A 110,018-nucleotide genomic window follows, 5' to 3' on the forward strand; every position below is an offset into this window, starting at 1 on the left:
CTCGGCGGACAACCCCACCGCAGGTGCACTTGCGGTGGGGTTGACCGCCACCAGCCCCTGTCTGGGGTCGTCACCACCATCGGTGTCGCGCAGCATTACCCGAGCAGGTTTGACGGTCACACCGACACTCCCGCGGACGACCAGACAACTTCCGCGACTGGGTCGCGATAACTGCAAGACGGGGCCGAGTGATGGTTAACCATGAGTACCATCACTCTGGCCCATAGATCATCTACTCGGACATGAAGGCGATGGACTCTGGCGTTCTCATGCTCGCGGTGGGGGGGTGAACTGTCTTCTCGACGACCGTGAAGTCAAGGTATCCCAGGCGTGCAAGCGGACGCATCTTCTCGATGTCGAGCATACCGTCGGTGAGGAAGTTCTCATCGATGTGGATTCCGATCACCTGGGCGATCAGCAGGTAGGTGGACGACTCAGGTGTGGCACCAGGCAGGAAGATCGATTGCTGAAGCTTGCATTCGAACTGCACCGGGGCTCCGGCCACGAGCGGAGCCTTGATTAGCGTCGACGGGACGGACTCCAGCCCTGCGTAGTCGAACTCACTGACGGCAGGGGGGAGGTCATGATTGGTCATGACGATCTCGTCGAAATGACGCTCGGTGGCCATGCTCCAGCCCAGTTCGCCGGTTGCCATCGCGTTGGCGGCGGTGTCCTTCGGGCGACCGTCCGGTTGGCAGTTCACCGCCACTGAGATCGTCGGCGGGTCCCACGTCACGTTCTGAAATTGACTGTAAGGGGCTAGGTTCGGCACTCCGTTCGCGTCCACCGTCGACATCCAGCCGATAGGTCGCGGCACACAGGACGCCTTGAATGGGTTGTACGGCAGTCCGCTCGATTCGACTTCCGGCCTGTAGAACATCTGCATCTCCTGTCCGAAACCGGCACCATGCCAGCAACCAGCTAACTTCAGTATTTGTAGCAGAGTAGCGACATCAGTCGTTCGATGTTAAACAAAGCGCGCAAAGCTGACTCTTCAGCACAGGCGTCCACGCGACCCAACGGATCCGACCATATGGCGACGGCCGGGCCTAAACGAACGTTCCCGACCGAAACTGAATGAATGCAGTCGATCGTCGCGACACCCCGATGACTGAGGTGTTGATGAGAAGACAGGCGGGATGGATGAATGAACTCACTGGCCGGGCGCGATGAATTGACTAGGTTCATCACCGCCGTTTCGGAGCGGAATCCAGCCCTTCAAATAACCAGTGGGGCTTGATCATCGAGTCGTCAGAAGTAGTCCCCAATCCGGTTCACTGTCCGCGACGGCGCAGCGGTAGAGCTTGCGTTTCACGGCGCGGTTTCCGGTGAGGTCGGCCAGTCGCAGCTCGTTCGGTGCGCGTGCGCGGCGGAGCCTCGCGCAACCAGGTCGTCGGTGGGTCGGCGGGCCTCAACCGGCCTCTTGGAGTCGCTGACGGTCACTCTGATCGACAAACGCCCGCACTCAGAAGTAGATACTGTTATTGAAGTGACCTGGAGCTCACAGGTGGGACTCAGACCAAGTGCGACTTCCAATGCACGGTAGTCGTGTTCGAGGGGCAAAGCTTCGCCGCGACCAGCCAATCGACAAACCTCAGTGGCGGACCGGCGACATCACAGGGGCACCGGCAACGGGCCTCAAAGACGCTTGGCCAAAGATGAGGCGCACCACGGAGGAGCCCCTCGTCTCATCGGGGAAGCAGCGAGCGCAGCGTCAGGATCAGGAAGATTGACATCGCTAGAGCCGAACAACGGGCGACGGCGCGGTGGCCTTCTTCAATGTAGGCAGATCGTTCGGATCTACGAGAGTCTGGATTCACACGAGCAGCTCGAGCTTGAGGCTGCACTTCCCGAGAGTCACACGGGTTTCAGATCGGGGCTACCTGGACCGGGCATCTTCCGATGCTGGGTGCGATAACTACATCTATCGACGGTCACCCACAGAAACCCACGTGAGGATAGTGCCCCGCGGGGTGGTGGACTTCGGATCAGGTTCGACATCGCATAGTGATCAACGAGTCAGGTTGAATGCTAACTGATTTCGAGTGTGGTCGACATCCTCTTGGCGGGTGTGGTGGCGGCGTGTTCCTTCGTGGCGATCACGGCTCGGAGTTCGTCCATGCTGACGTCGGAGACGTAGCGGCGGGTGACCTGCCATTCGTCGTGTTGCTCGATCACCACCGCGGTCGCCAGGCGTAGGAACGCGGCCGGGTTGGGGAAGATCTCCACGACGTCGGCTCGGCGTTTGATCTCTTTGTTGAGGCGTTCGATCGGGTTGTTGGACCAGATCTTCTGCCAGTGCGCCCGCGGGAACGCGGTGAACGCGAGCACGTCGTGTTTCGCGGATTCCATCATCGCCGCGACCTTCGGGAACGATGAGGTGAGGGTGTCGACGACCTGGTCCCACTGGGCGGCGACCTCGACGGGGTCGGTGTGCGCGAAGATAGTTTTGACCGCGGCAAATCACGGGCGGCACGTGCTTCGAGTGCACGGCGCCTTGTAAGTTCCGCATGAAGTGCACCCGGCAGCGCTGCCATGCGACACCGGTGAACTGTTGCGTGACAGCGGCTTTCAAGCCAGCATGGGCATCGGAGACGACCAGGTGCACTCCCGACAGACCTCGGGCCTTCAATCCGATCAGGAACTCGCGCCAGAACTCGAAGGACTCGCTGTCTCCGACGGCGATGCCGAGGACCTCGCGGGTGCCGTCGATCGACACCCCTGTCGCCACGACAAGGGCCTGGGAGACCACGTGCGCACCCACCCGCACCTTGCAATACGTCGCGTCGAGGAACACGTACGGGAACGTGGTGTGCGTGAGAGTGCGGTCGTGGAATCGGGAGATCTCGGCGTCGAGGCCTGCGCAGACGCGGGAGACCTCGGACTTCGACACTCCAGAGCTCACGCCCAACGCGGCGACGAGGTCGTCGACACTGCGGGTCGAGACGCCGTGGACGTAGGCCTCCATGATCACCGCATGCAGGGCCTTGTCGATCCGTCGGCGGCGTTCGAGCAGCGAGGGGAAGAACGAGCCGGCCCGCAGTTTGGGGATCTTGACCTCGACGTCGCCGCTGGTGGTCGAGATCGTCTTGCTGCGGTGTCCGTTGCGGTGCGTGGATCGGGTGTCGGTGCGTTCGTAGCGGCCGGCGCCGAGAGCCTCGGTGGCCTCGGCTTCGATCAGCTCCTGCAGGCCGGCGCGGATCAGTTCGGCGAACACGGACGCCACATCGGCGCCCTTGAGCGTGTCCAGACGACGCCTAGGCCAGGCCGGCAGCCAAGAGGCCCTACCCCCGTGCCATGTCCACGAACCGCGACAGGTGCAGCTGGTGCGCGACAGTGATGGTCGCGGTCGGACCGCCACGGTGCTTGCCGAGAATGATGTCGGCCTCGCCGCCGCGCGGGTCGTCCCGTTCGAAGGCGTCAGGGCGGTGCAGCAGCATCACCATGTCGGCGTCCTGCTCGAGCGAGCCGGACTCACGCAGGTCGGAAACCTGCGGGCGCTTGTCGGTTCGCTGCTCGGGACCACGGTTGAGCTGACAGATCGCGACCACCGGCACCTCGAGTTCCTTCGCGAGAAGCTTGAGGCTTCGCGAGAACTCGGAGACTTCCTGCTGACGGGACTCGACCTTCTTGCCCGACGACATCAGCTGCAGGTAGTCGATCACGATCAGCTTGATGTCGTGCTTCTGCTTGAGCCGGCGCGCCTTGGCCCGGATCTCCATCATCGTCAGGTTGGGGGAGTCGTCGATGTACAGCGGGGCCTCGCTGATCTCGCTCATCCGCCGCGCCAACCGTGTCCAGTCGTCGTCGGTCATCTTGCCCGAGCGCATGTCCGAGAGCTTGATCTTCGCCTCCGCCGACAGCAGACGCATCACGATCTCGGTCTTGCTCATTTCCAGCGAGAAGATGACGCTGGCCATGCCGTGCTTGATCGAGCACGACCGCATGAAGTCCATGCCGATGGTGGAATTGTGCGTCGGCACCATCGACCGGCCGGCCAGGTACAGGTGGTCTGCGTTGTCGACCTCGACGCACCGCACCGGAACCGAGTCGATCTTGCGGACGTCGACGATGTAGCGCGAGCCGGACCGGGCCGTGCCGTGGCCGGCGCGACGCTCCTTGTGCAACAAAGCCTTCCGCGGCAGGCCGAACACCTCGTCGTCCGTCGCGAAGGTCAGTGTGAATGCGGTCGAGGACGCGTCGGTCCGGCCGTTCACCCGCTTGGTGCTCAGCTGGCAGCGGTAGCCGAGGCTGACGATCAGCTCCTCGACATCACGCACCAGTCGCTCACTGGTCACGCTGAACTGCACCGAGCCACCGTGGGTGACAGTGCCGTCGGTGTCCAGCAGTCCGGCGAGCACGGCCCGCCGCTGCGTCTCCGAGCCACGCAGGTACTGCACCGGAATGTGCTTGTTTCCCAACACTCCGAGAGTGCGCAGCCCGAAGGCCAACGTGTCCGAGGACAGGTCGTATTCGGCCTGCTCGCCCTCGATCCGCATGACGATCTCCGGATCGACAGACTCCGCATCGCCGAGCCACGCACCGAACGAGTACGGGGGTACGGCCAGATCCTGCGCCGGCAGCCGCAGTGGCCGCGTGTTCGTCACCGAATGCGCGCGCTCGCCGTCCAGACTTCGCAGACTCGCCGCGATCTCACCGGTGGTTCGTACGGACTCGTCGGCGAGGGTCTCCGTCAGCCACTGGTGCTGCTCGTCGGCGACCAGGACGGTGCCGTCGGAGAATTCCACCTCGTAGCAGGGGCGGTCGGTCATCACCTCGGTCGCGGCGACGACGGTGGTCGGCTTGCCGTGGGCGTCGATCAACTGGTCACCGACGGCCACCTCACCCATCGTCGTCCAACCGGTGGGCGTCGCGAGCGGGGTGTCGAGGGCGAGCGCCTTGCCCACGCCAGGCCGCGCCGCGACGATGATCATCTGACCGGGGTGCAGGCCGTTGGTGACCTCGTCGAGCTCGGCGAATCCGGTGGGCACGCCGAGGGACAGGCCGCCGCGGCTGGCGATGGAGTCGATCTCGTCCATCGTGGGCTGCAGCAACTCCTCGAGCGGCATGAAGTCCTCGGTGGTGCGACGCTCGGTGACCTCGAAGATCTCCGCCTGTGCACGGTCCACCACCTCGGCGACGTCCTGGCCGTCGGAGCCGGCGTAGCCGTACTGCACGATGCGGGTGCCGGCGTCGACCAGGCGGCGCAGCACCGACTTCTCGGCCACGATCTCCGCGTAGAAGGCGGCGTTGGCCGCGGTCGGCACCGTCTGGGTGAGCGTCACCAGATAGGGGGCGCCGCCGATGCGGCGCAGCTCGCCACGACGGTCCAGTTCGGCGGAGACCGTCACCGGGTCGGCCGGCTCGCCGCGGCTGTACAGGTCGAGGATCGCGTCGTACACCGACTGATGCGCGGGGCGGTAGAAATCGCCCGGCCGCAGGACCTCGAGCACGTCGGCGATCGCGTCCTTGCTCAGCAGCATGCCGCCCAGCACCGACTGCTCCGCGACCATGTCTTGCGGAGGCTGCCGACCGAACTCCTCGCTGGGCTCCTCCGGGGGTCCCGGGTACTCGGAATGACCACGATCATCTACAACCGCCAACGCGACCGCCTTCTCCGCACGAGGCTTTCGATCCCGTCCGAACAACTCGCCGGACGGCACCATTCACACTCTTTGTACCCGTATCCCCCGACAATCTGTCGCCGCCCCGCGGGTGGCTCGAGAGACACGCTCGGCCCGACGGTAGGGGTCTCTAGTACCCCATATCAAACCGGCCTGTGGACAGAGTTGTGGATGAAGTGGGGACGCAGAACCCTCGAGTGTTAACCGGCTGGGGAAAACTGGGGATAACCTGGGGATCGACGAATATCACACTCGACAATCCGCAGGTAGAAGTGGGTTTTTCTTTTCACAACCCTGTGGATGAAGGGTAGTTCGGCGTGTCGCCTAGGTTGACAACCCGGGCGTGTTGGGTAAACGGCCGCCCAATAGAGGTATGTCACAGGTCACAATATTGGCACCGGGTGGCGAATCTATCCACAGCCCGTCCCCAGCCGACGCGAAGGGCCCCGCGGACCGGAGTCCGCGGGGCCCTTGGAGAGAACGGGTCGACTATGCGCCGACGACGTTCAGGTGGAACTTGGCAGCAACCTCGGGGTGCAGGTTGACCACGATCTGGTGCTTGCCGGTGCTCTTGATGTGAGCCTTCGGCAGCTCCAGGCTGCGCTTGTCGACGACCGGGCCGCCGGCAGCCTTGATGGCGCCTGCAACGTCGGCCGCGGTGACGGAACCGAACAGCTTGCCCGAGTCACCGGCGGTCTTCACCGACAGCGACACACCCTCGAGACCCTCGATGGCAGCCTTGAGCTCCTTGGCGTGGTCGAGGCCACGGACCGCGCGCGCGTCCTGCGCACGACGGATGCCCTCGACCTGCTTCTGGGCGCCACGGGTGGCAACGATCGCCAGGCCGCGGGGGAGCAGGTAGTTACGGCCGTAGCCGTCCTTGACCTCAACGGTGTCGCCGGGCGCACCGAGGTTGTCCACGTCAGCGGTGAGGATCAGCTTCATGTCGTCCCTCCCTTTCCTTAGCGAGCCGTCGAGACGTAAGGCAGCAGGGCCACCTCACGCGAGTTCTTCACGGCAACGGCCACGTCGCGCTGGTGCTGAACGCAGTTGCCGGTGACACGGCGGGCGCGGATCTTGCCGCGGTCGCTGACGTACTTACGCAGCAGCGTCGTGTCCTTGTAGTTGATCTGCGTGTTCTTTTCCTTGCAGAACGTGCAGACCTTCTTCTTCATAACCTTGTCGCGCAGCGGCGGCTTCGGCATGTCTTTCTCCGTTTTCTGGATGTTCCGATCGGGTACGGATCAGAACGGCGGTTCGTCGTCTCCGCCACGGGCGCCTCCGAAGGAGCCCGCCTGCGGCGCGCTGCCCCACGGATCGTCTCCGCCCTGGCTGTAATTGTTGGACGCCGGACGTCCGCCGCCGGATCCGCCGGAGGAGCCACCGAAGCCGCCCCCGCCACCGCCGCCACCACGGTTGGCCTTGTTGACCTTGGCCGTGGCGTAACGGAGCGAGGGGCCGATCTCGTCGACCTCGAGCTCTACGACAGTGCGCTTCTCACCTTCACGAGTTTCGTAGGAGCGCTGCTTGAGCCGGCCGCTCACGATCACTCGCGAGCCGCGGGTCAAACTCTCCGCAACGTTCTCCGCTGCCTCACGCCAGATGTTGCAGCGCAAGAACAGGGCCTCGCCGTCTTTCCATTCATTGGTCTGACGATCGAAGGTACGGGGCGTGGACGCGACGGTGAAGTTCGCGACCGCAGCACCCGCGGGGGTGAAACGAAGCTCGGGATCAGCCGTCAGGTTTCCGATGACGGTGATTACGGTGTCGCCTGCCATGTGGTTCCTCCTGCTGTGTGTGGAGTTCCTGTTGTTCCAAAGCCTAGGTGCTGGTACCGACGTCGCCGGTACCGACTGAAACCTGTGCCTGGATCAGACGGGAATCACTTGCCGTGGCGCAGGACCTTCGTACGAAGCACCGACTCGTTCAGACCCAGCTGACGGTCGAGCTCGTTGACGGTGGCCGGCTCGGCGGTGATATCGATGACCGCGTAGATGCCTTCGCTGTTCTTGGCGATCTCGTACGCGAGACGACGCTTACCCCACACGTCGACCTTGTCGACACTGCCGCCATCCTTGCGGACGACATTGAGGAACGTATCCAGCGACGGGGCGACGGTGCGCTCGTCCAGGCTGGGGTCGAGAATGACCATCAATTCGTAATGACGCATAAGACCTCATCACCTCCTATGGACTGTGAAACGGCCACGGACTGTCCGTGGCAGGAGGGTCGTTGCGTCAGCAACCTTTGCAGGGTACACGAGCAGCCTTTGACCTGCGAAATTGGTCCGGACGGTCGCTTCCCGCCGATGTCGCCGATCCCACCGGCCGCCGGGATCGCCCTACGCTGGATTTCATGCGGGCGGCGGCGAACATCCGGACCGGAACGACGGTCACCATCCTCACCGCCTGCCTGCTGACGATGATCCTCGGCTACCTCGACAAGTCCCGCTGCATCGGTCCGCCGTTCGGCGCGGACGGCCGCAGCCTGATCTTCGACAGGATCAAGGACCGCGACGTCTGCTACTCCGACATCCAGCTCCTGTGGCTGGGCCGCGGCATCGACCAGCACCTGTTCCCGTACACCGGCGGCATCACCCCGGACGGCGTGCTCACCGGCAGCACCGTCGAGTACCCGGTGCTCAGCGGCCTGCTGATGTGGCTCGGCGGGATCGGCGCCCACACCGACGCCGCGTTCCTGCTGCATTCGGCGCTGCTGCTGGCGCCGTTCGGGCTGCTCACCGCGTGGATGCTCGGACGGCTCGCGGGACGCGCCGCGCTGCTGTGGGCGGCGAGTCCGCCGCTGCTGCTGTACGCGTTCCACAACTGGGAGCTACCCGTCGTCGCGACGTCGGTCGGGGCGATCGCGGTGATGGCCTCGCACCGCTGGTCGCTGCGCACCCGCGCGGTGCTCGCCGCCGTCCTGCTCGGGATCGGGTTCTGCCTCAAGCTCTATCCGGGGTTGTTCGTGCTGCCGCTGGCGCTGTACGTCCTCACCGAGGGCCGGGACCGGAACCGCCTCGACGTCCGGGGCGCCGCCGCGGTACTCGGGGCCGCGGCGGCAACGGTGGTCGCGATCAACGTGCCGTTCGCGCTGACCCACTACGACGGCTGGCGGGCGTCGTTCACGTTCCAGCAGCTGCGCACGGCCGATCTCACCAGCAACAGCATCTGGTACTGGGGGCTGCGGCCACTGATGGGTGTGGACCTGCACGGCTCCGACACCTACAACCACGTCGTGGGCATCGTGTCGCCGCTCGCGCTGTGCGCCGTACTGGCCCTCGCGGTGTGGCTGGGCTGGAAGCATTTCGAACGCCACGGCAGCTATCCGTGGATCGGCGTGAGCGGCGCGATGCTGTGCGCGTTCCTGCTGCTGCACAAGGTGCACTCGCCGCAGTACACGCTGTGGCTGATCCCCTTCCTGGTGCTGCTGCGGGTGCCGTGGTCGCTGGTCGCGGCCTACCTGGTGGCAGACCTGACGCTCGGCATCGGGGTGTTCCGCTGGTTCGACACCCTCGCCACCCGATCAGACACCGGCACCACCGAATTCGTCGTCAATCTCGGCGTGTGGGGGCAGGCCGCCCTGCTCGTCGTGCTGTTCTTCGTCTTCGTCGGCGCCCCGCTGCGCCGGACGGAGCGCGGCGATCCCCTCCCCACGAGGCCGCCGGCGGCAGTCCCGGCCGCGGCGCCTTGACCGCGCGCAGCCGGACCACTCCGTGTCGGGCTGTCCCGGGGTACGTTTCGGATTCCATGGAGTCCACACCGAAGCGTCTGACGCTCCGCCTCGCCGCACCGGCGGCGGTGGCGGCGGCCGCGGTCGCCGCCTGCGGGTTCGTGCTCTGGGCCGATCCGACGATGCCGGGCGGAGTCATCCCGGTGTGCCCGACGAAGGCGCTGCTCGGAATCGACTGCCCGCTGTGTGGCGGCACGCGAATGCTGTACTCGCTCCTCCACTTCGACCTCTCGGACGCGTTGCGGTACAACGCGTCGGGAGTCGTCGTCGCGGTCCTGCTCCTCGCCGGGTACGGCGTCTGGACCTGGGGCCGGGTTCGGGGTCGGGTACTGGACGCGCGGCATCTCCGACGGATTCCGGCAGTCGCGCTCGCTGCGGCCGCGATCTGGTTCGTGCTCAGGAACATTCCGATCGCACCGTTCACCGGCCTGCAGGTCTGATCGGTCACGAAAAGCCCTCCGATCGAACGACTCCCGCGCCCCAGCAGTTCGGCGACAGAGCACGCTCCACCGGAAGCAGGACCTCACTCGGCGCGCACTGGAACCCGGGGGCGCAGCCATGCCGGCAACCATTTCGGTGGCGCGTCCTCGGCCTGGTCGAGGACGCCGCCGACGGGGTCGTCGATGAAGCCGAACCGCACCAGATCCTCCGACGGCCGGTAGATCTGACGCAGGATCAATGCGCACAGCGCGAGGACTGCGAGGTCGCGCAGCACGACGGCGCCGGTGAACCACTGCTCGGGCAGTCCCTTGTTGGACACGCCGAGGTAGTACATCATCCGCGGCACCCAGACGAGGGCGTCGATCGTCATCCACGCCAGCAGGATCCGACGGTGGGGGAGGGCGAGGACCGCGAGCGGCACCAGCCACAGCGAGTACTGCGGGCTCCACACCTTGTTGGTGAGCAGGAACCCGGCCACCACCAGGAAGCACAGCTGCGCCACCCGGGGCCGAGTCGCCGCGGTCAGGGCCACCCAGGCGACACCGGCGCAGACCGCGACGAACGCCAGCAGCGACACCGCGTTGAGCACGCTGGGCGCCTCGCCCGCGGCGAGGGGGCCGTCGAAGCCGGCCCACCCGGTGAACGAGGTGATGACGTTGTAGATCGAGTCGGGGTCGGCGCCGCGCTCGGAGTTGAGGCGGTAGAACTCCGCCCAGCCGCGCGGGAACAGCAGCGCGATGGGCAGATTCACCGCCAGCCAGGCTCCGGCCGCGGCCGCGGTCGCCTGCCACCACGGGCGCATCCGTCCCGTACGCAGACACAGCACCAGCAGCGGGCCGAGCAGGAACAGCGGATAGAGCTTCGCGGCGCCGCCGAGGCCGAGGAGGATGCCGGCGAGAACCGGACGTTTACGCGACCACGCGAGCAGACCACCGGCCGCGAAGGCCGTCGCCAACAGGTCGAAGTTGGTGAAGGCGTGGACGATCACCAGTGGCGAGCAGGCGACGAGCGCCGCGTCCCACACGCGGCGGCCGGCCAGCAGCGCACTGGCCCACACCGTCACCAGCCACGCCGCGGCCAGGCCGAGCGCCACCACGTTGAAGTAGATCGCGACCTGCAGTCCGCCGGGCAGCCACGGGGTCGCGTCCCACGCCTTCGCGACCACCATCGACGCGTACTGGTAGAGCCCGGACAGCACCGGGTACTCCATGTAGCGACGCTGCACAGAGCCGTCGGCGGCCGGCTCCTCCCACCACTTCTTGTACGGGAAGGCGCCCTCGTCGAGATGTTCGGCGCCGTACAGCGGGACGGTGTCGGAGTAACACATCGCCACGTACTGGCGGTTGCCGCTCCAGTCCAATCCCAGCGCGCCGTCGGCGCCGACCGGGCCCTGCTGGATGCAGCCGGCCTTGGTGAACCAACCGAGACTCAGGAACACCACGGCCAGCAGCAGAATCACCCGCATCGGGGTGAAGAAGCGGGTCCGTCCGATCAGCGCGTGCCGACCGACCGGGCCACCGATCGTCGACGACAGTTGTGCCGTCAGCGGATCGGTGTGGCCCGGCACGTCCCGCCAGTCCGCGGAGCGCCGATCCGCAGCGAGCGGCGCCGGCGACACCAGCTCGACGCCGGTGTCGGTCTCGGTGCTGCCCGGTGCGTTGTCGGCCACCCCGCGAGGCTACCGGGAAAGGGCTATCCGACGGGGACCGGCTGCGGGACCGCTCGCTGCTGCCCCTCCGGGGCCGTCGTGTCCGGCGGCTCCTGCCCCGACGTCGGCTCCTCCGGTGACGGAGTGGTAGTCGTGTCGGTGGGCTTGCCCGGCTTGATGCCCGGAATCGGGATCGTCACGCCCGGAAGGATCTCCATGTTGCTCGTGGTGATCTCGAGCGGCGGCGGAGTCGTCGTCGGCGGGGCCGTGGTCGACGGGGGCGCCGACGACGTCTTCGGCGCGGCCGGTGCCGAGTACGCGGGAACTCCCGAGACACCGGCGATCGGATCCGGCGTCGGGAACTTCTCGATGTCGGTGCCCTTCAGCGCACCGTCCATCGTCGCCTTCCAGATGTCCGACGGCAGACCCGAGCCGTAGATCATTCCGCCGTAGCTGTTCTCGATCGGCAGACCCTGCTCGGTACCGACCCACACCGCCGTCGACAGCGACGGGGTGTAGCCGACCATCCACGCGTCCTTGTTGGAGCCGGTGTCACCGAGCTGCGCGGTGCCGGTCTTTGACGCCGACGGACGGCCACCGGCCAGCCCGTGGCCGCGCGAGTACGCCGCGATCGGCGTCATTGCGGCGGTGGTGTTGTCGGCCACCGCGGCGTCGATGACTTCCTCGCCGGTCGGCGTGCCGCGGTCGAGCAGCACGGTGCCGTCGGAGGTGACGACCTTCTGCACGAAGTGCGGCGTGTGGTAGACGCCGGAGGCCGCGAGCGTCGCGTACGCGGACGCCATGTCGATGGGCCGGGACTGGTACTGGCCCAGCACGATGCCGTTGTTCGGTCCGACGCCGCCCGGCTCGGTGAGCGAGGGGCCCACGCCCGGGATGTCCTCGGGGATGCCGGCCTTGTGGGCGATGTCGGCGATGGCCTGCGGGCCGTCGTCCATCTGCAGCATCTGCCGGTAGAAGCTGGTGTTGAGTGAACGCTTGAGGGCCTCGGCGATGGTGCACGTGCCGCAGGACTCGCCCTCGACGTTGCCGATCGTGATGCCGTTGACGGTGAGCGGGCCGCTGTCGTACATCTGCGACAGCGGGATGCCCTGGTCCAGCGCGGCCGCGAGGCCGAACACCTTGAACGACGAACCGGTCTGCAGGCCGGCCTGCGCGAAGTCGTAGCCGCCGCCGTCGGCGCCGCCGTAGTAGGCGCGCACGGCACCCGACTTCGGGTCGACGGACACGACCGCGGTCCGCAGCTCGGACGGCTCACCGTCCATGTACGTCTCGACGGCGTCGACGGCAGCCGCCTGCGCCTGCGGGTCGATCGTCGAGGTGATCTGCAGGCCCTCGGTGTTGAGGTCCTGCTCGCTGATGCCGGCCGCCGACAGCTCCTTCAGCACCTGCTGCTTGATCAGGCCCTCCGGCCCGTTGCCGCCGCTGCCGTTGTCGACCTCGGCGAGAGGAATGACCTGCGGGAACTGGGTGGCGGCACGATCGGCGGCGCTGAGCGTGCCGCTGTCGACCATGCCGTCGAGGACGTAGTTCCAACGCGACTGGGCGCCGGTGGGATTGGTCTCGGGGTCCAGCAGCGACGGCAGCTGGATGACCGCGGCGAGCACGCCGCCCTCGGCCACCGTCAACTGCTCGACCGGCTTGCCGAAGTACGCCTCGGACGCGGCCGCGATGCCGTACGCGCCGCGACCGAAGTAGATGGTGTTGAGGTACGCGGCGAGGATGTCGTCCTTGGACCACTGCTTGGCCATCTTCGACGAGATCACCAGCTCACGCATCTTGCGGGTGAGCGAGCGCTCCGAACCCACGAGCGCGTTCTTCACGTACTGCTGGGTGATGGTGGAGCCACCGCCGGCGCTGTCCTTGCCGAGCACGTTGTCGCGGGCCGCGCGCGCGAAACCGCTGACCGAGAATCCGGGGTTGGTGTAGAAGTTCCGGTCCTCGGCCGAGAGCACCGCGTTGCGCACGTGCTCCGGAATCTGGTCGATCGTGACCTCGGTGCGGTTGCCCTCGGGCGGCACGACGCGGCTGATCTCCGTCGTCCCGTCCGACGCCAGGATCGTCGCGACCTGATTGGTCTTCATGTCGCCGGGCTTCGGTACGTCCTCGACGATGTACGCGACCATGAACGTCAGCATCGGCACGATCAGGCCGAGCGCGACCACGGCGTACGCGGTGCGGCGCGCGATCTTCCACTTGCTGGACTTGGTCTTCTTCGGACCCTTCGGCGGCTGACCGCCCGATCCGTCACCGGACTTGCGTGCGGTCGGCGGCGGGCCGGCCGGCGGACGCCCACCGGGACCGCGGCCCCCACCCTGTGCCGGACGCGGTCCCCCCTGTGCCGCACGCTGGCCGCCCTGGGGCGGACGCGGTCCCCCCTGCGGCGGGCGCTGGCCTCCCTGCGGTGGACGACCACCCTGCTGCGGCTGCCGTGGAGCCGGGCGACCGCCCTGCTGGGGACCCGGGTTGCGGCGCGGCGCGGGGCCCCCGGGGCCACCCACGGGACGGCCGGGCTGCTGCCCGGCCGGTCGTCCACTCTGCTGCGGGCCGTTCGGACGCCGCGGTCCGGTAGGTCGACCCTGGGGGTTGTTGGGGGAACTCACGTACGAATCTCCAGTAATCGGGTGACTGTGGGCAGTCCTCGGTTGCGTCGGTCGGTGGGCACAGCTGTCGGCTTCCTACGCTGTCGGTTCACTACTACTCACTGGCGGTGCGGCGGCGCGGTGAGGACGTCCTCCTCGGCCGCTTCGGTGCCGGTACCGCACCGAGAACGTAGGACTGGACCAAGTGGTTCCAGCTGCATGTGCGGCACACCTCGACCACATGGACCGAGAATTCCTCCTCGGTCGCGGCCAGACGAACCAGTTCCTCGGGTGTCCGCGCCGAGCCCGACACCGGGCCCAGTTTGTCGCCGAACACCCAAGATACGAGGGTCAACTCTTCCTTGCGACAGATCGGGCACATCACCGAACTGCTGCGGCCGTGGAACTTGGCCGCACGCAGCAGGTAGGGGCTCGCATCGCAGACTTCGGTCACGCCGGTCCGCCCCGAGTAGACCTCGGCGAGCAGGGACCGGCGCTGCAGCGCGTAGTCCACGACCTGCCGCTGTATCCGCACGGAGACCAGAGTACGTGCGTCACCCGTCGGCGGGGTGTGCCGGGAGGCGCCGCACGTGGGGACGAACACAAGGTCTTGACATGCGACGGTACCGCCGGAAACGGGTGGCGCCGGGCGACCGTCCGAGCGGTTTCCTAAGATCACGACCGTGTCCGGGCAGGCTTCCTCCAGTACTCGTGCGCGCGATATCGATCGCGCGCAGACCTGCGGAGTGCTCGACGCCGGATACAGCGAGGGCCAGCTCGACACGACCGAGTACGACGCCCGCACCGCCGCCGCGATGAAGGCCAAGACGCTCGGTGAACTCGACGCGCTGGTGTCCGACCTGCAGATTCCCGCGCACCTCGTCGAGACCGCACTCCGGACCGCCACCGCACCCCGTCGATTACGGCGCGGGCCGGTGATCGCCGCGGCCATCGCGGCCGTCGCCGTCGTGATCGGGACCGTGTTCTTCGTCGCACGCGACGACGAGACCGCGCAGACGCCCGCCGCGCCGGAGGTCGTTGCCGCGGCCGAGGAACCCGCGCCGCTGCCGGCACCGATTCCGGGCGAGCCCGACGCGATCGTGATCGAGCCGATCGACACGACCACCGTCGAGGGGATCCGGGCTTTCATCGACCGATACCGCGCCAAGTTCAAGGACACCCTGGTCGATCGCGCCATCTTCTACCCCGAGCGGGCGTCGGTGGACCGCGCGGTCGACGGGGCACCACACCTGTACCAGCGGTACGACTTCATGAACGGGTTCAAGCCGTCGATGACCCCGAATGGGCGAGGCCCCGACACACAAGCGATCGACCTGGCCGACATCGATCTCGACCGGCTGGCGGCCAACCTCGCCACGGCCCCGGATCGGGTACGGCTCTCGACCGGCCGGATCGGCGACATCGACGTACGCACCACCAGCGGCGAGGTCGAGGTGGCGATCAGCGTCGAGAGCCCTGACAAGCGATCCGGCAGCGTGTACACGACACTCGGCGGCGACGAGATCGACGTCCGAACTGCGGACAGGTGACGATGACACCGACCGAACGCCGAAACCTCGCGACCTCCCTGCGCCTACGCGCCCGTGACAGCGACCGCGACGGTGTGTGCGAGGTGCTCGACGCGGCGCGCGGCACCGGCCAGTTGTCCGAGGACGAACACCGCGCCCGCCTGGAATCCGCGGCGACGGCACGCACGCTGGGCGATCTGGACCGCCTCGTTCGGGACTTGCAGGTTCCGCGGGAGCTGTCGAATGCGGTTCCTGCCCCACCGCGGGACCGGAGCATGCGGTGGATCGCCGCTCTCGGTATCGCGGCCGTGCTCACGGTGGGCGGGGCCGTGGTCCTGACGCAGTCGGGCGAAGACGCGCCTTCCGCCGCCCCGGGCGTCGCCGCCGTCGATGCGGAATCGTCCGACCTGTTGACGCTCACCGAGATGAACCGCCTGTTCGACACCCTCGAGCAGAAGCTCGGCGGCCTGGAGGTCGACGAGCTGCGCGTGTACCCCGAGCGTGCCGACATCGTTCGCCCTGTCCCGGGAAAGCCTGGCCGGAGCGAGAGGTACAGCTACGAGATCGAATCCGGGAGTCCCACCTTCGACGGTCCCGACGACGGTGGAACCCGCACACCCACCGTTCCGGTGGACCTCGCGGAACTTCGGCCGAACCTGCCCAAGCTGATCGGCTTGGTCCGCGGGATCGAGCGGAGCGTCGCAGTGCCGAACCCGGACTCGGTCCATCTGTCGATCGAGCGCGACCGCTCCGACGACATACCGGCCGTCGAGATCCTGGCGTCCAATCAGGACATCGCGGCCAACGGGTGGCTGACCATGGGTTTCGACGGCGAGATTCTGGAAGTCCGTAGAGCCGACCAGTAGGCACTTCGTGCTCGATCTTCTCCACCCGTGTAGTTCGTCGGTTCGGACGTGGTTGCACAACAATCCGAACGGTTTCCTAGGATCACGGACGTGTCCGCCCCCGTCTCCGCCAAAGCCCGCGCGCGCGACATCGATCGCGCCCAGACCTGTGGACTCCTGGACGCCGGATACAGCGAGGGGCAGCTCGATCCGACCGAGTATCAGACCCGGACCGCGCAGGCCATGAAGGCCAAGACGCTCGGGGAACTCGCCTCTCTCGTCGAGGACCTGCAGATTCCCGAGCATCTCGTCGAAGCCGCACGGGAGGCCACGCCGGCACCTCGCAGACGTGTCCCGGGTCGCGCTGTGGCCGCGATCGTGGTTGCGGTCGTGGCGATCTGCGGAACGGTGATGTACACGAATCGAGGCGACGCCGCGGCGCCCGAGGCGGTCGTCGCCGCCGAACCGGCCCCTGTCGCGCCCGGCGAGCCGCAGCCGATCGTGGTCGAGCCGCTCGATCCTCGCTCACCCGAGGGGATCCGCGACTTCCTGCGTCAGTACGAGCTGAAGTTCGGTGATCTGCAGGTGGACGACGTGATCTTCTACCCGACCTACGTGTTCTTCACCCGGATGTTGGACGGCCAACCGCATCGCGCACAGGACTGGAGCTTCCGCGGCGGGTTCTCGACGGTGCGGGAGCCCGATTCGCGACCCCTGGACACCACCACGGTCGACCTCGCGGACCTCGACGTCGACCGACTCGCCGAGGTGCTCACGACCGGGCCGGGCCGTGTCGGGATGCCGGCGGCCCAGGTCGAGCACATCTTCGTGCGACCGGATTCGACGGCGGGCGAGGGCCTGGTCAGCTACCTGTTCGAGGACCACGAGAAGCAGACGGGAATGGTGGACACGCGGATGGACGGCACCGTCGTCGACGTCTCGCCGGCCCAGGGGCGATGAGCATGCCGAACCGCCGCACCCCGGACTACCTCGATCGACTCGTCCGAGACCTGCAGGCGCCGAGCGACACCGTCGCGCCGTCGCCACAGCCGCAGAGCACCCGCTGGATCGTCGCGCTCGCGGCGGCCGTCGTCGTGGTGTGCGGCATCGTCGTGGTCACCTCGAATCGGGATCATGCCGGTCCGGCCGGCCCCAAGGTGGGCACCGAGCTGATCACCGCGGCGGGGCTCGGGCAGATGCTCGACGACATCGACCGGCAACTGGGCGACTCGGAGGTCGACAGCCTGACGATCTACCCCGGGTACGCGTCGATCTCGCGTCCGGTTCCCGGTGCGCCCGGTAGCGAGCAGTCGTATCGGTACGAGGACGGACAGCTGACGGACACCGGAACCTCGCCGGGCCGCACCGAGGGCGTACCCGTCGACCTCACCGAACTCCGCCCGAACGTCCCCCAGCTGATCGGGCTCGTCTACGGCGCCGATCGCACACTCCGGGTGAGCGACCCGACCCAGATCTTCCTGGACGCGAAGCGCGGCGACGACGGGCCGGTCGTGAACATCCACCTGAAGAACGAGACCTCGGGCGCCAGTGGCTTCCTGACGGTCGGTTTCGACGGCGCCGTCCGCAGCGTCTACCGATCCGACCAGTAGGTCTTCCACCTGCTGTTTTCGCTCAACTGTGTGCCCGTATATATCGGTGCGATATAGTTGGCAATCGCATCTATCGGTTATGTTCGGGACACTCAGGGGGTGTGATCTTGCTCGAGCTCGCAATTCTCGGGCTGCTCCTCGAGTCACCCATGCACGGATACGAGCTGCGCAAGCGGCTGACCGGCCTGCTCGGTGCGTTCCGCGCCTTCTCCTACGGCTCGCTCTACCCGACCCTTCGGCGCATGCAGGCCGACGGGTTGATCGCCGAGGACGCCGGCGCGGACGGCACCGTCAAGCGCCGGGCGCGTCGCGTGTACGAGCTCACCCCCACCGGTCGGAAACGATTCTCCGAGCTGGTGGCGGACACGGGGCCCCAGAACTACACCGACGACGGGTTCGGCGTGCACCTTGCCTTCTTCAGCCGCACCCCCGCCGAGGCGCGGATGCGGATTCTGGAAGGCAGGCGACGTCAGGTCGAGGAGCGCCGTGAGGGTCTCCGGGACGCCGTCGGGCGGGCCACCGGATCACTCGACCGCTACACCCRCCAGCTCCATCAGCTCGGTCTCGAGTCGAGCGAACGGGAAGTGCGGTGGCTGAACGAGCTGATCGCCGCCGAACAATCATCAACAGCAACAGCACCCAAGAAAAACGAAGGAGAACCCGACCATGGGTGAGAACAGCACCGCGGTGCGCGTAGCCATTGTGGGCGTGGGTAACTGTGCCTCGTCCCTGGTCCAGGGCGTGCAGTACTACAAGGACGCGGATGAGAACTCCACCGTCCCCGGCCTGATGCACGTCAAGTTCGGCCAGTACCACGTGCGCGACGTCCAGTTCGTCGCCGCCTTCGACGTCGACGCCAAGAAGGTCGGGTTCGACCTGTCCGAGGCGATCAACGCCAGCGAGAACAACACCATCAAGATCGCCGACGTCCCGCCGCTGGACGTCCCCGTCCTGCGTGGCCCGACGCTCGACGGCATCGGCAAGTACTACGCGCAGACCATCGAGGTCTCCGACGCCGAGCCCGTCGACGTCGTCGCCGCGCTCAAGGCTGCCAAGGTCGACGTCCTCGTGTCCTACCTGCCGGTGGGCTCGGAAGAGGCCGACAAGTTCTACGCGCAGTGCTGCATCGACGCCGGTGTCGCGTTCGTCAACGCGCTGCCCGTCTTCATCGCCTCCGACCCGGCGTGGGCCGAGAAGTTCCGCGCGGCCGGTGTCCCGATCGTCGGCGACGACATCAAGAGCCAGGTCGGCGCCACCATCACCCACCGCGTGATGGCGAAGCTGTTCGAGGACCGCGGCGTGGTGCTGGACCGCACATACCCGGTGACGCCCCGCTGAACCTGGAGTACAAGCTCGAGGTCTGGGACTCCCCGAACTCGGCCGGCATCATCATCGACGCCATCCGTGCAGCGAAGATCGCCAAGGACCGCGGCCTCGGCGGCCCGATCCTGCCGGCCTCGGCATACCTGATGAAGTCCCCGCCGGTCCAGATGGCCGACGACAAGGCTCGCACCGAGCTCGAGGCCTTCATCATCGGCGCCGAGTAGAACCAGCCGTACAACGCACCTGTGGCGGTGGGTGAGTCTCCGGACTCATCCACCGCCACAGGTGTTTTCGAGCCGGTTTCGGTGTGGCCGCGGATAATCGGTGGCCGGTACGGATCGCCGGTGTTACCTTCGTCGGCATGGGCACACTGAATTCCTAGATCGGGACGCCGCGTCGAGCATGCTCCGCGGCGAGTCCTGGGCGCACGCACCTCCGTTCGGACGGGTCGGTCGTGCGAGGACTCATTCCTCTCGATCACCCGGACCTGTTCCGGGGGCAAGGACCGCACCATGCCCGTTCCTCAATCCTCCCTCCGCGCCGTCTCGAAGCGCTTCGGCGATCGCGTCGTCCTCGACGGTGTCGATCTGGCGATCGCGCCGGGCGAGAAGGTCGGTGTCGTCGGCGACAACGGCTCCGGCAAGTCGACCCTGCTCGCACTGCTGGCCGGACGCACACCCCCCGACAACGGTGACGTCCGCGTCGTCGCACCGGGTGGCGTCGCGTACGCCGCGCAGTCGCTGGACCTGCCCGACGATGCGACGGTCCAGGCTGCGATCGATCACATCCTCCGCGACGTGCGCGCACTGGAAGCGCGGATCCGCGGCATCGAACGGCGCCTGTCCAGCGCCGACGCCGACGAACTGCCGATCCTGCTCACCGAATACACCGATGCCACAAGCCTTTTCGAGTCTGTCGACGGCTACACGGTCGACGATCGGGTCGACGGCGGCCTGCACGCGCTCGGCCTGCCGCACCTCGACCGGTCCCGTCGGCTCGGCACGCTCTCGGGCGGGGAACAGGCCCGGTTGGCACTCGCCACGAGTCTGGCCTCGAACGTCGAACTGCTCCTGCTCGACGAACCCACCAACGACCTCGACGACGCCGCCGTCGCGTGGCTCGAGGAGCGTCTGCTCGGCCACCGGGGAACCGTGGTGGCGGTGACGCACGATCGCGAGTTCCTGGCGCGTCTGACGCCGGTGATCCTCGAGGTCGCCGACCGGGGTGTCCGGCGCTACGGGGACGGCTACGACGGGTATCTCACCGCGAAGGCGGCCGAGCGGCGGCGGCACCTGCAGGAGTACGACGACTGGCGGTTCGAACTCGCCCGCAACGCACGACTCGTCGAGGCGAATGCGTCTCGACTGGAGGCGATCCCCCGCAAACAGGACAAGGCGGGGTTCGGCCACGGCGCGTTCCGGGCCCGCGGTCGTGCTCACGGGGCGATGGGACGAATCCGCAACGCCAAGGAGCGGATCGGGAGGCTGACGCTGAACGAGGTTGCGCTACCGCCGGATCCGCTGCGATTCACCCCGTCGCTGTCCGCGTGGGTCCCGCAGTCGCCCGAGGGCCCGCTGGTGCGGCTGCACGAGGTGCGTGTCGGCTCACGGCTGACGGTCCCCGACCTCGAGGTGCGGCCCGGAGGTCGCCTCCTGGTGACCGGCCCCAACGGCGCAGGCAAGACGACGCTGCTGCGGGTGATCGCGGGCGAGGTCGTCCCCGACAGCGGCGACGTTCACGCGCCCGCGCGGGTGGGATTCCTGCGGCAGAAGGGACGTGCATGGCCCGCGGCGGCGACGCTGTCGCAGGCGTTCGCCGCCGAGCGACCCGGATACGTGGAGGATGCGGCCGCGGAACTGCTCTCGCTGGGCCTGTTCCGGCCCGACGATCTGCATCGACCGCTGGCGGATCTGTCGTTCGGCCAGCGCCGACGCCTCGAGGTCGCGCTGCTGGTCACCAGCGGCGCCGACCTGATGCTGGTGGACGAGCCCACCAATCACCTGTCGCCGGCGCTGGTCGAGGAGTTGGAGCAGGCGCTCGACGCGTTCGCGGGCACCGTCGTCCTGGTGACCCATGACAGGCGGATGCGTCGACGATTCCGCGGCGACCACCTCGCGCTGTGACCCGACTACCGGATCAGCGGGCCGGTCACCACGTCGGGTGGACGCCGTTGCTCCGCAGCCAGACCTGCGGATCGACCTGCCGGCCGCTGGGATCCCAGACCTCGAAGTGCAGGTGAGGACCCGTCGACTGACCGCGGTTGCCGACCGTGGCGATCTGCTGGCCCGCGGTGACGCGCTGGCCGACGCTGACGAGGTAGGTGTCGACATGGCCGTACACCGTGATGGTGCCGTCGTTGTGCTGCACGCGGACCCACTGCCCGAATCCGGAGGCCGGGCCGGCCGAGATCACGGATCCGGCGGCGGCCGAGTAGATCGGTGTGCCGATGCTCGCACCGATGTCGATGCCGTCGTGGTGGCTGCCACCGCGCGGGCCGTAGCCGGATGTCAGGGTGCCGGAAACCGGCTGTACCACAGCGGAACTCGAGACCACACTGTGGACGAAGCCGGCCGCGGGGGCCGCGGAGGCGGTGGCGGCGCCGAGCTGCGTCCCTCCGACGAGGAGGGTCCCGGCGATGGCCACGAATGCCGCCGCCTTCCGCGACCGGCGGCCGGCGGCGGACTCGGAGGGGTTGATCTTGCGAACGAAACGGTGCGATGGCTGGTGGTGCTTGCCCACGGGTATTACCTCATTTGTGTCTTGCCCATCGGCCCGAGGAGGGGTGCTCCCATGGGGCCCGTCACAAAAGGGTAACGAAGCTATATCAATCCGTCGAGCGTTATCGAATATTTATCTTGGCGCGTTATAAACCGACCGGTTTCTCGATCCGTGCAGGTCAGGGGGATACCGCCGTCCGCGCCGACCTACGCCATCCTCGACACCACCGACAGCGGCAGCACCTTCATCGCCATCGACACCGGCGACCACGGCCACGCCGGGACGTAGGCCTTGTTCGGTTCCTTCTCGATCGCCGCCGCCAGCGCGCGACAACCGGTCTCGGTGTCGACGATGAACGGCACCTTCTTCACCTTCTCGTTGATCTCGGAGCGGATGAAGCCCGGGAAGATGGTGCTGACGTCGATGCCGGTCCTCGCCAGATCCGCCCGCATGCCCTCACCGAGCGCCGCGACCCCCGCCTTCGACGCCGCGTAGGTGGTGAGGTTGCGCGGCATGCCGCGCATCGCGCTCACCGACGAGATCAGCACCACGTGTCCGGCGTCCCGCGGGCGGAACAACTCGAGCGCCGCCTCGCTCTGCGCGAGGGCACCAAGGAAGTTGGTGCGCGCCGTCGCTGCGTTGGCGCGGAAGTACCCGGTGCCCAACGGTTGCCCCTTGCCGAGGCCGGCGTTGACGATCACCCGGTCCAGGCCGCCGAGTTCCTCGTCGAACTCGGTGAACACGCTGAACACCTGGTCGTGAACGTCGACGTCGAGCTTGCGGATTGCCACTCGGATCCGGGGATGCGCGGCGAGCAGTTCGTCGCGCAACTCCTCGAGCCGCTCGGTCCGGCGGGCCGCCAGCGCGAGATTGCGTCCCCGCGCGGCGAATTCGCGGGCCATCCCGCGGCCGAGACCCGAGCTGGCGCCCGTGATGAGAATGTTCCTGCGTGGCGCGCGGCTGCCCACTACTTGCCCTCCGTCATCGTGTCGATCAGTTCGTTACAGCGAGTGTCCAGGTAGCCCACCGCGATCCAGAAGTGTTCGAACGCCGGGTTGGTGGTCTGCCCGTGGTGGTAGCGGTAGTAGATCTGCTGCGCGATCACCGCGAGACGGAAGAGCCCGAACACCTCGTAGAAGCCCCAGTCGTCGACGGGCAGCCCGGTGCGCTCGGCGTAGTAGTCGACGATCTCGCGGCGGGTGAGCATGCCCGGCAGGTCCGACGGCTGCCGCTTGGTGGCCTGCATCATCGGATGATCGTCGGCCTGCACCCAGTACGCCAGGCTCGAGCCGAGGTCCATCAGCGGATCGCCGATCGTGGCGAGCTCCCAGTCCAGGACGGCGCGGGGCCGCAGGTCGTCGCCGAGCACGATGTTGTCGAGCCGGAAGTCGCCGTGAATCACCCGCGAGGCGACGTCGGCCGGCCGGTTGTCGTCGAGCCACTTCGCGACCCGCGCGAAGTCCGGCACGTTGTCGGTGCGGGCGGCCGCGTAACGCTTGGTCCAACCGGCCACCTGGCGGGCGACGTACCCTGTGCCGCGACCGAACTCCTCCAGGCCCGCCGACGCCGGGTCCACGCCGTGCAGTTCGATCAGCAGGTCGATCACCCGCAGGCACAGCTCACGCGTGTTCTCCGGGGTGAGCCCCAGTTCGGCCGGGGGAGCGGAACGCAGGATGGCGCCCTCGACGCGTCCCATGACGTAGAAGTCGCTGCCGAGCACCGACGGGTCGGTGCACAGGCCCACCATCGCCGGCACGTGCGGGTACACGGGCGCGAGCAGCGACTGGATGCGGTACTCACGGACCATGTCGTGCCCGGACGACGGCTTCGCGCCGGCCGGCGGACGGCGCAGCACCAGGTCGCGATCCGGGTAGCGCAGCAGGTACGTCAGGTTGGACGCCCCGCCCGCGAACTGGCGCACCTCGGGCACGCCTTCGAGTTCAGCGGAGCCGTTGTCCCGCAACCACTGTGCGACGGCATCGACGTCGAACGCGTCCTCGCCGCGGACGGTGCGCGCGTTGTCCGGCAGCGCCGGCATCTTCGGGCTCACTGGTACTTCCCCAGCTCGAAGCGGGCGACCAGACCCTGGTGGACCTCGTCGGGGCCGTCGGCGAGGCGCAGCGCACGGGCCGCCGTCCACGCACCGGCGAGCGGGAAGTCCTCGGAAAGCCCTCCGCCGCCGTGGATCTGGATTGCGAAGTCGATCACCTGCTGCACCACGCGGGGGGTGGCGACCTTGATCTCGGAGACGGCGGACCGCGCGCCGAACAGGCCCTGCGTGTCGAGCAGCCAGGCGGTGTTGAGCACCAGCAGCCGCAACTGGTTGATCGCGATGCGGGCGTCGGCGATGCGCTCGCGGTTGCCCCCGAGGTTGACCAGCGGCTTGCCGAAGGCGACGCGTTCGGTGCCGCGGCGGATCGCGAGTTCGAGTGCGGCCTCGGCCAGGCCGATCAGGCGCATGCAGTGGTGCACGCGGCCCGGCCCGAGCCGGCCCTGCGCGATCTCGAATCCCCGTCCGGGACCGGCGATGATCGCGTCCAACGGCAGCCGGACGTCGGTGAACGACACCTCGCCGTGCCCACCGGGTTCGTCGTAGAAGCCCATCGTCGAGAGCATCCGCTCGACCTTCACACCGGGGGTGTCCATCGGCACCAGCACCATCGAATGCCGTTGATGCTTGGTCGCTTCCGGGTCGGTGAGACCCATGAAGATGAGGATCTTGCAGTCGGGGCTGCCGATCCCGGTGCTCCACCACTTGCGGCCGCCCAGCACCACCTCGTCACCGTCGACGACGGCGGTCGCCGCCATGTTGGTGGCGTCGGACGACGCGACGTCGGGCTCGGTCATGCAGAACGCGGACCGAATCTCACCGTCCAGCAACGGTGTCAGCCAGCGCTCCTTCTGCTCGGCGCTGCCGTAGTGGTACAGCACCTCCATGTTGCCGGTGTCGGGGGCGTCGCAGTTGAAGATCGCGGAGACGAACGGCGAGCGTCCCATCTCCTCGGCGAGCGGGGCGTACTCGACGTTGGTCAGGCCGGCGCCGAGTTCGGCGTCGGGCAGGAAGAGGTTCCACAGGCCCTGCGCGCGGGCCTCGGCCTGCAGCGCGCGGAACTCRTCGGACACCTGCCACATCGCGGCACCGGGGACGTCGGCGCGCTGCGCGAACGGTGCCACCCGCTCGGCCCGCAGTCGCGCCTCGACGGGCGCGACCTCGGTCGCGATGAACGCCCGCAGTCGATCGAGGTACTCCTTCGACCGCGCGCTTTGTGCGAAATCCATGCCAGCCTCCGTGCCGTCGACTAACTGAGCATTGCTCAGTTAACCTAAACGTAGACTTGCCCCGCAATCAAGATCCTGGACGGTGTCATCTCGTGTCGACCGAAACTGCGGCCCCCCGGCGGCGGCTCCCACCGGAGGAGCGCAAGCGGCAACTCGTCGCGATCGGCCTGCAGGAACTCGCGGCCCGGCCCATCCATGCGCTGTCGATCGACCTGGTGGCCGAGAAGGCCGGCATCTCCCGCGGCCTGCTGTTCCGGTACTTCCCGACCAAGCAGGACTACTACGTCGCCGTCGTCGGCGCGGCCGCCCGGCGCCTGCTGCGCGCCGCGAAGGCAGACCCCGACGACGCGTCCGGTGAACCGCTGCGGGCCGTCGTGCACGCATTCGTCTCGTTCATCGACCGGCACGGCGCGAACTACCAGTCCTTCTTCCACGGCGGCTTCGGCGCCGACCCGCAGATCCAGGAGATCCGCGAACACATGAAGGACACCATGGTCGAGCGCACCCTCGAGGCCACCGACACACAGCCGTCCCCCGAGGCACGGATCCTCCTGCGCGGATGGTGGTCGATGGTCGAGAGCCTCGCCATCGACCGCACGATCGAACCGGTCTTCACCGTCGACGGCGTCGTCGACCACGCCCTCGCCGCGCTGCCGATGCCGCCCGGGCACCCCGCACCGTGGGAATCGGACCGGCCGCAGACATGACTTCCGTGCCCGCGCCAATTTTGTACACAACCCTCGAAAAGGTACAGAAAGGTACAGATTGGCGCGAGGCCGAAATGTTTGTTCCTAGCGGACCACGAGATCGGTGTCGGTGGCGCTGAGGCTGATCGGCGCGATCTGCTTGCCGCGCATCCAGTCCCGGACGAAGGCGTCCAGGGCGGGGTCGGAGGCGCGGGCGTCGAACGCGGACTGCGGGATCTCGATCGCGCCGACCAGGTGCCGCGGCTGCGCATCCAGTCCGGCACCGCGCGGTGCGAAGCGGAGCCCGTCCGCGGTATGCACGACGACGGGGATGGTCGTGCCGTCCGGCGCGGTCACCGTGGCCGCGCGGGTGGTGGCAACGGGATCGAAGTGGTCGATCGAGATCCGGTAGCCGGACGGGCCGGCGTGCAGGCCCACCTGGTCGAGCAGGCGTGGGTCCAGGATCGAGTACGGCAGCACGCTGTCCACCAGCACCTGGCCGTCCACCCACGCGTCGCGGGAGGGCAGTGACGTGGACAGGTTCCACGGCGCGGGCGGGGCCAGCGTGTCCGATGACCGGTCGAACGGCGAGTTCTCCAGCGGCGCACCGGGCAGGTCCGCTCCGGTTGCGGTGAAATCCCATGACGGCGCGTTCAGGTGCTTGTGCCAGAAGCCGGCGACGCCACCCGACCGGCCGGCCACCCGCAGCTCGCGGGCGTCGGGCCCGACGCCGGTGGAGTGCACGCTGATCGCCGAGGTGATCTCGCCGGGAATCTTGGGCTGACGCTTCCAGTCCTGCGCGGGCAGCTGGATCGCGGCGTACCCCTTGAACCACGACTCGAACGCCGAGTTCGGCGCGGTCGGCTTGCCCGTCTGGTCGTCCCAGCTGTAGCGGAAGAAGATGGAGTCCGAGCCGGTCGCGTCGGGATCGAAGTTCCGCGTGTACATGTCGCCGTACTTGTTCACCACGAACGTCGTCGACGCCGAGGACGACAGCGCAACGGACCGGAACCGGCCGCCCAGCGGGCCGCCGATCTCGTAGCTGTCGTCGATCGGCAGCCACGGGTCGGCGTACGTGATGCGACTGCCGTCGCCCGTCAGCGAGGGCACCATCGTCATCTTCGCCAGCCCGTAGTAGTGCAGGCGGCCCGCGGCGTCCGCGTACGTCTGGTTGTCCCACGGAGAGGCGACGCTCAGCGCCCACTGTCCGGGCGCCCCGCCGAGAAGGCGCTTGCCGCCGCCGGTCCAGATCGGGGCGCCGAACGCCGACGTCCAGTTCCAGGTCAACGGCGTCTGGGATGCGTTGTCCATGGTGTAGATCCAGCCGTCGGCGTCGATCGCGGCCAACTCGTCGTCGTCGGCGGAGATACCGACCAGCCTGCCCCGCAGGCACTCCGGCAACGGCGCGTACCGCCACGCCTCGGTGTTCGATCCGGTCCAGACGCGCGGACGGGTCAGCAGCGCGCCGTCCACCAGCGAGAAGTCCCAGAACTTGTTGAACTGCGTTGTCTGCGTGCGCAACTCGACCGACGATGGCGCGTGGTTGCCGGCGAACAACGGCAGGGTGTCGAGTCCCGCCCGCCAACCCGCCGAGGGCAGTCCCGGCGGCAACTGCGCGGTGCCGACGGGTACGCACGACGCGGGCCCGGACGCCGTCGCAGACGCCGTCGGCGCAGTGGACAACAGTCCGGTCATCACCGCCACGCACACGAGGGGTGCGGCGAGACGAGACGGGGAGCGCTTACTGCGGAGGACACGATCGATCACGTTCTCTGATATAGCAGCTGACCGACCGTTTGTTACATTTCATGTCGACCGTGTGACGCACGCCATTCACGGAGTCGCAAACTCGCCGGGTCAGCGCACTACCAGGTCACTCGCTGTCGCACTGAGAGTGATCGGTGCGATCTGCTTGCCGCGCATCCAGTCCCGGACGAAGGCATCCAGGGCAGGATCGGTGTCGCGGGCGTCGAACACGGTCTGCGGGATCTCGATCGCACCGACCAGGTGCCGCGGCTGATCGTCGAGCCCCGGTCCGCGTGCCTCGAACCGGAGACCGTCGGCGGTGTGCAGCAACACCGGGATCACCGCACCGTCGGGCGCCGTCACCGTGGCCTCGCGGGTGGTGGCAGCGGGATCGAAGTGCGACACCGCAATCCGGTACCCGGACGGTCCCGCCTGCTGGCCGACGGCGTCGAGCAGGCGCGGATCGACCAGCGTGTACGGCAGGCCGGCGTCGATGAGGAACTGCCCGTCGACGAGGGTGTCGCGGGCGGGGAGCGACGCCGACAGATTCCACGGCGCCGGGGGTGCGAGCGTCTCCGCCGACCGGTCGAACGGCGAGTTCTCCAGCGGCGTGCCGGGCAGGTCCGCGCCCGTCGCGGTGAACTCCCATGCCGGCGCGTCCAGATCCTTGTGCCAGAAGCCCGACGCGCCGCCGTCCTGCCGTCCCGCAACCCGCAACTCGCGGGCGCCGGGGCCGACGCCGGTGGAGTGCACGCTGATCGCCGACGTGATCTCGCCCGGAATCTTGGGCTGGCGCACCCAGTCCTGACCCGGCAACTGGATCGCGGCGGTGTCGCGGTCCAGCAACTCCGCGAACATGTTCGGTGCCGTGGGCTTGCCGGACTGGTCGTCCCAGCTGTAGCGGAAGAACACCGAGTCCGAACCGGACGCGTCGAAGTCGAAACTGCGGGTGTACATGTCGCCGTACTCGTTCACGACGAACGTCGTCGACCCGGCCGACGACAGGGCGATCGACCGGAACCGGCCGCCGAGCGGGCCGCCGATCTCGTAGCTCTGATCGTTCGGCAGCCACGGGTCGGCGTAGGTGATACGGCTGCCGTCGCCGGTGAGCGCGGGCACCATCGTCATCTTGCCCAGCCCGACGTAGTGCACGCGGCCCGCGGCATCGGTGTAGGTCTGGTTGTCCCACGGCGACGAGACACTGAGCGCCCACGTGCCCGGTTCGGTGCCCGGCAGCCGCTGGCCCGACCCGGTCCACAGCGGCGCACCGAAGGCCGAGGTCCAGTTCCAGAACAGCGGAGCCTGCGACACGTTGTCCATCGTGTAGATCCACCCGGCGTCGTCCACGGCGATCAACTCGTCGTCGTCCACCGAGATTCCGACCAGACGGTCCCGCAGACATTCGGGCAGCGGCGCGTACCGCCACGGCTCGGCGTCGGATCCGGCCCGCGGTCGCGTCAGCAACGCGGCGTCGACCAGGGCGAAGTCCCAGAACCGATTGAACTGTGTTGTCTGTGTGCGCAGCTCCACCGACGACGGCGCGTTGTCCCCGACGAACTCCGGGAGACGCTCGAGCCCGTCGCGCCCGCCCTGGGACGGCAACCCGGGTGGCAGCTGAGCGGTGCCGAACGGCACGCAGGCAGCCGGGCGCGTGGTCTCCGCGGCGGCCACCGGCGCCCACGCCAACAGCCCGGCAACTACCGCGACACCGGCCAACGGCGCGCGGAGACGGAAAACCTGGGAGGGGCGCGCGGGCTCAGTCACGGTAACGAGTACACCTTCCGAATCGTGATTCTTCAATCACGGATGCGACACGTATGCACCCGATCTTGACCTGCGTCACGCCCCCACACCCGACCGTCGACTCAGCCCGGCAACGTGATCTTGACCCCGGGCAGGATCTCGATGACGCGACCGCTCGGGGGCGGCGGAAGCTGCGGTGCCGGTGCGGGCGCGGGAGCCGGTGCGGCCGGGGCCGGCGAATTGGCCGTGCTCTGGCCGGACCCCGATGCGCCCGATCCCGCCCCGGTGTACGCCGGGACACCGGCCTGACCACCGATCGGCGCCGGCCAGGGGAACTTCTCGACGTCGGTGTCCTCGAGCGCGCCGTCCATCGTCTTCTTCCAGATGTCCGACGGCAGACCCGAGCCGTACACGGAGCCGCCCCAGGTGTTCTCGATGGCCTTCGCGTCGGCCGTGCCGATCCACACCGCGGTGGACAGCTGCGGGGTGTACCCCACCATCCAGGCGTCCTTGTTCTGCCCGGTGTCGCCGAGCTGTGCGGTGCCGGTCTTCGACGCCGACGGTCGGCCACCGGCCAGTCCGTGGCTGCGCGAGTACGACGCGATCGGCAGCATCGCCTGCGTGACGTTGTCCGCGACCGCCGCGTCGAGCCTGCGTTCACCCTCGGGCGCCGGCCGGTCCAGCAGCACGACACCGTCCGCCGTCACGACCTTCTGCACGAAGTACGGCTTGTGGTACATGCCCGACGCCGCCAGCGTCGCATACGCCGACGCCATGTCGATCGGCCGGGACAGGTACTGGCCCAGCACAATTCCGTTCTCCGGCGAACCACCCTCCTGCGTGAGCGTGGGGTACTGCCATCCCGGCACCGTCTCCGGGATGCCGGCGGCGTGTGCGGCGTCCGCGATCTTCTGCGCACCGTCGTCCATCGCCAACGTGAGGCGGTAGAAGCTGGTGTTGAGGGACCGCTTGAGCGCCTCGGCGATGGTGCACTTGCCGCAGGACTCGCCCTCGACGTTGGTGATGGTCACGCCGTAGACGGAGAGGGGACCGCTGTCGTACATCTGCGACAGCGGGATGTCCTGCTGCAGTGCGGCGACCAGCCCGAACACCTTGAACGAGGAACCCGTCTGGAGTCCGGCCTGCGCGAAGTCGAAGCCCTTGCCGTCGGCGCCGCCGTAGTAGGCGCGCACCGCACCCGACTTCGGGTCGACCGACACCACGGCGGTGCGCAGGTTCTCGGGTTCACCGTCGAGCGTGTCGGCGACCGCGTCCAGCGCGGCCTGCTGCGCCGTGGGATCGATGGTGGTGGTGATCTGCAGTCCCTCGGTGTTCAGATCCTGTTCACTGACACCGGATTCGGCGAGTTCACGCAGCACCTGCGCGCGGATGAGGCCCTCCGGGCCCGGCGCCGCACCTGCATCCGCGAGCGGCGCCGTCGGGAGCACGTCCGGGAACTGCATCGCCCCGCGCTCGACGGACGACAGCGCCGACATCGTGACCATGCCGTCCAGCACGTAGTCCCAACGCGCCTTCAACGCTGCCGGATTGGTGACGGGATCGAGGCTCGACGGGCTCTGGATCACCGCAGCCAGCACGGCACCCTCGGCCACCGTCAGCTCGCCCAGCGGCTTGCCGAAGTACGCGTCGGACGCGGCCGCGATGCCGTACGCGCCGCGGCCGAAGTAGATGGTGTTGAGGTACGCGGCCAGGATCTCGTCCTTGGACCACTCGCGCGCCATCTTCGACGAGATCACCAGTTCCTTCATCTTGCGGGTCACCGACCGCTCCGACCCGACCAGCGTGTTCTTCACGTACTGCTGGGTGATGGTGGAGCCACCGCCGGCGCTGTCCTTGCCGAGCACGTTGTCGCGGGCCGCGCGAGCGAATCCGGAAACCGAGAATCCCGGGTTCGAATAGAAGTCGCGGTCCTCGGCCGAGAGCACCGCGTTGCGCACATGACCGGGGATCTGGTCGATCGTGACCTCGGTGCGGTTGCCCTCCGGCGGCACGACGCGGGCGATCTCCGTGGTTCCGTCGGCCGCGAGGATCGTCGACACCTGGTTGGTCTTCATATCGCCGGGCCGCGGCACGTCCGCGTCCTTGTAGGCGACACCGAACGCGATCAACGGGGTGGCGATCAGCAGTACGAGCACGCACAGCGTCACGTACAGGGCGATCCGACGGCCGCGCCGGCGCGGTTTGCGTCGCCGAGCCTTGGTGGCGGGCGGGCCGGATTCCGGACTACCCGCGGCTTCCGTGTTTGTTGAATTCACAATGGAACTTCCGTCTCAATCGGTACACTCGTCCGAATTTTTGCACTGCGCAGCGTCTTCGAGCCGCATTTACCGCGACACGCAGCAACCCCCGCAAACCTCTCGAACAGGTTGACATCGGACGGCGACCAGTGCAACCTCTATTTCACTATTGTTGTAGTGAAATGGAGATTCGATGGTCGAGTTCCACATCAACCGTCGATCCGGGATCCCCGCGTACGTCCAGCTGGTGCTCCAGGTGAAACAGGCCCTACGACTGGGCGACCTGAAACCGGGCGACCGGCTTCCTACCGCGAAGGAGGTGGTCGCCGCCGTGACGGTCAACCCCAACACCGTGCTCAAGGCCTACCGGGAACTCGAGAACGACGGACTCGTCGAAGCCCGGCCCGGGCTGGGCACGTTCGTGACCCAGTCGCTGCTCAAACCCGGCATGGCCGAACGGCAGGCCCTGCAGGACGAACTCGCGACGTGGGCGCGGGCGGGCGCGGGCGCGGGGCTCGAACGATCGGACCTCGAGGCCCTGGTTGCAGCGGCATTGGACAGCGAATTCGGTGAGGACACAGGAGAGTTCACATGAGTGAGGCAGACAGCGCACTGACGGTGCGCGACGTACACAAGAAGTTCCGCCGCACGGAGGCACTGCGGGGCTGCTCGTTCGACGTCGAGCGCGGCAGCATCACCGCACTCGTCGGCGCCAACGGGGCCGGCAAGTCCACGCTCATGTCCATCGCCGTCGGCCTGCTCGAGCCGGACGCCGGAGAGGTGACGATCCTGGGACATCGACCCGGCCGGAACGGCATCRTGCCCGGGCTCGCCTACGTCGCCCAGCACAAGCCGCTGTACCGCGGATTCACGGTCGCCGACACCCTCCTGTTCGGCGAGAAGTCGAACACCCAGTGGGACAACGACTATGCGACCCGGCTCGTGACCGACGCCCAGATCCCGCTGTCGGCGCGCGTGAAGACCCTGTCACCCGGGCACCGCACCCGCGTCGCGCTGGCACTGGCACTGGGCCGCCGCCCCGATGTGCTCCTGCTCGACGAGCCACTGGCCGAACTCGACCCGCTCGCACGACGATCCGTCGTCCGCACGCTCATGGAGGACGCCGCCGAGCGCGGCACCACCATCGTGCTGTCGTCGCACGTCCTGTCGGAGGTGGCCGAGATCGCCGACCAACTGGTGATCCTCGGTTCCGGCCGGGCCCGGCTGACCGGCGCCCTCGACGACCTCCTCGAGGAGCACTATCTGCTCACCAGCGCGGCCGACCCGGCCGGCGTCGTCGGCAGCGGCTCGATCGTCGAGTCGCACCGGCACACCTACCTCGTGCGCGGCGCCCGTCCCACGCCCGGCGACGGCTGGCGCGTGGAACCCCCGAACCTCGACGACATCGTCCTGGCCTACCTGACCACCATCGACGAAGAGGCAGCATGATCTGGGTTACCTGGCGGCAGCATCGAACGACGATCCTGGCCGCGGTCGGTTCGGTCCTCCTGCTCGCGGTCGTCGCGGCGGTCTGTGGCCTCATCGTTCGGGGAACGAACAGCCCGGAGCCGTTCGGCAACTTCTTCGGCTGTGTTCCCGGTGACGGCTCCGCGGCGTGCTGGGCCGAGTCGACGCTCACGATGATCACGCTCGTCACCGTGGCTCTGCCCGTGCTGCTCGGCGTGCTGGTCGGCGTCACGGTCTTCTCCCGGGACATCGAGCACGGCACCCACGTCCTGGGGCTGTCCCAGTCCGTGAGCCGCGCACGTTGGTACTGGACCCGGGTGCTGGTCGTGTTCGTACCCGTGGTCCTCGCCATGGCCGTCCTCGGATCAGCACTCCAGTGGACCCGCACGGCGGCCGTCGGGCCGAACTTCGCCTTCGTATCGTCGAGCAGCTACTTCGGGCACTCCAGTCTCACCTTCCCGCTGTTTCAGTCCACCGGATTGATCGCGGGGGCCTACACGGCCCTGGCACTGATCCTCGGAAGCCTCGTCGGCCTGCTGCTCCGCAACACGCTCGGGGCGATGACGGTGACGCTGATCGCGATGGCGGCACTGCTGGTGGGGTTCCAGGTCGAGGCACGCCCGCAGTACGCGACACCCGTTGTGGAGTCGCAGCCGCTCGGATACAACCGTGCGGTCACCTACACGCCGGACACCGAGGCTGTCTGGACCTTGAGTTCGGGCTATGTCGACGCGGAGGGCCGCGGCGTGGACATGGACTACGCCGCCTGTAGCACGACCGGCTCCGAAAGCGGTTGGGAACAACGCCCCGACGAGACCTTCGCCGAGTACGAGTCGCGCCAGGACGCCATCTACGCCGCGCAGGACCGCGAGTTCACCGCCTGCCAGCGGGCCCAGGGCATCGACCGCTTCGAAACGCGCTACCACCCCGGCAGCCTGTTCCGCCGCTTCCAGTTGACGGAAGCCGCACTGACCCTCGCGCTCTCGGCACTGCTGCTGATTCCGTCGATGTGGGCGGTGCGCCGGCTCCGGCCCTGACCCTTCGACACGAGCAACACTCGAACAAACGCTCGGCACCCGGCCTCCCGGGTGCCGAGCGTTTGTTCGTCGGGGCAATCCGACAAATCACCCAAGGTGGACTCCTTGTGGCACTCAGGCGCTCAATAGCTTTGGTAACGAGTCGAATTCACCGGTACCGACACTCGACGACACCCGGTCGGCAAATGTCCCACTGGGCGGGCATGTGACTGGCGTCACGGTTTCGCGATCAGTGTGATGTGAGAGCGCCGTCGGCCGACCGAAGGTGCCACGGCGGGAACCTGCGCACCCGCCATCTCCGGAGATTTCACAGGACCCGAAAACATCTGGTCCCGTTGCTTATTGGTGTCTGAAAGGATTCCACGGATGGTCACCACCCCGACCGGCGGCCCTGCGCCGTCGCCCACCGACCCGTCGGGTCGGACCCATGAGGAAGGCTGGAGCCTCCGCCTCGTCCTCTCGCTGCTGTCGATCGTGCTTCTGCTCGAACTGCTCGCGGTCAGCTACATGATGATCTCGACGGCCCTGCCGCAGATCTCCGCGCACTACCAGACCACGCAGGGTGCATGGCTGCTGACGGCATTCCTGCTGGTCGGTGCCATGGCGGCGCCGCTCATCGGCAAACTCGCCGACATGTACGGCAAGCGCAAGATGCTGCTGGCCTGCGTAGGGATCGCGCTCGTCGGTTCGTTCATCTCGGCCATCGCGACGTCGTACGCGATGATGATCGCCGGCCGCTGCCTGGCCGGCCTGATGGTGCCGACCCTGTTCCTGAGCTACTCGCTGATCCGTGACGTGTTCCCGCAGAAGACCGTTGCGCTCGCCGTCAGTATCGCCACCAGCGGCATGGGCCTCATCGCGATCGCCGCGCCGTTCCTCACCGGCTGGCTGCTCGACGACTTCGGCTTCCGCTCCATCTTCTGGTTCTTCGTCATCTGCCTCGTCGTGCTCGGTGGACTGATCCAGCTCACGACGGCCGAGTCGAACGTGCGCCTGCGCTCGCGGATCGACCTCGTCGGCGCGATCCTGCTCGGCGGCGGTATCGCGGGCATCCTCATCGCGGTCAGCTTCGGCCCGTCGTGGGGCTGGACGGACGGCGGCACCCTGGCCTACCTCATCGGCGGCATCGTGCTCCTGGTCGGCTGGGTGGTGTCCGCCCGCATGATCAAGGAACCTCTCATCGACCTCGACGTGCTCGGCAAGCGTCCCGTGCTGCTCACCACGATCAGCGCCGGCGTGGTCTACGGGTCGTCCGGCCTGTTCACCATCCTGCTGCCGATGATGGTCATGACGCCGGCCCTGTTCGGCCTGGGCTACGGCTTCGGCGTCGATGCCGAGGGCTTCGCCCTGTACCAGGTGCCGATCGGCGGCGCCGTCGTCCTCGGTGGTCTGCTCGTCGGCACGCTGGTGGGACGCAACATGCGTCCGCGGCCGCTGCTGGTGACCGGCCTGCTGCTCAACGCCGTGGCCTTCGCGCTGATCGCCCAGACGCACGACACCAAGTCCATCGTCATGATCATCTGCGCGGTCTTCGGTTTCGGTATGGGCATGGGCTACGCCTCGATCCCGAACCTCCTGATCGAGGCCGTGCCGCCGCAACTCCAGGCCAGCTCCGCATCGATGGTGGGCGTCTCGCAGTCGGTGTTCCCTGCCGTGCTCCCCGTCATCGCCTTCGCGGTGATGAACAACTCGCACATCGTGCAGTTCCCGCCGGAGATCCAGGCGACCCTGCAGGGTGCCGTGTTCTACGACAATGCCGGATTCCAGGTGGCCTTCTGGATCGGCGCGGTGTTCGCCCTCGTCGGCGCAGTCGTCGCATTCCTCCTGCCGCGCAACATCGCTCAGATCGAGGTTCCGGCTTCCGCCACTCGCTCCACCCCGGACGGCGACGAACTGGTCGCCGCGGGCTGATCGTCCGACCGACCGGGGGTTCTCCACGTCCCTCAGTCGCAGAATCGAACTAACCCGGGAGCGGGATGGTGACACCCGGGAGGATCTGAATTCCCGGCGGCGGTGCGGGGGCCGGCGCCGGGGGAGGGGGAGCAGGCGCCGGCGCCGGGGGAGGGGGAGCAGGCGCCGGCGCCTGGGGGACGGGTGCCGGCGCCTGCTGCTGCGGTTGTTGCTGCGGCGCAGGTGCATTCCACTGCTGTTGGGGTGCGCCCTGCTGCACCGGCGCCTGCGGAACGGTCTGAGCAGGAGGCGTCCAGGCGGGCGCCTCCTGCGGTGTCTGTGCGGACCGCTGCCGCGTCGGGGCGGATTCGGTGTACTGCTGCTCGGTGGTGGTCGACGACCCGCCGCTCGCGGCGGGTGCGCGTCCCTGCTGACCGCCGGACTGCTGCACCGCTTGCGGTGCCTGGAACTGCTCGTTGGAGGTCCCGGCGAGCGCGCCGTCCATCGTCTCCTTCCAGATGTCCGACGGCAGACCCGCGCCGTATATCGCTCCGCCCCCGCTGGTCTCGATCGCCTTGCCCTCCGCGGTCCCCACCCACACGGCGGTCGACAGCGACGGTGTGAACCCCACCATCCAGGCGTCCTTGTTCTCGCCGGTGTCCCCCAACTGCGAGGTCCCGGTCTTCGCGGCCGACGGGCGACCGCCCGCCAGACCGTGGTTCCGCGAGTACGCCGCGATCGGCGTCATCGCCTGCGTGACGGTGTCCGCGATGGGCGGATCGATCCGCGGCTCACCGGCGGGCGGGGCGTGGTCGAGCAGCACCTGGCCGTCCGAGTTCACCACCTTCTGCACGAAGTACGGCTCGTGGAACGTCCCCGACGCTGCGAGGGTCGCATACGCGGACGCCATGTCTATGGGTCGGGTCTGGTACTGGCCCAACACGATTCCGGTCTCGGGTGGACCGCCGAACTGCGAGAGTGTCTCGTGGTCGAGACCGGGGATCTGCTTGGGGATGCCGGCCTGGTGCGCGGCGTCGGCGATCTTCTGCGCCCCGTTCTCCATCGACAGCGTCAGGCGGTAGTAGCTGGTGTTGAGCGACCGCTTGAGCGCCTCGGCGAGGCTACACGTCCCGCACGTCTCGCCTTCGACGTTCTTGATGGTGAGGTCGCCGACGGTGAGGGGCGCGCTGCTGAACTGCGCGGTCAGCGGCACCTTGTCCTCGAGTGCCGCGATCGCGCCGAAGACCTTGAACGACGAACCCGTCTGCAGCCCGGCCTGGGCGAAGTCGAACCCGGCGCCCTCCGCGCCCCCGTAGTAGGCCCGCACCGCCCCCGACCTCGGATCGATCGAGACGACCGCCGCCCGCAACTGGTCGGGCTGCTTGTCGAGGGTTCGGTTCACCGCGTCCACCGCCGCCTGCTGCGCCTTCGCGTCGATCGTCGTGGTGATCTGCAGCCCGCCGGTGTCGATGTCGCGTTGACTGATCCCGGCGGCAGCGAGTTCGCGGGCCACCTGCGTGCGGATCAGGCCCTCCGGCCCGGGCGCCACGTCGGCCGCCTGCATCGGCGCGACCGGCAGGACCTCTGGGAACTGGGTGTTCGCACGCTCGGTGGCGGCGAGCACCCCCATCTCGACCATGCCGTCGAGGACGTAGTTCCACCGCGCGCGCAGCCCGTCCGGATTGGTCACCGGATCAAGCGCGGACGGACTCTGGAGCACCGACGCCAGCACCGCGCCCTCCGCGAGCGTCAACTGCTCCACCGGCTTGCCGAAGAAGGCGTGCGACGCCTCCGCGATGCCGTACGCGTTGCGGCCGAAGTAGATGGTGTTGAGATACGCGCCGAGGATCTCGTCCTTGGACCACTGCCGGGCCATCTTCGCCGACACCACCAACTCGCGCGCCTTCCGGATCACGTTCCGATCGGTGCCGACCAGTGCGTTCTTGACGTACTGCTGCGTGATGGTCGAGCCGCCGCCGGCGCTGTCGCGGCCCAGCAGGTTGTCCCGTCCGGCCCGCAGGAACCCAGAGATCGAGTAGCCGGGGTTGGAGTAGAAGTCGCGGTCCTCCGCCGACAGCACCGCATTGCGGACGTAGCCGGGGACGGCGTCGAGCGGCACCTCGGTCCGGTTGCCCTCGGGCGGCACCATCTTCGCGACGACGCTGGAACCGTCCGAGGCGAGGATCGTGGCCACCTGTTTGGTCTGCATCTGCCCGGGGCTCGGCACGTCCGCCAGCAGATACGCCGCGGCAAGCAGGACAATCGGGACGATCACGACTGCCGCGAGGATGCGTATCAGCGTGCGGTGGCGGGATCGAGTCCCACGCTCGGGCCGCTTCGGTTTCTCGGGGTTCGTGCTGCTCGTGGACTTCACGCGCGCAACTTCCGGTCCGCAACTGGCGATCCGACGAGGCCCCCAACCGGGGTCGGTCGAATCCGGTCGTCCTCCGATCGTCGCATCTCACGGCCCGGACGGCACGCGAACGTCGATCAGCCGAGGACGGACCCGGCATACCCGGCGCACCCCGTCATCCCCGCGTTTTGCGCACTTATCGCTCCCGAACGRGCCCCCGGAGGACCGATAATCTCCAGGGGCTGACGGCCCCGCGGCGGCCTAGACAAGACGAGCCGTCATCTCAGCTCTTCACGCCGCCCGCGGTGAGACCGGAGACGATGCGGCGCTGGAACACCAGCACCATGATCACCAGCGGGATCGTCACGATCGTGCCGGCCGCCATGATCGCCGCGTACGGCTGCTCCCACGAGTTGGCGCCCGCGAAGCGCGCGATCGCGACCGTGACAGGCTCGGTCTTCTCCGTCGACAGCAGGCTCGCGAGCATGAACTCGTTCCACGTCGCGATGAACGCGAGGATCGCGGTCGTGAACAGCGCCGGCGCGGCCAGCGGCAGGATCACCAGCCGGAACGCCTGGAACCGGCTCGCACCGTCGATGCGGGCGGCCTCCTCGAGTTCCCACGGCAGATCCGACAGGAACGACGTGAGCGTGTAGATCGTCAGCGGCAGCACGAACGAGATGTTCGGGATGATCAGCGCCTGGTACTGGCCGATCCAGCCGAAGTCACCGAACAACTGGAACAGCGGCGTCATCAGCGCGACCGTCGGGAACATCGACGCGCCCAGGATGATGCCGGTGACGATGTACTTGCCGCGGAACTCGATCCGCGCCAGTGCGTACGACGCGAACACGCCGAGCAGCAGGCCGACGGCCGTCGTGACCACGCCGATGATCAGGCTGTTGACGATCGCGCCGAGGAAGTCGTTGCCCTTGTCCGTGGACAGCGCGGCGCGGAAGTTGTCGAGGGTCAGGTACGTGGGCCACGGCGTCGTGTCGAAGGTGTGGTCGACCTGCCGGAACGCGGTGACGACCATCCAGTAGAACGGCGCCAGACCCCAGATCAGGATGATCGCGACACCGAGGTAGGTGCGTGCCATCTTGCCGCGGTCGGTGCGTCGGCGCGGCTTGGCGAGCACCGTGGAAGTCTCGGCGTCGGCCGGGGGAGCGACGCGGGTGGCGACCGCTGTCGGCACCGACGAGGTGGGTGTCACGGCGTGGTCGTCGAGGTCGTCGGGCTTGCTGTGGCGTCCCATCAGCGATCAGCTCCCTTCCGCTGCTCGTCCTGGGTGCGCACCGCGTTGGCGCCGAGGAACTTCACCATCACGAACGCGACGGCGAAGATCAGCAGGAATATCAGCGTCGACAACGCCGACGCACTCTGGAAGTTGCCTTGCCGGATGTCGGCCATCACCAGGATCGACAGCGTCGTGTTCGGCGTCGCGCCGGACGTGCCGGACAGGATCGCGGGCAGGTCGTACATGCGCAGCACGTCGAGGGTGCGGAAAAGTACCGCGACCATGAGGGCGGGCTTGACCAGCGGCAACGTGATCTTGGTGAACCGCTGCCACGCGCTGGCGCCGTCGACCTTGGCCGCCTCGTACACGTCCTGCGGGATCATCTGCAGGCCCGCGAGGATGAGCAGCGCCATGAACGGCGTCGTCTTCCACACGTCGGCGATGATCACCGCGAACCGCGACGCCCACGGGTCGGTGGTCCACGCGATCGAGGTGCCGAGCAACTTATTGGCGATGCCGTTCTCGGCGAAGATGAAGAACCACAGCTTCGCGGTGACCGCCGTGGGAATGGCCCACGGGATCAGCACGCTCGCGCGGAGCAGGGACCGACCCCAGAAGGTCTTGCCCATGACCGTCGCCATCCACAGACCGAGGAGCACCTCGATCGTGACCGTGACGACGGCGAAGAAGATCGTGACACCGGCGGCGGACCAGAAGTCGTGCGCCAGGGTGCCGGGCGGGCACGTGCCGGCGCCGCCACCGCAGTCCTGCACCAGCCACTGCAGGTAGTGCTTGAAGCCGGCGAACCCGCCCTCGGTGAACCGCCCGGTGTCCGGGTCGATTCCCTTGTTCGCCTGAAAGGACAGGTAGACCGCGCGGATCACCGGATACACGATGACGACGGCCAGGATCACCATGGTCGGCGCGATCAGCCAGATCGGCCGAAAATCGCGTTTCTTACGTGGAGCGACCACCGGTGGTTCGTCATCGTGACCCGTGCGCGGCGTCCCGGGCCCATGCCCGGAAGCGCGACCGCCGTGGTCGGGATCGTCGATCCCGACCACGGCGCGGGCCTCGTCTGCTCGCCTCAGCCCAGCAGAGTCAGCCATCGTGCGTTACCTGATCTCTCGTGTTCGAACGGCGGTTACTTGGCCGCGTTCTTGATCGCCGCGGTCATGTCGGTCGCGGCCTGGTCGACCGTCACCTTGCCGTTGAGGGCGGCACTCGCGTTGTCCTGGATCGCCTTGGAGATGGCGGTGTAGTACGGCGTGACCGGACGCGGCTTGGCGTTCTCCAGCGCAGACTTGAGCGCCGGCAGGTACGGGTACTTGGCGATCAGGGCCGGGTCGTCGTAGACCGACTTCAGGACCGGCGGGAACGACGCGTCCGCGAACGACATCTGATTCTCCTCGTTCTGGACGAACGCGACGAAGTCACGCGCGGTCGCCTTGTTCTTGGAGAAGACGTTGATGCCGTTGTTGTAGCCGCCCAGCGTGGACGCGCCGGCGCCGGTCGGTCCGACGATCGGAGCRACTGCGACGTTGCCCTTCACCTTCGAACCGTCCTTCTCGGCGTTGTCCCACATGTACGGCCAGTTGTAGGCGTACATCGCCTCGCCGCCGACGAACGCGAGGTTGGTCTCCTCCTCGGTGAAGCCCGTCGAGCGCTTCGCGATCTGTCCGGCCTGGTAGGCGTCGACCATGGCCTGCATGCCGGCCTTGGACTGCGGCGAGTCCACCTCGGGGGTGCTGCCGTCGGCGCCGACGACCGCGCCGCCCCACGAGTTGATGAACTGCGTGGTGTTGACGGTCAGGCCCTCGTACTGCTTGAGCTGGGTGACCATGCAGTCCTGGACGCCCTTGTCCTTGGCGACCTGGCAGCTGTCGGTGAGCGCCTTCCAGTCCGCGGGGGCCGTGGGGGTGAGGTCGGTGCGGTAGTACAGCAGCTGCGCGTTGGTGTTCTGCGGCGCGGCGTACAGCGTGCCCCGGTAGGTCGCGGACTCGACCGTCGCCGGCAGCAGCGGCGCGGTGTCGATCGCGAGGTTGCCCTCGAGCGGCTGCAGCCAGCCGTTCGCGGCGAAACCGGCGGTCCAGACCAGGTCGAGAGCCATCACGTCGTAGTCGGCGTTGCCGGCCTGCAGCGACTGCTCCAGCTTGTTGCGCTGGTCGTCGGCCTCACCGGGCAGTTCCTTGAGGGAGACCTTCTCGTCCGGGTTGGCCGCATTCCACTTGTCGATCACCGGCTGCAGCTTGTCGGTGTCGTTCTTGCCCATCGCGAACGAGATCGCACCGCGGCCGTCGAGGTTCTGCTTGACGGCGTCGTCGACGCTGGCGCTGCCGCCGTCGCTGTCACTCGAGCAGCCGGCGATCGCGAGCAGCGCGACGGCCGAAGCCGCGACGGCAACCCGCGTGCGCGTCTTGAAAGAACGCATGGTCCACCTTTCAGATAGACGTCTCCGGCCCTCCACGGACGTGAACTCCGCCGGACCGAGGCATATGTCGCCGCTTACTCTGGCACGGACCGGGACAAATTTCGGTCATTACCCCCGGACTGGATCGGTAAGGGTCACCCGAGCCGGCGGCCGTCGGTGACCGAGAACAGATGCACCTCGGACGGGTCGACGTGCAGGTTCACCCGTTCACCACGGGCCGGAGGGTTGCGCCAGTCCGTCCTGGCGACAAAATTGTGCTCGCCGCGACCACCCAGTCCGGTACGTCCGTAGACGAAGGCGTCGGCGCCGAGTTCCTCGACGACGTCCACGTCGAGCGGGATGCCYGGGCCCCCGGCGGAGCTTTCCGTCACCGGCTCGAGATGTTCGGGACGGATACCGAGCACGACCTGACCCTCGGGGATCTCCGCGATGGTTTCACGGGAAACCGGGATCACCGCGTCACCCAACTGCACGCCACCGTCGGTGAGCGGCAACGTCAGCATGTTCATCGACGGCGAGCCCATGAATCCGGCGACGAACTGGTTGACGGGACGGCTGTAGAGCTCACGGGGCGGCGCGCACTGCTGCAGGATGCCGTCCTTGAGCACCGCGACCCGGTCGCCCATCGTCATGGCCTCCACCTGGTCGTGCGTGACGTACACGGTGGTGGTGCCGAGCCGGCGCTGCAGCTGCGCGATCTGGGTGCGGGTCTGCACGCGCAGCTTCGCGTCGAGGTTCGACAACGGCTCGTCCATGAGGAACACCTGCGGCTGCCGGACGATCGCACGGCCCATCGCGACGCGCTGCCGCTGGCCGCCGGACAGCGCCTTGGGCTTGCGTTCGAGGTACGGCTCGAGGTCGAGCATCTTCGCGGCGTCCTGCACGCGGCGCTTGATCTCGTCCTTGGGCGTCTTCGCGAGCTTGAGCGCGAAGCCCATGTTCTCGGCGACGGACATGTGCGGGTAGAGCGCGTAGTTCTGGAACACCATCGCGATGTCCCGCTCCTTGGGCTCCTGGCCGGTGACGTCGCGGTCGCCGATGAGGATGCGCCCGTCGTACACCTCCTCGAGCCCCGCGAGCATGCGCAGCGAGGTGGACTTGCCGCAGCCCGACGGGCCGACCAGCACGAGGAACTCGCCGTCCTCGATGTGCAGGTCGAGCTTGTCGACCGCGGGAGTGGTCGCGCCGGGGAACAGGCACGTGGTCTTGTCGAATGTCACCGAAGCCATGGTGGAGCGGTCCCTTCACCGGCAGGAACGTGCCGGACGATCCGAGTGAGGGTGCACGGATGTGCGGGCACAGCATAGGCGTCGCACGGGGCGTGCGGGGTCAGCCGTGCACCGGTCGCAGTCGTACGAAGTGGATGTGCCGGCCCGCCTCCTGGAAGTCGGCCTCGCTGCCGTCGACGTCGAAACCCATCGTGGTGCACAGCCGGAGGCCGAGTTTCGGGTGTTCGGTGCCGTACCGGGCCATGAGGTCGCCGCCCTCCTCGGTTCCGAGGAAGTCGGCCTCGACGTCCACCGTCCGGCGCCCCACCTGCACCCGCGCGCGTGGATGTGCGGTCAGGTTCCGGTACCAGTCCGACGTCGTCCCGAACCCGGCCGCAACGACGTAACCGTCGGGGGCGCCGTCACCGACCTCGTCGTGGTTGACGACCTCGAGCACCACCTGCCGCGTCTTGCCGCTGCGCCGGCCGAGATGTTCGAGGAGGAGGAACCGGTGCCCGAGCAGCCCGCCGAGATGCCACCGGTACAGCTGGATCGGCATCCGGAGGAATCGGCGTTTGAAGCCGGTGGGCGACGTCGGGCGTTCGTTGATCCGCACGCCTCCAGTGTGCTCCCCCCATCTCTGTGCGACGGGCCCATCACGGGGATACCGTGAGATGCGAGTCCCGGCGCGAAGGAGCCCCCATGACCCGACCTGTCCGGATCGGCCTGCAGCTGCAGCCGCAGCACGCCCCCGACTACGGCAAGATCCGCGACGCGGTCCTGCGCGCCGAGGACGCCGGGGCCGATGTCGTCTTCAACTGGGACCACTTCTTCCCGCTGTACGGCGATCAGGAAGGCGCGCACTTCGAGTGCTGGACCATGCTGGGCGCGTGGGCCGAGCAGACCGAGCGGGTGGAGATCGGCACGCTGGTGAGCTGCGCCGGCTACCGCAACCCGGATCTGCTGGCGGACATGGCCCGCACCGTCGACCACATCAGCGGCGGACGCCTGATCCTCGGGATCGGCGCCGGCTGGTTCGAGAAGGACTACGACGCGTACGGCTACGAGTTCGGCACCCCCGGATCCCGGATCAAGCTGCTGGGGGAGTACCTGCCCCGCATCACGGGACGTCTCGGCAAGCTCAATCCGGCTCCCACCCGGCACATTCCGATCCTGATCGGCGGTAGCGGCGAGAAGAAGACGCTGCGCCTGGTGGCCGAGTACGCCGACATCTGGCACGGGTTCGGCGATCGGGACGAGTTCGCCCGCAAGTCCGCGATCCTCGGCGAGCACTGCGGCGACGTCCAGCGGGACCCGCACGAGATCGAGCACTCCACGTGGTGGCCGGGCACGGATCTCGCGGCGGCCTACGTCGATATCGGCGTCACGCTGTTCACCGCCAACTGCAGCGGACCCGACTACGACCTGACCAGCCTGCGCGAGGCCATCGCGTGGCGCGACGAGCACACCCCACCGCAACTGTCCGGGCTCGCGTAGCCCGGGACGAAACCCCAGGGGGATTCGATGACCGCCGCCGACCGCCTCGGATCCCGAGCGGTGGCGGTGCTGCTGGTGGTACTGCTGCCCGTGCTGGTGCTGGCGGCGTGCTCGTCCGACAACTCGTCGACCCCGTCGGACCTGTGCTCGCCGCCCGGCCCCACGAGTGCCACGACCCTGCCGGCCAACCTGGACACCGCTGCCTCCGCGGCCGCGGAGGACAAGTACACGACCCCGAACACGCTGCCGCTCGGCAGCATCGACACGTCGAAGTTGAACCTGGTCAAACCCGGCACCCTCACCGTCGGCACCCTGTCGGACGCCCCGCCGAGCATCTGCGTCAACTCCCACAACGTCTTCACCGGCTTCGACAACGAGCTGTTGCGGTCGGTGGCCCAGAAGCTGGGGCTCGAGATCCAGTTCGTCGGCACCGACTTCGCCGGGCTGTTGGCGCAGGTCGCGGGTCACCGGTTCGACGTCGGGTCGTCGTCGATCACCACCACCGATGCCCGCCGCGAACTCGTCGGGTTCACCAACGGCTACGACTTCGGCTACTTCTCCCTGGTGGTGCCGAACGGGAGTGCGATCAAGGGCTTCTCGGACCTGAACTCCTCGGTGCGCATCGGGGTGGTGCAGGGCACCGTGCAGGACGACTATGTCGTCAACACCCTGCACCTCGATCCGGTGAAGTTCCCCGACTACAACACCGCGTACGCGAATCTCAAGACCGGCCAGATCGATGCGTGGGTGGCGCCGTCGCAGCAGGCGGCGGGCGCGATCGCGCCCGGGGATCCGGCGTCGATCGTGCAGAACACCTTCAGCCTCAACAACTATGTGGGCTGGGCGGTCGCGAAGGGCAACCAGCCGCTGCTCGACGCCCTGAACTCGGGGCTCGACGCGGCGATCGCGGACGGAACATGGGCGCAGCTGTACTCGGACTGGGTGCCGCGCGAACTGCCCGCAGGGTGGAAGCCGGGCAGCAAGGCCGCCCCGCCACCCGTGCTGCCGGACTTCGCGGCGCTCGCGGCGGAGAGGGGAAGCGAGTCCGAACCGGTCGCGGTGCAACCGAAATCGACGCTGCAGCAGCTCGGCGACACGTTCTTCAACTGGGAGCTGTACAAGCGCGCCTTTCCAGACCTGCTCCGCACCGGCCTCCCGAACACCCTGATCCTGGCGCTGTCGTCGGGCATCGCCGGCACGGTGCTCGGCATGCTGCTCGCGGTCGCCGGGATATCCCGGACCCGCTGGCTGCGCTGGCCCGCCCGGATCTACACCGACATCTTCCGCGGCCTGCCCGCGGTCGTCATCATCCTGCTCGTCGGCCTCGGCGTCGGACCGGTGCTCAAGGGGCTCACCGGGAACAACCCGTACTGGCTGGGCGCGGCGGCGCTGTCACTGCTGGCCGCCGCGTACATCGGCGAGATCTTCCGGTCCGGGATCCAGAGCGTCGAGCCCGGACAGATGGAAGCCGCTCGGGCCCTCGGCTTCTCGTATCGACGGTCGATGGTGCTCGTGGTGATCCCGCAGGGCGTGCGACGGGTGCTGCCGGCGTTGATGAACCAGTTCATCTCGTTGATCAAGGACTCCTCGCTGATCTATTTCCTGGGCCTGTTGGTGACCCAGCGGGAACTGTTCGCCGTGGGCCGGGATCTCAACGCCCAGACCGGGAACCTGTCGCCGCTCGTGGCCGCCGGCCTGTTCTACCTGGCGCTCACGATCCCGTTGACGCACCTGGTGAACTACATCGACCGGCGGCTGCGGACCGGACGCGCCGACACCTCGGGCACCCTCGACGACCTCGATCAGGCCATCGTGGTGGAGAGGGGCTGACGGAATGGGCGACATCGTGACCGAGTCGGTGTCCCTCACCGGGACCGGGCTGCACCTGGCGTTCGGCACCAGCAAGGTGCTGCGCGGGGTGGACCTGCACGTCGACGCCGGCAAGACCGTGACCGTGATCGGGCCGTCGGGGTCGGGCAAGTCGACCCTGCTGCGGGTCCTCAACCGGCTGCACGAACCGAACGCGGGCGACATTCTGCTGGACGGACGTTCGGTGCTGGCCGACAATCCGGATCATCTGCGCCAGCGGATCGGGATGGTGTTCCAGCACTTCAACCTGTTCCCGCACAAGACCGTTGCCGACAACATCGCCCTCGGACCCCGCAAGCTGAAGAAGCTGTCGAGGGACGCGGCGCGACAACTGGCGCTCGAACAGCTCGAGTTGGTGGGCCTGGCCAACAAGGCCGATTCCCGGCCCGGAAACTTGTCCGGCGGCCAGCAGCAACGCGTCGCGATCGCCCGGGCCCTCGCGATGAAGCCCCAGGTGATGTTCTTCGACGAGGCCACCTCGGCGCTCGATCCCGAACTGGTCAAGGGTGTGCTGGCGTTGATGGCCGACCTCTCGACCACCGGCATGACCATGGTGGTGGTGACACACGAGATGGGGTTCGCGCGGTCGGTGTCGGACACGGTGATGTTCATGGATCGGGGCGTCGTCGTCGAATCCGGCGTGCCCGACCAAATGTTCGACAAGCCCGCGACTCCCCGTCTGCAGGCATTCCTGTCCGAGGTTCTCTGAGGTGATCCGCGGATGGGGTTCGGACTTCGTGGTTCACCGAGGACGGGCAGCTCACACCCGGCGGCTGAGCAGGAGACACCCAACCTCCGATCGCTGTTGGCCCGCCGTTCACCCGGGCGTCGCCGACGGCTCGTTCCCGGCTTCTACGGTGCGTGCGTTGCCGACGCGTGTCGGCGTTTCCGTTTCCGACTTCGGGAGTCCACGGTGAGCCTCAAACCCCTCGCACTGTTCGTCAAGCACGACGGCATGTCCTCACGTGCGTCGATCACCTGCCAGTACAAGTGCGGAAATGCCTGTGCGCACGACGTTCCCAACGATTCGCCCGGTGAGTACTTCGGCGACATCGTGCGCGGCGCGGTCACCCGCCGCGGAGTTCTGCGGGGTGGCGCGGCGGCCGTCCTCGCGGTCGGCGCCGGCAGCGTGCTCGCTGCGTGCTCCGACGGCACCGCGACCGCCGCCCCCGGTTCGCTCGACACCGGGTCGCTCGGATCCGGTTCCGCGTCCGGCTCCGCCGCCGCCGGCACGAACTTCACGCCGGTCGCGCCCAACAAGCTGGACGCCCTCACGGTCCCGACCGGGTACGAGCAGTCCGTCGTGATCCGTTGGGGCGATCCGCTGTTCGCCGACGCGCCCGCGTTCGACTTCGACAACCAGACCGCCGCCTCCGCCGAGAAGCAGTTCGGTTTCAACAACGACTTCGCGGGCCTGCTGCCGATCGAGGGCCGCCCGCACGCGTACCTGCTGGTGGTCAACCACGAGTACTCCACCGAGCCGTTCATGTTCCGCGGCTACGACAAGGAGAACCCCACCGCCGAGCAGGTGCGGATCGGCTGGGCCAATCACGGCCTGTCCGTCGTCGAGGTGCAGGGTGAGGCCGGATCCGGCCGTCTCACACCGAAGTTCGGCTCGTACAACCGACGGATCACCGCCCTCACCGAGTTCACCGTGACCGGGCCTGCCGCGGGCAGCGCGCTGCTGAAGACGTCCGCGGACCCCACCGGCACCCTGGTGAAGGGCACGCTCAACAACTGCTCCGGTGGCCTCACCCCTTGGGGCACTGTGCTTTCCGGCGAGGAGAACTTCAACCAGTACTTCGCGGGAGCGGCCCGGGTGACCGACCCGACGGCCGCGGCGCACCTCAAGCGCTACGGCGTCGAGGGCGACGCGTCCGAGCGCAAGTGGGAGCGCGTCGACCCGCGCTTCGACGTGGTGGCCGAGCCCAACGAGGTGCACCGCTTCGGCTGGGTGGTCGAGGTGAACCCGTGGGATGCGTCGTCGACCCCGGTCAAGCACACCGCGCTGGGCCGGTTCAAGCACGAGGCCGCGACCATCCACGTCACCTCCGACGGCACCGTCGTCGCGTACAGCGGCGACGACGAGCGGTTCGACTACATGTACAAGTTCGTCTCGTCCCGCAAGATGCAGCCCGGCAACAGCCAGGCCGCGATGCGCCACAACATGACCCTGCTCGACGCCGGAACGCTGTACGTCGCGAAGCTCACCGGCGACGCGCCCGACGCGATCGACGGCTCGGGCACGCTGCCGCCGTCCGGTGTGTTCGCCGGTAAGGGGGAGTGGATTCCGCTGCTGCGCACCGGCGACGACGGCCGTGGCGAGTCGCTCGTCGCCGGCATGAGCGCCGACGAGGTGGCCGTGTTCACCCGCCTCGCGGGCGACAAGGTGGGCGCCACCAAGATGGACCGTCCCGAGGACTTCGAGCCCAACCCCAAGACCGGCAAGGTCTACGTGGCCCTCACCAACAACACCAAGCGCGGCGAGGAAGGCAAGGCGCCCGCCGACACCGCGAACCCGCGCAACAACAACAAGAACGGCCAGGTCCTCGAGATCGACGACCAGCACGCCGGCACGTCGTTCACGTGGAATCTGCTGCTGGTGTGCGGCGATCCCGCGACCGCCGACACGTACTTCGGTGGCTTCGACAAGTCGCAGGTGAGCCCCATCTCGTGCCCGGACAACCTCGCGTTCGACCCGCACGGCAACCTGTGGATCTCCACCGACGGCAACGCCCTCAAGTCCAACGACGGCCTGTTCTCGGTCGTCCTGGAGGGGGACCGCCGCGGCGAGACGAAGCAGTTCCTCACGGTGCCGATCGGCGCCGAGACGTGCGGCCCGATCGTCGACGAGAAGCGCGTCGTCGTGTGCGTGCAGCACCCCGGTGAGACCGACGGCGCCAGCATCGAGTCACCGTCGTCGCACTGGCCCGACGGCGGCACCGCGCAGCCGCGGCCGTCCGTGGTGGCGGTCTGGAAGTCCGGTGGCGGACGGATCGGCCTCTAGCCGCACCCGCGTCCGAACATGCAGATGGGGTGGAGGACTCGCGTCCTCCACCCCATCGCGGTGTCTTCGGTTACGCCTGTTCCACCGAGATTGCACCGGCCAGGTCGGCGATCGAGGGATTGCGTCGCAGCGTCTGCCCGCCGCTCACCTGCACCACCTGGCCCGTGACGAAGGCGGATTCGTCACCGGCGAGCCACGCCGCCACGTTCGCGACATCTTCGGCGACGCCGACCCGCCCGAGCGGGATCTCGCGAAGGTAGAGCGACCGGATCGGCGGGTAGTTCAGCCCGCCACCCGACATCGGGGCGTCCGCGACGCCACCCGGGGCAATGGAGTTCGCCCGGATCCCGCGGTGACCGTATTCGTTGGCGACACAACGGATGACGTGGTCGATGCCGGCCTTGGTACCCATGTAGGCGGCATGGTTCTCGAACATGATCGACGCGGTGACCGAGGAGATCTGGATGATCGAACCGCCGTCCGCCATATTCGCGACGAGTCGCTGGAAGAGTTGGAACGGCCCGGTGAACTGGACCGCCGCCATCTTCTCGAGATCCTCGCGCGTGGTGTCCTCGAACGGGGTCAGCAGACCCCACCCGGTCGCGTTGACGCCGACGTCGATGCGGCCGAGCCGCTCCAGGGCGGTGGCGACGAGCGCGTCCAGGTCCGACTCCGACGTGATGTCACACTGCTGCCACTGCGCGCCGATGTCCTCAGCAACGGACGCCAGCGCGTCCGGGCGCCGACCCGCAATCAGCACTGCGGCACCGTCGTCGACGAAGCGGCGGGCGATCGCGTGCCCGACGTTGCCGGGCGCCACCCCGAGCACGATTGCGGTCTTGCCGCTCAATTTCTTGGTCATGCCGGCCACTCTCCCCGAAAACGGGTCAGCGCGCGGTCAGCTGCCGAAGAAGTTGCGGGCGTACATGTTGATGTCGCCCATCGATCCGCTGTAGACGTTGAGGTCGATGGCGGCGTTGACGCCCGGGATCCGGCCGCTGTCGGTGTACTGCCAGAACGCCCAGTTCCGCCAGCCTCCCGGCAGTGGCCCGGGGGCGTTGCCGCCGTTGTAGTCCGCGATCCACAGCGGGTAGTTCGAGAACTCGGTGGTGTTGGCCATCGCGGTGCGCCAGAAGTTGGGGTACGTGTAGATGATCGGGGTGCGGCCGGTGAGACCCTGCACGGCGTTGAGGTAGCGGCGGGTCCAGTCGATCAACTGCGGTGCCGCGAGGCCTCCGGTGCTCTCGAGATCCAGGACGGGCGGTAGTCCGCCGATCTGGTTGACGGCGAGCGCGTTCGCCGCGAAGAACGCCGCCTGCGCCTCGGGCGAGGCCGACGGATCCGCGTAGTGGTAGGCGCCGCGTGCCACACCCGCGAGCCGCATCGCGATGGAATCCTGCGCGAAGTGCGGGTTGGTGTAGAACAGGCCCTCGGTGGCCTTGACCATCCCGAATTCGTACCCCGCCCCGCGCACCGCCGACCAGTTGATGGGAGCACCGTTCGGGTGCTGCCACGACGCCACGTCGACGCCCTGCGGGTTCGCCACCGCGACGGCGGGTGCTGCGACTGTCACCGCTCCCGCCAGAAGGAGGGCAGCGACACGCGGAAGGGATCGACGACGGTTCCTCGGCATTGCCCGAGACTAAACGACTTCCTCACCGCGCGCGCCGATTTCGATCCAGTGTTCATCTTCTCCCAGTCACTTCACAGGCGCGTTCGAAACCGTGTACTAACCGAGCCAGTCCAGCACCGCGGCCGCCGTCCACGACTGCTGCATGCTGCCTAGGGGTTCGCCAGTGAACGGCTCGTAGTATTCGGCGAAACTGCCGTCGGCGGCTTGCCGCAGCCCCTCCGCCCGCAACATCAACGACCGCTCCGCCCACCCGCGGCGCGCGAACGCCCACGAGAACAACCACGTCATCACCGGCCACACCGGGCCCCGCCAGTACTCGCGGGGCCGGAAATCGCGGGACACGGGCGACGTGGACGGCGGGACCGCGTACCGCAGATCCGGGTGCGTGCAGAAGCGGGGCCCCTCGAACGTGTGCAGCAGGGCCCGTTCGGCGTGGCGATCCAACCCGCCGCACAGCAGCGGTGCGAACATCGCGATCGTCTCGGTACCGATCCACCGACCGGTGCGCACGTCGAAGTCCCGCGCCGCGCCCGTCCGCTCGTCGGTCGTCGCCGCGACACCCTTACGGAAGTGGTCGGCCCAGTAGTGCAGTTCGCGGACATCGGCGTTGGGACGCGAATGCTCCTCCCCGATCACCGCGAGCACGTCGCACGCCAGCGCGAACACGGCACTGACGAACACGTCCTCCACCGCGAAGCTCATCTTCTCGGCCAGCGCGTCGTCGTCGTACCGGACGCTCTTCATCTCCTCGAGCAGCCACAGGTAGCGGTCGTACTCGCCGTTGCTGGGACGCTGCGAGACGTCGGTGACGACCGTGACGTCCTCGCGCCGGTACGGCGGGACGGGACCGGGAATCACGTTGGCGTAGGCGGCATCCCATCGGGGCGAATTGTCCATTCCGGACTCCCAGCCGTGGTAGAGCGTGACGCGGCCGGCGCCGTCGCGATCACGGGCGTGCGCGAGCCACCGGTGCCAACGCATCAGGTCCGGCCACCGCCGGTCCAGGAACTCCTCCGCGACCGCCCGGGTGGTCCGGCCGTGTCGCCGGGAGTGATCGAGGATCCGCTGCACCGCGATCGCGTGCACCGGCGGCTGCATGATGCCGGACGTGTCGATCCCGATCGGCGCGTACCCCGCCAGTTCCCGGCACGCCCAGCGCGCCGGCCCCGGGAAGTACCCGTCCACTCCGTTCGCGAACACGATGTGCGGGATCATTCCGTTGGCCCACTGCGCCGACAGCAACGTGTCGAGTTCGACGACGGCCCGTTCGACGGACAGCGGCGCGAGACCGACCGCGACGAACGCCGCGTCCCAGCTCCACATGTGCGGATACAGCCGCGGGGCCGCGGTCGTCATCGCCCCCAGGTCGTTGCCGCGCAGGAGGTAGGCGGCGCGGGCCGCGAGCTGCGTCGGAGTGAATCCGGGGTCGATCATCGTCCCATTCTGCGACTCACCCGGCGAACGCGCGCGTCCAGGTGAGCAGGTCGTCCGCCGGCCACGTGTTCACGACCCGATCGGCCTCGACGCCGCAGCGGATCGCGCGCTCGCACCCCAGCCCCTGCCAGGCCAACTGTCCCGGCGCGTGCGCGTCGGTGTCGATCGAGAACAGACACCCGATGTCGACGGCCAGATCGATCAACCGGCTCGGTGGATCGCGGCGCTCGGGCCGGCTGTTGATCTCGACCGCGACGTCGTGGTCGCGGCACGCCTGGAACACCTTCTCGGCGTCGAACTTCGACTCCGGCCGGTTACCGCGCTTGCCCTCGACGAGCCGGCCGGTGCAGTGGCCCAACACGTTCACGCGCGGGTTCCGCACCGCGCCGAGCATGCGCCTGGTCATCTCGCCGCGGTCGGCGCGCAGATGCGAGTGCACGCTCGCCACCACCACGTCGAGTTCGTCCAGAAGGTCCGAATCCTGGTCCAGCGCACCGTCATCCAGGATGTCGACCTCGATGCCGGTGAGGATCCGGAAGGGCGACAGCTCCCGGTTGAGATCGCGCACCATCGCGAGCTGGTCCCGCAGGCGCTCGGGCGACAACCCGTTCGCGACCGTCAGCCGCGGCGAATGGTCGGTGAGCGCGCAGTATTCGTGCCCGAGGCCGGCGGCCGTCCGCATCATCTCGTCGATGGGGCTGCCACCGTCGGACCAGTCCGAGTGCACGTGCAGGTCGCCGCGCAGCGCCGGCTGCAGGTCACCGCCGTACCCGATCGGCTCGGCCGCGTCACACAGTTCCCGCAGGTAGTCGGGGACGTTCCCGGACATCGCCTGCTCGACGATGGCCGCGGTCTTCGCACCCAGACCGGGCAGTCCGGTCCACCCGCCGCCGCGCTGACGCGCCTCCCGCTCACTCTCGGTGAGCCCCGCGACCACGTCCGCCGCCCGCCGATACGCCCGCACGCGGTACGTGTCGGCGCGGCCGCGCTCGAGCCAGAACGCGACCTCGCGCAGCGCCTGCACCGGGTCCGGGTTCGCCATGTCTCCATGGTGCCCCGCGAACCGCGGGGACAGGACCTATTCGTCGGTGACGGTCAGGGTGACCTCGATGTTGCCGCGCGTCGCGTTCGAGTACGGGCACACCTCGTGCGCCTTCTCGGTGAGTGCGAGCGCCTCGCCACGGTCCAGGTGCGGCAGCGAGATCTCGAGTGTCACCGCCAGACCGAAGCCACCGGAACCGTTGGGGCCGATACCGACCCGCGCGCCGACAGCGGAATCGGTGGTGTCGGCGTCGGCCTGGCGAGCGACCAGTTGGAGTGCCGAGTGGAAGCACGCGGCGTACCCGGCGGCGAACAGCTGCTCGGGGTTGGTGCCGTTACCGCTGCCACCCATTTCCTGCGGGATCGCCAGATCCAGGTCCAACCGGCCGTCGGACGTGCGGGCGCGGCCGTTGCGACCCTCGCCCGTGGCCAGTGCCTCTGCGGTGTAGACGATGTTCACGATGCCTCTTCTCGGTCGATGTCGAACTCGGTGGAGTGCAGATTTCGACCGACGCCCATGAGGACGTCGCGCAGCCGTCCGAGGTCCGGCCCGCTCAGGCCGGTGGCCCGTGCGAGACGGGCCGGGATGTCGGACGCCCGTGCGCGCAGTGCGGCTCCGGCGTCGGTGAGTCGGACGGTGACCCGTCGCTCGTCGCCGGCCAGCCGCTTCCGGTCGACGAGCCCGGCGACCTCGAGCCGTTTGAGCAGCGGCGACAACGTGCCGGTGTMGAGCTGGAGAGCGTCGCAGATCTCCTGGACGCCGCGCCCGTCCCGCTCCCACAGCACCAGCATCACGAGGTACTGCGGGTAGGTGATGTCCAGGTCGGCGAGCAGGGTCCGGTAGGCAGCAGTGGTGGCACGGGAGGCCGAGTACAGCGCGAAGCACACCTGCCGGTCGAGCGCCAGATCGTCAGTCACACCCCCGAAGGTAGACCACAATAATGTTGTGCACAACATAAATCTGCGCGCTGGGCTCGACGGTGCCATGCTGGAAGCAGAGTGCCGACTCTTCCGGCGCGAAAGGCATGACGATGAGGCATCAGRAGCACGAACAGCGCAATCGGATGCTCGTAGCGGCCGCAGCGGTCGCGGCCGGGCTACTCGGCGGTGCGATCACCGGATGCGACGACAACATCGACTCGAATCCTGGACTACCGACCACCAAGGACGAAACCGAAGAAACCGAAGAAACCGAAGAAACCGACCCCGAGGATTCGAGCGGACTGCAACAGACGAACTCCTTCGGCTACATCCCCGAACACGAGAGGACCTTCGAGACCGATCCGATCGGACCCGAGGGTGGCAATATCGAGAACGACCCGTTCGAATTGGGTGGTGGCTCGAGCCTCCCCGGCGGCAGCCGACTGCCCGCCGAGGCGACACTCACCACACCCACCGGTTGACGAGGGGCGATGTCATGACAGGACAGGAAGGCCGACGGGAACGGTGGCGGCTCGTGGTCGCCGCAGCGGCCGTGTCGACGGCCCTGCTGGGCGCAGGCGCGATCAGCGTGCTCGCCACTACCGAGGACGCGAACCAATCCTTCCCCCAGATGACCTTCTCCCAGATGCCGCAGACGACGACCGAGGACACGGGGCTGCAACAGACCGATTCCTTCGGCTACATCCCGCAACACGAGACGACGCTGCCGACCAACGGCAACGGCCCGGGCGCGCCGGGGCCGTTCGGCAACGGCCCGTTCGACAATCCGGGTCCGCCGCTGCCGGGCGGCCCGGGACTGCCCGCGCACGCCACCGTCGCGCCGACGCTCACCTCACCCGCGGGATGATCTTCGGTCTAACCTCGAGGGCATGTCCACACCGCACCCGACAGCCCTGATCACCGGCGGTAGCCGCGGCCTCGGTGCCGCGATCGCCCGCGAACTGGCCCCCACGCACCAGCTGATCCTCGGTGGCCGCAGTGCCGAATCGCTCGAACCGATCGCGGGGGAGTTGGGCGCGGCCCCGTGGCCAGTGGACCTCACCGACTACGCCGCGGTGGCCGAAGCGGTCACCGACATCGACCGACTGGACGTCCTGGTGCACAACGCCGGCGTCGCGGACATCGGAACCATCGAGGAGACGTCGGTCGACACGTGGCACCGGACGTTCGAGGCCAACGTCGTCGCGGTCGCCGAGCTCACCCGGTTGCTGCTGCCGGCGCTACGCGCCGCGAACGGGCATGTCGTGCTGATCAATTCGGGCTCGGGACTGCGCGCCAACGCGGGTTGGGGCGCGTACGCCGCCAGCAAGTTCGCGCTGCGCGCGTTCGGGGACGCGTTGCGACTCGAGGAGCCGACGCTGCGGGTCACGTCGATCCACCCGGGGCGCATCGACACCGACATGCAGCGCGCGATCGTCGCCTCCGAGGGCGCCGAGTACGACGCCGGCAAGTTCCTCACCCCGGAAACGGTGGCGGGTGCGGTCCGGAACGCCGTCGAGACGCCCCGGGACGCGCACCCCACCGAGATCGTGCTGCGACCGATGCCGAGTCAGCACTGACTGGCCGCTCCCGCACCTGCCTCGGATATYCACGACCACTGGATCATGCGGTGAACTGCTCGCGCAGATCCCTCTTCTTGAACTTGCCGGTAGCCGTTCTGGGAATGGTGGACACGAACTCGAACCGCTCGGGTAGCTGCCACCGCGCAAACTCACCCGACAGGTGCTCACGGAGCTGCTCCGGGTCCGCGGTCTGGCCGTCCCGGAGCACGAGCACCGCCAACGGACGCTCACCCCACCGCGGATCGGGCACGGCGATCACCGCGGCCTCCGCCACCGACGGGTGTGCCATGAGGTGGTTTTCGAGATCGACCGAGGAGATCCACTCGCCACCGGACTTGACCAGGTCCTTGGAGCGGTCACAGATCCGGATGCAGCCGCGGTGGTCGATGCGGACGATGTCTCCGGTGCGGAACCAGCCGTCAGCCGTGAAACTGTCTGCGCCCGAACCATTGTGGTAGGAAGCCGCCACCCAGGGTCCCCGAACCTCCAGCTCACCCATGGCGACGTCATCCCACTCGATGAATCCGTCGTCCTCGTTCCGCGCTCGGATGTCGAAGAACGGCATCGCGACGCCCTGCCTGGCCCGGAACGCATACTGCTCGTCGGCCGCAGTTTCCCGCAGATCCACCGGGAGGCGGCTGACGGTACCGACCGGCGCGGTCTCGGTCATTCCCCACGCCTGGACGACGGTCAGACCGTGACGGTCATACCCCTCCAGCAGGCTGCGCGGCGCCGCCGCTCCACCGACGATCAACCGGTCGAGATGACGCAGATCCCAACGATGCGGTTCGAAGTCGAGTGCGTCGAGCATCGCCATCCACACCGTCGGCACCCCCGCAGTCATGGTGACCTTCTCGGCCTCGATCAGGTCGAGCACACTGACCGGGTCCAGCTTCGGTCCGGGTAGAACGAGCCGCGCGCCGAGCAGCGCCGCTGCGTACGGCAGACCCCACGCGTTGACGTGGAACATCGGCACCACCGGCAGCAGCGTGTCCTGCACCGAGACGCCCAGAGCGTCGGGCAGTGCCGCGGCCATCGAATGAAGCACCAGCGCCCGGTGCGAGTACACGACGCCCTTCGGTCGACCGGTGGTGCCGGACGTGTAACACATCGCGCCGGCTTGGCGTTCGTCGAGAACAGGCCACTGCATCGGTTCGGCCTCATCGATCAGGCTCTCGTAGTCGAGCATTCCTGCTGGTGCCGCACCGCCATGGGAGACGACGATGACATGGTCGAACTGGTGCGTGAACCGGAACCCGTCGAACACCTCGAGCAGGGACTCGTCGACCACGATCACCCGGTCCTGCGCATCCCCGACGATGAAGGCCAGCTCGTCGGAATGCAGGCGTGGGTTGAGTGTGTGGACTACCGCCCCCATCGCCGGGACCGCGAAGTACATCTCGAGGTGCTCCGCTTGATTCCACAACAGCGTCGCCACCCGGTCACCGTCCCCGATACCGAGACCGGCCAGCGCGGTGGCAAGCCGCCGCGCCCGCCGCGCACACGCCCCGAGAGTGGTCCGGGCAATGCTGCCGTCGGGGCGACGAGAAACGACGTCCTTTCCACTGTGGAAACGCTCGGCGCGCTCGACCACAGCGGTCAGCGACAACGGGTAGTCATCCATGGTCAAGCCATTGATCACGTAAAACTCCTAGATCGGGGATGGGCATTACTCGACGGCCGTAGATCCGGCACTGATCACGGCAGGGCCGGGTGTCCGGAGGAAACACCCGGACACGGGGCACGAGTCGGTTCCGTGCCCCGCTGTGCAACAAGCCGGTGTGCTAGGCGTGGTGGGTGAATCCGACCTGCCCCGGGCGACGGTTCGGCGCGTAGCCGAGCTTGGCGAGGGTCTCGTCGGCGTCCGCGTAGGTGGTGCCGATCTTGTAGATGTCGCGGGCGTCCTTGCCGGTGGCAACCTCCCGTCCGAGTTCACCGGCGATGCGCACCAACTGTTGGATCTGCTGAACCGAGGTCATCTTCTCGCCCTTGCGGCCCCAGATGGTGTCCTCGTTGCCACAGCGGGTGTGCAGGCCCATCGCGATCGCCATCGTGTTGACGGGCAGCACGCTGCGCATGAGGGACTCCAGGGTCAGGGCCGCTCCGTCCGGGACGCGCTGGATGAAGTTCATGATGTTGTACGGGTTCGGGCCCTCCATGCCGCCACCGATGCCGGTCCAGGTCACGTTCAGCGGGCCGGTGTAGACCCCGCGACGGATGAGCCGCTCGACGCTCTCGAGGCCGGTGATGCCGGTCAGCGCGAACAGGGGCTGGATGCCGGCGGCCTGTAGGCGACGCAGGTGCTCCTCAACCCAGGCCGGTCCGGCCGGGATCGTCATCTCCCGGTACGTCTCCTGCAGTTCCGGACGCGCCAGGGATGTGCCCGCGATGTCGTCCGCGGTCAACAGCTCCGCGATGTTCATCTGGCTGGTGTTGATCGCGATCGTGACCTGGTCCGGCTTGGGGTCGAGCTCGGCGAGCATGTGCCGGGTGTCATCGGAGAGCCACTTCGCCTCGGCGCCTTCACCTTCCGGCGCGAACGAAATCGATCCGCCGACCTGCAAGACCATCTCGGGAACCGCTTCGCGGAGCCGTCCGAGGAGTTCGTTGAACTTCGAGAGCCGCTTTGAGCCCTTGCCGTCGAGTTCACGAACGTGGATGTGCAGTACGGACGCGCCGGCCTCGTAGCAGTCCACCGCCTGCTGGACGTGCTCATCCATCGTCAACGGCAGATCCTCGCGGAAGTCGTCCGGCTCCCACTCGGGACCGTACGGCGCCGCCGTGATGACCAGCTTCTCCTGATTTTCGGGGAAGAGTGCGTCGTCATGGAAATGCATGGTGGTGCTCCTGTCGGAAGTATTGGAAAGTGTTGCCGAGTAAGGGTGTTCGATGAAACCGAGAGTCCGCGGCGATCAGATGACAGCGCCGCCGTTAGGACTGATGACCTGACCGACGAGATAGTGCGTCTCGCCGGCGAGGTAGACGGCAAGAGAGGCGTACTCCTCGGGAGTGCCGAGCCGGCCCACGGGAATAATCTGGTACAGGTTGCGCTTCTGCTCTTCGGTGGCGTTGTCGAGGTACGCCTGGAACGGCGGCGTCAAGACTCCTCCGCAGGCGATGGCGTTGACGTAGATACCCGCGCCCGCGACATCGAGGGCGACGGTCTTGGTCAGGCTCACGACTGCAGCCTTGGCGGCCGAGTAGCCGGGGCTGTGCGTGCTCGCGGTAGAGGTGCCGGCTATCGAGGCGATATTGATGATGCGGCCGTAACCCTGAGGCTCCATCAACTTCAATGCCTCACGGGTGCAGTAGAACACGCCGTGGACGTTGACGTCCCACCACTTGAGCCAGTCCTCGTCGGTGAGGCTGCTGGTGATGCCCATGGACTGGCGCTCCATCGGGGTGGTCACGTAGGCGTAGTGCCGGGCGCGCCGGACCTCGTCGGCGGGCAGGTTCGGCACTCGCGCAGCGTTGTTGACCAGGATGTGGACGGTTCCGAACTGCTCGACGGCCCGGGCGAACATCTCGACCACCTGCGCCTTGGACGAGACGTCGCAGCGCAGCGCCAAGCACTTGCGCCCCAGCGCCTCGACCTCGGCGGAGACTTCCGCCAGCTTGTCCTCTTGAAGGTCACACAGGACGAGATCCGCGCCCTCTCGAGCCATGGCGAGCGCAATCGCCCTGCCCAGACCCTGCGCCGCTCCGGTGACCACGGCGACCTTGTCGAGTAGCTGCTGCATTTCTCTGATCTCCCTCGATGAATGGAATGACAGGGCCGTCACGACGCTCAGACGGCCGACGGAATCGGATGAGCGGGGATCTATCCCGGGGACACGAGCGTGTCTGCGCCGACGGACGATGCCTCGCCGGAGGCCTTCGACTCCACCAAGGCAAGCTGGCGTAGGCCGGCCGGGTAGAGCTTCATGCCGAGGCCCAGGACCACGATGGACACGACGGATGCAAGTGGGACCCACTGCAACGCACCGAGCAGACCCAGCCGATCGGACAGCAGTCCGACGACGAACGGCCCGAGGGCCAGCCCGAAGACGTTGTTCGCGAGTACGCCCACGCCGAGGGCCGAGGCTCGGATCGACGGGTGGGACAGGCTGGCGACGACCGCCGTCGTGGCACCGGAGAATCCGGAGCAGAAGAACGCCCCGACCCCGATCAACACCATCTGCACGGGCCCGTTCGCGAGCTGGAAGCCGACCATCAGGGACGCCATCGCGATGCCGGCGAACGCGATCGCTGCACTCCACCGGCGTTCGGGTCGCCGGCGACCGAACCGGTCGGCAGCGACGCCACAGAGCACCGTTCCGGCGCCGATCAACAGTACGAAGACCGATGCCGCCAACCCGGCATCCGTGGCCGCCATGTCGTGGTAGCGGTTGAAGTAGCTGGGAAGCCAGGCGAGCAGCACACCCGAGACGAAGAACTGGATTCCAGCACCGACGTATGCACAGGTCAACGAGGCGTTCGTGAGCAGGCTCGAAATCGGGGCACGTCCATACCCGGAGGCGGGGGCCCCTGAGATCGGCCGGTCGGCGGCATGACGCGCCAGCCGCTGCTCGTTGACGAGGACCCGGAACAGGATGATCAGACACAGACCGAAGGCCGCCATGACCAGGAAGGCCGCACGCCAACCGAGCCGATCCGCGAGCACGCCGCCGAGCGCGACACCGACGACCGAGCCGAAGAACGCCGCACCGAGGATGGCGCCGCTGAGCGAGGCATGCAGGCGCGGGGCAAAGACTCCCAGCATGACGGCCATGCCCACACTCGCGTAGGCGGCCTCACCGAACCCGAGCAGGAATCGTGCGCCGAGCAGCTGGGAGTAGTTTCCCGCCGCGGCGCACAGGATGGTCGCGACACTCCACAGCACTGCCATGAGGACCACACTGCGGACGCGACCCCAACGGTCGGCGAGCAGTGACATCGGCAGCGCCAACACCCCGACCATCAGGGCTACGACGCTGGTCAGGGCCGCAAGTTGCGAATCCGACAGATCCCACTCCGCCTTCAGCACGGGGAATACGGAACTGAGTACCTGCCGGGACATGTAGTCCGACATCATCAGACCGAAGATCAGGGTGAATACCACCCACGGGAAAACCTTCGAGTGGGCGCCGGTGCCGAGGACCTCTCGGGATGGCGTGGATTCCTGGGGCTCCAGTTCCATGCGTGCTCCTGTTCTTGAAGGGCGCGTTGAGGCGACGCGTCTCGGATGTGGCCGGTTCGGAAAGCTCGCTGCGAACCGGAACGAGGCTGTGGTTGCTCGACGTACGTGTCGGCACGAACGGCAGCGAATCGAAGGCTGTGCGTCAGGCCCTGCCGGGCGTTTTGCACGCTGGGGATCGCCCAGCGAAAGCGACCGCGCTGACCGATTCGACAACTGCGGTGACACAGGTCACGCTATACGGATTGGGGCGAGAACACTTGTCCCGTTGGGACGAATTCTTTGGCAGCTTGGGACAGGAGCTGGGGTAGTCGATGACAGTGGTGAAGGTGCGGAGTTCGGCGCTGACCGGGTACGTCGAGTTGACGCAGTCTCTCGGCGCGGACCCAGATCCGTTCATGCGTGCCGTGGGCATCGACCCGACGGCCTTGGCCACGCCGAATTCATGGCTCCCTGCGGAGCGCGTCGACGAATTGTTGGAGCGAACCGCTCTGGCAACGTCCTGTGTGGACTTCGCGGTCAAGATGGCGGACGGCAGGGGGGTGTCGATACTCGGAGCAGTGGGTTTGGCCGCCAGGGAAGAGCCGGACGTCCGTAGCGCGATCGCGCTCATACTGCGCCACATGCGGGTACACAACGAGGCGATTCAGATTCTGCTCGTCGAGTTGAACGGCCTTGTCTCACTGCGGATCGAGCCCGCACCCGGGATGACACTCGGGCGCCAGTCCATCGAACTGGTCATCGCCTCGTTGGCGCGGATACTCAGCGCGTTTCTCCCGGACGGCTGGCGACCACTGTCCACCTGCTTCGTCCACGAAGCACCGACCACGCTCGATGTCCATCACCGCGCCTTCGGGGCGGGCGTCGCATTCGAACAGGACTTCAACGGTTTCGTGCTCTACTCGAGCGATCTGGACTCCGTCAATCCGTTGTCGGACCCGATGTTCCAGCCCTACGCAAGGCAGTACCTGGACCTGCTCGCGCCGCCGGAAGATGCCTCCGCCGTCGGACGGGTACGCGAGATGATCGAGGCGCTTCTGCCGGGCGGAAGGTGCACTGCCGCCCGGATCGCGCGCAGTCTCGGGATGGACCGGCGAACCCTGCACAGACACCTGTCACAGGCGGGCGAAAACTACTCGTCCGTGGTCGATTCCGTGCGCTCAGATCTCGCGCGACGGTACATCACACGTGGCGACCGTAGCCTCACCGACATAGCGGGTGAACTAGGGTTCTCGGACTTGAGTGCCTTCTCGCGTTGGTTCCGTCGACAGTTCGGCACGAGTCCAACGAAATGGGCTGCACACCAGCACGAAACCAAGTCGGCCTGAGAGGCGGACTCTCAGCACCCCAGTCGCGGGTGCGGTCCGGAACGCCGTCGAGACGCCCCGGGACGCGCACCCCACCGAGATCGTGCTGCGACCCGTATCGCGGTGAGGGCGGCCGTCACCGTCAGGGGCGGCCGAGTGGCGTGATGGTGAGGATCGCGCAGGGATCGGTCATCTCGAAGGCGTCGACACACCCGGCCGGGAGCAGCACGGCCTCCTCCGTCACCGGATCGACGAGAACGACCAGCGCAGCGGGATCGGCGGCCCGGGGCGGCTCCCCGAACCGCATCGTCGCCGTGGCCGCACCACGCCGCACCATGACGTTCAACGCCCGAGTGGGCGCCTCCACGCGGCACCCCGGCGCCCACTCGCCCGGAAATGCGATCGTCTGCAGCGGCGCGACGACGTGGCGCACGACGCCGGCCGCGGCGTCCGGGGCGTCCGGGTCGGCCCCCGGCCCGAACGGAGCTCCGGTCAGTTCGATCGGGACCGCACCGATCGGCATGAACAGTCGGTCGAATCCGTCGATCACCGAGAAGGTCGACGACGTCGGTTCGTCGGCGATGCTCACCCGCCACAGATCGGTCTCGGCGACCACCTGCGTGGTGCCCTGACCGTTGCGCCAGCGCACCGACACCCGGTCGTCGCGAGTGGTGCGACGCGCCGGCGCCCCGAGCGAGTACGGTCCGTCGTTCACGGTTCCTCCGGTGACATCTCACGCCATTACTTGTCCAGTCTTGTATATACAATCCGGAGGCGCCGCGTGCGCCCGGGGGAGCGGCACCCGCGTCGGCCCGTACGAAGGACTGGGGTGTGGTCCGGCGTCACCTGGACACCGGGCCACACCCCACCGACAGCGGAGCGGCGTTGGCCGTCTCGTCAGCTGACGATCATGTCCTCCTGCGCCCAGTACGCGCGGGTGCTGGTGATCTTGGCGTCGTCGTCGAACGTCATGACGTCGATGGGCTCCATGACGTAGGTGGTGTCGCCGACCTTCGAGACGGTGCGGAAGTGGAAGGCGGCGCTGTTGCCCGCGACGCGAACCGTCAGCAGTTCCGCGGTCTGGTCCATCGCCTCGATCGCCTTGAAGAAGGCACGGATCTCCTCGACGCCCCGCTTGGGCTCGGTGCCGACCGGATCCTCGACAGTGGCACCCTCGGCGAACAGGGCGGCGACGGCGTCGGCGCTCTTGCTCTCGAGTGCCTTCATGTACGAGGCGACGGTGTGCTTGATGTCTTCTGCGGTTGCCATGGTCGCTGAACCTTTGCTCGTGGAACGAATTTCAGGGTTTTCTCGGCGGCGAGCGTATCCCGGCTCACACACCCGACACATCGCTCGGTCCCGCCCACCGGACACTCCCGACATAGCGCCGAAGCCGCACGAGCCGCAACAATCCGGTGCTAGCGTCCCGCGCATGCCAATCCAGTACGGGGGTTTCTGGGGCCGGATACTCGTCGCCGCACTCGCGGTGGGTGTCGTGGTCGGAGGTGGTACCGCAGGCACAGCCGCGGCCCAATCGAGCGGCAGTGCGCTGCCGAACACCAGCATCGGCGGAGTGGGATCGACCGGCAGTGCGGCCGGACAGGGATTCATCGGACCCGGGTCGCTCACCGACGGCACCGGCTCGGACGGCACCGGGTCCAACGGCACGACGCCGATCACCGGCTCGTGGGGGACGGGGTCTCTCGCCCGGTCCGCGTTCGGTTCCTGGATACCGGGTTCGGTGGACTCGTCGGTGTCGCCACCGGATCTGGCGCCCCCGCAGCTCGATACGCTGCACCAGGAGATGCAGCCCTCGCCGATCGGCGATCCGTTCTTCGACGAGTACCCGCCCGGCCTGCCCGGCATGACGAACGGCCAGGTCATCGAGACCCGCGACGTCACGCCGGTCGCCCGTCTACTCCCACTCGGGCCGGTGCGCGAGGTCCGGCAGATCAAGGTGAAGTCCACCGACGCGCTGGGTGCGCCGTCGTTCGCTACCGCGACCCTCGTCATCCCCGCCGCGGACTGGACCGGTCCCGGCCCGCGTCCGATCCTGGTGAACAACGTGCCGATCAACGGCCTCGGGCGGGCCTGCACCCCTCCCACACCCTCGCCAACGGGATCACACCATCGACCAACCCCTTCGACTTCCTCCGACCCGTCACGACGAAGGCCGAGGAACGCGGCTACGCGGTTCTCATCCCTGACCATGAGGGCCCGCAGATGGCGTACGCCGAACCGTACGTCGCCGGGCACGCCGTCCTCGACACCATCCGCGGCATGCGGAACGAGTACCCGGCGGAGTTCGGCAGCAGCAAACTCGCGATGATGGGCTACTCCGGCGGAGCGATCGCGACGCACGGCGCGGTCAAGCTGATCGATTCGTACGCACCCGAACTGGCCCCCGACATCGTCGGTGCCGCGTTCGGCGGCGTGCCCGCCGACTTCGAGATGCTCGGGCGCACCATGAACGGCAACCTCGCCAGTGGACTCTTCCTCGCGGCGGTGCTGGGGATCTCGCGGGAGCGGACCCAGATCCTGCCCCTGATCAACAGTCTGGGGCAGCGGCTGGGCATCTCCACCATCAAGGACATGTGCGTGAGCAACCTCGGCGTGATCGGCCTCCTGAACGCACCCGTCGAGGCACTCGCGAACATCAAGGATGCGCTGAATTCCCCTGTCGCGCACGACATCTACAACATCACGAAGATGGCGGGCATCAAGTCCGGTACCCCGCTGTACATCTACAACGGCGGGCAGGACTGGTGGATCCCCGCCCTCGGTGCCCGCAACCTGTACGACGAGCAGTGCGGACTGGGCGTCAGTGCCGTGTACCGGCAGGTGCCCGGTGAGCACCTGCTCGGCGAGGCCATCGGCAACCCCGGAGCGTTCGACTGGGTCGACGCCCTCTTCCAGGGACAGCCCGCACCCGACGAGTGCTGAGCGCCATCCATCGCGTTTTGCGCACTTATCGCTGAATCCCGGAGGGTTCAGGAGCGATAAGTGCGCAAAACGCGGGTGGGCTAGAGAACGACGTTGACCATCTTGCCGGGCACGACGATCACCTTGCGGGGATCCTTGCCGTCCAGCAGCGCGACGATCTTCTCGTCCGCGAGGGCGATCTTCTCGATGTCCTCACGGGCCGCGTCGGCGGCGACGCTGATGCGGCTGCGGACCTTGCCGTTGACCTGGATCGGGTACTCGACGGTGTCCTCGACCAGCCACTTCTCGTCGGCGGTCGGGAACGGACCGTGCGCGAGCGACTCGGTGTGACCCAGACGCGACCACAGTTCCTCCGCGAGGTGCGGTGCGATCGGACCGAGCATGAGCGCCAGCGGCTCCACCACCGACCGCGGGGCGCCGCCCGGGTACTCCTTGGTGAGGTGGTTGGTGTACTCGATCAGCTTCGCGACAGCGGTGTTGTCGCGCAGCGCCGCGTAGTCCTCGGAGACACCGGCGATCGCCTTGTTCAGCGCCCGCAGTGTGTCCTCGGACGGCTCCGCGTCGGTGACCCGCAGGTCGCCGCTCTCCTCGTCGACGACGACGCGCCACGCGCGCTGCAGGAAGCGGTGCGCACCGATGACGTCCTTGGTCGCCCACGGACGGGACGTGTCCAGCGGACCCATCGCCATCTCGTACACGCGCAGCGTGTCGGCACCGTACTCGTCGCAGATCTCATCCGGCGCAACGGAATTCTTGAGGCTCTTGCCCATCTTTCCGTACTCGCGCTTGACCTCGGCGCCCTGGTAGAAGAACTTGCCGTCCTCCTCGGTCACCTCGGCGGCCGGCACGTAGACGCCGCGCTCGTCGGTGTACGCGTACGCCTGGATGTAGCCCTGGTTGTACAGGCGGCGGTACGGCTCGCTCGAACTGACGTAGCCCAGGTCGAACAGCACCTTGTGCCAGAACCGCGAGTACAGCAGGTGCAGCACCGCGTGCTCCACACCGCCGACATACAGGTCGACGCCACCGGGATCGTTGGGGCCGTGGATGTCCGGACGCGGACCGGTCCAGTAGGCCTCGTTCTCGGGCGCAACGAACTGCTCGCTGTTGGTGGGATCGATGTAGCGCAGCTGGTACCACGAGCTGCCGGCCCACTGCGGCATCACGTTGGTGTCGCGGCGGTAGTCCTCGAGGCCGTCGCCCAGATCCAGTTCGACGTCGACCCAGTCGGACGCCTTGGCGAGCGGGGGAGAGGGCTCGGAGCTGGCGTCGTTGGGATCGAACGACACCGGTGCGTAGTCCTCGACCTCCGGAAGTTCCACCGGCAGAGCCGATTCCGGCAGCGGATGCGCGACACCGTCGGCGTCGTACACGATCGGGAACGGCTCGCCCCAGTAACGCTGACGCGCGAAGAGCCAGTCGCGCAGCTTGTACTGGATGGTGCCCTTGCCGACGCCCTCCGCCTCGAGGCGCTCGATGACCGCCTTCTTCGCGTCCGCGACGCTCAGGCCGTTCAGGTACTCCGAGTTCACCAGCGGTCCGTCACCGGTGAACGCCGCCTCGGACAGATCGCCGCCGCCGATGACCTCGACGATGTCGAGACCGAACGCGGTCGCGAACTCCCAGTCGCGCTGGTCGTGGCCGGGCACGGCCATGATCGCGCCGGTGCCGTAGCCGGTGAGCACGTAGTCGGCGATGAACACCGGCAGCTTGTGCCCGTTCACCGGGTTGACGGCGTAGACGCCCAGGAAGACGCCGGTCTTCTCCTTGTTCTCCTGGCGCTCGAGGTCCGTCTTCGCGGCGATCGACTCGCGGTACGCCTTGACGGCCTCGGCCGGCGTGGCCGCGTCCCCGGTCCAGCGCGGGTCGACGCCCTCGGGCCACTCGGCCGCCACCAGCCGGTCCACCAGCTCGTGCTCGGGGGCCAGGGTCACGTACGTGGCACCGAACAGCGTGTCCGGACGCGTCGTGAACACCTCGATGTCGTGATGCTGTGCCGAACCCCCGTCGCTTCGCTCGGACCGCGCGGCGAACTTCACCTGTGCACCGTGCGAGCGCCCGATCCAGTTGCGCTGCATGGACTTGACCTTCTCGGGCCAGTCCAGGTACTCGAGGTCGTCGACCAGGCGGTCGGAGTACGCGGTGATCCGCATCATCCACTGCTGCAGGTGCTTACGGAACACCGGGAAGTTGCCGCGCTCGCTGCGGCCGTCCGCGGTGACCTCCTCGTTGGCCAGTACGGTGCCCAGACCGGGGCACCAGTTGACCATCGAATCCGAGTGGTAGACCAGGCGGTACGAGTCCAGCACCTTGCTGCGCTCGACGGCGTCGAGCGAGGCCCAGTCACGGCCGTCGTCGAGAGTGCGCTCACCCGAAGCGAACTCGGCCTCGAGTTCGGAGATGCGGCGGGCCTTGCCCTGCACCGTGTCGTACCAGGCGTTGTAGATCTGCAGGAAGATCCACTGGGTCCAGTGGTAGAAGTCGACGTCCGTCGTCGCCACGGAGCGGCGCTCGTCGTGACCCAGGCCCAGTCGGCGCAGCTGACGCTGCATGTTCGCGATGTTGGCCTCGGTCGTGGTGCGCGGATGCGTGCCCGTCTGCACCGCGTACTGCTCGGCCGGCAGACCGAACGCGTCGTAACCGAGGGTGTGCAGGACGTTGTGGCCCTGCATCCGGTGGTAGCGCGCGAAGACGTCCGTCGCGATGTAGCCGAGCGGGTGGCCGACGTGCAGACCCGAGCCCGACGGGTACGGGAACATGTCCTGCACGAACAGCTTGTCCGCCGGCACGTCACCGGCCAGCGGGCCCACCGGGTTGGGGGCGTTGAACGTCCCGCGCTCGCTCCACAGGTCCTGCCAGCGCTGCTCGATCCGGCCGGCGAGCTCCGCGGTGTAGCGGTGCTGCGGCGTCGAGTCGTCGGGGGATGAGGCTTGCTGAACTGGCTCGGTCACTGTGGTCGCTATCTACTTGGATGACGGGAATTCCGTCAACCAGGGTAAAGCGTCCGCGGTCCCCCCGAACACCCAGCAACACCAGCCCGCGCGACCGGGTCGTATCGTGTAGGCGTGGTCATCGTCGCTGTCGTGCTTTTCGTCGCCGCTCTCGCCCTCGCCGGTCTGGGCGCCGCCGCACTGACCGGCCGCCTGACGCGCAACCGCTGGGCCGGTGTGCGCACCCCCCAGTCGCTGCGCGACGACGAGACGTTTGCCCTGGCCAACAAGGTCGCGGCCCCGAGCATGCTCGGCGGTGCCGGCGTGCTGGCCATCGGCGGGCTCGCCATCCTGATCCTGCCCACCATCGCCGGCGTGATCGCGACGATCGTCGTGATCGCCGGGGCCCTGTTCACCGTCGCGGCCGGTGGCGCGCTCGGCTCCAAGGCCGCGGGCGCGGTGCCCGACACCAGTGGCTGCGGCACATCCTGCGGCGCCTGCAGCCTCAAGGGCGCGTGCGAACCCGCCTGATCCGCCGGGCCTGATTGAATCCGGTGTGTGACCACACCCACACCGGCCCCCTTCCCGCCCCCTGCGCCGGCGCGCGTGATCGATCCGGCCGGCGCCGTCTTCGGTATCGGCGTCCCCGTGCTGGCGGCCGCCGCGGGCATCGCGCTGACATACATGCTCGAACCTCGCCTGCCCGCGCAGATCGCCACGCACTGGTCCGGCGACGGTGGCACGCCCGACGGCTTCATGAGCCCCACGTCGAGTGCGTGGATGGTCGCCCTGATCCTGCTGCTCGTCGGTGGCGGCTGCTGCGCGATCGCGGCGCTCGCACAGGCGCAACTGATCATGCGCCGGATGATGCTGTTGGTGGGACTCGTCGTCGTGGGCCTCATCCTCGCCGTCGAGGTCGCGATGATCGTCGGTCAGCTCGACGCGACGTCGGTGGTCGATACCCCGCTGCCCACGACCGCGATCGGAGTGGGGGCTGCCCTCGGCGCAGTGGTCGGGTTGCTCGGCGCGTCGCTGCTGCGGGACCACCGCGTCCGGACGGTCGCCACCGAGCCCCCCGCCACCGTCCTGCCCCGCGGCGCCGTCGAGCTCCCGATCACCGACCAGGTCGGCATGAGCGCCGGTGGGCTCGCCGGGGTCGCGCTGGTGGTCGCCACGCCCGCGATCGGGGTGTCCTACCTGGCCGGGGCGTGGTGGCCCCTGGCCCTGTTCCTGCCCGCGGTGCTGCTGCTGGTCACGCTCCTGCAGTTCCGCGTCGTCGTCGACGCCGACAGCATCCGCGTGCAGAACCTGGGGATGTCGGCGATCGAGTACGGCACCGACGAGGTCCTCGGCGCCGAGGTCGACGAGGTCCGGCCGTTCCAGGACTTCGGCGGCTGGGGTCTCAAGACGAAGGGCCGCGGCAACTACGGCGTCGTCACCCGGACCGGGCCGGCCGTCGTGGTGACCTTCGCGTGCGGGCACCGGCTCACCGTCACCACCCCGAAGGCGGAGGAGATCGCCGGCGCGCTCAACACGCTGGCCGATCGGCGATTCGCGCGATCCTGAGGATCACAGCGCCGACGCCCGTATCGCCTCCATCAGGGCCGCCTCCGGATCGCTGGGCGTGCTGGCCCGGCCCAGCAGCACGAACTCGACGTCTCCCGGGTCCGGGAGCCCGAACCGCTCGCCGACCGGTCGCAGCTCGGTCGGCAGCAGCGACTGCGCGTGCACGATGAAACCCAGCCCGGCCAGGACGGCCGCGCGCAGCCCCGTCCGGCTGTTGGCCAGGCACGTGATCCGGCTGGGCAGGCGGGCCGTCTCGAGCGCGCCGAGCGCGCACGCGCGGGTGATGCTGGGCGGGGGATAGGCCACCAGCGGCACCGGCGCCGACGGATCCCACTCCGACTCCGCCGTCCCACCCCACACCAGCCGATCCCGCCACACCAGATCGCCGTGCGTCTCGCCGGGCCGACGCATCACGAACGCGAGGTCGAGATCGCCGGACCGCAACTGCGCGTGCACCGTGCGGCTCAGCCCCACCGTGAGCTGCAGGTCCACCAGCGGATGGGTGCGCCGGAAGTCCCGCAGGATCTGCGGCAGTCCCTTCGCGACCAGGTCCTCCGCGGCCCCGAACCGCAGCCGTCCGGTGAGTGTCGATCCCTCGAAGTACCGGCCGGCCCGGTCGTGGGCGTCGAGGATCGAGCGGGCGAACCCCACCATCGCGGTGCCGTCCGCCGTGAGTTCGACGGTGTGGGTGTCGCGGCTCAGCAGGGCGCGACCCGCGGCCCGCTCGAGCCGGGCGATGTGGCCGCTGACGGTGGACTGACGCAGACCCAGGTGCCGGGCGGCCGCGGTGAACCCGCCGGTCTGCTCGACGGCGAGGAATGTCCTGAGGAGAACCGGATCGAACATGCGTCCTGCTTATCACAAATCACGATCGCAGTTAACGGGTTGAACGCCTTTCATGATCGAATTCGCTCCGTATACCGTTGACCGGTGAAGTTTCTGAGCAGGTTCTACATCGATGGATTCATCCTGGCCATCGTCACGGTGGCAATCCTCGGCAGCCTGTTCCCGGTATCCGGCAGCGGTCAGACGGTCCTCGACTGGGCCACCAAGATCGCGATCGGCCTCCTGTTCCTCCTGTACGGCGCCCGCCTGTCACCGACCGAGGCGCTGCAGGGTCTCAAGCACTGGCGGCTGCACTCGGTGGTGTTCGCGTCGACGTTCGTGCTGTTCCCGCTGATCGGCCTGGCGCTGCGGATCCTCGTGCCGACGATCATCACCGACGAGATGTACACCGGCATCCTGTATCTGTGCCTGGTGCCGTCGACGGTGCAGTCGTCGATCGCGTTCACCTCGATCGCGCGCGGCAACGTCGCGGGCGCGATCGTGAGCGCGTCGTTCTCGAACCTGCTCGGCGTGTTCGTCACGCCGCTGCTGGTGATCCTGCTGATGAACACCACCGGCGAGGCGACCGTCGACTTCTCGTCGGTGATCGACATCGTGCTGCAGCTGCTGCTGCCGTTCATGATCGGCCAGCTCATCCGCCCGCTCGTCATCGACTGGCTCACCAAGTACGCCGCCCCCACCAAGCTGGTGGACCGCGGGTCGATCCTGCTGGTCGTGTTCTCGGCGTTCAGCGCGTCCATGAACGAGCACATCTGGAGCACCGTCACGGTCGCGGAGGTGGCCGTTGTGGTCGCGGCGTGCTGCGGACTGCTGGCCGCGGTCCTCGGCATCACGGCGCTCGCGGGCAAGAAGCTCGGCTTCTCGCTGCCGGACCGGATCGTCATCATCTTCTGCGGCTCCAAGAAGAGCCTCGCGACCGGACTCCCGATGGCGTCGGTGCTGTTCGCCGGCCAGCCCGTCGGGCTGATCGTGCTCCCGCTGATGATCTTCCATCAGATCCAGCTCATCGTCTGCGCCGCACTGGCGCAGCGGTACGCCAAACGCACCGACCCGGAATCCGTCACGACCTGACCGGAATCCGGTTCACCCACACGTTCGGCCCGGTTCCGGTTCAATGGAGACGGAGCGAGTTCCAGTACAGGCGTTTCCCGAGCAGCTGTGTTTTCGGAGGCGAACGTGTCGAAGAACCATCACCACCGCGAATCTCGCGACTTGATCGCGCCTGCCTACACCGGCCGCTTGGCGACCGACCCCGTCCCGGCGCTGCGCCTGCCGCACGACTCGATGGATCCACGTGCCGCATACCGCTTCATCCACGACGAGCTGATGCTCGACGGCAGTTCGCGCCTCAATCTCGCGACGTTCGTGACGACGTGGATGGATCCCGAGGCGGGGACGCTGATGGCGGAGACGTTCGACAAGAACCTCATCGACAAGGACGAGTACCCGGCCACCTCGGCGATCGAGCAGCGCTGCGTCAACATGGTGGCCGCACTGTTCAACGCGCCGGACCTGTCCGACACCGACCCGACATCCGCGACCGGCGTCTCCACCCTGGGCTCGAGCGAGGCGGTGATGCTCGCCGGGCTCGCGATGAAGTGGCGTTGGCGGCAGGCCCGCAAACTTGGCGGGCTGGACGCGTCCACACCGAAACTGGTGATGGGCAGCAATGTTCAGGTGGTGTGGGAAAAGTTCTGCCGGTACTTCGACGTGGAACCGGTGTACCTGCCGATGGAGCCGGGGCGGTACGTGATCACGCCCGAACAGGTGACCGCGGCGGTGGACGAGAACACGATCGGCGTCGTCGCGATCTTCGGCACCACGTATACCGGCGAACTCGAGCCCGTCGAGGAGATCGCGCTGGCCCTGGACGCCCTGGCCGCGGACGGCGGGCCCGACATCCCGGTGCACGTGGACGCGGCCAGCGGCGGCTTCGTGGTTCCGTTCCTGAACCCGGAACTGGTGTGGGACTTCCGGATTCCCCGGGTGGTGTCGATCAACGTCAGCGGTCACAAGTACGGACTGACGTATCCCGGCCTCGGATTCGTGATCTGGCGCGACGCCGCACATCTACCCGAGGAGCTGGTGTTCCGCGTGAACTACCTCGGCGGCGACATGCCGACGTTCACGCTCAACTTCTCCCGCCCCGGCAACCAGGTTGTGGGCCAGTACTACAACTTCCTGCGCCTGGGCCACAGCGGCTACCACAACATCATGAAGTCGCTGCGCAGCACCGCAATGTGGTTGTCCGGCAAGCTCGCCGAGGAGGGTGACTTCCGGGTGGTCAGCGACGGCTCGGCCATCCCGGTGCTGACGTTCGAACTGTCCGACGAGCCGAAGTTCACCGTCTTCGACGTCTCGCACGAACTGCGCGCCCGCGGCTGGCAGGTGCCGGCGTACACGATGCCCGCCGATGCCGAGGGCGTCGCGGTACTGCGCGTGGTGGTCCGTGAGGGCTTCAGCGCCGACCTGGCGCGTCTGCTGTTCGACGACATCGTCGAGGTGTGCAAGCACCTGCACCGCGAAGGCGTCGCGATCCACTCCGAGGCTCGGCACTTCGCGCACTGACCGCCGGCAGTCCGGGGACGGTTCGGCCGATCGGGGGCGCGGGTGATCACGACGAGGGCGAGGCCTACGCCGCGAAGCTGCGCGCGGCGGGCGTGGACGTCACTGCGGTCCGCGTCGCCGGCATCGTCCACGACTTCCTCATGCTCGACAGCCTCCGCGACTGTAGGGCCACCGTCGTCGCCCGCGAACTGGCGATCGCGGCGCTGCGAAAGGCGCTGTCCGGGTAGTCCGTTTCGCTGCGCGGGCTCCCCGGGGCGAGCGTGGCGTCAGTTCAGCTCGATGTCGATGGGGTGCGTCGCGAGGAGCGCGAGGGGGAGTGGCTGCCGACGCAGCACCTGACCCCAGACGTCGGCGCGGGGCGGACTGATCACATCGGACGCCAACGCCGACAACACGATCCAGTCGTCGTGTTCGATCTCGGCGTCGAGCTGCCCGAGCGTCCAGCCGGCGTAGCCGGCGAAGATCCGCAGGCCCTCGATCACCGGAGCGATGGGCTCGGGGTCGGCATCGAGGTCGACCATCACGACCCGGCCGTCGATCCGGCGCAATCCCGGGATGCCGGTGATGTCGGCGCCCGTCCGCAGCGTCGCCAGGCACAGCGCGGCGTCACGAGTGACGGGCCCGCCGATGTACAGCGCCTGCGGTTTGGCGGCGAGAGCGGTCCACTGCGGCAGCACCTCCTGCACGGAGGTGTCGCTGGGCCGGTTGAGGACGACGCCGAGACTGCCGGCGTCGTTGTGTTCGATCACGTAGACGACGGTCCGCCGGAACGTCGGCTCGGCGAGGTCCGTCGACGACACCAGCAGGCTGCCCGGCCGCACCGCCGGCTGTGCCGGGGCCGTGCGGTCCTCAGGTTCCTCCGAGTGCGCCACCGGGTCATCATCTCATCGACGGGCCCCGGACGGGAGATTCGAACGCGTACGAATTACGCCGCGTCGGGATCGGGCTGCGCGACCGTCCCCGGCGCGGGCACCGGGCAGGACGCACCGCGCGGCACACCAAGCTTCTGCAGCAGCAGGCTCATCGGGCACCAGCCGACGACACCGTAGAGGACGAGATTCGCGGACGCGAACGCCGTCAGGCCCCGCCACTTCGGCGAGTGCGTGCGGCCGAGCAGCAGGCTCGTGCCCACGACGGACCCGCCGAGCAGCGGGACGATGCGTTCGACGGTCCAACCGGAATGCTTCGGCAGTGCCATGTTCGTGTACTCCTCGTGTGACGTGACGGTCAGTCCGGAGTGGTGATCGCGAGCCCGGCGCGGCGCCAGGCGTCGATGCCGCCGCGCACCAGGTAGGTCTCGGCGCCCAGCCGGGCCAGCTGACGCGCCGCGTTCGCCGATCGTCCGCCGGAACGGCAGATCACGACGACGGGTCGACCCGCGACCACGTCGATGCCGTCGTCGATCACCTCGTGCAGCGGCAGGTGTGTGGCACCCGGCACGTGGCCGGCGTCCCACTCCGGACGCGATCGCACGTCCAACAGGACCGCGCCCTCCTCGACGAGGGTCTGCGCCCTGCTCGCGTCGACCGTTCCGTACGACTTTCGAAAGATGCCCACGACGTTCGACCCTAGGGCCACCCTGCTCGCTCACTCCAGACCCCCTGGGGGGATCCTTTCTCCACCCGCGACTTTATACCCCTAGGGGTATGTCGTCGACGTGTCGTCGGCCACGTTCCGACAGCTCAGTCCAGGCCCAGGATCCGGTCCAGCACCGTCAGGTGGTGCTCGAAGAGCGCCGCCGGATCAGCGAAGGTGTCGGCGCCGTACTGCCCGAACACCTCGAAGTTGATCGCACCGAACAGCGCCGCCCAGGCCATGACGCCGCGCGCGAGCAGCTCGTCGGGCACCGTCAGGCCCATCTCGGCACGGATCCGATCGAGGTCGGCGGACAGCCCCGGGTCGACCGGCGCCGACGACGACAGCGGTGTCAGCACACCCGCCCGGTGCGCCCCCTCGATGATGCCGACCAGCGCGGCGATCACGCGCGTACCCGGACCGGTCGTGCGCTCCGCCGGCGCGTGATAGCCGGGGACCGGGCTGCCGAATAGCAGCGCATAGCGGGCGGGCTCCCGGATCGCCCACGATCGCACCGCGTGGGAGAGCGCGTGCAGCCGACCGCGGTGATCGTCGTCCGCCAGCGCATCGACGGCGGCATCCACCTCCGCACCCAGCTCGGTGTAGCCATCGATCACGAGCAGCGTGAGCAGCTCGTCGCGGCTCGCGACGTACCGGTACACCGCCGACGACACGACGCCCAGATCGCGCGCGACGGCACGCAGCGACAACGCGGCCGCGCCCTGTGTCGCCAGCTGCTCCCGTCCGATGCGGGTGATCTCGGCGAGCGTCTGCTCGCGGGCGCGTTCGCGGGGGGTGACCGTCATGCACCCACCCTGCCCGAGAAACGAGAGCACTGTCAACAAAAGAGAGCAGTGCTCTTGACAATGGCCCCGACCCGAGCGCATCGTAGAAAACGAGAGCGGTGCTCTCGATTCCGAAATCCTCTTCGAGAAAGCGAGCACGTGATGTCGAATCTGCAGGTAGTGACCGGTGCGGGCCCCGTCGGCTGGACGGTCGCCGAACAACTCGCCGACGCCGGCTACGACGTCCGGGTCCTCACCCGCTCGGGTAGCGGGCCGGACCATCCGCGGATCGAGCGCCGCAAGGTGGACGTCTCCGACCCGACCGCCCTCGCGGCCGCCCTCGACGACGCCACCGCCGTCTTCCACTGCATCCACGGATCCGCCTACGACGCCCGCGCCTGGGAACGCGAACTGCCCGCCGCCGAGCAGGTGGTGCTCGACGCCGCCGGACGGATCGGCGCGGTCGTGGTGTTCCCGGAGAGCCTGTACTCGTACGGCCGCCCGGACGGCCCGATGACGGAGGACGGCCCGCGCGACGCGACCACCGGCAAGCTCGGTGTCCGCACCCGTCTACTCGCGGCCCGCGCGGCGCACCGCACACCGACGGTCAGCGTCGTCGCGTCCGACTTCTTCGGCCCGCACGTCCTGACCGCGCATGCCGGCGAGCGGATGGTGCCCCCGGTGCTGAAGGGGAAGACGATCCGGGTGATGGGCCGCGCCGACGTCGCCCACTCGTTCACCTACGTCCCCGATCTGGCGGCGGCCATGATCACCGCAGCGCACGATCCGGACCGGTGGAACACGGTGCTGCACGCGCCCACCGCTCCTGCGGTGACCCAGCGACAGCTGGTGGAGGCGTTCGCGAAGGCCGCGCAGGTGCCGACGCCCACGGTGGGCACGCTGCCCGGGTGGGCGCTGCGGGCGGTCGGGACGGTGCACCGCCCGACCCGAGAGCTCGCGGAGACGCTGTACCAGTTCGAGGCGCCGTTCGTGATGGACTCGCGTCGCAGCGAGGAGGTCCTCGGGCTCGCACCCACCCCGTTGGACGAGGCCGCGGCCGTGACGGTCCGGTGGTGGCGGCAGGAGTTGGCGACGGCGGGCGCCCGATAGGGTCACCATGTGCGCACATGGAATCCGTCGTCTGTCCGACAGACGTGGAGTTCCGCGGCCACCACACTGCGGCACTCACCGGGGCTGGGCCGCCTGACGGCGGTCCGGTTCGCGAGCCAGTTCGGCGACGGACTCTTCCAGGCGGCGCTCGGCGGGGCCATCCTCTTCAATCCCGAACGCGAGACCGAACCGCTCGCCATCGCCGCCGGATTCGCGATCCTGCTGTTGCCGTACTCGGTGATCGGTCCGTTCGCGGGCGCCCTGCTGGACCGCTGGGACCGGCGGGCGGTGTTGCTGTGGGCGAATCTGCTCCGGAGCAGCCTGATCCTGTTCATCTCGGCGCTGCTGATCGCGGGCGCCGGGGAGACGCCGCTGTTGCTGATGGCGCTCGCCGCGATCGGCGTCAGCCGGTTCGTCCTCGCCGGCGTCTCCGCCGCGTTGCCGCATGTGGTGCGGCAAAGTTGGCTGGTACCAACCAATTCGGTGCTCGCAACGGCAGGATCGGTGTTCTCGGCGGTCGGGGCCGGGACAGCCGTGGCCGTGATCGCCGGGATCGGCGAGGGCGATCTGGGCTCCGGCGTCGCGGTGGCGGTCGGGGCGCTCGGATCGGTGATCGGCGCGTGGGCGGTGCACGGATTCGGCCGTCGCGCGCTGGGCCCCATGGACGGCGTCACCACCGCACGAGGCACGGTCACCGCCGTCCTGTCCGGCCTGCGCACCGGCGCGACGGCGGTGTGGCAGGCGCCCGGGGTCACCACCGCGATGATCGGAATCGGCGCCCATCGCATCGCCTTCGGCGTCAACACCCTTGTGATGGTGCTGATCCTGCGCGACCCCGCGTCGAGTGGCGCGCTGCCCGGCGGCCTGGCCGGATTCGGTGTGGCCGTGGGGGCGACGGCCGCCGGCATGCTGCTCGCGGCCCTCGCCACCCCCTGGTTGATTCCCCGCCTCGGACGCCCCCGCACCGTGACCGTCGCACTCGCGTTCGCAACCGTCGTCCAGTTCACGCTGATCACGACGCTGTCGCAGCCGCTGCTGCTGGCCGGTGCGTTCCTGCTCGGGTTCGCCGGGCAGACCGTCAAGCTCACCGGCGACGCCGCGATGCAGATCGAGATCGACGACGACCACCGCGGCCAGGTGTTCGCGCTGCAGGACACCGTCTTCAACATCGCCTTCTGCGCTGCCGTGGCCGCCGCCGCGACGGTGGTCGCTCCCGACGGCCACTCGCTGGGTCCGGTCCTCGCGGCCGGTGGCGTCTACACGCTGGGCCTGGTCGCGATCGCGTGCAACGCGCGCCGCACGGTCGACTGACCGGTCACCGCACGTCCCGCCGGACGGTGTCCACACGGCCGTCGGTGTCGGTATCGCTGAGTTGCACCGACATCCGGCCCGGATCCTCCTCGGCGACCAGCACCGTGTCGAACCGGGCCGGATCCCGCGTCGAGACCAGCACGACGTCGGGTTCGCCGTCGCCGTCGAAGTCGACGAGCGCGTCGTCCGCCGCACCGTCACCGTTGTAGTCGATGCTCCGCCACCCGGCCGGATCGGGTGGTGCGGGAGACCGCGGCGCGGGGACCGGGTGCACGGATTGCTGTGTCCGCGAGACCTGCTGGTCCCAGACGCCGGTGTGCACGGGGTCCGCGAAGTACCGCGCCGATGCCGCCCCGACGTCCAGCACGGAGCGGTCGGCAGCACCGTCACCGTCGCTGTCCCACATCGCGTCGTCGAACAGACCGTCCCCGTCGAAGTCCAGACGCACCGCGTCGAACTCGCCGTCGGCGTCGAGGTCGAGATCGGCCAACGAGGTCCACGTGGTGGTCGCACCGTCCCCCGTGCCGAACCAGTACTCGAGTGATCCCATACCTCTGTGGACGCACCGCGACGTGACACGGTTCCGTCACGGTCACCGGGATTGTCGGTGAACACCCCCGCACCTCGGTGCTACCTTTCCTCGAAACACCAGGTAGTGAACGGTTTCGGACCAATCGCCCAGGGGTGAACCATCATCAGACGCCTGACGTCGATGCTCGCCGTCACGGTCGCGGGCCTCGCGCTCACCACCGCCCCCGCACTCGCGGAACCCGCGACGGGGCCCACCAACTCGTGCGGCGAGGCGGGATTCGATCCGTCGGCGCCGGACCCGGAACCGCCGCCGCCGACGTCCCCGCCCGTCATCGGGGTCCCGCTGCCGTACCCGCAGTTCGTCCCCGTCCCACTACCCGATCCCGCCCCCGACCGGACCCGGGTGGCGCAGGATCCCCTGCCGGCGGACCCCTGCCAGGACCCGTGCCCCGACCTCACCGATGCGACCGACGATCCCGGCGGGCCGGACACCGCACCCGGTTCGTCGGGTTCGGGATCGGGCTCGAGTTCGGGATCGGATTCGGGATCCGGTTCGGGTCCGGGATCCGGTTCGATCACCCTGCCGCGCATCCAGATCCAGCCGCGGCCCGAGACCGTCCCGATTCCGGTGCCGGGCGGCGACCCGGGTCCGGATCCGCAGCCCGCACCGCCGCTCGACATCGGCACGATCGACCCCGGGCCCGTCACCGCACCGCTCGGCACCCCGGCTGTGGGGGCGGTCAGTCTGGTATCGCAGGTGACCGGGCCCGGATCCGAGAACCGCACCGACAAGCGGTGGCAGGTCGACGGCACCGACCTGGGCATCACGTGGGAGAGCCGTCCGGGCGAGGTCGCGGTGGCGTTCGGCGACACGTTCGGCGCGGACTGGCAGCCGCCCGGCGCGAACGGCCGGGACTGGCGCAGCAGCGTGCTCGGGCACAGCACCGACACCGATCTGTCCGACGGCATGACGATCGACAGCATGGTGCAGGACAGTCGCTGTCACGCCGCCGAGATCATCGACGCCCGGCACATCGCGAACTGGGAGACCACCGCCATCCCCACGTCGGGCTTCGCGATCGGCGCCCGCCAGTACCTGAGCTACATGTCGGTGCGCCGCTGGGGCGAGCCCGGCATGTGGGTGACGAACCACGGCGGCATCGCGTACTCCGACGACAACGGTCAGACGTGGACCAAGGATCAACATGCCCAGTGGGACAATATCTTCGGACAGGGCCTGTTCCAGGTGACCGCGATGGTTCCGCAGGGCGACCACGTGTACATGTTCGGCACCCCCAACGGCCGGATGGGCACGATCGGCCTCGCCCGCGTCCCCGCCGGCGAGCTACTCGACACCAGTGCGTACCAGTACTGGGTCGACGGCAACTGGGTCCCGGTGGTGGAACACCTCGCCACACCGCTCGTCTCGGGCCCCGCGGGCGAGCTGTCCGTGCGCTACGACGCCGATCGGCAGCGGTGGCTCATGAGCTACCTCGACCAGGTCGACGGACGAATCCTCCTGCGGCAGTCGTCGAGTCCGCAGGGCACCTGGTCCGACGGCGCGACCCTCGTCGACAGTACCGAGTACCCGAAGACCTACGGCGGTTTCATGCACCCCTGGTCCACACCCGACGAGCTGTACTTCACGATGTCGGAATGGGACAGCTACAACGTCTACCTCATGCGGGCGAAGTTGAACTGACCCGAGCCGACGCGAACCGACCCGGGCTACGTGAACGATGCGTCACCCGGCTCCGGAACCCTGAGCCGGAACGTACCGACCGCTCCCGCCCGGAGCGAGGACGGCGGCGGATCCGACGTAGCCGCCCGGCGGGCACCCCGGGTGCTCGCTCTGCCGGCAGTACTCCGGGGAGATCCGATCGGTGGGGGTCACGGACGTCTCGGAAGTGGTCGACGTGCCGGACGCGGGTGGGGGAGTAGCGGTCTCGTCTTCGCAAGAGGCCACGAGCAGCGGCACGGCCGCCGCGACGAGCAGAGTCTTCCAGCGGCGAATCATCGTTCCCTTCCTTTCGGCGGGACCTGGTTCGACGATACGCCCGGGTTGTCCGCTCGGAGGTGGGCGATTCCCGACGCGCCTCGAGTGCCGGCGGACCCGCTGCGCGGCGGTGGCGACTCAGGTGGTGACGGCCCGCTCCGGCAGATCCGCGATGATCGCGGCCAGGTTGTAGCCGCTGGTCCGCAGGCGTCCGTTGGCACCCGTCCGGGGATACTCGCTGTGGCCGGACGCGCCGTCGCGCGTCACTCCGTCGGGTGTCGTGGCGGCATCGGTCGCGAGATGGGTGAAACCGTCCGTCGCGTACGGTCCACCGCCGAACGGTCCGGGGCCGAACCGGTTGAGACGGGCGATCACGTCACCGTCCGCCGTCATCTCGTACGCATGCCCCGGAACCAGTCCGAGATCGCTCGGCGAGCGGACGCCGACCAGGCCGGGGGAGCCGTAGACGACCAGGTCGTCCACCGGGTGGTGGCCCGGTTCACGCAGCGCCAGACCGGTGGTGACCGAACCGTACGAGTGCCCGATCGCGGTGATGTGCGGATCTGATCCCGTGTGCGCGACGCCGAGGCCGTCGTAGAACCGCGCGAGGTCCCGCGCCCCGGCGCGGGCCCGATCCTCCAGTGCCACAGCCAGTCCACCCTCGATCCGGTCGGTGATGCTCCCCGACATCTGCGGCGTGTCGTAGCCCACCCAGGCGATGGTCGCGACCGTCTCGTGTTCGCGTCCGGGCGTGGCGCGCATCTGGATCCGCGACTCGCGCTGCAGCGCCCCGGCCTCGTCGGCCATCGAACCGAGGGACCCGCGCACGGTGGAGTTCAGCCCCGGCGTGGATACCGCGATGTGATCGGCCGTGTCCGGATCACCGATCGCCACGGCGGCGTGAACCTGCTCGCCGGAGCGCACCTCCAACAGCAACAGCCTCCGGTCCGGGTGCTGCTCGAGCGCGCTCTGTACCGTGTCGATATCGGCCAGCCGCCGGCCGACGTCCACGAGTTGCTGTCGCGCAAAGAGCGATTCGAGGTTGTTCGGGCTCCGCACTCGATCCGACAGCTCCCGTCGCGTCGCCTCCAGTGCGGCCCGCTCGACCGGCAGACGATCGACGTTGGCCCGGTGGCGCACCGCGGCCGGTAGACCGTCCCGGTTGCCGACGCTCGCGGGCGTGGTCTCGATCAGCATCCGCTGCTGCCCCGTCGTGAGCGCATCCCACCACGTGCGGTTCGCCTCCGCACTCGCACCGTCCGGGGGCGGCGGAACGGTCTGCACCCCGGCCCATCCGGTGCCCGGATCACCGGCGCGGGGAAGCTGGGCGAACGCGGTGGCGATCAGCGACGTCACCCGGCCGTCGGCCGCGGCGAGTTCGCCGAGTGCAGCCCGGATCATGGTCTGGTGCCGGCGCGCCCGGTGGTCGAGTACCGCCGTCGCCATCGCTGCGCCCGACCCGGATCCCAGTGCGGCCAGGAAGATCCCGGGCGGGACTCCGACGGCGCCGTCGTCCGCCACGTCGAATCCCTCCGCCCGGGCCGCGACGACCGCGGCGAGCACGGCGTCCCGCGCCCCGTCGAGTTGCGCCGCACCGGAATTCGCCGCGTCGGCGGCCGCCTGCAGCGCCGACACGGTCCGCGTCGCGATCGCGCCGATCTCCCCGGCCCGCGCCCATGCCGCGTCCCCGGCGACGCCACCCCAGTGATCTCGCGCCCCGTCCACCGCCCGTACGTATCCGTCGATCTGCGCGTCGACGACACGGGCGCACCTCTGCCACTGCGCGCCCTGACCCCGCAACACCGACGGAGCCCACGACTCCGCGAGCGACACTGTCGGTGTCGTCACCGACCGCCGTCCGATCCCCGCAGTCCCGCAACGAGTCCGACGAGAGAATCGGCCTCGGCGGTGTCGGTGCGCGCGTACCCGCCCGCGGCCCTCGCCGTGCTCGCGGACCAGTCGTGCAGCCGGCCGGCGACGACGGCCAGCACGTCCGACACCGCCCTCGATCCCGCCCCGCATACCCGGCCCACCCGTGATCCCGGCAGTCCGGTGCCGGTTGCCGCCGACTCCGTGCCCGCCCGCGCGTCCGCGATCACGTCCCCGATCGCCGACACGGTCCGCGCGGTCTCGCCGAGCCGGCCCGGATCGACCCACATCTCCGCCATGACACCCCCCTCCRTCCGCATCCCCCGGATCCGTTCCGGACGATACTGCAGCCGTTTCGCGGTATGAGACGATCGCCGCCGGTCACCGACCGCGGATCACGAGGGGAGACGGGATGAACCACAGAGCACCGGGGCACTCGCACGGATGGACCGAAACCGTTGTCGACCAGCAGGATCGGCTGCTGAGTGCCGCGGCGACCCGTCGATCGCGCGCCGAGTCCGCGGACGGGGCCGTCGCGGTCGAGGCCACGGCCGACGGACTTATCCACAACTGGCACATCGGGGAGGAACTGCGGGGTACGGACGTGCGCGAGGTGGTCGCGGCCGTCGTCCGGCTGCAGCACGAGGCGGTGGCCGACGCGCGGGCCGAACTGGCCGCGGCCGCCGCCGCGCTGCGCGAGGACCCCCGCTTCCGCGCCGTGGTCGACCGTCACGTCGACGCGATCGATCGGCCGGTCGTGTCCGAGACGACGCCGGACAACGACGGCTACTTCGCGCACCTCACCGTGTGGGATCGCGGCTGACGAATCCGAGTCCCTCGGGTCACCAGACGGGTCGCGGCGTGCCGCCTCTCCCGATCTCCTCGAGCGCACGGACCAGAGATGCCATCGTGTCCGCGCCCAGCACCGCACTCGCCGCATGCCAGCGCGCCAGGGCCGCGTCGGTGGCCGCCGCGGTCACGTCCAGCCCCGCGGAAGTCAGTTGGACCAGCTGCGCCCGGCGATCTTGGGGGTGAGGTTGCTTGTCGACATAGCCGGAGGCCGTCAGCTCGTCGACGATGACAGCGGCCGACTGCTTGGTGATGCCCAGGAAAGCGCCAATCTCACTGACCGTGGCACCGTTCCCGGCAATCCGGACGAACACGAGACCGTGCGCCGGACGCAGCGTCGAATTCCCTTGCACAACAATGGCTTCGTTGATCTGCTCGGCCAGCGTGGACGCGGCGCGCATCAGCAGCATCAGCAGATCGGCACGGGGCTCATCCCTTGACATACCGTCAGTCTACCTGTCCAATAAAGACAGCTAAACTGACGAGAAGGGGGTTCGCGATGCCAGTCCGAAAAGATGGTGACCATCTGACACACCGAATGCACGAGTCTCGATTCCACTCCTACGTGGCACCGTCTCGTGGCAGCCGACAGCTGTGCGCCTGGCGCACAGACCTGGCACCCGGGTCCGACGGTGCCCCGCACACCGTCTCGCACGAAGAGGTCTTCCTCGTGCTCCACGGCTCACCCACAGTCACCCTGGACGGCCGCCGAACTCCGCTCGCCGCCGGAGACGTCGTCCTGGTTCCGGAGGCGGCAACGGTTCAGCTCGACAATCACGGCGACGGCACGGCCTCGCTGTGGGTGACGACATCGGTGGGCCTGACCGCCACCACCGCCGACGGTGGCATCATCACGCCCCCGTGGACTCGATGATCCAGTCGGCGGGCAACATTGCGGGCGCCTTCGGGTGCTGCCCGGTTCACCGCGCCGGGTAGACCGCCACCTCGGTCGCCTTGACGGCGAACCACACGTCGTCGCCGGGGGCCAGGTCGAGTTCGGCGACGGCGGTGGCCGTGACGTCGGCGACCAGACCGGCCGAACCGTCGACGTGATCGTCGGTGCGGACACGAATCGCGTGCCCCCGTCCCTCGATCTCCGCGATCCGTACCCGGAAGATGTTGCGGGGGCTGCCTTCCGGATGCTCGCGGTGGACTGCGACAGAGGTGGGGGAGAACACCGCAACGGCATGCTCCCCGTCGCCGCACCCGTCCTCGCCGATGCCACTCACCGCCCCCGCGGCGGTGTCCAGGACGCCGTCGCGAATCTTGCCCGACAGCAGGTTGATCCCGGCGATCCGGGCCGCGAAGGCGCTGCGCGGCCGGGTGAGTACCCGGTCCACGGATCCCTGCTCGACGATGCGCCCGCCGTCGAGAACGACGGCCCGGTCGGCAAGCGAAAGCGCGTCCAGCACATCGTGAGTCACGAGGATAGCGGTCCGGTCCCCGGTGCGCAGAACCCGGCGCAGCAGGGCCCGCAGCGCCGGCGCGGCGGCGACGTCCAGTGCCGCCATCGGCTCGTCGAGCAGCAGCACCTGCGGGTCGGCGGCGAGCGCCCGCGCCACCGCGACCCGCTGTGCCTGACCGCCGGACAGTTGCCGCGGCCGCCGCGCCGCGAGGGCCGCCGCGTCCACCTCGTCGAGCCACCGCTGCGCCGAGGCATACGACTCGCGCCGCCCCAACCCCGCGCTGCGCGGGGCGAATGCGACGTTCTCTCGGACCGTGAGGTGCGGGAACAGCAGCGCCTCCTGGGCCAGCAACGCCACCGATCGCTGGTGCGGCTGCACCGCAACATTTTTCGCGACATCGGTGAGCACCCGGTCGCCGAGTTCGACACGGCCGGAGTCGGGTCGCAGCAGCCCGGCCACCACGTCCAGCAGCGTCGACTTGCCGGCCCCGTTGGGGCCGAGCACCGCGAGCACCTCGCCCGGAGCGACGTCGAGCTCGACGTCGAACCCGCGGGCATCGACCCGGGCCCGCACGCTCAACCCGTTCACAGCGCACCGGCCGCGCGACGCGTGCGGGCCCCGAGGACGATGGCGACGGCCACCACCACCAGCACCAACGACAGCGCGACCGCGGCCTCCGGATCGGTCTCCCGCTGCAGGTAGATCTCCAGCGGCAACGTCCTGGTGACGCCCTGCAGGCTCCCGGCGAAGGTCAGTGTCGCGCCGAATTCGCCGAGGGCGCGCGCGAAGGCCAGCACCGCGCCCGAGATCAGTCCGGGCAGCACCAGCGGCAGGGTGACCCGGCGCAGCACCGTCGTGGGTGGAGCGCCGAGCGTGGCTGCCACCGCCTCGTAGCGCCGCCCGGCGGTGCGCAGCGCGCCCTCGAGACTGATCACCAGGAACGGCAGCGCGACGAACGTCTGCGCCAACACGACCGCGGTGGTGGAGAACGCGATCTGGATGCCCGCCACCTCGAGGTGCTGCCCGATCAATCCGCGTCGGCCGAACGTGTAGAGCAGCGCGAGGCCGCCGACGACGGGCGGCAGCACCAGCGGGAGCAGCACCAGCGCCCGCAGCGCCGCGAGCCCGGGAAACGAGCAGCGGGCCGACACCATCGCCATCGGCACCCCCAGCAGCACACACAGCAGCGTGCTGATCGAGGCCGTCTTCAGACTCAGAACCAAAGCGTCCAAGGAGGATTCGGAGGTGACGAGCTCCCAGAAGTTGGGCCAGTCGACCCCGACGAGCATCGCGACCAGCGGCAGCACCACCAGCAGCGCGCCGACGGCCGCGGGAACGTAGATCCAGACCGGCAGACCGGCCGGAACCCGTACCCGCGGCCGCACGGTCACGGGGCGCCGAACCCGGCCTCGGACAGGACCGCACGGCCCTCCGGCCCGGTGACGTACCCGGTGAATTCGCTCGCCACCTCCGGGTTCCCGGAATCCTTCAGCACCACGATCGGGTAGGTGTTGACGACCTTCGTCGCCTCCGGGAACGGGATCTCCGTGACCTTGTCACCTGCGGCGGCCGCGTCGGTGACGTACACCAGCCCGGCATCGGCCTGACCGGTGACGACCTTGCCGAGCACGTCGGTGACCGACGATTCCTCGCTGACGGGAGTGAGGCGGATCCCGGTGGCGTCCTCGATCTTCTGGGTCGCCGTGCCGCACGGCACCTGCGGCGCGCAGACCACCACCTTCACGTCCGGGCGGGCCAGGTCCGCGAACGACGCGATGTTCACCGGATTACCGGGCGGCACAACGATGGTCAGAATATTGGTCGCGAAGTTCACCGGCTCCGACGCCGTCAACCCCGCCTGGACCGCCTTCGTCATGTTCGCGGTGTCGGCCGACGCGAAGACGTCGCCCGGGGCGCCCTGATCGAGCTGAGCCACCAGGTCGGACGATCCGGCGAAGTTGAACACGACCCGGGTGCCGGGATGCTGCTCCTCGAAACGCTGCCCCAGTTCGGTGAACGTCGACTTCAGCGACGCTGCCGCGAACACCGTGATCGAGTCTCCGCCCTCGGTTCCCGCGTCGGTGGCGCCGCTGCACCCGGCAACGGCCGTCGTCAGCACCACGGCGACCGCGACCACCGCACCCCGCATCCACCTCACGACGGGACCCCCGGCGTCTCGACGATCACGGTGGTCGCCTTCACGACGGCCACCGCGATGCTGCCCGGTTCGAGCTTCAGCTCGCGGACGGCCTCGGCACTCATCAGCGAGACGACGGAGAACGGCCCGCACTGCATCTCCACCTGGGCCATCACCCCGTCGGCGACGACCCGGGTGACGAGACCGACGAACCGGTTGCGGGCCGAGCTGCCGACCCCGAGCGGGTTCTCGGGCGTGGGCGCCGCGTTGGCCCGCGCGTACTCGGCGAGCTGCTTTCCGTCGACCACCATGCGGCCGGAGTCGTCCTTGTGGGCGGCGAGGGTGCCGGCGTCGACCCACCGGCGGACGGTGTCGTCGCTGACGCCGAGCAACTGGGCCGCGTCGCGTATCCGGATGTCTGGCATTCCGGGAGTCTAGATCCGCAGACGCGGAAGATTCAATCGATTCGATCCGCGGATGCGTGCTTGCGACCTAGCTCTCCGGCTGCCGGTTCTCCGACTGCTCCGCCCACCACTTCAGCAGCTCGGCCTCGGCCTCGTCCCGATCGAGCGGTCCGCGGTCCAGGCGCAGCTCCTTGAGGAACTTCCACGCCTTACCCACCTGCGGGCCGGCCGGGATGCCGAGCAGTTCCATGATCGCGTTGCCGTCGAGGTCGGGGCGCACCCGCGCCAGATCCTCCTGCTCGGCGATCCGGGCGATCCGCTGCTCGAGGTCGTCGTACGTGGCCTGCAGCGCCGCGGCCCGACGCTTGTTGCGGGTGGTGCAGTCGGCGCGCACCAGCTTGTGCAGCCGCGGCAGCAGGTCACCGGCGTCGGTGACGTAGCGGCGCACCGCCGAATCCGTCCACTGCCCCTTGCCGTAGCCGTGGAAGCGCAGGTGCAGGAACACCAACTGGCCGACCTCGTCGACCATTTGTTTGGAGTACTTCAGCGCCCGCATCCGCTTGCGGACCAGCTTGGCGCCCACCACCTCGTGGTGGTGGAAGCTGACGCCGCCGCCGGGCTCGTTGCGCTTGGTGTCCGGCTTGCCGATGTCGTGGAGCAGCGCCGCCCAGCGCAGAACCAGGTCCGGGTTGCCGTCCTCGAGGTCGATCGCCTGCTTGAGCACCGTCAGCGAATGCCAGTACACGTCCTTGTGCTGGTGGTGCTCGTCGATCTCGAGCTTCATCTGCGGCACCTCGGGCAGCACGTGATCGGCCAGGCCGGTCTCGCACATCACGTTGATGCCGTCGATCGGGTATTCGCCGAGGATCAGCTTGTCGAGCTCGGTGTGCACCCGCTCGGCGGTGATCCGGTCGATCTGCCCGGCCATGTCGACGATCGCCTGGTGYACCCGCGGCGCGAGCGTGAAACCGAGTTGCGAGACGAATCGGCACGCGCGCAGCATCCGCAGCGGATCGTCGTTGAAGGAGATCTCCGGCGCCGCGGGAGTGTCCAGGACGCCGGCGAGCAGCGCATCCATGCCCCCGAGCGGATCCACGAACTCGAACGTGCCCTCCGCATCGATCCGCACGGCCATCGCGTTGACCGTGAAGTCGCGTCGGACCAGGTCCTCCTCGAGCGTCGTGCCGTACTGCACCTCGGGGTTCCGCGTGACGCCGTCGTAGGTGTCGGTGCGGTAGGTGGTGATCTCGATCTGGTCGTTGCCCTTGGCCGCGCTGATCGTCCCGAACGCGATGCCGGTGTCCCACTGGTTGTCGGCCCAGCCGCGCAGGATCGCCTGCACCTGCTCGGGGTGCGCGTCGGTGGTGAGGTCCAGGTCCGTGCCGAGACGGCCCAGGACCGCGTCGCGCACACTGCCACCCACCAGGTACAACTCGTGACCCGCGTCGGCGAACCGGGCCCCGAGCGGGGTCAGCACGTCCGACAGGGCGCTCAGGGTCTCGTGCGCACCGCGCAGCAGTCGGGCACGCCGGTCCGCGTCGGGGGTAGGGGCATTCACGTGAGCAAACCTTACCGAGGTCGACAAATAGCCGGACGTGCATCAGTGACCCTGCACGCACGCTGGCGTGGGAGTCAGGCCGAACGGGCTCTGTCAACTACGATCGATGAGGTGTCCGCCGCCGAACGTGCCAACCGTAACCGCCGCTCCTCGCGGCGTCGCGGCGCGGGCGCGGATTCCGCGACTCCGCACATGCGGACCGTCCGCGAAACCTCCGCCGGGGGACTGGTCGTCGACGGCCTCGGCGGCCCCGAGGACAAACTGTGCGCGGCCCTCATCGGGCGGACCGACCGGCGTGGCCGGCTGCTGTGGTCGCTGCCGAAGGGACACATCGAACAGGGCGAGACCGCCGAACAGACCGCGATGCGAGAGGTCGCCGAGGAGACCGGTATCCGCGGATCCGTCGTCGCATCCCTCGGCAGCATCGACTACTGGTTCGTCACCGAGGGCCGCCGCGTCCACAAGACCGTGCACCACTACCTCATGCGATCGCTCGGCGGTGAGCTGTCCGACGCCGACATCGAAGTCACCGAGGTGGCCTGGGTGCCGCTGTCGGAACTGGACTCCCGCCTCGCCTACGCCGACGAACGCAAGCTCGCCGAGATCGCCGGTCAGCTCATCGCCGAGATGGAACCCTCGCGCGTCAGGGGGACCGACGCGGAATGACAGTGGCATCGCGTCCGGCATGGCGACGATCCGGTGCCAGAGTTCTCACGGCGCTGACGCTCGTCCTGATGATGATCGGCGCCGTCGTGGGCGCCGGGGCCGCGGCCGCCCAACCCACGACGCAGACCCAGCCCGAGTCGACGACCGGGGCGCCGGTGACGAAGTCGCGCGCACAACCGAAGTTCCTCGAACTGCACATCGACGACGTCACCCCGACCGCGGTGACCACCACGACCGACCCGGTGGTGACCGTCCGGGGAACCGTCGCGAACATCGGCGACCGGCCGGTCACCGACGTCGGTGTCCGGCTGCAGCGGGCACCCGCGGTGGGCTCGAGCGAGGAACTGCGCACCTCCCTGGACCTCGATCAGGGCGAGTTCGACGTCGTCGGACCGTTCGTGGAGGTGGCTTCCAGCCTCGAGGAGGGTGAACGCAAGCAGTTCACGCTGGCGCTGCCGCTGCGCTCGATCTCCGGGTGGTCGCTCGACATCACCGAACCCGGCGTCTACCCGCTCCTGGTCAACGTCAACGGAACCCCCGCGTACGGCGGGCAGGCCCGCCTCGACGACGCCCGGTTCCTGCTGCCCGTGCTGGGACTGCCCCGAGCAACGGGGACCGCCGACAGCGCGCCGCAGGGCACCGACTCCGGATCGGTGACCGCGCCCGTCCCGCCCGACACGTCCGACCCGCTCGCGGTCACGATGCTGTGGCCGCTCGCCGACCAGCCGCGACTGGCGGCCGGGATCCCGGGCTCCGTGAACGACAAGGTCCGGCTGGTCGACGACGTCCTCGCGGGCTCCCTGTCCCAGGGCGGACGGCTCGAGCAACTGCTCGCCGCCGCCGAGTTCGCCACCGGGCCCGACGTCGACAAGGACAAACGGCTGACCGACAGCGTGTGCCTGGCGGTCGACCCGGACCTGCTGATCACCGTGAGCAACATGTCCGGCGGGTACCTCGTGGTGGACGACCCGGCGAATCCGTCCGGACCCGCGCACGAGGGCGCCGGACGCGACGCCGCGGCCGCGTGGCTCGATCGCCTGGAATCGCTCGCTCACAGCATGTGCGTGACCGCCGTGCCGTTCGCGCAGGTGGACCTCGCGGCGCTGAGCCGGGTCGACGACCCGTCACTCACCGCGAGCGCACTGCAGTCGCCGTCCGACATCGTCGACTCGATCCTCGGGGTCACGTCGCTGCGCAACGTCACCTGGCCGGACTCCGGCGTCCTCGACGACTCGTCGGCGCAGATGCTGCACAGCCGCGGGCCGACCACGACGCTGCTGGCCGCCAACGCGGTGGAGTCCACCCAGTCGTCGGGCAAGACGGTGACGATCGCCGGTGGGGGAGCGGACGCCGTGACCGCCGCGCTGTTCGACGTGTCCGCGGCCGCGGCGCTGGCGGCGGTCGGGTCCAGCCCGCAGACGCCGTCGTACGTGCCCGAGCGGGCGCGCTACAACCTGGACCGGGACTCGCGCACGGCCCGCCTGCAGGATGCGCTGGGCGCGGTGACCTGGTCGTCGCTGCAGAGCCCCGGCACCGCGAGCCGAACGGTCGACCGTTCGATGCTGATCGCGCCGCCGCAGCTGTGGTCCGCCGACGGCGACGAGGCCGCGGCCGTGCTGTCGACGGTGTCGACGCTGCTCCGTACCGGACTGGCGACGCCCCGGCCGCTCGCGAAACTCGCCGAGCAGCGGCCCGCGACACCCGAGATCGCCTCGCTGGCCTACCCCCAGCGCGCGATCGTCGACGGCACCCCCGAATCCGTCGAACGGGGAGTGGGCGCGCAGGCGCCGCGCATCGACGAACTGATGCGGACCCTGGTCGATGATCCGCAGGTCCCGCTGACGCCGACCCGGTTCATGGCGCCGCTGCGCGAGGATCTGGTCCGGGCGATGAGCCTGTCCGGCCGACGCGACCAGAACACCGCGACCACGACCGCCGCCGACGAGGCCGCCCACGTCCGGGTGAGCAACGTGGCGACCGCGATCGACGCCATGTACGCCGCGGTCACGGTCCTCGCGCCGGGCGGGGTGTACTCGCTGGCCTCCGAGCAGAGCCCCCTGTTGCTGGTGGCCCGCAACGACCTCCCCGTCGCGATCAACGTGAAACTGCGCGTCGACGCCCCCGACGAGATGCACGTCACCGACATCGGACCGCAGCAACTACCCCCGCGCGGCAGCCGATCGTTGCAGGTACCCGCGGAGGTCTCCGACTCCCGGACCATGGTGGTCGATTTCTCACTGACCACCGAAAGCGGCCAGAACCTGGGCGAACAGACTTCCGTCACGGTGCGGTCGAACGCGTACGGTCAAGCATTGGCGATAATTACCGCGTGTGCTGGTGCACTCCTGCTGTTCCTCGCCGGGCGACGCCTCTGGCACCGGTTCCGGGGCCAGCCGGATCGAGCCGACGAAGGGYATGAACGTCCATGACCGAGAACTCTCGCGACGAGGGCTATCGGTCGTCGGCGCGGCCGGCGCCGTGGGAACGGGGTCCCCAGCCGACCCAGCAGAACCGTGACCAGCAGGGACAGCCCCCGAGCGATCAGCGACCCGGGCCCCCGCAGGGACCGCGACCGATGCCGCCGGGCGGTCAGCAACCGCCGGCTCGGGGCGGGCAGCAACCGGTGCCCCCGCAGGGACCGCGCCCACCGATGCGTCCGCGCCCCGACCAGCCGGGCGCACCCCGCCAGCCGCAGGGCGCTCCGCGGCCGATGCCGCCGCGTCCGGTACCCCCGAACGGTCAGCGTCCCGTGCCCCCGCAGGGACCGCGGCCGATGCCCCCGAGCGGTCAGCGACCCGGGACACCGGGCGGTCAGCGACCCGTTCAGGGCGGCCCACGGCCCACACCTCAGCGCGGTCCCGGTCCGATGCCCCCGAGCGGGCAGCGACCGATGCCCCCGAGCGATCAGCGACCCATGTCACCGAGCGATCAGCGACCCATGTCACCGGGCGGTCAGCGACCCGTTCAGGGCGGCCCGCGCCCGGTGCCGCAGCAGGTCGGCCCGCCGCGGCCGATGGCCGCACGTCCGGCCGAGGCTCCGGCTCCGGCTCCGAAGACCGAGACTCAGACCCAGGCCGCGACCCCCGACGAACCGCAGAAGAAGAGCCTGCTCGCCGCGACGGGATCGATCGCGTTCGCGACGCTGATCAGTCGCGGTACCGGCTTCCTCAAGCAGTTGCTGCTGCTGACCGCGCTCGGCCCGGCCGTGGCCAGTGCGTTCACCGTCGCCAGCCAGATCCCGAACATGATCTCCGAACTGGTCCTCGGCGCGGTCCTCACCGCGATCGTCGTCCCGGTCCTGGTGCGCGCGGAGCGGGAGGACCCCGATCAGGGTGCCGCGTTCGTCCGAAGACTCTTCACGGCGGCGCTCGCGCTGCTGGGCACGGCGGCGCTGTTCGCGACGGCGGCCGCGCCGATCCTCACCACCTACGTCTTCCTGCCGGAGGACGGTGAGGTCAACACCGAGCTCACGACGGCACTGTGTTTCCTGCTGCTGCCGGCGATCCTGTTCTACGGCATGTCCGCCCTGCTCACGGCGATCCTCAACACCCGGCAGGTGTTCAAACCCGGCGCGTGGGCGCCGGTGCTGAACAACGTCGTGGTGCTCGGCATCCTGGCGGCGTACTGGCTGGTGCCCGGCGAGATCTCGCTCGACCCGGTGAGCATCAGCGACCCGCACGTCCTGATCCTGGGGCTCGGTGTGACCGCCGGTGTCGTGACGCAGGCGGTGAGCCTGGTGCCCGCGATCCGTCGGCAGGGCATCTCGCTGCGGCCGCTGTGGGGGATCGACGACCGGCTCAAGCAGTTCGGCGGCATGGCCGTCGCGATCGTTCTCTACGTGCTGATCAGTCAGCTCGGCATGATGTTCGCGACCCGCATCTCGGCGGCCGCCGACGAGGCCGGCCCCGCGATCTACACCAATGCCTGGCTGCTGCTGCAGCTGCCGTACGGCGTCCTCGGGGTCACGGTGCTCACCGCGATCATGCCGCGACTGAGCCGCAACGCGGCCGCCGAGGACACCCCCGCCGTCGTCGACGACCTGTCCGTCGCGACCCGGCTGACGATGATCGCGCTCATCCCGGTCGTCACGTTCTTCACGTTCGCCGGTCCGCAGATCGGGCATGCGCTGTACGGGTACGGCAACTTCGGCGCCGGCAACGCCGAGCGCCTCGGTGAGGCCGTCAGCTGGTCCGCGTTCACGCTCATCCCCTATTCGCTGGTGCTGATCCACCTACGCGTGTTCTATGCCCGCGAGCAGGCCTGGACGCCGACGTGGATCATCCTCGGCATCACCGGTGTGAAGATCGCGCTGTCGGCGCTCGCCCCGGTGCTGTCGTCCGACAGCCAGCACGTCGTGATCCTGCTCGGCGTCGCGAACGGACTCGCGTTCGTGGCCGGCGCGTTGATCGGCGGCTACCTACTGCACCGCAGCCTCGGCGACCTGCGGATGGCGAACGTCGGCAAGACGGTGTGGGTGGTGCTGCTCGCGTCCGCGGCGGGTGCGATCTCCATGTTCGCGGCGGACAAGCTGCTGGGCCTGGATCGGTTGTCGGAGTCGTTCGGCGGACCCGGCGCGATGATCCGCGTCGCGATCACCGGCGCCCTCATGCTCGTGGTGACGTTCATCCTGATGTGGCTCGCCAAGGTGCCGGAGATCATGGCGATCACCGTGGCCGTCACGCGGAGGATTCCGGGACTGCGCGGTCGAGCCACGGCGGAGGAGGCACCGGCGACGGTGGCCATCGGATCCTCGTACGAGCCTGATACCGAATTGATTCCGGTCATCCGCGACCTCCCGCGGGCGCTCGATAGACCTGACGGTCTCCCGTACCCTGGACGCAGCGAGGCATACGTCGGCGGGGACTACATTCCCGACGAGTTCATAGAAGGAGCACGTGTGAGCGACGACGACGGTGCCGACAAGCGAACCGGCACGTCCGACGACGTCACTGGCGTCGAGAACGGCAACACCAAGGTGGCAGACGCCGCAACCACTTCGACGAATCCCACGGACGAGCCGTCCGATGCGTCGCCCGCTCCGAGCAACTCGGACGAAAACGACTCTGCAGCAGAGAATTCCACCGCCTTCGATGATGCGGCCGCGAGCCGGGATCGCCGACGTCGTGGCGACCTGAACGTCGACACCGGTGTGTTCTCGATCGGTTCGCCGATGCCGCCGTTGCGCGTGGCCGGCGCCGCCCCGGAACCCCGTGCGCAGCTGCGCGGTCCGCAGCTGATGCCCGGGGCGTCGGTGGCCGGTGGCCGCTACCGCCTCCTCGCACCGCACGGCGGTGCCCGCGGACTCCAGTTCTGGCAGGCACTCGACATCAAGCTCGACCGCGAGGTCGCACTCACCTTCGTCGACGCCGATCAGCGCGCCGAGGGTCCGGCGGCCACCGGACCCGACGGGCCGCAGGCGATCCTGTCCCGGACGCTGCGACTGGGACGGATCAACTCGTCCGGGCTCGCGCGGGTGCTCGACGTGGTCCGCGGTAGTTCCGGCGGCATCGTCGTCGCCGAGTGGACGCCGGGCCGCTCGCTGAAGGAGATGGCGGACACCGATCCGTCGCCGATCGGTGCAGCTCGCGCAGTCCGGGCGCTCGCGGCGGCCGCGGAGGCGGCGCACCGTGGTGGCAGCGCCCTGTCCATCGACGATCCCGACCGGATCCGCATCAGCACCGCAGGCGATGCCGTTCTCGCCTTCCCCGGCACCCTGTCCGACGCCGACCCGGCCTCGGACGTGCGCGGGCTCGGCGCAATGCTGTACGCGCTCATCACCGCCCGCTGGCCGCTCGACGACGGCACCGAGTCGTCGGAAGGCATGCGCCCGGCCGACCGGGACCCGTCGGGTCGCCCCGTCGAGCCCCGCGCGATCCGGCCGGAGGTCCCGTTCGAGATCTCCGCCGTCGCGGTCCGGGCCCTCGGCGGCGACAGCGGCATCCGCGCGGCCGCGACGGTGCAGCACATCCTCGACCAGGCGACGGTCGTCGACCAGAAGACCGACCTCATGCCCGCGCTCCGGCTGGGCCAGCGGGCCCCCGGCAGCGACTCGCACGCACTGGCCGACCCGGAGGCGGTGGCGGCCGAGAAGCAGAAGTCCAACCGCACGCTCATCGCCCTGGTCTCGCTCGGCGCGCTCACCATCGTGGTCCTCGCACTGATCGGGTGGTGGCTCGCGAACCTGCTGGCGGGCGGCAACTCCGACGAACCGTTGACGAACCAGAACCTGGGTCTGACGACGACGGCAGAGGCGCCCGCGACGTCTGCGGAGTCCTCGGCGGCCGCCCCGCCGCCCGCGGCGACGCGTCCGGTCACGCCGGCGGGCGCCGCCGTGTTCTCGCCCCAGGGCACTCCCGACAGTGCCGCGAACGCCGGCCTGGCGATCGACGGCAACCCGGCGACGGCGTGGAGCACCGATGCGTACTTCCAGCCGTTCCCGGCGCTGAAGAACGGCGTGGGGCTCATGGTGACGCTCCCCGAGGCCGCGAACCTGTCCGCCATCCAGATCACCTCGACGAGCCCGGGGACGCAGGTGGAGATCCGCTCCGCACCGGCGCCGAACACCTCGCTCGACCAGACGCGTGTGATCGGCAACGGCACCCTCGAGGACGGCGTGACGGAGATCCCGCTGAAGACGGACGGCGCCACCAAGAACGTCATCGTGTGGATCACCGAACTCAGCACGAAGGGCGGCAAGAATCAGTCCGACGTGGCCGAGGTGTCCTTCACCGCCGCCCCCTGAGCCGGTCGCCGGCGGCGCCCCTACGACGCGTGACGGGCAATTGATCGGCTAACATCCGCCGGTGCGAATCTTCAGGGGGGTCGCCAAAGCTGATTTGTCGGATGCACAACTCTTGGCAGCGCACGCGTCGGGTGACGGGGGCGCGTTCGCGGAGCTGCTGAGCAGGCATTACGACCATCTTTGGCATGTTGCGAGGAGAACGAGCTACACCGTCGAGGACGCGGCCGACGCGCTACAGGACGCGTTGCTGTCCGCGCACCGTACGGCGGGGTCGTTTCGGGAGGATGCGGCCGTGCGCAGCTGGCTGCACACGATCGTGGTGAACGCGTGTCTGGACCGGATCCGGCGGAACCGTGTCCGTCCGACGGTGTCGCTGTCCGCCGACGAGACCGTCGATCCTCGCGACGAGCGTGACCACATCGCCGAGAGCGAGACGGCGATGCTCGTCGACCGGGCCCTGCTGCGGCTGTCGGCGGAGCAGCGCGCCGCGATCGTGGCCGTCGACATGGAGGGTTATTCGGTGGCCGAGGCCGCCGCGCGGCTCGGGGTCCCCGAGGGGACCGTCAAGAGTCGCTGCGCCCGCGCACGGGCCAAGCTGGCTGGACATTTGGAATACTTGCGAGATGTAGGGAACCGATCTTGATCTCCCGGCGTCTGAACTAATTGAAGGCACAATCGTGTCCCGGACATTGCGGGTTGGAGGTGGGATGACGGACCACGACGACGGAGAACCGCTCGGCCCCCCGTTCTCGACGGAGCTTCTCGCCGACCTGCATGCCGACGCCCTGACCGACGACGTGAGCGCCCGACTGTGGCCGCTGGTGCGCCAGGACCCGGACGCGCTCGCCGTTCTGGATTCGCTCGATGCCGTCACCGCCCGACTCGGCGAGGCCGGGCGCGATCACAGCGTCGAGACCCCCATTCCGCAGGACGTCGCCGCTCGCATCAATTCCGCTCTCGGACTGGATGATTCGCAGACTCCACGCAGCGTGACGGCGCTGTCCGACGCGCCGTCGCGCCGTCGGATGATCACGTGGATCACCGTGTCCGCCGCCTCGATGGCCGCGGCCGTCGCCGTCGTCTTCGCACTCACCAGCCTGGACGGCTCCGAATCCGCGCCACCGACCGTGATCGCGACGCCCAGCTCGACCGCAGCGGAGCCCGCACCGCCGTCCGCCGTCGATCTCGGCACGGACCTCGACGGCGACCAGGTGCTGGCCCTCATGCGCGAGTCGAGGTCCACGCGGACCGAGACGGGCATCGGGGAACTCGGGAACCCGGCCGTCCGGAGCGCGTGCCTGCAGGCCATCGGGATCGACCCGGCGCGTCCCGTGGTGGGCACCCGGGAAGTGTCGTACCGGGGGAGCGCCGCCGTGTTGATGCTGATCGCGGGCCCCCGTCCGCCCGCCCTGACGGCGGTGGTCGTCGGGTCCGGCTGCGGCGCCGGCGCACCGGATCTGCTCGCTCAGACCGAAATCGGCTGAGCCGCAATCAGTTGTCGTCGGCTTGGAGCTCCCGGTCGGCGACGGGTGTCAGCAGTTCCCGGATCCGCGCGCGCAGCTCGGGGGTGTCGTCGTCCTTCGCGATGAGGCTCGAGAAGAGGGCGGCACCGGCGGCCGCCACCAGCACGGCCTTGGCGTCGCGCAGATCCCGCGCCCGGTCCTCCTCGCTGGCGTCGTCGCTGCCGTGCGCGACGAACAGCGCCGTGGCCGGACCGCTGAACCCCTGCCACAGTGCGGCACGCATGTCCTCGTGGTCACGCAGCGCCGCCAGCAGTCCGGGCAACGCCTCCCGCACATCGGGCCGGGAGAACAGCTGCGCGCTGCCGGTGACGACCCAGTCGATCCAGCCCGCGCGGTCGGTCCCCTCGAACGGCTCGAGGTCCGGTGTCGCGCCCAGCAGGGCATCGAGCACGAGGTGCGCCTTCGACGCCCATCGCCGGGACAGGGCCGCCCGGCTGACGCCGGCGCGGGTGGCGATGGCGCGCAGGCTCAGTTGCTCCCAGCCCACCTCGAGGAGCATCTCGCGGGTCGCGGCGAGGACGTCGGTGTCGATCCGGGGGTCCCGGGGCCGCCCGGTGGGCGGTACGCCGGCAGTTGTCTGTGCACTCATCGCCTTGAATTGTCGGACACCGCGCCGTATCGCGCTATAGGCTCCATTTACGATCCCAGTGGCAACAGAATTGTGGGGCCGGAAGGATGCAGATGAGGATCGCGGTGACCGGCGGGACCGGCTACCTCGGCGCGCACACGACCCGCGCCCTGCTCGACGACGGACACCGCATCAGGCTGCTCGTGCACCCGAACGAGTCCGCCACCGAGATCGTCTCGCTCTTCGGTGACGCCGCCGACCGCGTCGAGGTGCGCTCGGGCGACATCCGGGACCCCGAGGTCGTCGCGGCGCTGCTGGACGGCTGCGACGCGGTGCTGCACGCGGCCGGCGTGGTCGGCACCGACAACAGCCGCGAGGCCCTGATGTGGGAGGTCAACACCGCGGCCACCGCGACCCTGCTCACCCGCGCGGCGCTGCTGGGGCTGGATCCGATCGTGCACGTCGCCAGCTACAGCGCGCTGTTCCCGTCGCCGGATCCGGTGATCGGCCCGGACAGCCCGACGGCGCCGGGCCGCAGCGCCTACGGCCGCACCAAGGCCGCGGCCGACCGCATCGCACGCGCGCTGCAGGACGCCGGCGCGCCGGTGGTCATCACGTATCCGTCGAGTGTCGTCGGACCGGGACTGGGCGGCATGCGCGGGGTGACGGCGACCGGGTGGGCACCGATGGTCGCGGCCGGCGCCGCACCGCGGCTGCGGGGCGGCATGCAGATGATCGACGTGCGCGACGTCGCGGCCGTGCACGCCGCGGCGATGCGGCCGGGCCGTGGTCCGCGCCGGTACATGTGCGGCGGCGAGCTGATCGGGTTCAACGAGCTCGTCGACATCCTCGAACGCGCGTCGGGCCACCGAATCCGACGGATTCCTATGGCGCCGAGCATGTTCCGCGGAGCCGGACGGGTCGCCGATCTGATCGGCACGGTACTGCCGGTGAGCGCCGGGTTCAGCTACGAGGCCGCGTGGCTGCTCACCGCGGCCACCCCCACCGACGACTCCCGGACGCTGTCGGAACTCGGATTGACCTGGCGCCCCGTGCGCGACGCCCTGACCGCATCGGTGACACCGTGAATTCGACGCCGCCCACGCCCACGGCCACGCCCGCATCGGCGATCTGGGAGCCGGCCCGGCTGGGCCCGCTGACGCTGCGCAACCGAATCATCAAGGCCGCCACCTTCGAAGGCGTCATGCCGCACGGCCGGGTCACCGCCGAGCTGATCGACTTCCACGCCGAGGTGGCGCGCGGGGGAGCGGCGATGACGACCGTCGCCTACTGCGCCGTCTCGCCGGGCGGACGCGTGCACAACAACACGCTCGTCCTCGACGGGAACACCGGACGGGACCTGCGGCAGCTCACCGACGCCGTGCACGCCGAGGGGTCGCTGGCCTGCGCCCAGATCGGGCACGCCGGCCTGGTCGCGAACCAGCGCGCGAACAAGTCCCGGACGCTGGCGCCGTCGACCCGGATCAGCGCTCCCGCAATGGGTTTGGTACGTGCCGCGACCCGCGACCAGCTCGAGCAGGTGGCCCGGGACTTCGAGAACGCGGCGCGAGTGGCCGTCGACGCCGGGTTCGACGCGCTCGAGGTCCACCTGGGCCACAACTATCTGCTGAGCAGCTTCCTGAGCCCCAACCTCAACAGGCGCACCGACGTGTACGGCGGCAGCGTCGTCGCGCGGTCCCGGTTTCCGCGCGAGGTGCTCGAACGGATCCGCACGGCGGTCGGCGGTTCCGTCGCGGTCACCGCCAAGTTCAACATGGCCGACGGTGTCCCCGGGGGACTGTGGCTGGACCAGAGCCTGCAGATCGCCCGGCTGATCGAGTCGGACGGCCACCTCGACGGGATGCAACTCACCGGCGGCAGCTCGCTGCTCAACGGCATGTACTACTTCCGCGGCGAGGTCCCGATGGCCGAATTCGTTGCCGCGCAACCGAAACTGGTGGGACTGGGACTCAAGGTCTACGGACCGCGGATCCTTCCGACCTACCCGTTCGAGGAGGCCTTCTTCCTGCCCCTCGCCCGGCAGTTCCGCGAGGCGCTGTCGATGCCGCTGATCCTGCTCGGCGGCATCAACGATCTCGACACCGTCCGCACCGCACTCCACGACGGCTTCGAGTTCGTCGCCATGGCACGCGCGCTGCTCCGCGATCCGTACCTGCCGGAGAAGTTCCGACGCGGGCGCGCGACCGAGGGACTGTGCATCCACTGCAACAAGTGCATGCCCACGATCTACACCGGGACGCGGTGCGTCGTGCGCGAGGCGCTGTGGGAGAACACCCGGGCCCGATAGCCGGGCGAGAGCAACGTCACCGAACTTACCGACAGCCCGTTGGTATATTTACCGACAGGCCGTCGGGAAGATTGGAGTTCCCGCGTCGGCTACATCGACAGATCACACCGACCAGGAGTTCACAGATGTTCCTCGCCCTGCGGGAGCTACGGTTCGCGCGATCCAGATTCGGCCTGATGGGCGGTGTCATCGCCCTCATCTCGGTGCTGATGGTGCTGCTGTCCGGGCTGTCCTCCGGCCTCGTCGAGGACGGCGTCTCGGGCCTGAAGGCCATGCCGGTCGACGGGTTCGCATTCAACGAAGGCACCAAGACCGACTCCGCGTTCTCGCGCAGCGTCGTCACCGACGAGCAGGTCGACGCGTGGCGCGCACAGCCCGGCGTCGCCGAGGCCCAGCCGTTCGGCAACATGCTCGTCAACGCCCACAACGACAAGGACGTGCCGGTCGATTTCGCGCTCTTCGGCGTCCCGGCCGACTCGTTCCTCGCCCCGTCCGCCGCTCGAGGCGCCGGACTGGGCGAGCCGAACGGCATCGTCATCAGCAAGAGCGCCCTCGACGCCGGCGTCGACCTCGGTGACACCATCACGATCGATCGTCGCGGCACCGAACTGAAGATCGTCGGCGTCACCGACGGCAAGCAGACGTTCGGCCATGTCGACGTCGCCTACCTGCCGATCGACACGTGGCGCGAGTTGCACTCCGGCGTCCGTCCCGGCGAGCCCGTGCCCGCGCAGGCGATGACCGAGTCCACCGCCGTCGCGTTGCAGGCACAGCCCGGCGCCACGCTCGACTACGCCGCGGGCGACGCGGCAGCGGCGACGTCCACCGTCGCGCTCGAGGATTCGTTCGCGTCGTCACCGGGCTTCAGCGCCGAAACCATGACCCTGGACCTCATCAAGGTGTTCCTCTACGCCATCTCCGCGCTCGTCGTCGGCGCGTTCTTCACGGTGTGGACGATCCAGCGCAAGCACGAGATCGCGGTGATGCGCGCGATGGGCGCCTCCACCGGATACCTGCTGCGCGACGGCCTGGCGCAGGCGTTCATCCTGCTGCTCGGCTCCGTCGCAGTGGGCGCGGCGGTCGGCTACGGCTTCGGCTCGCTGATCGGCGGGGGAGTGCCGTTCCTGCTCGAACCGGCGGCCGTCGCGGTCGCCGCGGCCGCGCTGACGGTCCTCGGACTGGTCGGCGCCGCGATCGCGATCATCCGCATCGCCTCGGTCAACCCGTTGAACGCGCTGGGAGGCCAGCGATGAGCGCCCGGCGAAGCAGCGCACAGGAGAACACCGTGAGCACGACCGAAACCGCAATCGAGACCGCCGCCCTCGACATCGTCGACGCCAATCTGCGTCTCGGTGACGGCGAGCAGACCGTGACCGCACTCGACAAGGTGAGCCTGACCGTCCGGCCGGGCGAGATGGTCGCCGTCGTCGGCCCGTCGGGCTCGGGCAAGTCGAGCCTCCTCGCGGTGGCGGGGGCGCTCACCACACCGGACTCGGGCACCGTCCACGTGGGCGGCCGCAACCTGCTCGACATGAAGCGCGCCGAGGCGGCGAAGTTCCGGCGGGCGCACATCGGGTTCGTGTTCCAGAGCGGCAACCTCATCCCGTCGCTCACCGCCGCCGACCAGTTGCGGCTGGTGTCGCATCTCGGCAACAGCAAGGGCCGCACGTTCCGCGACCCGATCGCGCTGCTCGAGCAGGTGGGTCTGGGTCACAAGGTCGACCGACGCCCCGACCAGCTCTCGGGCGGTGAACGTCAGCGCGTCGGCATCGCCCGCGCCCTGGTGTCGTCGCCGTCGCTGCTGCTGGTCGACGAGCCGACCGCCGCCCTCGACCGGGCCCGCAGCCACGAGATCGTGCAACTGCTGGCGCGTGAGACCCGGGAGTCGCGCGTAGGGACCGTCATGGTGACCCACGACTACGATGTTCTCGACTATTGCGACCGCGTGGTCGAGATGACGGACGGGCGACTCGAACCCCGGTAACCGAGACGAGTGCGAAGAGGAGGGCGCGTGCCGCGGATCAGTGCACCGACTGTCGGTGAGCATCGAGCCGCGCAACAGCGTGCCCTCCTCGACGCCGCTCGGGAGGTCCTCGCCGAAGGCGCCACGGAGATCCCCCCGTTCGGCGAGGTCGCGGCCCGCGCCGGACTCGCGCGCTCGAGCATGTACCAGTACTTCCGGTCCCGGCAGCACCTGCTCGAGGCGCTCATCGAGGACTCCTTTCCCCGGTGGTCGGCCCGGGTCACCGCCGAGATGTCCGACGCCGGCGGCCCCGATCAGCGGGTGCTGGCCTACGTCGACGCGAACCTGAAGCTGGTGGCCGAGGGGGAGCACGCCATCGCCACGGCGCTGGCGCAGATCGCACCGGGTCCCGAACTCGACGCCAAGAGCCGCGCGATGCACGCGGACCTCGTCACTCCGCTGTCCGACGCGCTCGCCGAACTCGGGGTGCCGGACGTGGCGGCGACGTCCGAACTCGTCAACGCCGTGCTGCACGCCGCGACCCGCCAGGTGGAGCGGGGCGAGGACGTCGATCATGTCCGACGCACCACCGCGGCCCTGATCCGCCCGTTCGTCACCGACCTCGCCGGCCGGCCGGAGTGACGGTGGGGGGAACTATGACTCGTTCCACACGTCCGGTTCCACGTGAAACGTTCGACAGCGCCGGTGCCGTGCGGCTCACGGACGCGGGGAACAACACCCATTAATCTGTTGTTGACCTGACCGACTCCGCGAGCTGCGCCGCCACCGGCGGAATCGCGCGAGCAGCAGTGAACCACCGCATCGCACGACTGCATCACAGGAACAGGAAAGGCCCGCATGACTACTCCGACCACGGTCCGTGACCTCATCATCGTCGGCTCCGGACCCGCCGGATACACGGCCGGCGTCTACGCCGCCCGTGCGGAGCTCGAGCCCCTGCTCTTCGAGGGCACCCAGTTCGGCGGCTCGCTGATGACCACCACCGAGGTGGAGAACTTCCCCGGCTTCCGCGAGGGCATCATGGGCCCGGACCTGATGGACGAGATGCGCGAGCAGGCCAAGCGCTTCGGTGCGGACATCCGCACCGAGGACGTCGAGGAACTCGAGCTCGACAGCCCGGTCAAGAAGATCGTCGTGGGCGGCGAGACGTACTACGCGCGCGCCGTCATCCTCGCGATGGGCGCCGCCGCCCGCTACCTGGGCATCCCCGGCGAGGAACGCCTCCTCGGCCGCGGCGTCAGCGCCTGCGCCACCTGCGACGGATTCTTCTTCCGCGACCAGGACATCGTCGTGGTCGGCGGCGGCGACTCCGCGATGGAGGAGGCCACCTTCCTCACCAAGTTCGCCCGCAGCGTCACCCTCGTGCACCGCCGCGAGGAGTTCCGCGCGTCCCGCATCATGCTCGAGCGCGCCAAGGCGAACGAGAAGATCCGCTTCGTCACAGGCGCCGAGCCGGTCGAGGTCCTCGGCGAGAACAGCGTCACCGGCCTGGTCGTGCGCGACACCGTCACCGGCGAGCAGTCCACGCTCGATGTCACCGGCATGTTCGTCGCGATCGGTCACGACCCGCGCAGCGAGCTCGTCAAGGGCCAGGTGCAGCTCGACGACGCCGGCTACGTCAAGGTGCAGTCGCCGACCACCGCGACCTCGACCGAGGGCGTCTTCGCCGCCGGCGACCTGGTGGACCACACCTACCGTCAGGCGATCACCGCCGCCGGTACCGGCTGCGCCGCCGCGATCGACGCCGAGCGCTGGCTGGCCGACCAGGGTGACATCACCGGCAACACCCTCGCCGCCGCGGGCGAGCCCGTCGCCGTCGACGCCTGAGTCGGTCCCGCACCACCCGATCCGAGCACTGTCCCGATCCGCGCACTTCCAGGTCCCAGGAGGATCCCGTGTCGAACACCATCACGATCAACGACGACTCGTTCAAGCAGGAGGTTCTGGACTCCGACAAGCCCGTGCTCGTCGACTTCTGGGCCACCTGGTGCGGCCCGTGCAAGATGGTCGCCCCCGTGCTCGATGAGATCGCCGGTGAGCACGGCGACAAGCTCACCGTCGCCAAGCTCGACATCGACCAGAACCCGGGCGCGGCCCGCGACTTCCAGGTCATGTCGATCCCCACGATGATCCTGTTCCAGGGCGGCAAGCCCATCAAGACCATCGTCGGCGCCAAGGGCAAGGCGGCCCTCCTCAAGGATCTCGCCGACGTCCTCTGACCTGAATCCGTTCCGCTCCGCCCGGTAGGCACCGAATGTGTCACCGGACAGGCCACAGTGTGACCCGACTGGCGCTACAGCCTTGTCACACTGTGGCCTACTGGATTGCTGATATCCGGGGGCGGTCTGAGAGAATCGATCGACGTCCGCAACGAAAGGCCCGCGAGCATGCAGCTACTCCGTCACGGCGATCACGGCCCCGCCGTCGCCGAGATTCGGGGTACCTTGACCGGCCTGGGCTTCCTCCACAACGGGGTAGCGGAGACGCAGCGTGAGGCCGTCAACGGCTCGCACTGGGTGGCCCCGGACGCCGTGTTCGATCACCACCTCGATTCCGCCGTCAGAGCCTTCCAGCAGCAGCGTGGCCTGTTGGTCGACGGGATCGTCGGTCCCGCGACGTACCGCTCGCTCAAGGAGGCGTCGTACCGCCTCGGCGCCCGCACCCTCATCTATCAGCTGTCCGCGCCGCTGTACGGCGACGACGTCGCCGCCCTGCAGACCCGTCTGCAGGACCTCGGCTTCTACGTCGGGCGGGTGGACGGCTACTTCGGCCCGCAGACGCACGAGGCGCTCAGCTCGTTCCAGCGGGAGATCGGGATCGCCGCCGACGGCATCTGCGGCCCCGCGACCCTGCGGTCGCTGGAACTGCTCGGCACCCGGGTCTCCGGCGGTTCGCCGCACGCGATCAGCGAGGAGGAGCTGGTCCGCCGGTCCGGCCCGCAGCTCAGCGGCAAGCGGATCGTCATCGATCCCGGTCTGGGCGGCGCCGACACCGGTCTGATCGTCTCGACCCCGCACGGCCCGATGAGCGAGGCCGAGATCCTGTGGGATCTCGCGAGCCGGCTCGAAGGTCGCATGGCGGCGACCGGGATGGAGACGTTCCTGTCCCGCCCGCCGCACGCCAACCCCAGCGAGGCCGAACGCGCCGAGACGTCCAACGGCTTCGACGCCGACCTGATGATCGCGCTGCGGTGCGACAGCCACACCAGCCCGTCCGCGGGCGGCGTGGCCAGCTTCCACTTCGGCAACTCGCACGGCTCCACCTCGATGATCGGCCAGATCCTCACCGGCTTCATCCAGCGCGAGGTCGTGGCTCGAACACCTATGCAGGACTGCAGAACTCACGGACGCACCTGGGATCTGTTGCGGCTCACCAAGATGCCTACCGTTCAGGTCGACATCGGTTATCTCACAAATGATTCCGACGTTTCGGTGCTGACGAACCCGCGTTACCGCGACACCATCGCCGAGGCGATCCTCGTCGCCGTCAAGCGGCTGTACCTGCTCGGGCAGGACGACGCGCCGACCGGGACGTTCACGTTCGCCGAACTGCTCGCCGAGGAACTGTCCGGCGCGGAGCGGGCCCGGTAGCGGTTCCACGGCGCCACTCGGCGTTGCCGGAACCACCCGGAATGGGCCCTAGTGGGCGCCCACAACGCTTCGTTCGCCGATGTCGACCAGTGACAGGGCCGCGACCTCCAGGAGCCGCTCCAGGGCCGCCTCGACGTCCGCCTTCCACAGGTGGTCCCGATCGAGCTCGAGCCGCAACCGCGGGAACCGGTGATGGGGTGCGACCACCTCGAATCCGACGTCCGTCAGGAAGTCGGCGCTGATCATGCATTCCTGGGGCGAACACTCGCGGGCCGCGGTCGCGGTGGGGACGTCACTGGGGGAGGAGTCGGCGTCGGGTCGGATCCCGAAGGCTTCGAGCGCGCGGACACCGCGACGGACCAGATCGCCGACGGCTGCCTGGATGAGCGTCGACCCCAACTCGAACTCGTCACCGGTCGGTTCCAGCCGCATCGTGGTCAGCAGGATCGCGTCGGCGCTCACCGGCGAGGTGGGGAAAAGGTCGGCCCGGGGCACCATGTTCGGTGGGGCGTACAGGGCGCAGCCGGCCGGTTTGTCGTCGACGAGGGCGACCTGGCCGCACGAACCCCACTCGAGCATGACCATCGACAGCCATGCTTCCTTCTCGAACTCGGGGTCGTGGAAACCACTGAACTCTCGGGAGCTGCGAACCGTGGCGGGATCCATTTCCCAGAAGACGCATCGCCGCGCGTGCGAGGACAGCTTGTCGAGTCCGTCCAGTGTGAGTGACGTGACGCTAGTCGACACTGTGTAAGCCAGCCTCCATGCTCGCCCCTCCTCGACGGAACTATCCCCTCCAGAATAGGGGATAGTTCCGTCGGCGGCCCGGCGACGATGTCCGGCCCATGAATCAGCCTGTGGAGCAGACTCTTTCGGAGACCCGTGACCCCGCTCCGGGAACCCGTGACCATAACGTCACAGTGACGTTATGGTCACGGGTTCCCGGAGCCGGTGAAACGCGATCAGTTACCGCTCTGCTTCTCCATCATGCCCACGATGCGCTCCAGATCGTCGACCGAACCGAACTCGACGACGATCTTGCCCTTCCGCTTGCCGAGACTCACCGTGACGCGAGTGTCGAACGAACTCGACAGCCGCTCGGCGACGTCCTGCAGACCCGGCATCTGGATCGGCTTCCGCTTCACCGGTGGGGTAGGGGAGGGGCCCTCGCGATTCGCGAGCATGACCGCTTCCTCCGTTGCCCGCACCGACATGCCCTCGGCCACGATGCGGGCCGCGAGCACCTCCTGCGCATCCGCTCCCGCCTCGAGGGACAGCAGCGCACGGGCGTGGCCCGCGGACAGCACACCGGCCGCGACGCGGCGCTGCACCGGGATCGGGAGCTTGAGGAGTCGGATCATGTTCGTCACGACCGGACGCGAGCGTCCGATCCGTGCCGCCAACTCCTCGTGGGTGACCTCGAACTCCTCGAGCAACTGCTGATACGCGGCCGCCTCTTCGAGCGGGTTGAGCTGCACCCGATGGATGTTCTCCAGGAGGGCATCGCGCAGCAGCGTTTCGTCCGTGGTCTCGCGGACGATCGCGGGGATCGTCTCGAGGCCGGCGATCTGGCTCGCCCGCCAGCGGCGCTCGCCCATGACGAGCTGGTACTGCTCGGGGCCGATCCGCCGGACGACGATCGGCTGCATCAGTCCGAACTCGCGGATCGAGTGCACCAGTTCGTTCAGCGCCTCCTCGTCGAAGACGTGGCGGGGCTGCTTGGGGTTCGGCTCGATCAGGTGCGGCGGGATCTCGTGGTACACCGCACCGGCGGGGGAGAGTGGCTCCTCGTCGGTGCGGACCGCGGGTGCCGGAGTCGGGGCGGTCGCGACGACATCCGCGGCCTTCGCGGCCGCGGCCGGCTTCGCCGGGGTCTTGGCCGGGGCCTTCGCCGTGGCCTTCGCTGCGGTCTTCTTGGCGGCATTCGGCGCGGCCGCGGTGGCCCCCGACTCCGCTGCGTCCGCCGGGGGATCCACGGGATCCTTGGTGGCGACACCGGCGGCCGGCGCCGACGTCCCGATGATGACGTCCGCGGCCGCGTTCCCCAGTCCCGGTCCACCGTTGGCCGGTCCCGTCGGGATCAGCGCCGCCAGCCCGCGGCCGAGCCCGCCCTTACGTGTCTGCGCCATCTCTACTGCTCCTGCGTCGTGGTGGTCATCCCGCGTGCCGCGAGTTCTCGGCCGGCGTCGAGATAGCTCATCGCCCCCCTCGATCCGGGGTCGTAGTCGAGGACCGTCATCCCGTAACCGGGAGCCTCGGACACCTTCACACTGCGGGGGATGATCGCACGCAGCACCGCGTCGCCGAAGTGCTTGCGCACCTCCTCGGCCACCTGGTCGGCCAGCTTGGTGCGGGCGTCGTACATCGTCAGCAGCACGGTCGAGACGTGCAGTTCCGGATTGAGGTGCGCCTGGACCAGTTCGATGTTGCGGAGCAACTGCCCGACGCCCTCGAGCGCGTAGTACTCGCACTGGATCGGGATCAGCACCTCCTTCGCGGCGACCATCGCGTTGACCGTCAGCAGGCCCAGCGACGGCGGGCAGTCGATGAGGATGAAGTCGACGTCGATGTCGGCGAGCGCCTTCTCCGACAGCGCGTTCTTGAGGCGGTTCTCGCGCGCCACCATCGAGACGAGTTCGATCTCCGCGCCGGCCAGGTCGATCGTCGCGGGGATGCAGTAGAGGCGTTCGTTGTGGGGGCTCTGCTGGATCGCTTCCTTCGCGGTCACCTCACCGAGGAGCAGTTCGTAGCTCGACGGCGTCCCCGACGTGTGGGGGACACCCAGCGCGGTGCTCGCGTTGCCCTGCGGATCGAGATCGACGACGAGGACGGTGAGCCCCTGGATCGCCAGCGCCGACGCCAGATTCACCGTGGAGGTGGTCTTGCCGACGCCACCCTTCTGGTTGGCGATCGTGAACACCCGACGATGCGACGGCTTCGGCAGAGTCACCGAACCGGGATGGAGCACCTGACTCGCACGCTGCGCGGCGGCGCCGATCGGCGTGTCCGCGAGGGAGATACCGGCGTAGGGGGAGTGGGCGAGGCTCTGGTCTCGACTGCCGCCGGTCGATTCGGGCGGGGCCGCAGTTTCACGTGAAACCGTTTCCCGTGAAACGGCGGATTCAGGTCCAGCCGACATCTACTGCTCCTTCACTTGATGACCACTCATGACGCAATTCTCAACCCTCGAGCTCTCGAATGCCGGTAACTCAGCGGTGCCGGCGACCGTGTTGCGCGACTCGTTCCGCGCTCACCACGATCGTCGGCACCGGCAACACATCGACACCACACTCGACGACCTCCAGCTTGCCAGCACCCAACCGACCAAGGGAAGCGCGATCCCGGGAAATCTCCTCCGCCGCACTCGAACCCTTCAACGC

Annotated in this window: 100 protein-coding genes and 4 pseudogenes; 48 read left to right on the forward strand and 56 right to left on the reverse strand. The window is 68.6% G+C overall.

Going from position 1 to position 110,018, the window contains the following annotated elements:
• Window positions 1-232 precede the first annotated feature (232 nt).
• The 7 genes and pseudogenes from AB4Z09_RS15660 to rpsF form a co-directional block, all read right to left on the reverse strand.
• Entirely contained in the window at window positions 233-886 is a 654-nt protein-coding gene (locus tag AB4Z09_RS15660; protein ID WP_442240125.1) for a flavin reductase family protein, read from the reverse strand.
• Between the two features lie 1,145 nt (window positions 887-2,031).
• Window positions 2,032-3,274 (reverse strand): annotated as a pseudogene (locus AB4Z09_RS15665) (IS256 family transposase).
• Between the two features lie 10 nt (window positions 3,275-3,284).
• Window positions 3,285-5,603 (reverse strand): replicative DNA helicase, encoded by a 2,319-nt coding sequence (dnaB, locus tag AB4Z09_RS15670; RefSeq protein WP_114720440.1) that lies wholly within the window; start codon window positions 5,601-5,603, stop codon window positions 3,285-3,287.
• Window positions 5,604-6,113: 510 nt separating this feature from the next.
• Window positions 6,114-6,569: a 50S ribosomal protein L9 gene (gene rplI / locus AB4Z09_RS15675; RefSeq protein ID WP_114720109.1), complete on the reverse strand. Its 456-nt coding sequence runs from the start codon at window positions 6,567-6,569 to the stop codon at window positions 6,114-6,116.
• A gap of 17 nt (window positions 6,570-6,586) precedes the next feature.
• Window positions 6,587-6,829 (reverse strand): 30S ribosomal protein S18, encoded by a 243-nt coding sequence (rpsR, locus tag AB4Z09_RS15680; protein WP_114720111.1) that lies wholly within the window; start codon window positions 6,827-6,829, stop codon window positions 6,587-6,589.
• 39 nt (window positions 6,830-6,868) lie between these two features.
• Entirely contained in the window at window positions 6,869-7,402 is a 534-nt protein-coding gene (locus AB4Z09_RS15685) for a single-stranded DNA-binding protein (protein WP_114720113.1), read from the reverse strand.
• Between the two features lie 104 nt (window positions 7,403-7,506).
• Window positions 7,507-7,794 (reverse strand): 30S ribosomal protein S6, encoded by a 288-nt coding sequence (gene rpsF / locus AB4Z09_RS15690; protein WP_114720115.1) that lies wholly within the window; start codon window positions 7,792-7,794, stop codon window positions 7,507-7,509.
• Between the two features lie 185 nt (window positions 7,795-7,979).
• Here rpsF and AB4Z09_RS15695 point away from each other — a divergent pair, with 185 nt between their 5' ends.
• Together AB4Z09_RS15695 and AB4Z09_RS15700 are read left to right on the forward strand one after the other, a co-directional pair.
• On the forward strand, window positions 7,980-9,317 hold the full coding sequence (locus AB4Z09_RS15695; RefSeq protein WP_442240126.1) for a glycosyltransferase 87 family protein: 1,338 nt from the start codon (window positions 7,980-7,982) through the stop codon (window positions 9,315-9,317).
• 56 nt (window positions 9,318-9,373) lie between these two features.
• Complete coding sequence (locus AB4Z09_RS15700) at window positions 9,374-9,796, forward strand: DUF2752 domain-containing protein (protein WP_442240127.1); 423 nt, start codon at window positions 9,374-9,376, stop codon at window positions 9,794-9,796.
• A gap of 83 nt (window positions 9,797-9,879) precedes the next feature.
• On the opposite strand, the gene AB4Z09_RS15705 is transcribed toward AB4Z09_RS15700, so the two are convergent.
• The 3 genes from AB4Z09_RS15705 to AB4Z09_RS15715 form a co-directional block, all read right to left on the reverse strand.
• Window positions 9,880-11,466, reverse strand: a complete 1,587-nt coding sequence (locus tag AB4Z09_RS15705; RefSeq protein WP_442240128.1) for a glycosyltransferase family 87 protein — start codon at window positions 11,464-11,466, stop codon at window positions 9,880-9,882.
• 23 nt (window positions 11,467-11,489) lie between these two features.
• Window positions 11,490-13,628 carry a transglycosylase domain-containing protein gene (locus tag AB4Z09_RS15710; protein WP_441346836.1) on the reverse strand — a complete coding sequence of 713 codons (2,139 nt, stop codon included), beginning with the start codon at window positions 13,626-13,628 and terminating at the stop codon, window positions 11,490-11,492.
• Between the two features lie 532 nt (window positions 13,629-14,160).
• Window positions 14,161-14,580 (reverse strand): DUF5318 domain-containing protein, encoded by a 420-nt coding sequence (locus tag AB4Z09_RS15715; RefSeq protein ID WP_174914146.1) that lies wholly within the window; start codon window positions 14,578-14,580, stop codon window positions 14,161-14,163.
• A 148-nt stretch (window positions 14,581-14,728) separates the two neighbouring features.
• Between AB4Z09_RS15715 and AB4Z09_RS15720 the strand changes: the two genes are divergently transcribed.
• From AB4Z09_RS15720 to abc-f, 7 genes and pseudogenes are all read left to right on the forward strand, one after another.
• A complete protein-coding gene (locus tag AB4Z09_RS15720) occupies window positions 14,729-15,595 on the forward strand; it encodes a DUF1707 SHOCT-like domain-containing protein (RefSeq protein WP_442240129.1) in 867 nt (288 codons plus the stop codon).
• A 2-nt stretch (window positions 15,596-15,597) separates the two neighbouring features.
• On the forward strand, window positions 15,598-16,440 hold the full coding sequence (locus AB4Z09_RS15725) for a DUF1707 SHOCT-like domain-containing protein (protein WP_442240130.1): 843 nt from the start codon (window positions 15,598-15,600) through the stop codon (window positions 16,438-16,440).
• Between the two features lie 90 nt (window positions 16,441-16,530).
• Window positions 16,531-17,379 carry a DUF1707 SHOCT-like domain-containing protein gene (locus AB4Z09_RS15730; RefSeq protein WP_442240131.1) on the forward strand — a complete coding sequence of 283 codons (849 nt, stop codon included), beginning with the start codon at window positions 16,531-16,533 and terminating at the stop codon, window positions 17,377-17,379.
• Window positions 17,376-18,029 carry a DUF1707 SHOCT-like domain-containing protein gene (locus AB4Z09_RS15735; RefSeq protein WP_442240132.1) on the forward strand — a complete coding sequence of 218 codons (654 nt, stop codon included), beginning with the start codon at window positions 17,376-17,378 and terminating at the stop codon, window positions 18,027-18,029. The genes AB4Z09_RS15730 and AB4Z09_RS15735 overlap by 4 nt, the downstream gene beginning before the upstream one ends.
• Window positions 18,030-18,136: 107 nt before the next feature.
• Window positions 18,137-18,703 (forward strand): PadR family transcriptional regulator, encoded by a 567-nt coding sequence (locus AB4Z09_RS15740; protein ID WP_442240176.1) that lies wholly within the window; start codon window positions 18,137-18,139, stop codon window positions 18,701-18,703.
• Window positions 18,696-19,576, forward strand: a pseudogene (locus tag AB4Z09_RS15745) (inositol-3-phosphate synthase). The gene AB4Z09_RS15740 and the pseudogene AB4Z09_RS15745 overlap by 8 nt, the downstream one beginning before the upstream one ends.
• A 288-nt stretch (window positions 19,577-19,864) precedes the next feature.
• Window positions 19,865-21,475 (forward strand): ribosomal protection-like ABC-F family protein, encoded by a 1,611-nt coding sequence (abc-f, locus tag AB4Z09_RS15750; RefSeq protein WP_442240133.1) that lies wholly within the window; start codon window positions 19,865-19,867, stop codon window positions 21,473-21,475.
• Window positions 21,476-21,500: 25 nt separating this feature from the next.
• Here abc-f and AB4Z09_RS15755 read toward each other — a convergent pair whose 3' ends face one another.
• The 4 genes from AB4Z09_RS15755 to AB4Z09_RS15770 all read right to left on the reverse strand — a co-directional run bounded on the left by AB4Z09_RS15755 (window position 21,501) and on the right by AB4Z09_RS15770 (window position 25,349).
• Window positions 21,501-22,091: a M23 family metallopeptidase gene (locus AB4Z09_RS15755; protein WP_174914152.1), complete on the reverse strand. Its 591-nt coding sequence runs from the start codon at window positions 22,089-22,091 to the stop codon at window positions 21,501-21,503.
• A 185-nt stretch (window positions 22,092-22,276) separates the two neighbouring features.
• Window positions 22,277-23,038, reverse strand: a complete 762-nt coding sequence (locus AB4Z09_RS15760) for an SDR family oxidoreductase (RefSeq protein ID WP_174914154.1) — start codon at window positions 23,036-23,038, stop codon at window positions 22,277-22,279.
• Window positions 23,038-24,108 (reverse strand): phosphotransferase family protein, encoded by a 1,071-nt coding sequence (locus AB4Z09_RS15765; RefSeq protein ID WP_442240177.1) that lies wholly within the window; start codon window positions 24,106-24,108, stop codon window positions 23,038-23,040. The genes AB4Z09_RS15760 and AB4Z09_RS15765 overlap by 1 nt, the downstream gene beginning before the upstream one ends.
• 8 nt (window positions 24,109-24,116) lie before the next feature.
• On the reverse strand, window positions 24,117-25,349 hold the full coding sequence (locus tag AB4Z09_RS15770) for an acyl-CoA dehydrogenase family protein (RefSeq protein WP_442240134.1): 1,233 nt from the start codon (window positions 25,347-25,349) through the stop codon (window positions 24,117-24,119).
• Between the two features lie 92 nt (window positions 25,350-25,441).
• On the opposite strand from AB4Z09_RS15770, the gene AB4Z09_RS15775 reads away from it, so the two are divergent.
• Window positions 25,442-26,056 (forward strand): TetR/AcrR family transcriptional regulator, encoded by a 615-nt coding sequence (locus tag AB4Z09_RS15775; protein WP_442240135.1) that lies wholly within the window; start codon window positions 25,442-25,444, stop codon window positions 26,054-26,056.
• Window positions 26,057-26,140: 84 nt separating this feature from the next.
• On the opposite strand, the gene AB4Z09_RS15780 is transcribed toward AB4Z09_RS15775, so the two are convergent.
• The 3 genes from AB4Z09_RS15780 to AB4Z09_RS15790 form a co-directional block, all read right to left on the reverse strand.
• A complete protein-coding gene (locus AB4Z09_RS15780; RefSeq protein ID WP_174915041.1) occupies window positions 26,141-27,730 on the reverse strand; it encodes a hypothetical protein in 1,590 nt (529 codons plus the stop codon).
• Window positions 27,731-27,892: 162 nt separating this feature from the next.
• Entirely contained in the window at window positions 27,893-29,470 is a 1,578-nt protein-coding gene (locus tag AB4Z09_RS15785; RefSeq protein WP_441346837.1) for a hypothetical protein, read from the reverse strand.
• 176 nt (window positions 29,471-29,646) lie between these two features.
• Window positions 29,647-31,800: a transglycosylase domain-containing protein gene (locus AB4Z09_RS15790; RefSeq protein WP_442240136.1), complete on the reverse strand. Its 2,154-nt coding sequence runs from the start codon at window positions 31,798-31,800 to the stop codon at window positions 29,647-29,649.
• Window positions 31,801-31,975: 175 nt separating this feature from the next.
• Between AB4Z09_RS15790 and AB4Z09_RS15795 the strand changes: the two genes are divergently transcribed.
• From AB4Z09_RS15795 to AB4Z09_RS15810, 4 genes are all read left to right on the forward strand, one after another.
• On the forward strand, window positions 31,976-32,377 hold the full coding sequence (locus tag AB4Z09_RS15795) for a GntR family transcriptional regulator (protein ID WP_174914162.1): 402 nt from the start codon (window positions 31,976-31,978) through the stop codon (window positions 32,375-32,377).
• On the forward strand, window positions 32,374-33,231 hold the full coding sequence (locus AB4Z09_RS15800; protein WP_442240137.1) for an ABC transporter ATP-binding protein: 858 nt from the start codon (window positions 32,374-32,376) through the stop codon (window positions 33,229-33,231). Before AB4Z09_RS15795 ends, AB4Z09_RS15800 begins: the two co-directional genes overlap by 4 nt.
• The gene (locus AB4Z09_RS15805; RefSeq protein ID WP_174914166.1) at window positions 33,228-34,286 is read left to right on the forward strand and encodes an ABC transporter permease; all 1,059 of its coding nucleotides are present in this window, start codon (window positions 33,228-33,230) and stop codon (window positions 34,284-34,286) included. Before AB4Z09_RS15800 ends, AB4Z09_RS15805 begins: the two co-directional genes overlap by 4 nt.
• Before the next feature lie 366 nt (window positions 34,287-34,652).
• A complete protein-coding gene (locus tag AB4Z09_RS15810; protein ID WP_442240138.1) occupies window positions 34,653-36,197 on the forward strand; it encodes an MFS transporter in 1,545 nt (514 codons plus the stop codon).
• Window positions 36,198-36,246: 49 nt separating this feature from the next.
• Here AB4Z09_RS15810 and AB4Z09_RS15815 read toward each other — a convergent pair whose 3' ends face one another.
• From AB4Z09_RS15815 to AB4Z09_RS15840, 6 genes are all read right to left on the reverse strand, one after another.
• On the reverse strand, window positions 36,247-38,580 hold the full coding sequence (locus tag AB4Z09_RS15815) for a transglycosylase domain-containing protein (RefSeq protein WP_442240178.1): 2,334 nt from the start codon (window positions 38,578-38,580) through the stop codon (window positions 36,247-36,249).
• 232 nt (window positions 38,581-38,812) lie between these two features.
• On the reverse strand, window positions 38,813-39,628 hold the full coding sequence (locus AB4Z09_RS15820) for a carbohydrate ABC transporter permease (protein ID WP_174915045.1): 816 nt from the start codon (window positions 39,626-39,628) through the stop codon (window positions 38,813-38,815).
• Window positions 39,629-39,783: 155 nt separating this feature from the next.
• Window positions 39,784-40,875, reverse strand: coding sequence for a carbohydrate ABC transporter permease (locus tag AB4Z09_RS15825; RefSeq protein WP_174914173.1), 1,092 nt, complete (start codon window positions 40,873-40,875; stop codon window positions 39,784-39,786).
• 35 nt (window positions 40,876-40,910) lie between these two features.
• Complete coding sequence (locus tag AB4Z09_RS15830; RefSeq protein ID WP_174914175.1) at window positions 40,911-42,197, reverse strand: ABC transporter substrate-binding protein; 1,287 nt, start codon at window positions 42,195-42,197, stop codon at window positions 40,911-40,913.
• Window positions 42,198-42,331: 134 nt separating this feature from the next.
• The gene (locus AB4Z09_RS15835; RefSeq protein WP_442240139.1) at window positions 42,332-43,426 is read right to left on the reverse strand and encodes an ABC transporter ATP-binding protein; all 1,095 of its coding nucleotides are present in this window, start codon (window positions 43,424-43,426) and stop codon (window positions 42,332-42,334) included.
• Between the two features lie 100 nt (window positions 43,427-43,526).
• Complete coding sequence (locus AB4Z09_RS15840) at window positions 43,527-44,021, reverse strand: nitroreductase family deazaflavin-dependent oxidoreductase (protein ID WP_442240140.1); 495 nt, start codon at window positions 44,019-44,021, stop codon at window positions 43,527-43,529.
• An 86-nt stretch (window positions 44,022-44,107) separates the two neighbouring features.
• Between AB4Z09_RS15840 and AB4Z09_RS15845 the strand changes: the two genes are divergently transcribed.
• The 4 genes from AB4Z09_RS15845 to AB4Z09_RS15860 all read left to right on the forward strand — a co-directional run bounded on the left by AB4Z09_RS15845 (window position 44,108) and on the right by AB4Z09_RS15860 (window position 49,778).
• Window positions 44,108-44,902, forward strand: a complete 795-nt coding sequence (locus AB4Z09_RS15845) for an LLM class F420-dependent oxidoreductase (RefSeq protein WP_114720161.1) — start codon at window positions 44,108-44,110, stop codon at window positions 44,900-44,902.
• A 27-nt stretch (window positions 44,903-44,929) separates the two neighbouring features.
• A complete protein-coding gene (locus tag AB4Z09_RS15850) occupies window positions 44,930-46,732 on the forward strand; it encodes an ABC transporter substrate-binding protein/permease (protein WP_442240141.1) in 1,803 nt (600 codons plus the stop codon).
• 4 nt (window positions 46,733-46,736) lie between these two features.
• Window positions 46,737-47,480: an amino acid ABC transporter ATP-binding protein gene (locus AB4Z09_RS15855; protein WP_174914181.1), complete on the forward strand. Its 744-nt coding sequence runs from the start codon at window positions 46,737-46,739 to the stop codon at window positions 47,478-47,480.
• Window positions 47,481-47,684: 204 nt separating this feature from the next.
• Window positions 47,685-49,778: a PhoX family protein gene (locus AB4Z09_RS15860; RefSeq protein WP_174914183.1), complete on the forward strand. Its 2,094-nt coding sequence runs from the start codon at window positions 47,685-47,687 to the stop codon at window positions 49,776-49,778.
• A gap of 70 nt (window positions 49,779-49,848) precedes the next feature.
• On the opposite strand, the gene AB4Z09_RS15865 is transcribed toward AB4Z09_RS15860, so the two are convergent.
• The 6 genes from AB4Z09_RS15865 to AB4Z09_RS15890 form a co-directional block, all read right to left on the reverse strand.
• Complete coding sequence (locus tag AB4Z09_RS15865) at window positions 49,849-50,640, reverse strand: SDR family NAD(P)-dependent oxidoreductase (RefSeq protein WP_174914185.1); 792 nt, start codon at window positions 50,638-50,640, stop codon at window positions 49,849-49,851.
• A 36-nt stretch (window positions 50,641-50,676) separates the two neighbouring features.
• On the reverse strand, window positions 50,677-51,411 hold the full coding sequence (locus tag AB4Z09_RS15870) for a glycoside hydrolase family 25 protein (protein ID WP_174914187.1): 735 nt from the start codon (window positions 51,409-51,411) through the stop codon (window positions 50,677-50,679).
• Window positions 51,412-51,507: 96 nt separating this feature from the next.
• Entirely contained in the window at window positions 51,508-52,845 is a 1,338-nt protein-coding gene (ggh, locus tag AB4Z09_RS15875) for a glucosylglycerate hydrolase (protein WP_114720168.1), read from the reverse strand.
• A 16-nt stretch (window positions 52,846-52,861) separates the two neighbouring features.
• On the reverse strand, window positions 52,862-53,887 hold the full coding sequence (locus AB4Z09_RS15880) for a PHP domain-containing protein (RefSeq protein ID WP_174914189.1): 1,026 nt from the start codon (window positions 53,885-53,887) through the stop codon (window positions 52,862-52,864).
• Between the two features lie 36 nt (window positions 53,888-53,923).
• Window positions 53,924-54,346 carry an organic hydroperoxide resistance protein gene (locus tag AB4Z09_RS15885; protein WP_174914191.1) on the reverse strand — a complete coding sequence of 141 codons (423 nt, stop codon included), beginning with the start codon at window positions 54,344-54,346 and terminating at the stop codon, window positions 53,924-53,926.
• On the reverse strand, window positions 54,343-54,804 hold the full coding sequence (locus AB4Z09_RS15890; protein WP_442240142.1) for a MarR family winged helix-turn-helix transcriptional regulator: 462 nt from the start codon (window positions 54,802-54,804) through the stop codon (window positions 54,343-54,345). Before AB4Z09_RS15890 ends, AB4Z09_RS15885 begins: the two co-directional genes overlap by 4 nt.
• A gap of 113 nt (window positions 54,805-54,917) precedes the next feature.
• Here AB4Z09_RS15890 and AB4Z09_RS15895 point away from each other — a divergent pair, with 113 nt between their 5' ends.
• Genes AB4Z09_RS15895 through AB4Z09_RS15905 form a run of 3 tightly spaced genes read left to right on the forward strand, consistent with a single transcriptional unit; the run spans window position 54,918 to window position 56,387 of the window.
• Window positions 54,918-55,289, forward strand: coding sequence for a hypothetical protein (locus AB4Z09_RS15895; RefSeq protein WP_442240143.1), 372 nt, complete (start codon window positions 54,918-54,920; stop codon window positions 55,287-55,289).
• 14 nt (window positions 55,290-55,303) lie between these two features.
• The gene (locus AB4Z09_RS15900; protein ID WP_254622690.1) at window positions 55,304-55,675 is read left to right on the forward strand and encodes a hypothetical protein; all 372 of its coding nucleotides are present in this window, start codon (window positions 55,304-55,306) and stop codon (window positions 55,673-55,675) included.
• Between the two features lie 22 nt (window positions 55,676-55,697).
• Entirely contained in the window at window positions 55,698-56,387 is a 690-nt protein-coding gene (locus AB4Z09_RS15905; protein ID WP_174914197.1) for an SDR family oxidoreductase, read from the forward strand.
• Between the two features lie 43 nt (window positions 56,388-56,430).
• Here the strand turns inward: AB4Z09_RS15905 and AB4Z09_RS15910 are convergent, their stop codons facing one another.
• The 4 genes from AB4Z09_RS15910 to AB4Z09_RS15925 form a co-directional block, all read right to left on the reverse strand.
• Window positions 56,431-58,032, reverse strand: coding sequence for a long-chain fatty acid--CoA ligase (locus AB4Z09_RS15910; protein ID WP_254622691.1), 1,602 nt, complete (start codon window positions 58,030-58,032; stop codon window positions 56,431-56,433).
• A gap of 142 nt (window positions 58,033-58,174) precedes the next feature.
• Entirely contained in the window at window positions 58,175-59,227 is a 1,053-nt protein-coding gene (locus AB4Z09_RS15915; protein ID WP_174914199.1) for a 3-keto-5-aminohexanoate cleavage protein, read from the reverse strand.
• A gap of 75 nt (window positions 59,228-59,302) precedes the next feature.
• Window positions 59,303-60,130: an SDR family NAD(P)-dependent oxidoreductase gene (locus tag AB4Z09_RS15920; protein ID WP_174914201.1), complete on the reverse strand. Its 828-nt coding sequence runs from the start codon at window positions 60,128-60,130 to the stop codon at window positions 59,303-59,305.
• A gap of 80 nt (window positions 60,131-60,210) precedes the next feature.
• Window positions 60,211-61,569 (reverse strand): MFS transporter, encoded by a 1,359-nt coding sequence (locus tag AB4Z09_RS15925; RefSeq protein WP_442240144.1) that lies wholly within the window; start codon window positions 61,567-61,569, stop codon window positions 60,211-60,213.
• A 311-nt stretch (window positions 61,570-61,880) separates the two neighbouring features.
• On the opposite strand from AB4Z09_RS15925, the gene AB4Z09_RS15930 reads away from it, so the two are divergent.
• Complete coding sequence (locus AB4Z09_RS15930) at window positions 61,881-62,894, forward strand: AraC family transcriptional regulator (RefSeq protein WP_174914205.1); 1,014 nt, start codon at window positions 61,881-61,883, stop codon at window positions 62,892-62,894.
• A 22-nt stretch (window positions 62,895-62,916) separates the two neighbouring features.
• Window positions 62,917-63,000: pseudogene (locus AB4Z09_RS15935) on the forward strand (short chain dehydrogenase); the annotation flags it as partial.
• Between the two features lie 15 nt (window positions 63,001-63,015).
• On the opposite strand, the gene AB4Z09_RS15940 reads toward AB4Z09_RS15935, so the two are convergent.
• Entirely contained in the window at window positions 63,016-63,588 is a 573-nt protein-coding gene (locus AB4Z09_RS15940; RefSeq protein ID WP_442240145.1) for a HutD family protein, read from the reverse strand.
• A 182-nt stretch (window positions 63,589-63,770) separates the two neighbouring features.
• Window positions 63,771-64,142 (reverse strand): nuclear transport factor 2 family protein, encoded by a 372-nt coding sequence (locus AB4Z09_RS15945; RefSeq protein ID WP_174914207.1) that lies wholly within the window; start codon window positions 64,140-64,142, stop codon window positions 63,771-63,773.
• A gap of 163 nt (window positions 64,143-64,305) precedes the next feature.
• On the opposite strand from AB4Z09_RS15945, the gene AB4Z09_RS15950 reads away from it, so the two are divergent.
• Window positions 64,306-65,202, forward strand: coding sequence for a hypothetical protein (locus AB4Z09_RS15950; RefSeq protein WP_442240146.1), 897 nt, complete (start codon window positions 64,306-64,308; stop codon window positions 65,200-65,202).
• The gene (locus AB4Z09_RS15955) at window positions 65,097-65,816 is read left to right on the forward strand and encodes a lipase family protein (RefSeq protein WP_442240147.1); all 720 of its coding nucleotides are present in this window, start codon (window positions 65,097-65,099) and stop codon (window positions 65,814-65,816) included. The genes AB4Z09_RS15950 and AB4Z09_RS15955 overlap by 106 nt, the downstream gene beginning before the upstream one ends.
• A gap of 80 nt (window positions 65,817-65,896) precedes the next feature.
• Here AB4Z09_RS15955 and leuS read toward each other — a convergent pair whose 3' ends face one another.
• Window positions 65,897-68,767, reverse strand: coding sequence for a leucine--tRNA ligase (gene leuS, locus AB4Z09_RS15960; RefSeq protein ID WP_442240148.1), 2,871 nt, complete (start codon window positions 68,765-68,767; stop codon window positions 65,897-65,899).
• A 114-nt stretch (window positions 68,768-68,881) separates the two neighbouring features.
• On the opposite strand from leuS, the gene AB4Z09_RS15965 reads away from it, so the two are divergent.
• Together AB4Z09_RS15965 and AB4Z09_RS15970 are read left to right on the forward strand one after the other, a co-directional pair.
• A complete protein-coding gene (locus AB4Z09_RS15965; protein ID WP_442240149.1) occupies window positions 68,882-69,277 on the forward strand; it encodes an SdpI family protein in 396 nt (131 codons plus the stop codon).
• 27 nt (window positions 69,278-69,304) lie between these two features.
• Window positions 69,305-70,312: a DUF1648 domain-containing protein gene (locus AB4Z09_RS15970; protein ID WP_442240150.1), complete on the forward strand. Its 1,008-nt coding sequence runs from the start codon at window positions 69,305-69,307 to the stop codon at window positions 70,310-70,312.
• A gap of 3 nt (window positions 70,313-70,315) precedes the next feature.
• On the opposite strand, the gene AB4Z09_RS15975 is transcribed toward AB4Z09_RS15970, so the two are convergent.
• Window positions 70,316-71,158, reverse strand: a complete 843-nt coding sequence (locus AB4Z09_RS15975) for a LysR substrate-binding domain-containing protein (protein ID WP_174914211.1) — start codon at window positions 71,156-71,158, stop codon at window positions 70,316-70,318.
• An 84-nt stretch (window positions 71,159-71,242) separates the two neighbouring features.
• Here AB4Z09_RS15975 and AB4Z09_RS15980 point away from each other — a divergent pair, with 84 nt between their 5' ends.
• The 3 genes from AB4Z09_RS15980 (at window position 71,243) to AB4Z09_RS15990 (ending at window position 73,953) form a co-directional block, all read left to right on the forward strand.
• Window positions 71,243-72,229 (forward strand): bile acid:sodium symporter family protein, encoded by a 987-nt coding sequence (locus tag AB4Z09_RS15980; protein ID WP_442240151.1) that lies wholly within the window; start codon window positions 71,243-71,245, stop codon window positions 72,227-72,229.
• 105 nt (window positions 72,230-72,334) lie between these two features.
• Window positions 72,335-73,726 (forward strand): glutamate decarboxylase, encoded by a 1,392-nt coding sequence (locus AB4Z09_RS15985; RefSeq protein ID WP_114720462.1) that lies wholly within the window; start codon window positions 72,335-72,337, stop codon window positions 73,724-73,726.
• On the forward strand, window positions 73,663-73,953 hold the full coding sequence (locus AB4Z09_RS15990; RefSeq protein WP_442240152.1) for an alpha/beta hydrolase fold domain-containing protein: 291 nt from the start codon (window positions 73,663-73,665) through the stop codon (window positions 73,951-73,953). The genes AB4Z09_RS15985 and AB4Z09_RS15990 overlap by 64 nt, the downstream gene beginning before the upstream one ends.
• Window positions 73,954-73,992: 39 nt before the next feature.
• Here the strand turns inward: AB4Z09_RS15990 and AB4Z09_RS15995 are convergent, their stop codons facing one another.
• From AB4Z09_RS15995 to AB4Z09_RS16010, 4 genes are all read right to left on the reverse strand, one after another.
• Window positions 73,993-74,598: a YqgE/AlgH family protein gene (locus AB4Z09_RS15995; RefSeq protein WP_114720198.1), complete on the reverse strand. Its 606-nt coding sequence runs from the start codon at window positions 74,596-74,598 to the stop codon at window positions 73,993-73,995.
• Between the two features lie 53 nt (window positions 74,599-74,651).
• Window positions 74,652-74,924, reverse strand: a complete 273-nt coding sequence (locus AB4Z09_RS16000; protein ID WP_442240153.1) for a YgaP family membrane protein — start codon at window positions 74,922-74,924, stop codon at window positions 74,652-74,654.
• Between the two features lie 29 nt (window positions 74,925-74,953).
• Window positions 74,954-75,283 carry a rhodanese-like domain-containing protein gene (locus AB4Z09_RS16005; RefSeq protein ID WP_442240154.1) on the reverse strand — a complete coding sequence of 110 codons (330 nt, stop codon included), beginning with the start codon at window positions 75,281-75,283 and terminating at the stop codon, window positions 74,954-74,956.
• A gap of 125 nt (window positions 75,284-75,408) precedes the next feature.
• Entirely contained in the window at window positions 75,409-76,107 is a 699-nt protein-coding gene (locus AB4Z09_RS16010; RefSeq protein WP_442240155.1) for a TetR/AcrR family transcriptional regulator, read from the reverse strand.
• Window positions 76,108-76,248: 141 nt separating this feature from the next.
• Between AB4Z09_RS16010 and AB4Z09_RS16015 the strand changes: the two genes are divergently transcribed.
• Both AB4Z09_RS16015 and AB4Z09_RS16020 read left to right on the forward strand, forming a co-directional pair.
• Window positions 76,249-77,196, forward strand: a complete 948-nt coding sequence (locus AB4Z09_RS16015) for an NAD-dependent epimerase/dehydratase family protein (RefSeq protein ID WP_442240156.1) — start codon at window positions 76,249-76,251, stop codon at window positions 77,194-77,196.
• A gap of 9 nt (window positions 77,197-77,205) precedes the next feature.
• The gene (locus AB4Z09_RS16020; protein WP_442240157.1) at window positions 77,206-78,507 is read left to right on the forward strand and encodes an MFS transporter; all 1,302 of its coding nucleotides are present in this window, start codon (window positions 77,206-77,208) and stop codon (window positions 78,505-78,507) included.
• 4 nt (window positions 78,508-78,511) lie between these two features.
• Here the strand turns inward: AB4Z09_RS16020 and AB4Z09_RS16025 are convergent, their stop codons facing one another.
• Window positions 78,512-79,057 carry a hypothetical protein gene (locus AB4Z09_RS16025; RefSeq protein ID WP_442240158.1) on the reverse strand — a complete coding sequence of 182 codons (546 nt, stop codon included), beginning with the start codon at window positions 79,055-79,057 and terminating at the stop codon, window positions 78,512-78,514.
• Window positions 79,058-79,219: 162 nt separating this feature from the next.
• On the opposite strand from AB4Z09_RS16025, the gene AB4Z09_RS16030 reads away from it, so the two are divergent.
• Window positions 79,220-80,740: a DUF4185 domain-containing protein gene (locus AB4Z09_RS16030; RefSeq protein WP_442240159.1), complete on the forward strand. Its 1,521-nt coding sequence runs from the start codon at window positions 79,220-79,222 to the stop codon at window positions 80,738-80,740.
• 42 nt (window positions 80,741-80,782) lie between these two features.
• Here the strand turns inward: AB4Z09_RS16030 and AB4Z09_RS16035 are convergent, their stop codons facing one another.
• The 3 genes from AB4Z09_RS16035 to AB4Z09_RS16045 all read right to left on the reverse strand — a co-directional run bounded on the left by AB4Z09_RS16035 (window position 80,783) and on the right by AB4Z09_RS16045 (window position 83,202).
• Window positions 80,783-81,055 (reverse strand): hypothetical protein, encoded by a 273-nt coding sequence (locus tag AB4Z09_RS16035; RefSeq protein WP_174914225.1) that lies wholly within the window; start codon window positions 81,053-81,055, stop codon window positions 80,783-80,785.
• Between the two features lie 117 nt (window positions 81,056-81,172).
• Window positions 81,173-82,882 (reverse strand): alpha/beta hydrolase, encoded by a 1,710-nt coding sequence (locus tag AB4Z09_RS16040; protein ID WP_442240160.1) that lies wholly within the window; start codon window positions 82,880-82,882, stop codon window positions 81,173-81,175.
• A complete protein-coding gene (locus AB4Z09_RS16045; RefSeq protein WP_442240161.1) occupies window positions 82,879-83,202 on the reverse strand; it encodes a hypothetical protein in 324 nt (107 codons plus the stop codon). Before AB4Z09_RS16045 ends, AB4Z09_RS16040 begins: the two co-directional genes overlap by 4 nt.
• 113 nt (window positions 83,203-83,315) lie before the next feature.
• Between AB4Z09_RS16045 and AB4Z09_RS16050 the strand changes: the two genes are divergently transcribed.
• Window positions 83,316-83,726, forward strand: coding sequence for a hypothetical protein (locus AB4Z09_RS16050; RefSeq protein ID WP_442240162.1), 411 nt, complete (start codon window positions 83,316-83,318; stop codon window positions 83,724-83,726).
• Window positions 83,727-83,745: 19 nt separating this feature from the next.
• Here AB4Z09_RS16050 and AB4Z09_RS16055 read toward each other — a convergent pair whose 3' ends face one another.
• Window positions 83,746-84,162 (reverse strand): MarR family winged helix-turn-helix transcriptional regulator, encoded by a 417-nt coding sequence (locus AB4Z09_RS16055; RefSeq protein ID WP_254622696.1) that lies wholly within the window; start codon window positions 84,160-84,162, stop codon window positions 83,746-83,748.
• Window positions 84,163-84,317: 155 nt separating this feature from the next.
• Here AB4Z09_RS16055 and AB4Z09_RS16060 point away from each other — a divergent pair, with 155 nt between their 5' ends.
• Complete coding sequence (locus tag AB4Z09_RS16060; protein ID WP_254622697.1) at window positions 84,318-84,626, forward strand: cupin domain-containing protein; 309 nt, start codon at window positions 84,318-84,320, stop codon at window positions 84,624-84,626.
• A gap of 46 nt (window positions 84,627-84,672) precedes the next feature.
• On the opposite strand, the gene AB4Z09_RS16065 is transcribed toward AB4Z09_RS16060, so the two are convergent.
• From AB4Z09_RS16065 to AB4Z09_RS16085, 5 genes are all read right to left on the reverse strand, one after another.
• Complete coding sequence (locus AB4Z09_RS16065) at window positions 84,673-85,746, reverse strand: sulfate/molybdate ABC transporter ATP-binding protein (RefSeq protein WP_442240163.1); 1,074 nt, start codon at window positions 85,744-85,746, stop codon at window positions 84,673-84,675.
• Entirely contained in the window at window positions 85,743-86,549 is an 807-nt protein-coding gene (locus AB4Z09_RS16070; protein ID WP_442240164.1) for an ABC transporter permease, read from the reverse strand. Before AB4Z09_RS16070 ends, AB4Z09_RS16065 begins: the two co-directional genes overlap by 4 nt.
• Window positions 86,546-87,307 carry a molybdate ABC transporter substrate-binding protein gene (gene modA / locus AB4Z09_RS16075; RefSeq protein WP_442240179.1) on the reverse strand — a complete coding sequence of 254 codons (762 nt, stop codon included), beginning with the start codon at window positions 87,305-87,307 and terminating at the stop codon, window positions 86,546-86,548. The genes AB4Z09_RS16070 and modA overlap by 4 nt, the downstream gene beginning before the upstream one ends.
• A gap of 5 nt (window positions 87,308-87,312) precedes the next feature.
• Complete coding sequence (locus AB4Z09_RS16080) at window positions 87,313-87,720, reverse strand: TOBE domain-containing protein (RefSeq protein WP_114720232.1); 408 nt, start codon at window positions 87,718-87,720, stop codon at window positions 87,313-87,315.
• A gap of 67 nt (window positions 87,721-87,787) precedes the next feature.
• A complete protein-coding gene (locus AB4Z09_RS16085; protein WP_442240165.1) occupies window positions 87,788-89,257 on the reverse strand; it encodes a CCA tRNA nucleotidyltransferase in 1,470 nt (489 codons plus the stop codon).
• Between the two features lie 111 nt (window positions 89,258-89,368).
• Here AB4Z09_RS16085 and AB4Z09_RS16090 point away from each other — a divergent pair, with 111 nt between their 5' ends.
• From AB4Z09_RS16090 to AB4Z09_RS16110, 5 genes are all read left to right on the forward strand, one after another.
• A complete protein-coding gene (locus AB4Z09_RS16090) occupies window positions 89,369-89,923 on the forward strand; it encodes an NUDIX hydrolase (RefSeq protein ID WP_114720236.1) in 555 nt (184 codons plus the stop codon).
• Window positions 89,920-92,352, forward strand: a complete 2,433-nt coding sequence (locus AB4Z09_RS16095) for a DUF6049 family protein (RefSeq protein ID WP_442240166.1) — start codon at window positions 89,920-89,922, stop codon at window positions 92,350-92,352. Before AB4Z09_RS16090 ends, AB4Z09_RS16095 begins: the two co-directional genes overlap by 4 nt.
• 584 nt (window positions 92,353-92,936) lie before the next feature.
• Window positions 92,937-96,665, forward strand: coding sequence for a lipid II flippase MurJ (locus AB4Z09_RS16100; RefSeq protein ID WP_442240180.1), 3,729 nt, complete (start codon window positions 92,937-92,939; stop codon window positions 96,663-96,665).
• A 61-nt stretch (window positions 96,666-96,726) separates the two neighbouring features.
• A complete protein-coding gene (gene sigM, locus AB4Z09_RS16105; protein WP_114720242.1) occupies window positions 96,727-97,308 on the forward strand; it encodes an RNA polymerase sigma factor SigM in 582 nt (193 codons plus the stop codon).
• Between the two features lie 64 nt (window positions 97,309-97,372).
• Window positions 97,373-98,149, forward strand: coding sequence for a hypothetical protein (locus tag AB4Z09_RS16110; RefSeq protein ID WP_442240167.1), 777 nt, complete (start codon window positions 97,373-97,375; stop codon window positions 98,147-98,149).
• Window positions 98,150-98,156: 7 nt separating this feature from the next.
• Here AB4Z09_RS16110 and AB4Z09_RS16115 read toward each other — a convergent pair whose 3' ends face one another.
• The gene (locus tag AB4Z09_RS16115; protein ID WP_114720246.1) at window positions 98,157-98,777 is read right to left on the reverse strand and encodes a TetR/AcrR family transcriptional regulator; all 621 of its coding nucleotides are present in this window, start codon (window positions 98,775-98,777) and stop codon (window positions 98,157-98,159) included.
• Window positions 98,778-98,869: 92 nt separating this feature from the next.
• Here AB4Z09_RS16115 and AB4Z09_RS16120 point away from each other — a divergent pair, with 92 nt between their 5' ends.
• The 8 genes from AB4Z09_RS16120 to AB4Z09_RS16155 all read left to right on the forward strand — a co-directional run bounded on the left by AB4Z09_RS16120 (window position 98,870) and on the right by AB4Z09_RS16155 (window position 106,638).
• The gene (locus tag AB4Z09_RS16120; RefSeq protein ID WP_442240168.1) at window positions 98,870-99,844 is read left to right on the forward strand and encodes an NAD-dependent epimerase/dehydratase family protein; all 975 of its coding nucleotides are present in this window, start codon (window positions 98,870-98,872) and stop codon (window positions 99,842-99,844) included.
• Entirely contained in the window at window positions 99,841-101,064 is a 1,224-nt protein-coding gene (locus AB4Z09_RS16125) for an NADH:flavin oxidoreductase (RefSeq protein WP_442240169.1), read from the forward strand. Before AB4Z09_RS16120 ends, AB4Z09_RS16125 begins: the two co-directional genes overlap by 4 nt.
• Window positions 101,065-101,189: 125 nt before the next feature.
• Window positions 101,190-102,317 carry an ABC transporter permease gene (locus AB4Z09_RS16130; protein WP_442240170.1) on the forward strand — a complete coding sequence of 376 codons (1,128 nt, stop codon included), beginning with the start codon at window positions 101,190-101,192 and terminating at the stop codon, window positions 102,315-102,317.
• A gap of 32 nt (window positions 102,318-102,349) precedes the next feature.
• Window positions 102,350-103,048, forward strand: coding sequence for an ABC transporter ATP-binding protein (locus AB4Z09_RS16135; RefSeq protein WP_397484504.1), 699 nt, complete (start codon window positions 102,350-102,352; stop codon window positions 103,046-103,048).
• A gap of 27 nt (window positions 103,049-103,075) precedes the next feature.
• On the forward strand, window positions 103,076-103,669 hold the full coding sequence (locus AB4Z09_RS16140) for a TetR/AcrR family transcriptional regulator (protein WP_174914246.1): 594 nt from the start codon (window positions 103,076-103,078) through the stop codon (window positions 103,667-103,669).
• 216 nt (window positions 103,670-103,885) lie between these two features.
• A complete protein-coding gene (gene trxB, locus AB4Z09_RS16145; protein WP_442240171.1) occupies window positions 103,886-104,875 on the forward strand; it encodes a thioredoxin-disulfide reductase in 990 nt (329 codons plus the stop codon).
• 68 nt (window positions 104,876-104,943) lie between these two features.
• Window positions 104,944-105,267, forward strand: a complete 324-nt coding sequence (trxA, locus tag AB4Z09_RS16150; protein ID WP_442240172.1) for a thioredoxin — start codon at window positions 104,944-104,946, stop codon at window positions 105,265-105,267.
• Between the two features lie 168 nt (window positions 105,268-105,435).
• Window positions 105,436-106,638, forward strand: a complete 1,203-nt coding sequence (locus tag AB4Z09_RS16155; protein ID WP_442240173.1) for an N-acetylmuramoyl-L-alanine amidase — start codon at window positions 105,436-105,438, stop codon at window positions 106,636-106,638.
• Window positions 106,639-106,686: 48 nt separating this feature from the next.
• On the opposite strand, the gene AB4Z09_RS16160 is transcribed toward AB4Z09_RS16155, so the two are convergent.
• The 4 genes and pseudogenes from AB4Z09_RS16160 to AB4Z09_RS16175 all read right to left on the reverse strand — a co-directional run.
• Window positions 106,687-107,385 (reverse strand): GNAT family N-acetyltransferase, encoded by a 699-nt coding sequence (locus AB4Z09_RS16160; protein ID WP_442240174.1) that lies wholly within the window; start codon window positions 107,383-107,385, stop codon window positions 106,687-106,689.
• A 215-nt stretch (window positions 107,386-107,600) separates the two neighbouring features.
• A complete protein-coding gene (locus AB4Z09_RS16165) occupies window positions 107,601-108,767 on the reverse strand; it encodes a ParB/RepB/Spo0J family partition protein (protein WP_442240175.1) in 1,167 nt (388 codons plus the stop codon).
• Between the two features lie 2 nt (window positions 108,768-108,769).
• Complete coding sequence (locus AB4Z09_RS16170) at window positions 108,770-109,777, reverse strand: ParA family protein (RefSeq protein ID WP_174914254.1); 1,008 nt, start codon at window positions 109,775-109,777, stop codon at window positions 108,770-108,772.
• A 70-nt stretch (window positions 109,778-109,847) separates the two neighbouring features.
• Window positions 109,848-110,018 (reverse strand): annotated as a pseudogene (locus AB4Z09_RS16175) (16S rRNA (guanine(527)-N(7))-methyltransferase RsmG); the annotation flags it as partial.

Source organism: Rhodococcus sp. TAF43 (assembly GCF_052113525.1).
Lineage (GTDB): Bacteria > Actinomycetota > Actinomycetes > Mycobacteriales > Mycobacteriaceae > Prescottella.

Coding starts and splice junctions, on each gene's coding strand:
- AB4Z09_RS15660 (WP_442240125.1), bottom strand. CDS start 886: ATGCAGATGTTCTACAGGCCGGAAGTCGAATCGAGCGGACTGCCGTAC.
- rplI (WP_114720109.1), bottom strand. CDS start 6,569: ATGAAGCTGATCCTCACCGCTGACGTGGACAACCTCGGTGCGCCCGGC.
- rpsR (WP_114720111.1), bottom strand. CDS start 6,829: ATGCCGAAGCCGCCGCTGCGCGACAAGGTTATGAAGAAGAAGGTCTGC.
- AB4Z09_RS15685 (WP_114720113.1), bottom strand. CDS start 7,402: ATGGCAGGCGACACCGTAATCACCGTCATCGGAAACCTGACGGCTGAT.
- rpsF (WP_114720115.1), bottom strand. CDS start 7,794: ATGCGTCATTACGAATTGATGGTCATTCTCGACCCCAGCCTGGACGAG.
- AB4Z09_RS15695 (WP_442240126.1), top strand. CDS start 7,980: ATGCGGGCGGCGGCGAACATCCGGACCGGAACGACGGTCACCATCCTC.
- AB4Z09_RS15700 (WP_442240127.1), top strand. CDS start 9,374: ATGGAGTCCACACCGAAGCGTCTGACGCTCCGCCTCGCCGCACCGGCG.
- AB4Z09_RS15725 (WP_442240130.1), top strand. CDS start 15,598: ATGACACCGACCGAACGCCGAAACCTCGCGACCTCCCTGCGCCTACGC.
- AB4Z09_RS15735 (WP_442240132.1), top strand. CDS start 17,376: ATGAGCATGCCGAACCGCCGCACCCCGGACTACCTCGATCGACTCGTC.
- abc-f (WP_442240133.1), top strand. CDS start 19,865: ATGCCCGTTCCTCAATCCTCCCTCCGCGCCGTCTCGAAGCGCTTCGGC.
- AB4Z09_RS15765 (WP_442240177.1), bottom strand. CDS start 24,108: ATGCCGGCGCTGCCGGACAACGCGCGCACCGTCCGCGGCGAGGACGCG.
- AB4Z09_RS15780 (WP_174915041.1), bottom strand. CDS start 27,730: ATGACCGGACTGTTGTCCACTGCGCCGACGGCGTCTGCGACGGCGTCC.
- AB4Z09_RS15795 (WP_174914162.1), top strand. CDS start 31,976: ATGGTCGAGTTCCACATCAACCGTCGATCCGGGATCCCCGCGTACGTC.
- AB4Z09_RS15805 (WP_174914166.1), top strand. CDS start 33,228: ATGATCTGGGTTACCTGGCGGCAGCATCGAACGACGATCCTGGCCGCG.
- AB4Z09_RS15810 (WP_442240138.1), top strand. CDS start 34,653: ATGGTCACCACCCCGACCGGCGGCCCTGCGCCGTCGCCCACCGACCCG.
- AB4Z09_RS15820 (WP_174915045.1), bottom strand. CDS start 39,628: ATGGCACGCACCTACCTCGGTGTCGCGATCATCCTGATCTGGGGTCTG.
- AB4Z09_RS15825 (WP_174914173.1), bottom strand. CDS start 40,875: ATGGCTGACTCTGCTGGGCTGAGGCGAGCAGACGAGGCCCGCGCCGTG.
- AB4Z09_RS15845 (WP_114720161.1), top strand. CDS start 44,108: ATGACCCGACCTGTCCGGATCGGCCTGCAGCTGCAGCCGCAGCACGCC.
- AB4Z09_RS15850 (WP_442240141.1), top strand. CDS start 44,930: ATGACCGCCGCCGACCGCCTCGGATCCCGAGCGGTGGCGGTGCTGCTG.
- AB4Z09_RS15855 (WP_174914181.1), top strand. CDS start 46,737: ATGGGCGACATCGTGACCGAGTCGGTGTCCCTCACCGGGACCGGGCTG.
- AB4Z09_RS15865 (WP_174914185.1), bottom strand. CDS start 50,640: ATGACCAAGAAATTGAGCGGCAAGACCGCAATCGTGCTCGGGGTGGCG.
- AB4Z09_RS15870 (WP_174914187.1), bottom strand. CDS start 51,411: ATGCCGAGGAACCGTCGTCGATCCCTTCCGCGTGTCGCTGCCCTCCTT.
- ggh (WP_114720168.1), bottom strand. CDS start 52,845: ATGATCGACCCCGGATTCACTCCGACGCAGCTCGCGGCCCGCGCCGCC.
- AB4Z09_RS15880 (WP_174914189.1), bottom strand. CDS start 53,887: ATGGCGAACCCGGACCCGGTGCAGGCGCTGCGCGAGGTCGCGTTCTGG.
- AB4Z09_RS15900 (WP_254622690.1), top strand. CDS start 55,304: ATGACAGGACAGGAAGGCCGACGGGAACGGTGGCGGCTCGTGGTCGCC.
- AB4Z09_RS15905 (WP_174914197.1), top strand. CDS start 55,698: ATGTCCACACCGCACCCGACAGCCCTGATCACCGGCGGTAGCCGCGGC.
- AB4Z09_RS15915 (WP_174914199.1), bottom strand. CDS start 59,227: ATGCATTTCCATGACGACGCACTCTTCCCCGAAAATCAGGAGAAGCTG.
- AB4Z09_RS15920 (WP_174914201.1), bottom strand. CDS start 60,130: ATGCAGCAGCTACTCGACAAGGTCGCCGTGGTCACCGGAGCGGCGCAG.
- AB4Z09_RS15925 (WP_442240144.1), bottom strand. CDS start 61,569: ATGGAACTGGAGCCCCAGGAATCCACGCCATCCCGAGAGGTCCTCGGC.
- AB4Z09_RS15930 (WP_174914205.1), top strand. CDS start 61,881: ATGACAGTGGTGAAGGTGCGGAGTTCGGCGCTGACCGGGTACGTCGAG.
- AB4Z09_RS15945 (WP_174914207.1), bottom strand. CDS start 64,142: ATGGCAACCGCAGAAGACATCAAGCACACCGTCGCCTCGTACATGAAG.
- AB4Z09_RS15950 (WP_442240146.1), top strand. CDS start 64,306: ATGCCAATCCAGTACGGGGGTTTCTGGGGCCGGATACTCGTCGCCGCA.
- AB4Z09_RS15955 (WP_442240147.1), top strand. CDS start 65,097: ATGGCGTACGCCGAACCGTACGTCGCCGGGCACGCCGTCCTCGACACC.
- AB4Z09_RS15975 (WP_174914211.1), bottom strand. CDS start 71,158: ATGTTCGATCCGGTTCTCCTCAGGACATTCCTCGCCGTCGAGCAGACC.
- AB4Z09_RS16000 (WP_442240153.1), bottom strand. CDS start 74,924: ATGGCACTGCCGAAGCATTCCGGTTGGACCGTCGAACGCATCGTCCCG.
- AB4Z09_RS16010 (WP_442240155.1), bottom strand. CDS start 76,107: ATGACGGTCACCCCCCGCGAACGCGCCCGCGAGCAGACGCTCGCCGAG.
- AB4Z09_RS16015 (WP_442240156.1), top strand. CDS start 76,249: ATGTCGAATCTGCAGGTAGTGACCGGTGCGGGCCCCGTCGGCTGGACG.
- AB4Z09_RS16025 (WP_442240158.1), bottom strand. CDS start 79,057: ATGGGATCACTCGAGTACTGGTTCGGCACGGGGGACGGTGCGACCACC.
- AB4Z09_RS16030 (WP_442240159.1), top strand. CDS start 79,220: ATGCTCGCCGTCACGGTCGCGGGCCTCGCGCTCACCACCGCCCCCGCA.
- AB4Z09_RS16035 (WP_174914225.1), bottom strand. CDS start 81,055: ATGATTCGCCGCTGGAAGACTCTGCTCGTCGCGGCGGCCGTGCCGCTG.
- AB4Z09_RS16045 (WP_442240161.1), bottom strand. CDS start 83,202: ATGGCGGAGATGTGGGTCGATCCGGGCCGGCTCGGCGAGACCGCGCGG.
- AB4Z09_RS16050 (WP_442240162.1), top strand. CDS start 83,316: ATGAACCACAGAGCACCGGGGCACTCGCACGGATGGACCGAAACCGTT.
- AB4Z09_RS16055 (WP_254622696.1), bottom strand. CDS start 84,162: ATGCTGCTGATGCGCGCCGCGTCCACGCTGGCCGAGCAGATCAACGAA.
- modA (WP_442240179.1), bottom strand. CDS start 87,307: ATGCGGGGTGCGGTGGTCGCGGTCGCCGTGGTGCTGACGACGGCCGTT.
- AB4Z09_RS16080 (WP_114720232.1), bottom strand. CDS start 87,720: ATGCCAGACATCCGGATACGCGACGCGGCCCAGTTGCTCGGCGTCAGC.
- AB4Z09_RS16100 (WP_442240180.1), top strand. CDS start 92,937: ATGGCCGCACGTCCGGCCGAGGCTCCGGCTCCGGCTCCGAAGACCGAG.
- AB4Z09_RS16110 (WP_442240167.1), top strand. CDS start 97,373: ATGACGGACCACGACGACGGAGAACCGCTCGGCCCCCCGTTCTCGACG.
- AB4Z09_RS16115 (WP_114720246.1), bottom strand. CDS start 98,777: ATGAGTGCACAGACAACTGCCGGCGTACCGCCCACCGGGCGGCCCCGG.
- AB4Z09_RS16120 (WP_442240168.1), top strand. CDS start 98,870: ATGAGGATCGCGGTGACCGGCGGGACCGGCTACCTCGGCGCGCACACG.
- AB4Z09_RS16130 (WP_442240170.1), top strand. CDS start 101,190: ATGTTCCTCGCCCTGCGGGAGCTACGGTTCGCGCGATCCAGATTCGGC.
- trxB (WP_442240171.1), top strand. CDS start 103,886: ATGACTACTCCGACCACGGTCCGTGACCTCATCATCGTCGGCTCCGGA.
- AB4Z09_RS16155 (WP_442240173.1), top strand. CDS start 105,436: ATGCAGCTACTCCGTCACGGCGATCACGGCCCCGCCGTCGCCGAGATT.
- AB4Z09_RS16165 (WP_442240175.1), bottom strand. CDS start 108,767: ATGGCGCAGACACGTAAGGGCGGGCTCGGCCGCGGGCTGGCGGCGCTG.
- AB4Z09_RS16170 (WP_174914254.1), bottom strand. CDS start 109,777: ATGTCGGCTGGACCTGAATCCGCCGTTTCACGGGAAACGGTTTCACGT.